Origin of the sequence: Rossellomorea aquimaris, from assembly GCF_008180865.1 — a bacterium.
In the GTDB taxonomy this organism is placed as follows: domain Bacteria; phylum Bacillota; class Bacilli; order Bacillales; family Bacillaceae_B; genus Rossellomorea; species Rossellomorea yichunensis.
In genome coordinates, this window is record NZ_VTEX01000006.1 from 1 (window position 1) to 115343 (window position 115343).

Consider the following 115343-nt stretch of genomic DNA (forward strand, 5'->3'; position numbering starts at 1 on the left):
CCGTAGGAGTCTGGGCCGTGTCTCAGTCCCAGTGTGGCCGATCACCCTCTCAGGTCGGCTACGCATCGTCGCCTTGGTGAGCCGTTACCTCACCAACTAGCTAATGCGCCGCGGGTCCATCTGTAAGTGATAGCTAAAAGCCACCTTTCAACATTTCCTCATGCGAGGAAATGAGTTATCCGGTATTAGCCCCGGTTTCCCGGAGTTATCCCAGTCTTACAGGCAGGTTACCCACGTGTTACTCACCCGTCCGCCGCTGAYTGAYGGGAGCAAGCTCCCRTCAATCCGCTCGACTTGCATGTATTAGGCACGCCGCCAGCGTTCGTCCTGAGCCAGGATCAAACTCTCCGATAAAAGTTTGAATAGCTCTTTAAAAATAAATCTAGAATTAACGTTGACGTATTGTCTTGTTTTGTTCAGTTTTCAAGGTTCAATGTGTAAAACACTTCGTTTGAAGCGACCTTTATAATATATCATTTACTGCCGTTACCGTCAAGGTATTTTTATTATTTTAGAAAAGTTTTTTTCTGAAACAGTATGTAATGCCTTTCGGACAACAAATAATATTATACATACTATTGGACAGGTTGGCAAGAGGTAAATCTAAATAAATAAACCAAAGATTAGTTACCTAACCTGAGGTTTACTTAATACGTTGCTATGACTGATCTTAAGAGGCTTCACTCAAAATAAGCTTCAAGCAAAAACTTCTGATATATAAATCTCTTTTTGCTGAGACAGGTCTACGAGTTCTTCCGTTTCGTTTATTTTTACGATGGGCTTTGTAAAAGCGTTCGGTTTGGTATACATCACTTCTCCGTATTGGCCGGTTGATAGCATTACTGAGGTTCCTGTTCTTAGATCTCCCAGTAATTGAAGAAGGCCATTAACGACTTTAATATCGAATTTACCAAATAAATCTTCACTGATCATATCCAGTACCTTGAAGACAGGCTGCTTGCTTCTGTATATTTTTTCTGATGTCATAGCATGAAATACATCGGCGATTCCAACAATCTGAGAGTAAAGATGAATACGATTATCTTTCTCGGATGCCGGGTAGCCGGTACCATCAAATCGTTCATGATGTTGAAAGATTGCCAGTTTTGTTTCCGTTTTTAACAATGGAGTGTCTTTAACCATTTTATATCCGTTGGCTGTATGGAGCTTTACTTCTTTAAATTCACTCTCTGTTAATGGCTGTTCTTTCGTTAATATGTGTGGACTGACCTTGGCCATTCCACAGTCTGCCAGGACACCCGCTAAAGCCAGCTGGTTCACCTGACCTGGGTTCAAGCCTAACTTCTTTCCCAGCATGGCACTTATGATACCCACTGAAATCGCATGGTGAAAAAGATAGTCTTTTTTCGTGCAATATTGATGAAGAGAATATACATATGTATGGTTCTCTTGAACAGTTTTAATGACCGGCAGCATTAACTCTCTCACCCTTGCAACATTTACAGACGTTCCTGATTGCCAGTTCATGAACTCTTTCTTAAATTCCTTGATCGTCATTAAATAGAGATCGATGAATCCGACTGGCTCATTGATTTCTTCGTCCACTATCTCCTTTTCAATAGAGACTTGTGCTCTAAATGGATGTCCATCCGCTTTTGTTTTCTCTATTACGAGCTCTGTTATATGGAATGCTTGAAGAATATTTAGATGTTCTTCTTCTATTACTGTATTCTTTGAAATGATGGGATTGGCTGTCATTCCCATTATATCTTCTGCTACGATGCATCCTAATTGTATCTCTCCACGATGTACCTTCAACTATGAACACCTCACTTCTCACCTTTTTCTTCTAGTTTATTTTACCAAATTTAACAGGTTATAGTTATTTTTTCACAAAAAAATAAGCTGTTTTCCAGTATGAGAGTCTCATTACTGGAAACAGCTTATCCGTTCATTTATTCTTCTGTATCTTCACTTATGTCTTCTGCATCTACAGAAGTTGTTTGATCTTCGCTATCTGATTGTTCCATTCCTTCAGAAGTTTCAACTGGTGCTTCCGTTTCTTCTTCATCTTCTTTTTCAACCTTGGCAACGGTTGAAACAAATTCGCTTTCTTGAAGACGGATCAGTTTAACTCCTTGAGTGTTACGGCCAGTAGTGGAAATATCATTCACATCCATACGGATAAGGACACCATGTGCCGTGATGATCATTAAGTCTTCTTCACCTGTAACGGCTTTAACAGAGACCAGCTCTCCGTTACGTTCCGTTACATTACATGTTTTTAAGCCTTTACCGCCACGTGTTTGAACTCTATATTCACTGGCAGGAGTACGTTTACCGTATCCATTTACCGTTACAACTAAGACATCGCTCTTCTCTTCCAGAATTTCCATTCCTACAACAATGTCATCATCACTCAAGTTAATTCCTTTTACTCCGGTAGCTGTTCTTCCCATTGAACGAACATCCGTTTCAGGGAATCGAATGAGCATACCTTTTTTCGTTCCGATGATCATATCTTTCTCTCCATCGGTCAGTTTGACGGAAATGAGCTCATCGTTTTCTCGGAGGTTAATGGCGATCAGACCGTTCGTACGGATATTGGCGAAATCTGATACAGGCGTACGTTTTGAGATCCCTTGCTTCGTAGTGAAGAATAAGTACCAGTCGTCTACGAATTCTTCCACTCGAATCATGGCGTTGATCCACTCATCTTTTTCTACCCCAAGGAGGTTGATGATCGGAAGTCCTTTAGCAGTACGGCTGAATTCAGGAATTTCATATCCTTTCGCACGGTATGCTTTTCCTTTGTTTGTAAAGAATAGAATCGTATCATGGGTTGACGTTGTCAGTAGGTGTTCAACAAAGTCCTCATCATTGGTACCCATTCCCTGGATTCCTCTTCCTCCACGCTTTTGACTGCGGTAGGTTGAGACAGGCAGGCGCTTGATGTATCCGTTATGAGTAAGGGAGACGACAATGTTTTCTCTTGGAATTAAGTCTTCATCTTCAATATTCTCAATTCCACCCGCTACGATTTCTGATCTTCTTTCATCATTGAAGCGTTCTTTGATTTCGATAAGCTCTTCACGAATGATTTCGAGAACTTTTTCATCATCTGCCAAGATCGCTTTCAATTCTGCAATCTGCTTCAATAGTTCCTGATACTCGTCTTCAATTTTTTCTCGTTCTAAACCGGTTAAACGTTGAAGACGCATATCCAGGATCGCCTGGGCTTGTTTGTCAGAAAGGGAGAAGTTCTCCATCAAGCCTTGTTTCGCAAGTTCCGTAGTTTGAGAGCCACGGATAAGTTTAATGATTTCATCAATATGATCTAAGGCAATACGCAGACCTTCTAAAATATGAGCTCTTGCCTCAGCTTTGCGTAATTCGAATTCCGTTCTACGACGAATGACGACGCGTTGATGTTGTAAGTAATGATATAGGCACTCTTTTAAATTCAATACCTTTGGCTGGCCATCAACAAGCGCCAAAAGGTTGATTCCGAAGCTTGTTTGAAGGGCCGTTTGCTTGTAGAGATTATTAAGCAAGACGTTCGCATTCGCATCTTTTCTTACTTCGATCACGATTCGCATACCATTACGGTCCGATTCATCACGTAAATCTGTGATGCCATCAATCTTCTTATCACGAACAAGATCGGCAATTTTCTCGATCAGTCTCGCTTTATTTACTTGATAAGGAATTTGATGAACGATAATCGTTTCTTTTCCGTTGCTTTTTTGTTCAATTTCCACACGGGCACGCATCGTGATGGAACCTTTACCTGTTTCATAGGCACGACGGATGCCGCTTCTTCCTACAATTAGTCCGGCAGTAGGGAAATCAGGTCCAAAGATGAATTCCATCAGCTCTTGAATCGTAATGTCGGGATCTTTACTTAACGCAAGGATTCCATCGATGACTTCTCCAAGATTATGAGGTGGAATGTTCGTTGCCATTCCTACTGCGATACCTGAAGAACCGTTCACTAACAGGTTAGGGAAACGGGCAGGTAACACTTCCGGCTCTCTCTCTGTGCCATCATAGTTATCTTTATAATCAATTGTATCTTTATTAATATCACGAATAAGTTCCATAGAGATCTTGGACATACGTGCTTCTGTGTAACGCATGGCCGCAGCTGCATCTCCATCAACTGAACCGAAGTTACCATGTCCGTCTACAAGCATATAACGATAGTTGAAATCCTGTGCCATACGCACCATTGTGTCATAAACAGCTGAGTCACCGTGGGGGTGATACTTACCGATTACTTCACCGACGATACGTGCTGATTTCTTATATGCTTTGTCAGCTGTCATCCCCAGGTCATTCATCGCATACAAAATACGGCGATGGACAGGTTTCAGGCCGTCACGGGCATCCGGTAGTGCACGGGAAACGATAACACTCATCGCATAATCCAGGAAAGACGAGCGCATTTCACTACTTATATTAATCTCTTTAACATTCGATCTTGGTGTTTCTGCCATAGTAAAAGGGACCTCCTTTTAAAGAAAGATTTATACCTTTCTCATTCTTTACCTTGTCCGCTATGTAAAAGACAGGATAGCACATGGTCTATCCTGTACTATTTAATTTTAGATATCCAGATTCTTAACGTAAGCTGCGTTTTCTTCAATGAAGTTACGTCTCGGCTCTACTTTGTCACCCATCAGGATATCAAAGGTTTCGTCTGCCTCGATCGCATCTTGGAGACTTACTTGCAGCAAGGTTCTTGATTCCGGATCCATTGTCGTTTCCCATAGTTGTTCAGGGTTCATCTCTCCAAGACCTTTGTAACGCTGGATACCAGGTTTAGGCGTCGGGGAGATTTCTGCAAGTATGCGATCCAGTTCTTTATCATTGTAGGCATACTCTATTTTCTTCCCTTGTTGTATTTTATACAAAGGTGGCTGAGCGATGTAGATGTAGCCTGCTTCAATGATGTTTCTCATATAGCGATAGAAGAACGTCAACAATAGCGTACGGATATGGGCGCCATCGACGTCGGCATCTGTCATGATCACGATTTTATGGTATCTCGCTTTAGCCAGGTTGAAGTCTTCTCCAATCCCTGTCCCAAGAGCTGTAATAATCGCACGCACCTCGTTATTTGAAAGGATCTTATCCAGACGTGCCTTCTCTACGTTGATGATTTTACCACGTAGGGGAAGGATGGCTTGGAAGTGACGATCACGGCCTTGTTTAGCAGATCCGCCGGCTGAGTCACCCTCAACCACATAAATCTCACTGATGCTTGGGTCTTTAGAAGAACAGTCTGCTAATTTACCAGGTAAACTGGAGATTTCCAGGGCACTCTTACGACGGGTAAGCTCCCTTGCCTTTTTCGCAGCCAGTCGGGCACGTGCAGCCATCAATCCTTTTTCTACCACTTTTCGAGCGACAACCGGGTTTTCAAGTAAGAACGTTTCCAGATGCTCTGAGAAAAGAGAATCAGTAATGGTTCTTGCTTCTGAGTTCCCGAGTTTTGTTTTTGTCTGACCTTCGAACTGAGGATCAGGATGTTTGATCGAGATGATGGCTGTTAAGCCTTCACGGACATCTTCCCCTGAAAGATTCGCATCGCTCTCTTTAAACACATTATTTTTTCGGGCATAGTCGTTAATGACCCTCGTTAAAGCCGTTTTAAATCCGGATTCATGGGTTCCACCCTCATGAGTATGGATGTTATTGGCGAAGGAATAAAGATTACTTGCGAAGCCATCGTTATATTGTAGGGCGATTTCAATCGTAATCTCGTCTTTCTCGCCTTCAATGTAAATCGGTTCTTCATGGATGACTTCTTTAGAACGATTAAGATGTTCAACGTAGGACTTAATTCCACCTTCATAATGGTAGTCTCTTCGTTTCCCTTCTCCACGCTTATCTTCAATGCTGATTTGGATTCCTCTGTTTAAGAAAGCCAGTTCGCGAATACGATTTGCAAGTGTGTCATATTCGTATTCCGTCGTTTCAGTAAAGATTTCAGGATCTGGAGTGAAGTGAATGATCGTTCCCGTTTTGTCCGTTTCTCCAATCACCTTAAGATCGAAGCTAGGAACACCTTTTTCGAATTTTTGATAATAGATGTTTCCATCACGATGAACATGGACTTCAAGTTCTGTGGAAAGAGCATTTACTACTGATGCCCCAACTCCGTGGAGACCCCCGGATACTTTATATCCACCGCCGCCAAACTTACCACCGGCGTGAAGTACCGTCATGATTACCTCAACGGCAGGACGTCCCATTTTCTCGTGAATACCCACAGGGATACCACGTCCATTATCTGTGACAGTAATACTGTTATCCTCTTCGATGATGACTTCGATTTCATTACAGTAACCGGCTAACGCTTCATCGATACTGTTATCAACAATTTCCCACACCAAATGATGCAAACCTCTTCCGCTTGTTGATCCAATATACATACCAGGTCTTTTACGAACGGCCTCTAATCCTTCTAAAACCTGAATCTGATTTTCATCATAGGATTGACCTTGTTTTTGTTCCATAGCCATACTGATTCACCTACACTTTCTAACCTTCAGGGCTTTATATTTCTATAATAAATTCTCATAGTTTGAGTATTTCTTTGATCGTTTCTTTAACGTACTTGATGCTAGTGGTGAAAGATACAACTGATTAGACGTGATTACAAGAGATTTATATGAACCCTTTGCAAGATTACAAAGGTTTTTATCTTTCGTTTTTAAAAAGTGTTGAATTTCTTCTGAAAATTGAACGGTGTCTCGATCAATAATAGCGATGATTTCATCTGTACGTACCATGACATCTTCTCCAACATGTATGTACAAGGTAACACCTCATTTCAATCTTTTCATTGATCCGGCTTCCACTTCAAAAGTAGTCGCTTCGTTTAAGGTTTGATGATCAATCCCATCGACGTTTGTCGTCGTTACAAAGGTTTGAACTTTTCCCTGGATGGTATTTAATAAATGTGATTGACGATAATCATCTAATTCCGACAAGACATCATCAAGAAGTAAGATGGGATATTCTTTGATTTCAGAATGAATCAGCTCAATTTCTGCAAGCTTCACAGAGAGGGCCGTTGTCCGTTGCTGCCCCTGTGATCCGAATGTTTGAACATCCCGTCCATTCACAATAAATTGAAGATCATCCCGATGCGGCCCGATCAGGGTCACACCACGATCAATTTCCCGTTCGCGGATACCATCAAATTTCTGCTCATATATATCTACCATTTTTGACCATTCTTGATTATCTGATACATCCAAAGACGGTTTATATACGATTTCCAAGGTTTCTAAGTTCCTTGAAATCCCGGAATGGATCGGTTTTGCCCAGCTTTCTAATAGCTGAACGAACTCAAAGCGCTTTTTCGTAATTTTGACAGCCATCTCAATGAACTGTTCCGTCAAGACTTCCAGCATGGTCTGGTCTTTTTGTTTTCTTGTTTGCAATTGTTTCAGATAATGGTTCCGTTGCTGTAATATTTTTTGATAAAGGCTGATATCATGTAAATAAACAGGAGAAACCTGACCAATTTCCATATCAATAAAACGACGCCTTACTTGAGGGCTCCCTTTTACTAAATGGAGATCTTCAGGCGCAAACATGACTACATTCATATTGCCGACATATAGACTTAGTTTAGATTGCTCGAGGTGATTACTTTTCGCTTTTTTCCCTTTTTTCGAGAGGATAAGCTCCAATGGTAACGCACCGTTATATTTCTGAATCCTACCTTTTATTTTAGCATATTCCTCGTCCCAACGGATTAAATCTTTATCATTTGAGGTCCGGTGGGATTTAGCCATCGCCAGTACATAGATAGACTCCATAATATTCGTCTTTCCTTGAGCATTCTCTCCAAGAATTACGTTCACCTTATTTTCGAAACTTACGTCGATTGACTCGTAATTCCGATAGTTTCTTAATTCTAATTGTTCAATGTACATGGAAATAACACCCTTTATTATTCTCCAGCAACCACAAATACTCCTACTTCGGGAATTTCAATTGTGTCACCAATTGTGAGTTTTCTGCCTCTTCTTTGGTCTTGTTCGCCATTTATGTATACTTCATATTCACTTAAGAACCACTTCGCCATCCCGCCGGACTGAATTACTTCAGCTAGCTTCAGGAATTGTCCCAATGTGATGATTTCCGTTTCAATGGTGATCTCTTTCGCCACTAAAATCACTACTTTCCGTATAAAGTCTCTAATATCTTATTTTACTCTAAATGGAGTTAAGTCACAACTAACGAAAAATCAGCAAGGACTCACAGTGCAATTTGTCCTTGTTATCATTGGATTTTCCATCAAATAGCCGAGAGTAATTCCTTCAATTACCAGATAAAGTGTAGAAAAAGAGCCAATACCCCATGTGAAAGGCATCGGCTCTTGTATATTCATTAGTACGTTCTAACTGGAAGAATCAACTGAAGGATCGAATCATCATGAAGTGGTTTCAGTACGAACGGTCTCATGGCCCCGGTGAAGTTCACATAGATTTCTGTTCCTTCAATGGCTTTTAACGCGTCCATCATATATTTTGCACTAAAGGAGATCTTCAGTTCTTCTCCTTCAATGGATTGGCTTTGCACCTGTTCGATTACTTTCCCGATCTCTGGTGTGTTAGACGAAATCTCAATCATGCCGCCATCCAGAGTTGAGAGTTTCACTACGTTGTTTCTTCCTTCTCTGGCAAGTAGTGAAGCACGGTCTATCGCTTGTAAAAATTCTTTCGTATTCAGCGTTAGTTCTGTCTTTGTATCAGAAGGAATTAATCGACTAGTGTCAGGGTAATTCCCTTCTAATAGTCTTGAGAAGAATAATAGGTGTTTCGCTTTGAATAGAACTTGATTTTCAGTAATCACGATTTCAACAGGCTCTTCTGTATCATCAAGGATTTTATTCAGCTCGTTTAAGCTTTTCCCTGGAATCACAATATTGTAAGAAGCATCATGATTGGTTTCAATCGGTGCCTTTCTCATCGCAAGTCGATGACTATCTGTTGCAATACAGCTCAGTTCCCCATTTTCAATCTGACAGTTTACACCTGTCAAGATGGGGCGTGTTTCTGAGGTGGACACTGCGAATACAGTTTGTCTGATCATCGTTTTCAGGAGATCCGTCGAAACTTTGATCCCATTCCCTTCTTCAATCTGAGGAAGATGCGGGTACTCTTCTGGATCTAAACCGTTTAAATTAAATTCTGCCTGTCCTGAACGAATAACGGTTTGGAAATGATTTTGAACTTCAATTTCCACCGTATCTTTAGGTAATTTCTTAACAATTTCACTGAAGAACTTAGCCTGAAGAACAATCCCTCCAGTTTCCATGATCTCAACAATTTCTGAACCTTCTTCTTCATTCGGAATAAAGGACTCGATTGAAATGTCTGAATCACTACCTGTTAGTGTTACGCCATCTTCCGTTGCGATGATTTTTATCCCTGTAAGAATGGGTATCGTTGTTCTTGACGTTACAGCCTTCATGACATCCTGAACACTTTGGACAAGATAGTCCCTTTGAATAACAAATTTCATGATTTATTCCTCCAATTTGCACATAATTTTATGGACTGAATCATATACTAATAATTTATTTAAAAAATAGTAATAGAAGTAGTAGGGCCTGTTGATATGTGGATAAGTGTGTGAATTCAACGTAAACACAGCCTATCCACATGTGGACAGACTGTGTGCTAGTTTGTCTTAGTTATTCACATTATCCAGTTTTTTTGTGTGTAAGATTAACTCTTTAAAGACTCACGAATTTCTTTCAGCTGCTGCTGAAGAAGCGCATCTGCTCCGAGTAATGTACTGATCTTCTCATGAGCATGAATGACGGTCGTGTGATCCCGGCCGCCAAATTCTTCCCCAATCTTTGGAAGGGAAGAATCTGTCATTTCCCTGGATAGATACATAGCGATCTGTCGGGGAAACGCGATGGATTTTGTTCGTTTCTTCGCTTTAAAGTCTTCCAGCTTCACATTGAAGTGCTCACCAACGACACGTTGAATTTCCTGGATGGTAATAACCCGTGGTTTTGAGCTTGGAATGATATCTTTCAAAGCTTCAGCTGCAAGATCCGCATTGATATCTTTATTTATAAGAGAAGAGTACGCAACAACTCTGATTAAAGCGCCCTCTAACTCACGAATGTTTGAATCGATTTGGTTAGCTATATAAAGCATGGCTTCATTTGGAATGTCCAATCCTTCAGCCTTTGCCTTTTTTCGTAAAATAGCAATTCTCGTCTCAAGATCTGGGGGGGTTATGTCTGTAATAAGACCCCATTCGAATCGAGAGCGAAGCCTGTCTTCAAGTGTCGGAATTTCTTTCGGTGGCCGATCACTGGAAATGACAATCTGCTTGCTTTCTTCATGTAAGGTATTAAAAGTATGGAAAAATTCCTCTTGCGTTTGTTCTTTTCCTGCTAAAAATTGAATGTCATCTATTAATAAAACATCAACGTTGCGGTATTTATTGCGGAAATCGACTGCTTTATTATCACGAATGGAGTTAATGAATTCATTTGTGAATTTCTCAGAGGATAGATAAACCACTTTAGCAGCAGGATTATGCTCCAGTACATAATGTCCGATCGCATGCATTAAGTGAGTTTTTCCCAGTCCTACTCCACCATAAATAAACAAGGGATTATAGGCTTTTGCAGGTGCTTCAGCCACAGCTAAAGATGCTGCATGGGCGAAACGGTTGCCCGAACCGATAACAAAGGTGTCGAATGTGTATTTTGCATTCAGCATATTTTGATTGATATCCTGTTGATCGTCGTCTTTCATCGACTTCTTTGGCGGCAATTGAATATCAAATTCTTCCGGCTCCTGATTTTGTGGAATGATGAATTTCACGACCAATTCTTCGCCCGTAATATCATACAAAACCCCGGAGATTAATTGAGAATAGCGTCCTTCCAGCCAATCTCGTGCAAATTCATTTGGAGCTGTAATGACAAGTGTGTCACCTTGAATGGAATGCGCCTTAGTTGATTTTAACCAAGTATCAAAGCTTGGTTTACTTATCTTTTTTTCGATGCTTTCTAAGGCTTTGCTCCAAAGATCCCCGATATTCTCCAATCCTGATCCCTCCTTTTCTCAGTTTGTATAACTTCTGTACAACAATTACATGCTATAAAATCCGTTAACTCTCGCTATTTTATAAAAATACAAAACAATGAATGTGGAAAATATATATAATAAGGAAAGAAAATGGTTTTTCGACAATATCCACCACTTGTGGACAACGTTTTACAAACCCTCTGAATAAGTTACCCACATGATATCCACATTTTGTGGATAAGTTATTTCCGTAAACCTAGTTATCAAGAGTGAAAACACAATAATCATATCAAAATATCCTTAGCGGTGCAATGCTTTTTAAAATTTATCCACAAGCCCCCACCCCTTGTGGAATGAAATTGTCCACAACCCAAGAACTTGTGAAAAAGTTGTCAGTATGTGTTGTGGATAAATTAAAAACGTGTCGAATCCTATCCACAGGCATGTTTGATAGAGAAATAAAATAAGATTTGTAGAAGGAGAAAGATCAAACAGGTAGATGAGTTATTCGAAGTAATCGTTCAAATGGATCTAATAATTAGCACATGGTCATTTTTCTTAGATTTTATAAATTGGTTTTGGAAAAAGTATAGTAAATAATTTTGTTGATTGTAGTGGAAGGTGCTCGCTTTCCGCGGGGCGGGCGGTGAGCACCTGGAGCGTAAATCAACCACTACACGCTAATAGTAAAGAGCGAAAAGACTTTAAAATGATTTCCGAAATAACAATTAAAAAGAAAAATAATATGAGTGTTGACTTTTTATGGGTACCGTCTTTATAATAGTGAGGAATGTCTTTAACTTTTATAAAGATATCCTTCAGGGAGGTGTCATAGATGAAAAGAACGTTTCAACCAAATAATCGTAAAAGAAAAAAGAACCACGGTTTCCGTGCACGTATGAGCTCTAAAAACGGACGTAATGTTTTAGCTCGTCGTCGTAGCAAAGGAAGAAAAGTATTATCTGCCTAGACCACTGAACTGACTCAGTGGTCTTTTTTTTCCTTTATCCCAAGTGAAAAGACCATTTGGCTCGTTCGTATTATGTTTTAAGAGAAAAATTACTTATAATTTCAAATGAATGAGCCAATAATGTCGAGGATACATCAAGACAAAAATGAAAATTAGGTGTGGTCAATGCGGAAAGATCAGAGAGTGAAGAAGAATAAAGAGTTCCAGGAGATATTCAAAAAAGGAACATCCTTTGCAAATCGGCAATTCGTCTTATATCTATTGAAGAAAGATGAGCCTCAACCATTTCGAATTGGAATCTCCGTAAGTAAGAAAATTGGAAACGCTGTTTGTCGAAACCAAATTAAACGGTATGTCAGACAGGCTTTCTTAGAATTACAAGAAGACGTTAAAGATCAGTACGATTACTTAATCATCGCCAGAAAACCGGCGGCCGAAATGAATTTCCATGAGGTGAAGGGCAGCCTCACCCATGTGCTGAAAAGAGGAAAAGTGTTGAAAAGATCCTCTAATGGAAAACATGTTAAAAAGAAGTCATAACATTTTACGATATTGACAGGTTTCGTCATCACAAGCCTATGAAAAGATGTTACAATACGAGAGATTGTTCTTTTTAAGTACGGAAGACCTGTTTTACATTAATTTGAAAGATATTAGTAGGGAGGAAATTAAGGGTGAAAAAGAGAATTATAGCCCTGATGGGAATCATTGGGCTAATGGCTATACTATCAGGTTGTACGGAATACAATCAGCCTATCACACCTGAGAGTAGCGGAATATGGAATGAATATATTGTCTATCCTTTATCACAATTAATCACAATGGTAGCTGAGTTCATGAGTGGTTCTTATGGATTGGCCATTGTCATTGTTACATTGATTATTCGTTTAGCGATTCTGCCATTAATGATTAAACAAACGAAAAATTCAAAAGCCATGCAGGCTTTGCAACCGGAAATGAAAAAGCTGCGTGAAAAATATAGCTCTAAAGATGCACAAACTCAACAAAAGCTTCAACAAGAAACGATGGCTCTATTCCAAAGTCACGGGGTCAATCCGCTGGCGGGTTGTTTCCCATTGATCGTTCAAATGCCGATCTTAATTGGTTTCTATCATGCGATCGTCAGAACAGAAGAAATTAAAGCTCATAATTTCCTGTGGTTCGATCTTGGTAACCCGGATCCGTACTATATTTTACCTTTAGTAGCAGGTATTACGACGTTTATCCAACAGAAATTAATGATGGCGGGTACAGCGAATCAAAATCCGCAAATGGCGATGATGCTTTATATCATGCCTGTCATGATCATCATTTTTGCGATTAACTTCCCTGCAGCCCTATCCCTTTACTGGGTAGTCGGAAATCTATTTATGATTGTTCAAACGTATTTCATTAAAGGACCTGATATCAAAGAAGCGCAAACCGCTAAAGCTGCTGGGAATTCGGGAGGAAAGAAAAAGTGAGAGAAGTAGAAGCGACTGGTCAAACGGTGGAAGAAGCCATTGAATCAGCCTTGTCTCAACTGAATATCACCAAAGAAGAAGCAGAGATTGACGTCATTGATCAAGGTAAAAAAGGCTTGTTCGGATTGTTTGGTGGAAGACCTGCTGTCGTTCAAGTCAAAAAAGCGATTGATCCGGTAAATGAAGCGAAAGATTTTCTTCTATCTGTTGCCGAGGAAATGGGAGTGAATGCTACCATTGAAGTGAAAAGAGATGGAAGAGATGTTGAGTTCAACATATCCGGTGAAAAAATGGCTCTATTAATAGGAAAAAGAGGACAAACGTTGAATGCTCTTCAACATTTAACTCAACTCATTGCAAATCGGGTTTCCGATCAGTTCATCACCATCCTTCTAGATGCGGAGAACTATCGGGAAAGACGTAAGCAAACGTTAACAAACCTGGCGGAACGATTAGCAGAGAAAGCATTGCGCACAAATCGTTCCGTTTCATTAGAACCAATGCCTTCCTATGAACGAAAAGTGATTCATACAGCATTAGTTGATTCAACTACTGTTGATACACATTCAGAAGGCAGAGAACCCAATCGTTATATTGTGATTGCTCCAAAATAAATAAGAGACGATTCCTTTCGGGGGATCGTCTTTTTTTATCCCTTCACTCTGTGGATTCTTATTTTCTTCCCGGTTTATTGTTATTCACATGTGGATAAGTTAAAATAATAGAGATGAAGTGTTATCTGTGTGGATAACATTATTTGGTGACGAATAGAGGGTTTCCTTTCTTTAGTATTAAATAGGATTGTGATATTCTAATAATTTGGGGAAACTTTGCTCTCTACTATAATTCAATTATAAATAGATCAACTAAGAAATAAGAGAGGTGAATACAATGGAGTTTGATACAATTGCTGCTATTTCCACTCCGATGGGCGAAGGGGCGATTGCGATCGTGCGTTTAAGCGGTGATCAAGCCTTCGATATCGGTGATAAGGTCTTTAAGGGAATGAAAGGAAACTCTATGAAAGACTTTGCTTCTCATACCATTCATTATGGACATATTATCGATCCGGACACAGAGCAAGTGGTGGAAGAAGTCATGGTTTCTGTGATGAGGGGGCCAAAAACATTCACCCGTGAAGATATTATAGAAATTAACTGCCACGGGGGACTTGTGTCGGTCAATAAAGTACTGCAGCTCGTATTGAAAAATGGAGCCCGCCTTGCAGAGCCGGGTGAATTTACGAAACGGGCGTTCTTGAACGGACGGATTGACCTATCCCAGGCGGAAGCTGTGATGGATCTTATTCGGGCAAAAACCGATCGGGCGATGAATGTAGCCCTTAATCAAATGGAAGGCCGACTTTCCAATTTGATTCGAAAGCTGCGTCAGGAAATTCTTGAAACATTGGCTCATGTAGAAGTGAATATCGATTATCCGGAGTATGATGATGTAGAAGAAATGACGCATAACGTACTGTTGGAGAAATCGAAATACGTCCGGGATGAAATTGACAAGTTGGTCCGAACGTCAGAGCAGGGGAAAATTCTGAGAGAAGGACTTTCTACTGTGATCATCGGACGGCCAAATGTAGGGAAGTCATCTCTATTGAACAGTCTTGTTCATGAAAATAAAGCGATCGTAACCGATATCCCCGGAACAACGAGGGATGTGATTGAAGAATACGTAAATGTACGCGGTGTTCCGTTACGTCTGGTCGATACGGCAGGTATTCGTGAAACAGAGGACATCGTCGAGCGGATCGGTGTGGAACGTTCACGACAAGTATTGAAAGAAGCGGATTTAATTTTACTAGTACTCAACTATGCGGACGAATTGACTCCTGAGGATGAACAGCTCTTTGAAGCAGTAAGAGGAATGGACGTTATTGTCATCGTGAACAAAACGGATCTGCCTCAGAAGATTGATATAGATAAAGTAAGAAAACTAGCGGAAAATCATCAGCTTGTCACAACGGCTTTACTTGAAGAGCAAGGGATCGATGAGCTTGAAGAAGCCATTTCTTCTTTATTCTTTGCAGGTTCCATTGAAGCAGGGGATATGACATATGTGTCCAATAGCCGTCACATAGCTCTACTCAATCAAGCTTCCATTGCGATTAATGAAGCCATAATTAGCGTAGAAATGGGAACTCCCATCGATATCGCTCAAATTGACTTAACCAGAACGTGGGAGCTATTAGGTGAAATCATTGGGGATAGCGTTCATGAAAGCCTGATTGATCAGCTGTTTTCTCAATTCTGCTTAGGGAAATAAATACTATTATAATGTGGACTTTACATTCAAGGTCCTACAAGGAGGAAAATACAAACCATGCAATATGACGCAGGGCAATATGATGTCATTGTCATTGGTGCTGGCCATGCAGGAGTAGAAGCTGGACTTGCTTCGGCCCGGATGGGAGCTAAAACGTTAATGGTCACAATTAACTTGGATATGGTCGCCTTTATGCCATGTAATCCATCTGTTGGTGGACCGGCGAAAGGGATCGTTGTAAGAGAGATTGACGCTCTTGGTGGAGAGATGGGGCGTAATATAGATAAAACACATATTCAAATGAGAATGTTGAATACAGGAAAAGGTCCAGCTGTCCGGGCATTACGGGCTCAGGCGGATAAATTCCTTTATCAGCATGAAATGAAACGTACGATCGAAAATGAACCGAACATGACCTTGCTTCAAGGAATGGTTGAGGAATTGATTGTTGAAGATGATGAATGTAAAGGTGTGGTAACGATGACGGGTGCTGCATACCGCGCCAAAACAGTCGTTATCACAACCGGAACATTCCTGCGTGGTGAAATCATATTAGGAGATCTGAAATATTCAAGCGGTCCTAATAATCAACAACCTTCCATCAGACTTTCTGATCATTTACATGAATTGGGCTTTGATACTGTTCGTTTTAAAACGGGGACGCCACCGCGTGTGAATAGTTCGACAATCGATTATTCGAAAACAGAAATTCAACCAGGTGATGATGTTCCCCGTGCATTCAGCTATGAAACGACGAAATATATTACCGATCAACTTCCATGTTGGTTAACGTATACGAATGAACAGACCCATCAATTGATTGATGACAACTTGCATCGTTCTCCAATGTATTCTGGAATGATTAAAGGAACGGGACCACGTTACTGTCCTTCTATTGAGGATAAAGTCGTGCGTTTCCATGATAAACCGCGTCACCAGATTTTCTTGGAGCCGGAAGGACGAAACACACAAGAAGTCTATGTGCAGGGATTATCAACGAGTCTGCCTGAAGACGTACAACAAAAGATTCTTCAAACCATCCCGGGTCTTGAGAAAGTACAGATGATGCGTGCCGGGTATGCCATTGAGTATGATTCCATCGTACCGACACAATTATGGCCGACCCTTGAAACGAAAAAAATTAAAAATCTTTATACAGCGGGACAAATCAATGGAACGTCCGGTTATGAAGAAGCCGCTGGACAAGGTTTGATGGCGGGGATCAATGCTGCCTGCCGTGCCCTGGATAAAGAAGAGGTTATCTTAAGCCGTTCTGATGCATATATCGGGGTTTTAATCGATGACCTTGTGACAAAAGGGACGAACGAACCGTATCGTCTATTGACTTCACGCGCTGAATATCGGCTATTGCTCCGTCATGACAATGCCGATCTTCGCCTGACTGATATCGGTCATAAAATAGGATTAATCTCCGATGATCGATACGAACGGTTTACAGCGAAAAAAGAAGCGATCTCTTCAGAGAAAAAGCTCCTGGAAGGAATCCGCATCAAACCTACTGACGAAACACAGGCCGTTATCCGTGAAGCGGGCGGAAGCGAGCTGAAAGACGGGATTTTAGCAGCGGATCTTCTGAAGCGCCCTGAAATGAACTATAGTCACATTAAATCACTCGTTCCAAGCGAAATCGAATTGGATTCCGATGTAGAGGAACAGGTTGAAATCCAAGTGAAATATGAAGGCTATATTGAAAAATCCCTTCAACAGGTCGATAAAATGAAGAAGATGGAAAATAAAAGAATTCCTGAAAACATTGATTACAGTGCGATCAGCGGTTTAGCGTCTGAAGCGAGACAGAAATTAATCGAGGTTCAGCCTCTTTCTCTTGCACAAGCTTCCCGGATTTCAGGAGTGAATCCTGCAGACATCTCTATTTTACTCGTCTATATCGAGCAAGGGAAAATTGCAAAAGTATCAGGAGATCAATAGAGGCAAAGGAAGGATAATTTCATGAATGTAAATGAATTTCAATCAATGCTTGAGGAGAAGGGTATCTCCCTTTCTCCTCAGCAATTAACTCAGTTTGAGCGCTATTATGAATTGTTGGTTGAATGGAATGAAAAAATGAACCTGACGGCCATCACTGAAAAGGAAGATGTGTATTTAAAGCATTTTTACGATTCAATCAGTGCAGCTTTTTATGTTGATTTCACGCAGGTGACAACTCTTTGTGATGTTGGGGCAGGAGCCGGTTTTCCGAGTATCCCTCTTAAAATATGCTACCCGCACTTACATATCTCGATTGTTGACTCCTTGAACAAGCGGATTACGTTCTTAAACCATTTATCAGATGAGTTAGGACTTGAAAACACGAATTTCTATCATGATCGAGCTGAGACTTTTGGTAAAAACAAGGATCATCGTGAAAAGTATGATATGGTTACAGCAAGAGCTGTAGCCAGAATGTCTGTATTAAGTGAACTATGTTTGCCACTTGTTAAAAAGGGCGGCTTATTCGTAGCGATGAAGGCTTCAAATGTGAAAGAGGAGCTATCCAATGCGAAGAAAGCCATTGGCATGCTGGGTGGACAAACAGATAAAATGTATTCCTTCTTCTTACCGGAAGAGGAAAGCGAACGAAATATCGTGAAGATCGACAAAGTGAAAGAAACGCCTAACAAATATCCCAGAAAACCTGGGACACCCAATAAATTACCGTTGGAATAATATGGGGATGTCTCCTGCCGTGACAGTAACAATACTTTGAAAATCTCAGCACAGGCAGGAACTTGCCATATTTTAGAGAATATTACTAAAGGGAGTTTCTTAAAGGTGGTGTAGGAAGATGAAGCATCCTTTCTCTCGTTTTTTTGGCCTAGGTGAAAAGGAGCAAGATGTTGAATCTGAAGAATCAAATGTAGTGGAAGAAGATCGAGATGAAGTGAAAAAGATACCCGTCTCACAAATCATCCCTAATCGCTTTCAACCAAGAACAGTGTTCAATGATGAAAAGATAGAAGAGTTATCCAGAACGATTCATACTCATGGTATTATCCAACCGATTGTGGTTAGACAATACGATGATGAGCAGTTTGAAATCATTGCAGGTGAACGTCGATACAGAGCCGTTCAAAAGCTTGGCTGGGACACCGTACCAGCCATTGTAAAGAATCTTAATGATACAGAAACAGCTTCTGTTGCATTAATTGAAAACTTACAAAGAGAAGAGCTCTCTCCTATAGAAGAAGCCATTGCGTATGGAAAACTGTTGGAGTTACATGATTTAACCCAAGAAGCCCTTGCTCAACGCTTAGGAAAAGGACAATCGACTGTGGCGAACAAGCTTCGTCTCCTAAAGCTTCCAGAAGAAATTCAATCAGCCTTATTAGATAAACTGATTACAGAACGTCACGCCAGGGCTTTGATTCCTCTGAAGAATGCAGAAAAGCAAATTCAGCTCCTTCAAGAAGTCATTGAAAAAAGCTTGAATGTCAAACAAACCGAAGACCGGGTTGTGAAAATGCAAGAAGGAACGACTCAAAAGCCAAAATCGAAACGTAAAGCATTCAGTAAGGATATGAGAATAGCTGTGAATACGATTCGTCAATCTCTCTCCATGGTATCGGACAGCGGAATCAATCTGGACTCTGAAGAAGAAGAGCATGAGGAATTCTATCAATTCACCATCCGTATTCCTAAAAAAAAATAGATTCGTAGTCTAAAAGTGAGAAACATCTCGGATTGGTTTCTCACTTTTTTTGTTGTCGAATCAGAGGATTTACAATCGATTCATGACGAATGAACAGTTCATAATTACCTGTTTTTAGAAACATGAAAAATTGACAGACAATTAACAAGGAATTTTGATAGAATAGAAGAATACTGTGAAAAAATTTAGTGAATCTTAGGAAGTCAAAAGGTAGGTGACAACCTTGGGCAGAATAGTAGCCGTTACAAACCAAAAAGGTGGAGTGGGAAAGACCACAACATCCGTCAATTTGGGGGCTTGCTTAGCTTATATAGGGAAAAAGGTTTTACTGGTAGACATTGATCCCCAAGGAAACGCCACTAGTGGTGTAGGTGTGGAAAAAGGGGATGTCCAGCAGTGCATATATGATGTGCTGGTAGATGATGTGGATGTCAGAGAAACGATTAAACAATCAAAAGTTGAGAATTTATCCATTGTACCTGCAACGATTTCATTGGCGGGGGCAGAAATTGAACTTGTTCCAACCATCTCCCGTGAAGTGCGTTTAAAGAAAGCATTGGAAAAAGTGAAAGACGAATTTGATTATATTATCATTGATTGTCCGCCGTCTTTAGGGTTATTGACAATCAATGCGTTAACAGCCTCAGATGCTGTCGTCATACCGGTTCAATGCGAATATTATGCTCTGGAAGGATTAAGTCAGCTATTGAGTACCGTTCGTTTAGTTCAGAAGCATCTGAATCATGACCTTATGATCGATGGTGTGCTCCTTACGATGCTTGATGCGAGAACCAATCTGGGAATCCAGGTCATAGAAGAAGTCAAAAAATACTTTCAAGATAAAGTGTATCGCACAATTATTCCTCGTAACGTTCGTTTAAGTGAAGCGCCCAGTCATGGTGAACCGATCATCATCTATGATGCAAAGTCCAGGGGAGCAGAAGTTTATTTAGAACTAGCAAAGGAAGTGGCGGCGAATGGCTAAAGGTTTAGGAAAGGGCCTCAATGCTCTCTTTACCAATATCCAAACAACTCAAAATGAAGAGTCCGTGCAAGAAGTGAGCCTGAAAGAAATACGGCCGAATCCATATCAGCCACGAAAGATCTTTGAGCCGCAAGCAATTGAAGAACTAAAGGATTCGATCTTAGAACACGGAATCCTGCAGCCGATCATTGTGCGTAAAACGATCAAAGGGTATGAAATTGTCGTTGGGGAACGCCGTTATCGTGCAGCCAAAGCGGCTAAATTAGAATCGGCTCCTGTCGTGGTCCGGGAATTGAATGAGCAACAAATGATGGAGCTTGCCGTATTAGAAAACCTTCAACGTGAAGACCTGACACCGATCGAAGAAGGCGCAGCTTATCAAATGCTGATGGATAAGCTAAAGCTCACTCAGGAGGAATTAGCGAAGAGGTTGGGTAAGAGCAGACCTCATATTGCCAATCACATTCGCTTACTATCCCTCCCTGCTCCTATTCAGGAACTTATCTCAGAAGGTAAGTTAACGATGGGACATGGACGTGCACTCCTTGGGTTGAAAAATAAGAAGAATCTATCAACGGTTGTCAATCGTATCCTTAAAGAATCATTAAACGTTCGCCAATTAGAAAAAATCATTCAAGAACTGAATGAGAATGTTCCACGTGAAACAAAAAAGACAGAGCGTAAAGATGTTTTCATTCAGGAACAGGAATCCCTTCTGCGCGAACGCTTCGGGACAACGGTCACGATTAAACAATCAAAGAAAAAAGGAAAAATCGAGCTCGAATTTTTTTCGAAAGAAGACCTCGATCGTATTTTGGAATTATTGCAGTAACGATTTGGGAAAAGGACTGGCTTAAAAAGGTATACTTATACCTATTAAGCCAGTCCTCTTCCATATGGTACATAGAAGATACACTATTCTTTGGGAAATAATCATTTAAAAAGCAGGAATCAGAATTTTTCAGACAGATAAGGAGAACGTCATGGTACTATTAGGAACGCTGGTAAATGGAGTATGTATTATCATCGGAACTCTCCTGGGTAAAGTCCTTCATCGCATCCCGGAAGACATGAAGGGAACTGTCATGAAAGCGATTGGTTTAGCCGTCATCGTCCTTGGGTTACAGATGGGATTGAAAAGTGAAAATTTTCTCATTGTCATCATCAGCCTGGCACTCGGTGCTGCATGGGGAGAGTGGATGAACCTGGAGGACAAGCTTAACTCATTGGGTAACTGGTTGGAAAAGAAGCTGGGCAGTAATAAAGAAACATCCATTTCTCAAGGGTTTGTCACAGCTACCCTTATTTTTGTTATTGGAGCAATGGCTGTGATAGGTGCATTGGATAGCGGCATCAGGGGCGATCATGATGTTCTGCTGACAAAGTCGATCATTGATGGCTTTACATCACTGATCCTAACGACTACACTAGGAATTGGTGTCATGTTTTCGGCGATCCCTGTCGTCCTTTATCAAGGATTCATTGCCCTGTTTGCGACTCAAATTCATCAGTGGGTTCCAAAAGAACTGATGGATACCTATATTGTAGAGATGACCTCAACGGGAGGAATCATGATATTTGCGATTGGTCTCAATCTCCTCGGTGTAACAAAGATCAGAGTCGCCAATTTACTTCCCGGAATCATCGTAGTGGGATTAGTCGTAGGAATCATATACGCATACCAACTCTATATGTAATAAGTGAAAAGGGAGATGACCCGGAACGTATCTGGATCATCTCCCTTTTATTGCTGTAATTCCTCCCGCCATTTTTCAATACTGACGGCGTTGCGGCGTTCCACTGAATCGCCTGCCAGCACAATGGCCTCGGCAATCGTCTTGGCCATTTTCATCACAAGATTCAAACGTGTATTTTGTAACACAAAGAATTCCATAAATCCACTTACATTCACGATTCCGGTCAGGTGAATCTCACCAACCTCTGGTAACTCTTTATTTACGCCGGCACCAGGTTTTAATGGTCCCTCACTTAATTGAATGGCGCCGACACTTTTTAATCGACCGAGACAGGCATCTACACCGATAATAAAAGGATTGATATGTTTAGCGGCAATTTGACCGAGCTTCTCTTCCAGGTTTACTGCATGGATCGGATCATCCAACGTTCCATAGACATGAAATGGTTTGATACCTTGTTCTTCTATTAAGCTTCCAACTAATGGGCCTAATGAATCCCCTGTTGAACGGTCTGTGCCAATACATACGAAAACAATGGGTCTTGTACGATAGTAAGTGGGAAGCATCGACGACAATTGAACGGAAAGATCCTGTGCCGCACGCTCTTCCTGATGAAGGACTCTAAAGGGTTCAGATCTTCGTTCAAATAGTCCTTTTTTTAGATTCATCGCTTCCACTCCTTTGGATATGTTTAAAGGGAATTTTATAGTGAACATACTTTGTCGGACTGACTACCATAATCATATTTTCTAAGTATTATCAGTATACGGACGATTTCTTTTTTTCATACATAATATGGTTGGATTTTTCATAAAATAAAAATTTTCTATAAACTATAGTAATATGAGGTTATATCTACACAAGGAGAGGGAAAGTTGATAAAATAAGGAATACTTCTTATTGAATGATAAGTGGAGGTTCGGTATATATGTCGAGTACTAAAACAGAAGTTGAAGAAACAGTAGACAAAATAAAAGATAGTGAAGCAGCTCAAAAACTTATAGATAATGAATTATGGATTGCCCTGGGATCAGGTGCGATAAAAATTGTGGCGATCATGGTCTTCACCTATATCGCTCTAAGGCTGGGAAGGTCAGCCATTCGAAATGTGTTCAGGGTCCGGTCCCGTTCACCTCTTAAGTTTACGGAGCGTCGCGAAGCCACGTTATCGAAACTATTAGAGAATGTATTGACCTATGTGATTTATTTCATTAGTTTAATGACGATTTTATCGACTCTTGATATTGATGTGAAAGGGCTGATTGCCGGTGCCGGGATTGTCGGTCTGGCGGTAGGTTTCGGTGCACAAAACCTTGTTCGGGACATCATCACGGGTTTCTTTATTATATTCGAGGACCAGTTTTCAGTCGGTGACTATGTTCGAATTGGTTCTGCTGAAGGTACTGTTGAAGAAATCGGCCTTCGTACGACAAAGATCAAGAGCTGGACCGGGGAATTACATATCTTCCCCAATGGTAATATTACAGAAGTAACGAACTTCTCCATTCACAACAGCATTGCGGTCGTAGATGTCAGTATTGCCTATGAAGAAAATATAGAAGAAGCAGAGAAAGTGATGCAGGAGCTTCTCCTTGCTTTACCGCAAAAGTATGAAGATCTGGTGAATCCACCTGAACTGTTGGGTGTTCAAACCCTGGGAGCTTCAGATGTGGTCATTCGGATCGTGGCTGAAACGGTTCCGATGAGACATTGGTATATGGCAAGAATGATCCGTAAAGAGGTTAAACTATGCCTGGATGAGCATGGTATCGAAATTCCATTCCCTCGTATGGTGATGTATTCACGTCAGGATCAGGAAGATATCCAACCCCGTGAAGAAAAACAAAGAAAACTTGAAAGCGAATAAGGAGGAGAAATCCAGTGGAGCCCAAGACATTCACATTAAATGATATTGTAGAAATGAAAAAGCCGCATCCATGTGGTACGAACCGCTGGAAAGTGATCCGTATGGGAATGGATATTCGCATCAAATGTGTTGGATGCGGTCACAGCGTCATGATTCCCAGAAAAGATTTTGCGAAAAAAATGAAAAAAGTCATCAGCAGCGGCGAGGAAGGATAAGTATTCTTTTTTTACCCATATTTCTTTTGACCTAATCCATCCTATGGTTAAATTGCCAAGGTTTAAGAGCATTCAGTCGGTTTCAGTCGATTGGATGCTCTTTTTAGTAAGCCATGCCGATGCCTGAAGCTTCACTTGTCTTTTCCCTCTATTATCTCTATAATTGTGAAAGGTTCGACCGTTTACTTATTTTCGATCTTACATGATTTTTAATAGATAAGAATTTAGATGAGGAGTGACCATAATGGCTTTAACAGCTGGTATTGTTGGATTACCTAACGTAGGGAAGTCCACTTTATTTAATGCAATTACAAAAGCAGGTGCAGAATCTGCCAACTATCCTTTCTGTACAATTGATCCGAACGTAGGAATTGTAGAAGTTCCCGATCACCGTTTAGATAAATTAACAGAGCTTGTAGAACCGAAGAAGACGGTTCCCACTGCCTTTGAATTCACGGATATCGCCGGGATTGTAAAAGGAGCGAGTAAAGGAGAAGGATTAGGGAATAAATTCTTATCTCATATTCGCCAAGTGGATGCAATCTGTCAGGTTGTGCGTTGTTTTGCGGATGATAATATCACACACGTTTCAGGTAAAGTAGATCCGATTGCGGATATTGAAGTCATCAACCTGGAATTGATCTTAGCTGACCTTGAAACAGTGGATAAGCGTCTCGCCAGAGTTCAGAAAATGGCCAAGCAAAAAGATAAAGAAGCAGTATTTGAGCATGATATCCTTGTGAAAATCAAAGAAGCTCTTGAAGCGGAGCAGCCGGCACGTACGGTTGAGTTCTCAGATGAACAAATGAAGCTTGTGAAACAGCTACACCTTCTGACTTCAAAGCCTGTATTATATGTAGCAAACGTAAGTGAAGATGAAATTGCCGACCCTTCTGACAACGAATATGTTCAAAAAGTATGTGAATTCGCTAAAGAAGACAATGCAGAAGTGATTGTTGTCTGCGCGAAAATCGAATCTGAAATTGCTGAGCTTGATGATGAAGAAAAAGCAATGTTCCTGGAAGAGCTGGGGATTGAAGAATCCGGTTTAGATCAGCTGATCCGCGCTACCTATTCTTTATTAGGACTGGCTACGTACTTCACAGCCGGCGTTCAAGAGGTCCGCGCCTGGACATTCCGTGAAGGGATGAAAGCTCCACAATGTGCCGGAGTCATCCATACCGACTTCGAAAGAGGCTTCATCCGTGCCGAAACAGTTTCCTATGAAGACCTTGTGGAAGCCGGAACAATGGGTGCAGCCCGTGAAGCAGGAAAAGTGCGATTAGAAGGTAAAGAATACCTCGTAAAAGACGGAGACATCATTCACTTCCGTTTTAATGTATAAATTTGTGAATGAAAGACTAGAGTTTCGATTCTAGTCTTTTTTTTACGTCATATTGCAATAATAGATAACCTGTGCTATAATTTTATTTCGTGAGTAATGAACGCATTGCTCCTTGTTCTTTCACAAAGAAAGGACCGCATAGACCACGAGGAGGTGACATTCAGATGAGAAAGTACGAAGTTATGTACATTGTCCGCCCAAACATTGACGACGAGTCAAAGAAAGCAGTAGTTGAGCGTTTCGATAACGTTTTAACAACTAACGGCGCGGAAATCATCGAGTCAAAAGATTGGGGTAAACGTCGTTTAGCGTATGAAATCAACGATTTTCGTGATGGTTTCTATCAACTAGTTAAGATGAGCGCTACTTCTGATGCAGTTAACGAATTCGATCGTTTAGCTAAAATCAGCGATGATATTATCCGTCATATCGTTGTTAAAGAAGAAGAATAATCCGTACGTTTTTTAAGATATACACTTCTATCATCTGTTTCACATGAAACAGTAAACTAGAAGGAAGGGGTTGATTCTGATGATGAACCGAGTTGTATTAGTAGGGCGTTTAACCAAAGACCCTGAATTAAAATATACTCCAAGTGGAGTGGCTGTTGCTTCGTTTACACTGGCTGTCAATCGTAGTTTTACGAATCAATCAGGAGAACGGGAAGCAGATTTTATTAACTGCGTTGTATGGCGTCGCCCTGCAGAGAATGTAGCAAACTTTCTTAAAAAAGGCAGCTTAGCTGGCGTTGACGGTCGTATTCAAACACGTAATTTCGAAGGACAGGATGGACGCCGTGTGTTTATGACGGAAGTTGTAGCAGAAAGCGTTCAGTTCTTAGAGCCGCGTAGTGCGAATCAAGGCGATCGTGGAGGAAGTCCGGGCTATTCGGGTGGAGGTCAACGCGACCAAGGAAATCCGTATAGTCAGAATCAGAATCAACAGCGCAACAACAATAATAACAACAACTATACACGTGTAGATGAGGATCCATTTGCAAATGACGGTCAGCCGATCGACATTTCCGATGATGATCTGCCATTCTAAACGAACGATAATGAATCCAAACAAGACAGGAGGCGAAACAAATGGCAGGAGGACGTAGAGGTGGACGTAGACGTCGTAAGGTGTGCTACTTCACAGCAAACGGAATTACACATATCGATTTCAAAGATGTAGATCTTCTTAAGAAATTCGTATCTGAACGTGGAAAAATTCTTCCACGTCGTGTAACTGGAACGAACGCTAAGTACCAACGTAAGTTGACTCGTGCGATCAAGCGCGCTCGTACAATGGCATTACTTCCATACGTTACTGGTGAATAATATCATCGGCTAAAGCAGCAGAGACTTGTCTCTGCTGCTTTTTTTTATGCCGTTTTTTAAACGGTGTGTATGAGATCTAACCTTCATCTGCTAAGTACCTCTTCGATTATCCTGTCCATCTTCACTTTGTTCTTGTAAATTCCCCTATACCTATAAAGAAATGGTGGAAAATGTCGATGAATAAGTGTATATATAGATAGTTTTGGCAGTTAGAGGGGGAATTTATGTGAAAAAGAAAAACACAAGGAAACAGGTGGAACGAAAGAAGGGCTTTCTTCTATCATCCATTAGAATGAAGCTTATTGTAATCATATCCATTCTATTTATGGTTTCTTTAGCTATTATTATTTCAATTACAAGCTTGCAGACGAGAATGAAAACAGAGAAAGAGGTCATTGACCAAACTCAAGGGATTGTAGGAGAGCTAAATAATTCAGTGCAACTCTTTCTTGGACAATACGAAAAGAGTATTGATCAATATTCAATTTCCAACTCGTTAAAAGATTATGCAAAAGCACAATTGCAAACAGAATCTGCTGGTGAAAATACAGAGCTATTTGCCAATATTCAATCTGATTTTGATAATTACTTAAGCCTTTATGGGGAAGCTACTTCTATTTATTTCGCTTCACCAAATAAGAAATTGAAAATCGTTCCATCCGTCTCTCTGCCAAGTGACTTTGATCCAACAAGCAGGGATTGGTATAAAAACGCTGAGGAAGTAAGGGCTGGCGTGGTGTGGAGCGATCCTTACGTAGATACTGCAACGGAAGAATATATCATTACAGCCTCCAGAGCGATTGTTTCAGATAATAAAGTAGTAGGCGTTCTCGGTGTCGATATTAACTTGACGAAACTTACTGATCGAGTCTCAGAAATGGACATTGGGTTTAATGGCTATCCATTCCTGATTGGACTCGATGGTACAGCCATCGTTCACCCTACTAAGCGGGGGGAAGATCTGTCATCGCTACCTTTCATCGATAAAATGCTGACTTCTGAGAAGGAATCCGATACAATCCGATACGAACTGGACGGTGACGAAAAGGTATTGGTGTATAATACGGTACCCAAGACGAATTGGAAAGTGGGCTCTGCCTATAGTATGGAGGATCTTATTCAGTCATCGAAAGAAATCGAACGATTACTGATCGTGACAGCCCTCATTACTCTGGCTGTCATGTTGGTGTTAGTTGTGTTCATTTCTAATAAAATCACTAAACCAATCAAGCACCTTCAAAAAACGGTAACCGATGTCTCTACTGGAGATTTATCCATTCAGTCTGAAATTAATTCAAAAGATGAGACAGGATTACTAGCGTCCGATTTAAACAAAATGATCGTAAATATGAAAGATACGATACGAGTTGTCCAAGAATCGATTTATAATGTCCGAGAATCAGCTGAGGGATTAAGTGCCGTTTCTGAGGAGACAAATGCTTCAAGTGAAGAGATGGCAAAGGCTGTTTCCGAAATTGCGACAGGGGCTTCTCAGTCAGCAGCAGACTCTGACCGGGCTCATCATCAAACAGAGCAACTAGGAACAAGAATTAATGGAGTCTATGAAAAATCCAAAGCTATGTCTGAGATGGCTGGACAAGCAGATGTCATGAACCAGTCCGGGTTAAACCAGGTAAAAGAATTAGAAAATGCCTATCATTCTTCCAGTGAATACATCTCCTCCATGGAGAAAGTCATCTTTAGTTTGGAAGCAAAGGTGAAGACGATTGAATCGGTCATGGGCACAATAACGGATATTTCTTCTCAAACGAACCTCCTTGCATTAAATGCCAGCATTGAGGCGGCTAGAGCAGGTGAACACGGCAAAGGATTTGCTGTCGTGGCGGAAGAAGTACGAAAGCTTGCGGATCAGTCAGTGAAGGCAACCGAAGAAGTAAAACGAACCATTATAGAAATTCAACAAGGCTCTCATCAAGCGGTTGACGAAATGGTGAAAACGAAGGAGACCTTTGACGTTCAAAATGAAGTGATCCAAAAGACCAATCACGTTTTTGACCAAACCTCACAGTTAATGAAATCCATGCAGGATGAAATTGAAAGAATGTATGAGGAAGTTGGTCAAATCAATCTTGAAAAAGATGAAGTGGTCAACGTGATCCAGATGATGGCTGCTACAGCGGAACAAACGGCTGCTTCCTGCGAGGAAATGAGTGCCTCTACAGAAGAACAAGTAAGGGCCGTCCAATCGGTTACACAAGCTGCTGAACGCTTAACAGACCTAAGTCAAGAGCTTCAGTCTTCAATCGAACGGTTTAAAATTTCATAATATTCATTAGAGGGTGGTCCTGATACATTGCTATTCTTTATCTACTGCGTATACTCCTTTTTAAAGTGAGTGCATACTAGAGTAGATAAAGAAAAGAAGCATGTAGAAGGGCTCCTTCTTTTTTGTTCAAAATGAAGTAAAATGAAAATAATAGTTATTCATATTGACAATTTGGCACAAGTTTAGTGGAAAGTAGCACAACAATGGCGGACATTAAAGAATGCTCGTCACCTTCGGATAAGGACCCGTTAGATGAAATCTATCTCCAAAATTGATATGATAGTGCTATTGCATGTTTTTGAATTTATCGTAAGGAGCGTTTCAATTGAAAAATCCCCGTGTGTTAACGGAAGGTGCGCTTATGCTCGCCATCTTTACTGTTTTACTGTTGTTGGCTTTATATGTTCCGCTAATCGGGACCCTTGCATTTTTCGTATTGCCCCTCCCTCTTATTCTGTTCAGTTCTAAGTATTCGTTACTGAATTCTTTATATGTATTGATCGGATCGTTAGGATTATCCTTCTTGTTTGGAGGGCTCATTGCGCTGCCTGTTGCCTTCATGGTTGCGACAACCGGGGTGGTGATTGGCTGGTGTGTGAAAGCGAAAGTAGATAAAATGAGGCTGTTTATGGCGTCAAGCCTCACACTTGTCATCAATATTGTGATTGGTTTTGTTTTTTCTATCCTACTTTTCAATGTTAATATTATAGAAGATAGCTTAGCTGAATCGAAGGCCGCTTATTATTCTTTACTTGAGAAGATTGGTCAAGAACCGGATAAGAGACTGGTGGAGAGTCTGGAGAACTCCATTGATCTCATTCAGACCTTGATGCCTACTTTGTTTGTGGGAATTGCTGTCGTAATGGCCCTGTTGTTCATGCTGATCAACTTTCCCATAATGAAGCGTTTAGGGAGAGATGTTCCCGTATTTAAACCATTTAGAGAATGGAAGCTTCCTAAGAGTATCCTTTGGTATTATTTACTTACCTTAGTTCTATCCATGATTCTGCAGCCGGAGAAAGGAACGTATGCTTATACGGCCCTTCTTAATGTTCTGTATGTATTGCAAACATTGATGGCGGTACAGGGCTTGTCTTTCCTCTACTTCTTCGCTCATATAAAAGGATGGTCAAAAGGAATTTTGGTATTAATTACAATCATTTCGATTCCTCTTCTTTATCTCGTGCGAATTTTAGGTATAATTGACTTAGGATTTGATCTAAGACAACGCCTACAACGCAAGTCATAGAAATTTAAGGTCCAGGAGCTGAAATCATGCCATCTTATTTTAATAAGCGAATGATCCGCTACCCATTGTACGGTCTTGCTATATTAACAGCTCTATTGTTAGTATCGGTTTCCTTTTACCAATGGATCATTTCGTTAATAGGGTTGATTGTCTTTGGAATCGTGTATTTTCTCGCTTTCTATTTTGAGAGAAGATCGCACGAAGAAACAGAGGAGTATATCTCCACTTTATCCTATCGTGTAAAGCGTGTAGGGGAAGAGGCGTTAATGGAGATGCCCATTGGGATCATGCTGATCAATGATGAATATTACATAGAATGGACGAATCCTTTTCTGGCCTCTTGTTTTAATGAAGATACAGTCGTTGGAAGATCCTTATACGATGTGGCAGAAACTCTAGTTCCATTAATCAAGCAGGAAGTAGATTCAGAAATCGTGACGATTAATGAGAGAAAGTATCATGTCGTATTGAAGCTCAAAGAAAAACTTCTCTATTTCTTTGACGTCACGGAACAAAAAGAAATAGAAAAACAATATCATGATGAACGCACGAATATTGGCATCATCTTTCTAGATAACTATGATGAATTAACGCAAGGGATGGACGATCAAACAAGAAGCAGCTTGAATAGTTTAGTGACGTCCATTCTGAATAAGTGGGCGAAAGAATATGGTGTATTCTTGAAGCGGGTCTCTTCTGAGAGGTTCATCGCCGTCATTAATGAAAAGATCCTTCAAGTATTGGAGAAGGAAAAGTTCGGTATATTGGATGATGTCCGGGATACCACAGCCAAGCAAAATGTCCCCTTGACTTTAAGTATTGGTGTAGGGACTGGGGTTTCTTCCCTGCCTGAACTGGGTACCCTTGCCCAATCAAGCCTGGATCTCGCTTTAGGTCGTGGAGGAGATCAGGTGGCCATTAAGCAAACCAATGGAAAGGTTAAATTCTACGGTGGAAAAACCAATCCAATGGAAAAACGTACCCGTGTACGTGCCAGAGTCATTTCCCATGCACTAAAGGAAATCATGCTCGAAAGTGACAAGGTCATCATTATGGGACATAAACATCCCGACATGGATGCCATTGGAGCTGCCATCGGCATTCGTAAAGTGGCTCAAATGAATCAGCGTGAAGGATACGTTGTCCTAAACTTTAATGAAATTGATAATGGTGTGAAACGATTGATGAAGGAGATAAAAGTAAATTCAGATCTTCATTCCCGATTCATCACCCCTGAGGAAGCAATCGAAATGGCGACAGAGGATACACTGCTCGTGGTCGTCGATACCCACAAGCCGTCCCTGGTCATTGAAGAAAGGCTTCTAAACAAAATGGATAAAGTCGTGGTGATCGATCATCATCGACGTGGCGAAGACTTTATTAAGAACCCATTGCTTGTTTATATGGAGCCATATGCTTCTTCAACAGCAGAACTTGTGACGGAGCTATTGGAATATCAGCCTAAACATGAAAAAATCACGATGCTTGAAGCCACCTCCCTCCTGGCAGGAATCATTGTCGATACGAAGAGCTTTACGCTTCGAACGGGATCGAGGACCTTCGATGCTGCTTCTTATTTAAGGGCACAAGGAGCAGATACCGTATTGGTACAAAAGTTTCTGAAAGAGGATGTCGATACCTATATCAAACGTTCAAGGTTAATCGAATCGGTTAAATTTTTCCGTGAAGGCGTTGCGATTGCGAAAGCAGAGGAGGATGTCATCTATGATCCCGTCTTGATTGCACAGGCAGCGGATACGTTATTGACCATGGATGAAGTGATAGCTTCCTTCGTCATCTCCAAGCGGGATCCGGAAACAATCGGGATCAGTGCCCGTTCTTTAGGTGACGTAAACGTACAAATCATTATGGAAAACTTAAACGGTGGAGGTCATTTAACCAACGCCGCTACTCAAATAAAGCAAGCATCTGTACTAGAAGCTGAAGAACAGCTGAAGGAAGCATTAAATGATTATTTTGAAGGGAGAAAAGAGATATGAAAGTAATTTTCTTAAAAGACGTTAAAGGTAAAGGGAAAAAAGGAGAAGTAAAAAACGTAGCAGATGGCTATGCACATAACTTCTTATTAAAAAAAGGCTTGGCCGTTGAAGCAACAAATGCAAATATGGGTCAGCTAGAGGGTCAAAAGAAGAAAGAAGAGCAACTGGCTCAGGAAGAATTGGAAGAGGCAAAACGATTAAAAGCGACTTTAGAAGAAATCACGGTTGAAATGAAAGCAAAATCCGGTGAAGGTGGTCGTTTATTCGGTTCCATCACAAGCAAGCAAATTGCGGATGGGTTGAAAAAAGCACATGACATCAAAATCGATAAACGTAAAATTGAAATGAACGATGCCATTCGTGCCCTAGGCTATACGAATGTCCCTGTGAAGCTTCATACGGATGTTTCAGCTACCTTAAAGGTACATGTAACAGAAGAGTAAGATTTTATCAGAGAAAATATACGAAATTTGGTAACTTCATTTTGAGAAAAACATGTTAAAATGAATATAGCTTGATAAAAAATGTGATCTGGATACTATCCCGATCACATTTTTTCGGTAGGACTAAATTCTTATTTTTATATAGATTAAGGTGTTAACTTTGACGCAGGCAGCAGATGCCTTTAGACGTCTGTTGCCCCTTCGCAGTTTGAATTGGAGGTTATGCATAGATGAATGAAGTGTTCCAGGATAGGATTCCACCTCAGAATATTGAGGCAGAACAAGCGGTATTAGGAGCTATTTTCCTAGAGCCCAGCGCATTAACGACCACATCAGAAATATTGATTCCAGAGGATTTTTATCGTCATTCTCATCAAAAAATATACAATGTCATGCTGAATTTGGGAGACGGGGGAAAAGCCGTCGACTTAATTACAGTGACAGAAGAGCTTGCTGCAGCCAAAGAGCTTGAAGATGTTGGCGGGGTCGCTTATTTAAGTGAGCTTGCAGCCTCAGTTCCGACGGCTGCAAATATTGAATATTACGCAAAGATCGTGGAAGAAAAATCATTACTGAGACGATTGATCCGTACAGCGACGGATATTGCTTCTGACGGCTATGCCCGCGAGGATGAAGTCGACAGCCTTCTGAGTGAAGCGGAAAAAAACATCATGGAAGTCGCACAACGAAAAAATGCCGGTGCATTCCATAATATTAAAGATGTCCTTGTCAGAACCTATGACAACATCGAAACCTTAACGAATCGTAAAGGTGATGTAACAGGGATTTCAACGGGGTTTGCAGACCTTGACCATATGACAGCCGGTTTCCAGCGAAATGACTTGATCATTGTGGGAGCCAGACCTTCCATGGGTAAAACAGCTTTCGCCCTGAATATCGCTCAAAACGTCGCCGTTAAAGCGAAAGAAAACGTCGCGATCTTCTCCCTGGAGATGGGTGCTGAGCAGCTCGTTATGCGTATGCTGTGTGCAGAAGGCAATATTAATGCCCAAAACCTTCGAACAGGTGATTTAACCGATGAAGACTGGAGAAAGCTTACGATGGCAATGGGAAGCCTCTCGAATGCCGGGATCTATATCGATGATACGCCAGGTATTAAAGTGGGGGAAATTCGTTCTAAATGCCGACGTCTCGCTCAGGAGCATGGGCTTGGAATGATCCTCATTGACTACTTGCAGCTCATTCAGGGGAGCGGGCGTTCAGGAGAAAACCGTCAGCAGGAGGTTTCTGAAATCTCCCGTTCCCTTAAAGGACTGGCCCGTGAGCTTGAAGTTCCGGTTATCGCCTTGTCTCAGCTCTCCCGTGGCGTGGAACAGCGTCAAGATAAGCGTCCTATGATGTCTGATATTCGTGAATCAGGAAGTATCGAGCAGGATGCGGATATCGTAGCCTTCTTATACCGTGAAGATTACTATGACAAAGAAGCGGAAAACAAAAATATTATCGAAATCATCATTGCCAAGCAACGTAACGGTCCGGTTGGAAACGTGTCCCTTGCGTTTGTGAAGGAATACAATAAATTCGTGAATCTGGAGCGGCGATTTGACGACGCTCCGGCTTAATAGAAAAAATCCAAGCCCTGCTGATGCAGATGCTTGGATTTTTTTTATTTTTATAGAATGGTTGCATGCTGATGAGCATGAAGTCTTGTAAAGATACCGTCCTCTCTCGAGAGCAGTTCCTCATGAGTACCATCTTCAGCGATGCCGTTTTCGGTGACGACCATAATGCGGTCAGCCTTGCGGATCGTCGCTAATCGGTGGGCAATGACAAGCGTGGTCCGATCTTTTGCCAATTCATTTAAAGCGTCTTGGATGATCGCTTCCGTTTCCGTATCCAGAGCGGAGGTGGCTTCATCCAGAATCAAGATTCGTGGATTCTTCAGGAACATACGGGCGATGGATAAGCGCTGCTTTTGACCACCGGACAGCTTCAGTCCTCTTTCCCCTATTTGAGTATCATATCCTTCTGGAAGGGAGGCAATGAGATCGGTCAGATGAGCACGTCTCGTTGCCTCTTCAATCTCTTCCTGTGTAGCATCAAGTTTTCCATATGCGATATTTTCCCGAAGAGTCCCGGTGAATAAGAATACATCCTGCTGAACAATTCCTATTTGAGCACGCAGGGATTCCTTCGTCATCTCCCTGATATCGATGCCATCAATGGTGATGGCTCCTTCTTCAATATCATAGAAGCGTGGAATCAAGGAGCAGATCGTTGTTTTCCCTGCACCTGATGGCCCGACAAACGCCACGGTCTGCCCTGATTGAATGGTAAAGGATAGATCCCTTATAATAGGGCGGTTCGACTCATAACCAAACGTAACGTCGTCAAAAGCAATATCACCACGTAGAGTGGGTACTTCTATGGCATGTGGAGGATTTTCAATATCAGGTTCCATATCCATTAGTTCAGTGAAGCGTTTGAAGCCGGCCATTCCCTTCGGATATAACTCAAGGAGGGCTGATATCTTGTCGATCGGTTTAAACAGGACATTGATATAAAGAATAAAGGCAACAAGTTCTCCATAAGAGAGCACTCCGGAAAAGCTTAACCACGCTCCGTACACAAGAATGATCAAGGTCATCAATCGAGTCGTAATGTAGATACCGGATAAATTCACGCTCATCACGTTATACGCTTTCAGCTTGGATTTGCGGAAGAATTGATTATTTTCATTGAATCGTTCCATTTCATATGATTCGTTCGTAAAAGACTGAACCACTCTCGCTCCGGAAACGCTGTCTTCAACGCGGCTGTTTACATCGGCGATATTTCCGTACATTTTTGTCCAGGCTTTATTCATTTTTATATTCGAATAAGAAATAAGCCACACAAGAAATGGAACAATAATAATAGCAACAAGGGCAAGCTCCATATTAATTGTAAGCATGATCCAAAATGCACCAATGAAGGTCATGACCGCGATGAACAGATCTTCAGGTCCGTGATGGGCAAGTTCCCCTATGTCCATCAGATCGTTTGTCACACGACTCATAATATGACCCGTTTTCGTGTTATCAAAGAAACGGAAGGATTGTCGTTGAACATGGTGAAACAATTCCCGTCTCATATCCGTTTCGATATTGATCCCGAGCTTATGTCCCCAGTAGTTCACGACAAACTGCATACTCGAACTAAGTAGGTAAAGAACAAGCAGGCCGGCGGAAACCGCCAATATGGTACTCCAGTTTCCCTCAGGCAATAGGGAGTCGATAAACCATGAAACCGCCATGGGAAACCCTAATTCTAAAAGCCCGACCAACACGGCACAGGCAAAATCAATGTAAAAAAGCCGCTTATGGGGCCGGTAATAGCTGAAAAAACGTTTAATCATCACATCGTCACCTCAGTATTCAATTGTATGTAAAATTCAAAATGCTTATTTTAGATTAGCAAAAGTTTCTAAATTGCGCTATCATAACCTGTCCGAAGAATTTGTTATTGATTGTTTCGTATACCTGCTTGATACTTGATTCAAAATGAGTGCTCTTGCTCTGTTTAGTTAGCAAACTGCTTGATTATCAGTGGATTCGCTCACTTTCCGCAGGAGTCTCATCAATCCACTGACAATCTTTATAGGGGAGTAAGGAACAGAGCAAATAGTTTTTAGGTTCAAAGATACCGTTACTTTTCAGGCTATAATTGCTAATTTCATATTGAGCGGTCTCAAAAACCTTGACTACTTTTCAATCCAAAGCTTTTTATGAGGGTAATAAAAATTGAGGACAAGCTAATCCTGAGTGGGTACTAATGATAATAAATAATTTTGGGGCTACCATAATAACTTTAATTTGTTGTTCCTTTATAGACTATTTGTTTTTGGACCAGCCTTTCTACAATTGGAGCTTTTTGTAATTGTCTATCCATATTTATAGGTAGTAAGAATGTAGTAACACAGAGTGGATTGTAGCGGAAGACACTTGACTCCTGCGGGAAATAGAGGAAAGGTCGAGACCCCACAGACGGAACGTCGAGGAGGCTCGACTTCCTCCCCGGGGAATCTTGTGTCTGGAGCGGAAAGGAACGATCCACTTTTTCACACTACCACTACTCGCTTTTAGTGTAGCCTTTTTTATTTGTCTCAAAATTCTTAAACTAGAGGTTTTCAGAAACAAAAGCCTAAGATTATACGAACATAAATATAATTACCTATATAAACGTTCGTGTTTTGATTGACTTTCTTTTTTAGTGTTGATAAAATGAGTTTGTTTGATAAAAGAGGGAATACTAATTCCCGTCGGAGGTGCTTAATATGTCTTCAGTAGTAGTAGTAGGTACGCAATGGGGGGACGAAGGAAAAGGAAAGATCACTGACTTCCTTTCTGAACATGCAGAAGTTATCGCGCGTTACCAAGGTGGGAACAACGCGGGTCATACGATTAAGTTTGACGGAGAAACATATAAATTACACTTAATTCCATCTGGTATTTTCTATAACGAAAAAACATCCGTAATCGGAAATGGGATGGTTGTCGATCCTAAAGCTCTTGTGAAAGAGTTAAAGTATCTTCACGATCGCGATGTGAAAACAGACAACCTGCGAATCAGCAACCGTGCACATGTGATTCTTCCATACCACTTAAAGCTTGATGAAATTGATGAAGAACGCAAAGGTGCCAATAAAATCGGTACAACGAAAAAAGGAATCGGTCCTGCTTATATGGATAAAGCGGCACGTGTCGGAATCCGTATCGCAGATCTTCTGGATCGTCAATCTTTTGAAGAAAAGCTTGCTCGTAACCTTGAAGAGAAAAACCGCCTTTTTGAAAAATTCTATGAAACAGAAGGCTTCAACATTGAAGATATTCTGGATGAGTACTATGAGTATGGTCAACAAATTAAGCACTATGTTGTGGACACATCCGTTGTATTGAACGATGCCATCGATAACGGTCGCCGCGTTTTATTTGAAGGGGCTCAAGGGGTTATGCTTGATATTGATCAAGGTACATATCCATTTGTTACTTCTTCTAACCCGGTAGCTGGTGGAGTAACAATCGGTTCTGGAGTAGGCCCGACAAAAATCAACCACGTAGTTGGAGTATCAAAAGCTTACACAACCCGCGTTGGGGACGGACCCTTCCCGACGGAACTCAAGAACGAAATCGGAGACAAAATCCGTGAAGTAGGACGTGAGTACGGAACAACGACTGGCCGCCCTCGCCGTGTCGGCTGGTTCGACAGCGTGGTTGTACGTCATGCACGTCGTGTTAGTGGTTTAACAGATCTTTCATTAAATTCAATCGATGTATTAACTGGAATCGAAAACTTAAAAATCTGTGTTGCGTACAAATACAAAGGTGAAGTCATGGAAGAATTTCCTGCTAACCTGAACATTCTAGCTGAATGTGAACCAGTATATGAAGAGCTTCCAGGATGGACAGAAGACATTACAGAATGTAAAACGTTAACGGATCTGCCAGAGAATGCACGTCACTACTTAGAGCGCGTATCTCAATTAACTGGTATCCCTCTTTCCATCTTCTCAGTTGGTCCTGACCGCTCTCAAACAAATGTAGTTCGCAGCGTGTGGAGCCCGAATTAATCAACATAAAAAACTCTCAGCCATTTAGAGGCTGAGAGTTTTTTATTGATTTAATTGTTCGTACACTCTGTCATGACATACGACATAAAGAACGTCATCAGCATGCAGTTCCCGGTTCATGGCATCGGTGAAATCCATATTATCATTCACGGCGAGCAGAATAGCTCCCTTTTCAAGCAGCTCCTCAGAAGCCTGCTTGATGGTTTTCCAATTCTCTTTTACACTGAATTCGTGAATATTATTGCCGTATCGTTTACTGAGTAACTGTCTGAATAAATTGGTCGTTCCAGGATGAAGTGTTGCTTTTGCCATTAATAAAGAAACGGAATCATTGGATAAGATAAAGTCCTCAACGGCAATATGCTGGAATTTAGGAATGTGACGGTCCTCTGACACTTCCACAATCGTGTGGACTGATTTCTCATGCGTCTTAGATAATCCCTCAACGGCAGACGCAATCAATAAGGTTTTCCCATCTACAAGGGATGGATCTTCAATCTTTGAATCGGAGAAAATCGCGACTCGTTTCGCCTCAAAGATATTGGCTTTCAATAATACGTTTTCATCTGAAGGATCGCCTTGAATGAAATGAACCTGTTCATGCTCAATGGGTGTGATGGGAAGCATGTCAATAAGGACGATTTCAGCGTCTGGCACATGAGCAAGGATTTCCTCAATGGCTCTCTCTGTTTTCTTCGACCAATTGATATAGATATAATGATCTTCATATGTATACACTAACTTTCCCTCCCTCTTGAATTTCTGAAATGTGGTAATGGAATCAACGGTTTTACTGATCAACACCCCAATAATCCCGATTCCAAAGATAAACAGGAAGATTCCCAACAATCTTCCTCCCACCGAAACGGGAAAATAATCTCCGTATCCGACAGTGGTCAAGGTCGTCATCGTCCACCAGAACCCATCAAAAAGCGTAGGAAATGTTTCAGGCTCCAAAAAATGGCTGCCAAAGGTTCCAAACAGGATAATAATCAGGGATAATAGAAGAATGAAACCGAAGTCCATCTTCGTGATCTGTTTCCAAAGCCTTTGAAATATAATCATACATACCCTCCTTACAAAAAAAATCATAGTTCAATAATACCAATGAATCCCTGGGGAATGAAACCTTTTCCTCAGTGGTTCGTATATTTATAGAAATCATATCCTTCCAATCAGGAGGCTGGTGTCGACAAATGAAACAACAAGTACTGGAATACCGTTTACGAAAAGGCAATGATACGTATGAAGCGATCTATCATTACCCTGATATCGAATTAGAACAAATCCTGGCAAGAAGGGAATGCGAATTTTTTGTAAAAGAAGGTGTGACGTATCGTCAACTTTCTTCAGCCATTGAAGGGAATCAATTTATACTATATGTAGAAACGTATGAAGAAGAACCTGTTACGGATCCCCTATTTCCACCTGAAGGATTGGTGCTGGAGATTCGCGAATTGAATCCGCGAAGCAACCACCCGATTTTAAAAATAGAACACCATGATTACCATCTCGATATTCTAAGTGTCATCGGTTCTGTTTATTATTATATTGAGGGGGCTGAATGGGAGCGTGATTCTGCTGAAATCGATGAGGATCGGTATGTGTATATATTATATGTAAAAGCAACGGGCTATAAGCTAGAGGAGGAAAGCCAATGAACAAAACGAAAAAAATGATGGCAGGTGTCGCAGCATCCGTAATGGCGATATCTGTGACCGGCTGCGGAAATCAGGACCTGCCTCCTGAACCGACTGATGTTGACTGTGACGACTGGGATTGGGATGACGAAAGCGGCACGTATTATTGTGATGACGACCGCTCATCTAATTTCGGCTACTATTACTTCGCCGGAAGAATGTTTAAAAACAAATCCAGCCTGAAAAATTTCTCGAGCTATAAATCCTATTCCAAGAGCTACAAATCAGGAATCGGAAGCGGCTCAAAAGGCGGATTCGGAGGATAACCATGACAGCCTCTCACCGTGAAAAAAGAAACTCGTTCTATCAGACCATTCCGGAATTTTGGCATGATTTATATGACATGGAGTACTCGTTATTGGATATTAAGATGGAATCACGTGACACGATTTCAGCGATACATGAAGCATCCCGAAGAGTGTACACTATTTATCAAAAAAGTGCGGATCTACTTCGTGAACTGGAAGATGATACTCTTCTGGAGCTGGGTTTTCCAAAGGAATCCCTTGCCTATATAAAATTTAAATCCATTGCTCAAGAGTGCATTGTTGGTCGCTTTGATTTCGTTGTAAGTGATGGGGAAATCAAACTATTAGAATTCAATAGCGACACCCCCACCTTTATCAAAGAGCTTTACCATGTGAATGAAAAGGTTTGTCAGTATTTCGGGTGTTCAAATCCTAATGAGGGATTCGAGGTGGGATTAGCGAAAGAGCTAAAGCGGGCACTCTTATCTTCCTGGAAGTCTTTGCAACGGGAAGGAGAACCAAAGATCGTCTTCACCTCTCACCAGGATCACGAAGAGGATCACCTGACAACAAAATATCTACAAAAGCTTTCAGGTGTTCCGTCTGAATATGTAGGTCTGGATCAGCTGCAGATTAGAGAAGATGGTCTTTATACTCCTAAAGGGGAGCGGATCGACGTATTGTACCGGCCAACGTATCCTATCGAACATCTCATTGATGACAGGGACCCTCTTACAGAAGAACATGTAGGCTTAGACCTGATGCAAATGGTATTGGAAAGAAAGGTTGCCATCTTGAATCCTCCCTCCGCTTTTTTACTCCAGTCTAAAGGAGTTCAAGCACTTATATGGGGTCTTCATGAAGCATGTAGTGCCTTCTATACAGATGAGGAACATCAATGGATCGAACAATACTTTCTTCCAACATACTTAGATTCTAATCAATTCGAGAAGAATGGGATCACCTACGTTCAAAAGCCTGCATTTGGCCGTGAAGGAGATACGGTCAAGATCATTGAAGCGACAGGAAAGATCCTTTTAGAAGACAAAAAAGAAACCTATAAGCAGACCCTGCCAGTATTCCAACAATTTATCCCTCTGCCTGTTGCTGCGATTAAGACGGATGAAGGAATAAAGAATGCAAGCTTGATGGTCGGCAGTTTCATAATTAATGGCACGGCCGGTGCAATCGGAATACGGGCTGGTAACGCCATTACCGATAACGAATCATACTTTCTGCCTGTAGGGTTACAGGAGAAATAAAAAGGAGAGAAACTCATGCAAATCATAACAAGTGAAGCACTACTCAGCTTTCTGGCTCACGTCGGAACGGGCCTTGGACTGATGATCCTCGGAATCACCGTTTTCGCCTTTACCACCAAATTCTCAGAAGCTACCTTAATCAGGGAAGGAAACATTGCCGTAGCCCTAAAACTATGGGGAAAAGCCATCGGACTCGCCATCGTCATCTACACCGTCTGGGCTAACAGCCTGAATTTGCTTGACGCCTTTATCTGGGGACTCATCGGTATCGCGACTCAAGTCATCGCCTACTGGATCATCGAGTACGTTCTGACACCTAAGACGAATTTAGCAAAGAAAGTGGAAGAAGGTAATATTGCCATCGGATTCAGCCTTTTCTCAGCTGCGATTGTAGTGGGATTGGTTGTGGCTGCTAGTTTGACTTATTAAGGGTTGATTTGATATGAAGATCTGCTGCTGGAGCGTTGTGTTGGTGCTTTGGTGGCGGGTCTTTTTTATTCGATAGTACACATATATAGAAGAGGTAATTTGGAATTGATAGGTGCAGAAAGAGTGGAAAATGAAAGTTAAAAATAAATATTCAGAGTTGAAAATAATGTTATAAAAGTTGAAAATAAAATTAAAAAGTTGAAAACAAATAGTGGGAAGTTGAAAATAAAAGTTTTTCACTTCCCATATTCATAAAAATCTCCTTTGAAAAAGAGGATTTTCTTATAAAATGTAGAATATACTTTAGAAAATCTGAATTGGAGTGATGAAATGGTCAGTAAAGAACGCCCCTTTCCTATTAAAATTCAAAAATTGCAAGTCCTCCTTGATAGACTCCTTTTAAATCATGCAAAGACCCCCATCATAAAAGACAATCTATCAAAAAGTTTAGCTGGATATTATGGTGAGAAATCCATCGACTATTATTTAAATCTCCTCCCTAGCGAACATTTTTATATTCTTCATGACCTCCGGCTTTTTGTTAACGGTCGTTATTTTCAAATTGATACATTATTATTAACAAACCGTTTTGCAATCATAATTGAGGTGAAAAATATAGCAGGGACAGTCGACTTTGATACTACCTTCAATCAGATGATACAACTGAAGAATGGCGTGGAAATTGCCCTACCTGATCCAACTATTCAAGTCAGTATGCAGGAATCTCAATTTAGAAAATGGTTAAACCATCATCATTTACCCCTAATACCTATCCGCACTATCATTGTTATCAGTAATCCTCACACCATTATCCGTTCAGATGACAAGGATATAAGTCTACAAGTCATCCACGCAGCTTCTCTACCACAAAAAATCTCTCAAATAGAAAATGCACTCCCAAAAAGCATTCTACTAGATAAGGATATTAGAAAGATAATTGAACTTATTAATAAACACGATACACCTCTAAATCCTTCAGTTCTTGAACATTATAAAGTTGGTAGGAATGAAATATTGAAAGGAATCTTTTGTGAAAACTGCAAATACCGTCCCTTAAATAGAGTATATGGATCATGGTATTGTCCTTTGTGCAGAACTAAGTCCAAATGGGCCCATCTTCTAGCACTAGAGCAATATTATTTGCTATTTGGAGAAAAAATAACTGGGCAACAACTAAAAGACTTTTTAGTCATCTCATCTTCTGCTCTTGCAACCAGAATTCTGAATACAGTAAGCATCGAATCCCATGGTATAGGAAAAGGAAGGGTTCATACATTGCCATTTAAACAAAAGTAGAAAAGTGAATAGGGAAATGCAACTCCCCAAACAGGTGCATTTCCCCATGATTATTCCCCAAGAAATAATTTTCGACAATAAATCCAAAAAAACTATTGCCCTCGACATTCATACTGTGATAATATTAATTTCGTTGTCATGAAAGCGGCTTTGATCAAGCTTGCTATTCGTGTTTATATATATACTTAGAGCCATTAGCTCAGTTGGTAGAGCATCTGACTTTTAATCAGAGGGTCGAAGGTTCGAATCCTTCATGGCTCACCATTTTTTTCTCTACATGGCCCATTGGTCAAGCGGTTAAGACACCGCCCTTTCACGGCGGTAACACGGGTTCGAATCCCGTATGGGTCATTATTATTTTCTCGAAGTGATAAATAGTGTTGCTTTCAAGAGAATATTAAACTAGTATAAGTTGATAGTTAGCTATTTTGCTATCGCAAAAAACTCTGGTCCGGTAGTTCAGTTGGTTAGAATGCCTGCCTGTCACGCAGGAGGTCGCGGGTTCGAGTCCCGTCCGGACCGCCATTTACATATTTAGATTCTTAAAACGATATGGCTCAGTAGCTCAGTTGGTAGAGCAATGGACTGAAAATCCATGTGTCGGCGGTTCGATTCCGTCCTGAGCCATCTTACAAAAAGTACTGCGACGACTTTGACTCTCGTAGTACTTTTTTATTTGTCTTTGTAACACTGTTGTAACAAAACATAATAAATCCCTCTAATTTTTACCATCATTGTTTCAACGGCTCATCCACCTTTAGACCCACGGAATTCCCACTGTGACGCTAAAAACACCATTAAAGCGCTTTCTTCGAGCTCTAATCAATTATACAGTTTTATTACAATCTTGCTTCTGTGTCCCGGATTTCGTCGAATTATGGTAAATTAGTAAAGTACGAATTTTATAGAATTTTACTAAATTAGGCTTAATGAACTACCGTAACTGGGATTTTTGCTTTAGTTTATAGGAGGCAACTCAATGAGTTTTGGAGAGAAATTAACACCCATTTTAGAAAAATATAAAAAACTTAATATTCGACATAGATCTAATCAATTTGTAAAAAGGGTAGGGATTACAGCCCTCGCTCTGACGACTTTGACCATTTCATCTGCGGCAGCAAGTACAGGAACGGATGAAAATCTGAAAACCATCTATCATGTATACATGGGTAGTGAGTATGTAGGAGCTGTTACAAATCAAGAAGAGGTTGAAATGGTTCTTGATCGAAAAATGGCTGAAGCTAAGAAGGAGTACACGGATTTCCAGGTTGATTTTAATCATGATGTAACGTACATACCTGAGAATGTGTTTACTGCTGTGAAAACAAACAATCAAAAGGTAATTGAAAATGTAAATAAATCAGTATCAGTTGAAGCAAATGCTTTTGCTGTAGTTGTGAACAATAAACCAGTTGCTTTTGTTAAAGACGAAAAGGCTGCTGAAGAAGCTTTAAAGTCTTTTAAGCTCAACTATGTTTCTGAAGATGAGCTAAACGAATTGGAAGCGCGGAAAAATGACTCTTCATCCTCTTCTCTACCCGCTTTAAAGGATAATGAAACACGTTTATTAGAAGTTTCTTTTAAAGAACAGGTAGAGATGAAGAAGACTCAAGTGGAGCCGGAAGATATGATGTCTTCTGAGGAAGCAGCAGATCTTCTTAAGAAGGGTACCTTAGAAGAAAAGAAATATAAGGTTCAGAAAGGTGATGCTCTTGGTACGATTGCAGAAGAGCATCAGTTAACCACCGGGAAGCTGCTGGAGTTAAACTCAGAGCTGAAAGAAGACGATGCACTGAAAGTCGGTTCCGAGTTGAATGTGACCGTCTATGAACCTCTTGTCCATGTACTTGTTAAAAAAGAAGCAAACAAGATCGAAAAGATTGCCTATGAGAAAGAAGTAGTAGAAGACTCTTCTATGAATAAAGGCGATACGAAAGTGAAGCAGGAAGGTCAAGAAGGTGAGAAATCCGTTACGTTTGAAACGACAGAAGTGAACGGTTCTCAAAAAGAGAAGAATGTAAAAGAAGAGAAGAAACTAAAAGATCCAGTGAAATATATTGTCATCAAAGGAACAAAAGCAACTCCATCCAGGGGATCAGGAAACTTTGCATGGCCGACAAATGGCGGTTATATTTCCTCTAAACAAGGACCAAGATGGGGTAAAGTTCATAAAGGGATCGACATTGCGCGACCAGATAATCCTACAATTAAATCCGTAGATAACGGAAGAGTCGTTTCTGCCGGTTGGGATGATGGCGGTTATGGAAATAAAGTTGTGATCGATCATGGAAATGGATATAAAACGATTTATGCTCATTTAGATTCCATTTCAGTTTCTGCCGGTCAAACGGTGGAAAGAGGCCAAAAAATCGGTATCATGGGTACAACTGGTGAATCTACAGGAGTTCACCTGCATATCGAAGTTTACAAAAATGGATCACTTATTAATCCATTAGATGTTTTGTAATTTTATATAGGTAATCAATCATGGGACTGACACAATCATTTTATTTGTCAGTCCCCTTTGTTATATTTAGATTGTAGTCAAAAAGAAATGAAATAAGGGTTATGATAGAGTTAAAGATGAATTAATATGGAGATAGTGGTAAATTTAAAGGAAGAATCCAATACTAATCACAACTTTATATGATACATTACTTTTTTCTAAAGGAGATCAATTGACATGGAAAAGAAAATATTAGTCGTTGACGATGAGAAACCAATTGCAGATATACTACAGTTTAATTTGAAAAAAGAGGGTTATGAAGTACATTGCGCTTACGATGGTGACGAAGCCGTCAAGATGGCGGAAGAAATCAAGCCTGATCTTGTCCTTCTTGATATTATGCTTCCAAATCGTGATGGAATGGAAGTTTGCCGTGAAATCAGGAAGAAGTATGAAATGCCTATCATTATGCTGACAGCGAAAGACTCTGAAATTGATAAGGTGCTGGGGTTAGAACTGGGTGCTGATGATTATGTAACGAAACCTTTTAGTACACGTGAATTGATTGCCCGAGTGAAAGCTAATTTGCGACGCCATCAGCAAGGGGCACAGCAAAATGCGGAAGATGAGAACAATGAAATCACGGTCGGTTCTTTAACCATCCATCCTGATGCGTACGTTGTTTCGAAAAGAGGGGAAACGATTGAGCTGACACATCGTGAGTTTGAGCTTCTTCATTATTTAGCGAAGCATATTGGACAAGTGATGACCCGTGAACATTTGCTTCAGACTGTTTGGGGTTATGATTACTACGGAGATGTACGTACAGTTGATGTTACCGTCAGACGTCTTCGCGAGAAAATTGAAGACAACCCAAGTCACCCTACCTGGATCGTAACACGTAGAGGAGTCGGTTATTACTTACGAAATCCTGAACAGGAGTAATTTGTAATGAAGAAAGTTGGTTTAACCCGTTCAATACATCTGAAATTCGTTTTGATTTATGTTCTGCTTATTCTTCTCGCCATGCAGATTATTGGTGTGTATTTTGTAAGGGCCCTAGAAGAGAAGCTTGTCGATAACTTCCAGACGTCTATTAAAAATAGAGTGGAATTATTAGAATATACAATTCGTGAAGAATTAGTAAAGAAACGCAGTGAAGATGATCCCACACTCGAAGAGGATATTCGGAGAGTGTTGGATGATAGTAAAACATCAGACATCTCAGAAATTCGAGTCATTAATGATAGAACTAAGATTATTGGGACCTCAGATCCCAATAATCAGAGTTTAGTTGGGCAGGTTAGTGGCGAGAAAGAAGTTAAAAGAGCCCTGGGAATAGGTTTGGGTCATGAGGATATCTATCTTGATGATAAAACGAAAGATCGAATCTGGGTGTATACAGCACCAATAACTTCAAATGAAGAAGTCATTGGTGCTATTTATCTTGTCGGTGAAATTGAATCGGTTTATGACCAAATGAGTGAAATCAACAAGATTTTTACGAATGGCACCCTCATTGCCTTGGTCATAACAGCGATATTGGGTGTGTTATTGGCTCAAACCGTTACAAGACCGATATCTGATATGAGAAAGCAAGCCCTTGCTATGGCAAAAGGAAATTTTTCCAGGAAAGTAAAGGTCTACGGGTATGATGAAATAGGTCAGCTTGCGATCACATTTAATAATTTGACGAAACGCCTTCAAGAAGCCCAAGCTACGACGGAGGGCGAGCGAAGAAAGCTTTCTTCTGTACTTTCCTATATGACTGATGGTGTCATTGCGACAGATCGAAAAGGACGGGTCATTCTGATTAATGATCCTGCAGCGGATATGCTGAATGTTTCACGTGAAACAGTCGTTTCTCAACCCATTGTATCCTTACTGGGATTGGATGAGGAATACACGTTTGATGATCTGTCCAATGAACAGGATTCAATCATTTTAGATTACAGTACTAAAGAAAAACCTTATATCTTACGTGCGAATTTCTCCATTATTCAAAAAGAGACTGGATTTGTAAACGGTCTAATAACGGTGTTACATGATATTACAGAGCAGGAGAAAATTGATTTAGAGAGACGTGAATTTGTTGCAAATGTGTCCCACGAACTTCGCACGCCGCTTACAACGATGAGGAGCTACTTAGAAGCGTTGGCTGAAGGGGCATGGCAAGATGAAAACATCGCCCCTCAATTCCTTGATGTTACTCAAAATGAGACAGAGAGAATGATTCGGTTAGTAAATGATCTTCTTCAATTATCGAAAATGGATAGTAAGGACTATCGTTTTAATAAAGATTGGGTTGATTTTATTCTCTTTTTCCATAAAATCATTGATCGTTTTGAAATGACCAAGAATGTGAATGTGACCTTTAACCGTTTCTTACCAGAAAAAGCAATGTTTGTGGAAGTGGATCAGGATAAAATCACGCAGGTTTTGGATAACATCATTTCGAACGCCTTGAAATATTCACCAGAGGGTGGAACCATAACCTTTAAAGCTTTAGAAAAGAGCGGATATATTGAAATCAGTGTATCGGATCAAGGATTAGGGATCCCGAAAGAAAATCTGGAGAAAATCTTTGAGCGTTTCTATCGAGTCGATAAAGCCAGAACAAGACAAATGGGTGGCACAGGACTTGGCCTTGCCATAGCAAAAGAGATGATTTCAGCACATGGTGGTGACGTATGGGCGACAAGTACTGAAGGAAAAGGAACCACCATCACCTTCACTCTCCCATATGATTCCACTCAAGAGGATGATTGGTCATGAACTATGAAAAAATCAAATCGATAATTCTAACGCTGCTCGTATGCATCAGTATATTTCTTACCTTCAATCTTTGGACGTATCAACCAGGGTACGATACGATCAATAGCGATGAAGCCTACGATGTGTCTGTGGGAGACAAGATACCTGAGAATGAACTGAACAGCGTTCTAATCAAACCGTTTAAACTTTTCTATCATTCAGGAAGTAAGACAGTCGGGACTTCGGATGAATTCGAAATCAATAAGGTTATTGAACAATTAAGAACCTGGACATTATTTGATATGCAGGATCTATCAAGAGAGTATAATATGTCAGAAATCAAATCTGTTATACACGGTGAGAAAAAGGTAGAAATTGTTTTCCCGGACAATGTTCCACTTTCTATTTATAGTCAAGTGTTAAAGTTAGAGGAGAGAAACACCCTGAACGGTTCATTTAACAGAATCATTATCGACCTGAATCATAACGGTTCTGATACAGGTTCCGTATATTTTGTTTTATATGAAGCAGGAGAAAAGAAGTTTTATGAAAGCCGGGTAGACCGTGCCAGTTTAGAAGCTTTCGAAAAGAGCTTTGTTCAAAAAGCCGTTTATAATTTCGATAAATATGTAGAACAGCCCTTAAATAATAAAAAAACGATTTTTCTGCCCGAAAGCCCTGAGGAATATATCAGCTATAGATATTATTCGGACCTGGACTCCCCCGAAGAGTATGTACAGGCACTGTTTAGTGATCCCAATAGTGTAGATAAGGGATTTACTGAGCAGGGCGAAAAGTACACAAATGTATATAGTTTATTAAAAACGAATAAAGAACATAACACTTTGTCTTATGTGAATCCATCAGAAGAAAAAAATGGAGGATCATCTGCCACAGAGCTGCTTCAAAAAAGCATGGAGTTTGTGAATGACCATGGTGGCTGGACCGATCAATATCAATTTTTCACGATCAGCCCTCTTGAGAATAAAATCGTATACCGGCTGTTTATGGAAAGCTATCCTGTTTTCAATGAAAATGGGATGGCAGAAATTTCTCAAATCATGGGTCAGGAGTCGATTAACGAGTACAATCGCCCATACTTTAAATTAGATATTAATCTGCTTCCTGATAGTATAAAAGAAGTTAGATTGCCATCCGGATCAACCGTTTTATATCTTTTGGCAAAGGATGATACGATCAACCTTGAGTACGTAGAAGATGTCATTGTCGGATATAAGATGACAAGAGATTCTAATGAATCAAATAGAAAATTCCTTGTATTTGAACCTTCCTGGTATTATAAATACGATGGTAATTGGTTACGCCTACCTTTGGAAGAACAGGAGGGGCTTGGAATTGGACTGGAGTAAAACGAAGAGCATCTTTATTATTGTCTTTCTTATTTTGGACATCTTTTTAATGTCGTTATTCATTAACAAAGTTTCTGAAAGCAATCCAGAAACGTTAAGTCAAGTTTCCTTTGAAGAACAATTAAAGACGGATAAAATTGATTACCCAAAAAATCTTTCAAAGGAATCAATAAAAGAAGCCTATATTAGTGCAAAAACGAAAATCTTCACGGAGAAAGAAATTGAAAAGTTAAAAAATCAAGATGTCAGTGTCGTTACGGATAATACAATTCATTCAACGTTAGAAGAACCATATTCCATAAGTGAAAAGTTCTCACCTGATGAATTAAACGTTTTTATGAAAAATCAGGTCGTAGGCGGCGAAAAGTATAGCTTCTGGAAATATAATAAAGATGAACAAACGATTATTTATTATCAGACGTATAAGGACAGACAGATTTTTAACAACTCAAATGGTAAAGTGATTCTTATCCTAAATAAAGAAAATGAGATTGTCTCATACAAACAAACACTGCTTGAGGATATAGAAGAATTAAGCGGGGAAAAGAAAAGCCTGCTTACTTCTCTCCAAGCTCTTCAGGTTTTGTGGACCAATCATAAGATAAGCACAGGCAGTACGATCAAATCACCAGAACTGGGATACTATACTTTTTTATCACGTGAAGAATCCCAAGTCCTTGCACCTACCTGGCATTTTGTTGTTGAATCAGGTGATAACAAAGAAGACCTATTTATTAATGCAGTCGAAGGACAGATTTTCGAAGTCACCAAACCAGAAAAAGAAACATTGGAGTGAGAGATATGACGATGCATTTTAGTGTACTTGCCAGTGGCAGTACAGGAAATGCGATATTTGTGGAGACGGAAGAGCATTCTTTTCTTGTCGATGCAGGATTGAGCGGCAAGCAGATGGAAGGCTTGTTCAGTCGGATAGATAGAAAGATAGAAGATTTATCGGGTATTCTTGTTACCCACGAGCATAGTGATCATATCAAGGGAATTGGTGTACTTGCGAGAAAGTACAAGCTTCCTATCTATGCCAACGATAAGACCTGGAATGCCATGGACGGTTTAGTAGGGAAAATAGAGACGGAACAGAAGTTTTCGTTTGATATGGAAACAGCCAAGCACTTTGGAGGAATGAGCATTGAGTCCTTTGGAGTTTCACACGATGCGGCAGAGCCCATGTTCTATATTTTTCACCAGGGAGAGAAAAAGCTTGTTCTGGTAACGGACACGGGATATGTAAGTGATCGGATGAAAGGGATCATTTCCAATGCCGATGCGTATGTATTTGAAAGTAATCATGATGTGGGGATGCTCCGAATGTGCCGGTATCCGTGGAATATAAAGCGTCGTATTCTTGGTGATTATGGACATGTATCCAATGAGGATGCTGCCATTGCCATGAGTGAAGTGATGGGTGATAAGACAAAAGGAATTTATTTAGCCCATCTCAGCCTCGACAATAATATGAAAGATCTAGCCAGAATGAGTGTGACACAAACACTCGAGTCAAAAGGAATAGTAGTAGGAGAACAAATTGACCTATTTGATACGGACCCTAAAGTACCAACACCTTTAGTTGCCATTTAAACCGATTCAAATGTTTACGATTTTTCTTTTGAAGGTATGAAAAAGGTGAGGGCTGATGTCTTCACCTTTTTTTGTCTTCTAATCAAGCTACCTCCACTATGGGGTTTACATATCTACCAACTTTATGAAATTCCTTCCCTTTTTTCATTATTTTTTAATTAAACCTGACTATAATCATGCTTGTAAAGATAAAATAACAAAAGGAATAGAACGTAGAAAGGATGAAGTTATATGGGATATTATGATTCGGATCATAATTCTGAAAGCCGGAGCAGGCAAAAGGGCAATCGGGGAGGAATGTTCCTTGCCGGGCTATTGGGAGTTGTACTTGGAGCAATCTTGGTTATTGTGGCGATTCCTCAGTTAACCAACTTTGACATCTTACCATATTCAATTCAACCCGACGAGGATCTGAAAGAGACTGATGACGCTTATCATAATGGTGCCACTCAAAATGTTTCTGTCGATGTGACAACGGATGTGACGAAGGCCGTAGAGAAAGCTGGAGACTCTGTTGTAGGAATCACGAATATCCAATCTCAAAGCTTCTGGGGACAGGGTGAAGGACAAACCCAGGATCAACAGGCTGGTACAGGATCCGGGGTTATGTATAAGAAAGAAGGCAGTAAAGTCTATATTGTGACCAATAATCACGTGGTGGAAGGTGCAGATCAGCTGGAAGTGACGCTTGCGGACGGGACTAAGGTGCCTGCTGAAATGCGTGGTGCGGATATCTGGACAGACCTGGCTGTAATCGAAATCGATGGAAGTAAAATCAAGAAAGATGACATTGCGGAGTTTGGAAATTCAGACAAGCTAAAAGCGGGAGAACCTGTTATTGCGATTGGTAACCCGCTAGGACTGCAATTTTCCGGCTCAGTGACACAGGGGGTTGTGTCAGGTGTGGAGAGAACGATTCCGGTCGATATTAACCAGGATGGAATGGAAGATTGGAATGCAGAAGTTCTGCAAACTGATGCAGCCATCAATCCGGGGAACAGTGGTGGAGCGCTCATTAATATTTCCGGACAGTTAATTGGTATCAACTCCATGAAAATCGCACAGAGTGCAGTAGAAGGGATCGGACTTGCCATCCCGATCAACTATGCTCAGCCGATAATTGAAGACCTTGAGCAGTACGGTGAGGTCAAGCGCCCTGCAATGGGTGTGACACTTGAGGATGTGAATAAAATTTCTGCCTATCATCAGCAGGAAACATTGAAGCTTCCGAAAGAAATCAATTATGGTGTCATGATCAGACAAACCGTTCCCAATTCTCCAGCAGCCCAGGCCGGATTACAAGAGCTGGATGTGATTACGGAGCTTGACGGAGAGAAAATTGAAAATGTCATTGAGTTAAGAAAGCATCTTTATAACAAGAAAGATGTAAACGATCAGATGAAAGTCACACTCTATCGAAATGGAGAAAAGAAAGAAGTAACCATGAAACTCACCGACGAGTCCAGATTATAGAATGTGGATAAGCAAAAAGCAGGAAGGCAAAGCGCCCTTTCCTGCTTTTTCTTTACATGATATGATAACTGTGGATAAGTATATACTCTAAAATCAGACCAAAGATTAGGAGGAAACGACATGATTTACTGCTGCTTAGAGCATGTAGAATTAGCGATGGATATTGTCGTCGATGAGCATGAGGTAGCGCCTCAACTGACTGAGCTTTCTGAAGAAAAGAAGTTATCCACAACATGTGAATATTGTGGGAATAACGCAATATATATAGTGGCGAACTAATATTCCCATACGATATGTGGAATGGATATGTGGATATGTGGATAAAGTCTGTGGATAACGTGTTTGTAAATTGTTTGTAAAGTGAGTGTGGATAGTGAATATCACCATTGTAACGGTTGGTAAATTAAAAGAGAAATATTTAAAGCAAGGAATAGATGAATATGCAAAGCGCTTAGGTGCTTATGCAAAGATAGAAATCGTCGAGCTTGCCGACGAAAAAGCTCCGGAAGTGTTGAGTGATTCTGAAATGGAGCAAGTAAAAAATAAAGAAGGCGAACGAATCTTAGCTAAGATCTCTCCTGACCACCATGTCATTGCCCTGGCGATCCAAGGGAAAATGCGTTCATCGGAAGATCTCGCCGATAATCTGGACAAGCTTGCTACGTACGGGAAAAGCAAAGTGGCGTTTGTTATTGGTGGATCACTTGGGTTGAGTGATGATGTGATCAAGAGATCTAATGAAACCCTTTCTTTTTCGAAGATGACTTTCCCCCATCAATTGATGCGGCTGATCCTGGTGGAGCAGATTTATCGTGCATTTCGGATTAATCGGGGTGAGCCGTACCATAAATAGAGGCAAAATAAAGGGTCAGACCCCCCAGTAAGTTAACGAACACTGGGGGACTGACCTTTTTTACTCTATTCAAAAATGAAATGAGCTTTACTTAGACACAGAAAAGCCTTCCTCATCTTTCACTGCATCTGCATACTCATCAAGCAGAGCACGAACCTCATCGGTGGATTCTGATTCCATCAGACGATTTCTCAGCTCACTCGCTCCCCGGAACCCGCGGACGTAAATCTTAAAGAAGCGGCGAAGCGGTTTGAATTGCCGTGGCTCGAGTTCTTCGGAGTATTTATCATGAAGATCGAGCTGCAGTCGCAGGAGATCGAGCAGTTCCTGGCTGGTATGCTCTTTCTTCTCTTTTTCGAAAGCGAACGGGTTATGGAAGATCCCCCGTCCGATCATAATTCCGTCCACGCCGTATTTCTCCGCAAGTTCAAGTCCCTTTTGGCGGTCAGGGATGTCGCCGTTGATCGTTAGTAATGTATCAGGGGCAATTTCATCACGTAGTTTCTTGATCTCCGGAATCAGTTCCCAGTGAGCATCAACGTCACTCATTTCCTTTTTGGTACGGAGGTGAATAGACAGATTAACAATATCCTGTTCCAACAGGTGCTTCAGCCAGTCGTGCCATTCCTCCACTTTGGTATAACCAAGACGGGTCTTCACACTGACGGGAAGTCCTCCCGCTTTGGCTGCCTGGATGATTTCCGCTGCTACATCCGGGCGGCGGATCAGGCCTGAGCCTTTCCCGTTTGCTGCGACATTGTGCACTGGGCAGCCCATATTGATATCAATTCCGCGAAAGCCCATTTTAGCCACACCGATACTCGTTTCACGGAAATATTCGGGCTTATCCCCCCAAATGTGGGCGACGATCGGCTGTTCATCTGCAGTGAACGTAAGACGCCCGCGTACGCTGTCTTTCCCTTTCGGATGGCAGTAGCTTTCTGTATTCGTAAACTCTGTAAAAAACACATCAGGTCTCGCCGCTTCACTCACGACATGACGGAAAACGACATCGGTCACGGCTTCCATCGGTGCGAGAACAAAAAACGGCCGAGGCAACTCATGCCAAAAATTATCTTTCATAATATATTTAAACCCTTTCCTTAAGGAAAACATGTTCCCAAAATTAAAAAGTAAAGTCCTTCAGTTTTATCCATTCCCAGTTAGACTGGATTTCAACCAGTATATACTTTAATAGTAAAAAGCGAAAAGTGCAAGGGGATGATACGTCGTGTTTTTTCATGAATGAAAGAAAAACGATAAAAGATAGACGAAAAAAAGGTCGGTGGGCCAGCAAGCTAACGCTACGCGTACTGGGGACTGGCCATTTTTGCGAAAAAAAATCATCCCATATAAGTGAAAATTTCACTCATTATAGTAAACAAAATCTGTAAAAAATTGCTATAATAATTCTTAAGGCAGCAGGGTAATTCCTGCATATTGAATGAAGTAAAGGGGAGCGGCTAATGTCTGAATTGAATGAAAACCCGTTAATGAAGAATGATGAAAAGAAACCAAAGATCAAGGTGGAAAGAAAAGAAGGGGAACCGACTTCCGCATTTAAAGGGGCGAGTTGGGCAGCTTTGGTGGTAGGTGTTTCCGCTTATCTGATCGGCCTGTTCAATGCAGGAATGGAACTGAATGAGAAGGGATATTACTTTGCTGTATTGATATTCGGATTGTATGCAGCTGTATCCCTGCAAAAAGCAGTAAGGGACAAGGAAGAGGATATCCCTGTTTCGGGCATCTATTACGGGCTCAGTTGGTTTGCAGTGATTGTAGCCATTTCCTTGATGGCGATCGGACTTTATAATGCCGGTAGTATCATCTTAAGCGAAAAAGGATTTTATGGTATGTCATTTGTTCTTAGCCTATTTGCGGCTATCACCATTCAGAAAAATATCCGGGATACGCAGGTGGCCAGGGAAAGAGATTAATAATGGGGGGGGGGCGGTACTGCTTGCAGTACTGCCCTTTGTCGTTTTAAACTTTCTCACCAAAACCCACACCTCCCCTCATCTCAAAGAATACTCTATTAGCAAAATTATAAACAATATCTATAGAGGTGAGCACTGTGTACCATGATTCAGAATTTTTAAAAGGTCTTACGGGCGAAGTGGTGACTGTGAAGGATTCGGTTTATGAGGAGTCTCGACAGGAATGGAATCGTGCCATCAACAAGTTTCCGTTGGTGATTGTGTATTGTGAAAGAAAGCAGGATGTGGTGAATGCGATTTTTTGGGCACGAAAGCGTTGTGTCAGTATCCGTATAAGGTCCGGTGGGCATCATTATGAAGGGTATTCTACCGGTGACTTGGTATTGGTCATCGATATCAGTCGATTGAATGCATTGGAATTGGACAAGCAACGGAACATATTAAAAATAGAAGCGGGAGCAAAAAACACAGAAGTGTATGATCTGGTAGGATCCAATGGCTATGTTTTTCCCGGGGGAACATGTCCGACCGTTGGTGTGTCGGGCTATACGCTCGGCGGAGGTTGGGGATTTTCCAGCAGACTTTACGGGTTGGGGTGTGACAGTTTGATCGAATTGGAACTGGTCAATTATCAAGGAAGGCTCATCAAGGCAAACAGAAATTGCAACTCCGATTTGTTCTGGGCATGCCGTGGTGCCGGCGGAGGTAATTTTGGAGTAGTGGTAGGCATGACGTTTCAGCTGCCGGAACCTACAGAAAGCACCGTCACATTTGTGAGGTTCTTTTACGTAGGTACAACCAATGAGAAGCAGGCGCAAGTGATGAATGTTTGGCAGAATTGGTTACCAGGGCTTGATAATAGAATGACGGTTTCTGCAAGCTTTTATAATGAGGAAGGTGAAGGGCTCGGGATTTTTGCGTCTGGGTTCTTTTATGGCTCGGCAGAACATGCCAGGGAGATTTTACAACCTTTTGCAGAAGTGGAAGGGTTCCGTGTGGAGCTGGAGGAATCATCCTTCCTTGAAGCAGTGAAAAAAGTGGAAGCGGCGTTTCCCCCATCTGAAAAATTCAAATCGACGGGCAGATTTGTCCAAAGGAGTTATTCGCTTTGTGAGCTTGAAAATATTGCAGGGCTAGTACAAGACCCTGCAGAAGGTTCTGTTTATGCAGCAGTTACCTTTTATGCACTCGGAGGACAGATCATGAATGTGGGAAAAAGGGATACGGCATTCTTCTACAGGGATGCAAGATATATTATGAGCGTTCAGTCCATTTGGACTGAGGATGCATCTGCAAAGGAAAACAGTAAGTGGGTTCGCGAGCGCTTTGAATATATTAAAAGAATTACGAAAGGATCTTATGTTAATTTCCCAATCAGCGATCTCAGAAACTATGAACAGAAGTACTTTGGAGGCAATGCAAAGAGGTTGGACAGGGTGAACAAAAAGTACGATCCCTTTAATGTGTTCAGGTTTCCCCAGGGGCTTAAATGATCGGCGTGGGAAGAGATTCCTATGTCGATATTTTTATTTACTAGGTTACCAAGTCTTTGAAAACGGACTTTGCACTTTTTTAAAAGCTCTAAATAGTATATAATTATCAGATAATGGTAGATATTTTGATCCCTGAATCATTATAATAGATTGTGGTATGGTTATAACAGAACAGGTGAGTTCCAGGGTGGCGCCTTGCTTTAAGTGAGACCCGAGCATGAGCGCTTACTCTTTTCTGAAAATATAAAGAGTAAGGAAGGTTATCATGAGCAGCATACAGAAAAAAACAGACGTTATTTTAATTGGTGCCGGAGTCATGAGCGCGACTTTGGGATCTTTGCTGAAAGAGTTAGCACCGGAATGGGAAATCAAAGTGTTTGAGAAACTCGCAAGTGCAGGAGAAGAAAGTTCGAACGAATGGAATAATGCGGGTACGGGGCATGCTGCATTATGCGAGCTCAACTATACGTCCGAGAAATCTGACGGATCGATAGATATAAATAAAGCGGTAAAAATCAATGAGCAGTTCCAACTTTCAAGACAGTTTTGGTCTTATCTTGTAAACAAAGATTTGATAGGTAATCCGCAAGACTTTATCATGCCTATACCTCATATGAGTATGGTCCAAGGGGAAAAAAATGTAGCGTTTTTGAAAAAACGATTGGAAGCGCTGTCAAGTAATCCCTTGTTTCAAGGGATGGAATTTTCCGATGACCCTGAAAAACTGAAGGAATGGATTCCGCTTATCATGGAAGGCCGTACATCGAATGAACCGATAGCGGCAACCAAAATCGACTCCGGGACGGACGTCAACTTCGGGGCTTTAACACGAATGATGTTTGACCACTTAAAGAGTAAAAATGTCGAGATGAACTACAAGCATAGTGTAAAGGATCTTAAACGTACCAGCGACGGGTCGTGGGAAGTCAAGGTGCAAAATATAGATAGCGGTCAAATCGAACACCACACGGCAAAATTTGTCTTTATCGGCGGTGGTGGCGGTAGTCTTCCTCTACTGCAAAAAACCGGTATTCCAGAATCAAAACATATTGGAGGATTCCCGGTAAGCGGACTTTTTATGGTATGTAACAATCCGGAAGTAGTAGCGCAGCATCATGCCAAAGTATATGGTAAAGCCAAGGTGGGGGCTCCTCCAATGTCCGTTCCTCATCTTGATACACGATATATCGATAACAAAAAATCGTTACTGTTTGGACCGTTTGCCGGATTTTCGCCCAAGTTCTTAAAAACGGGATCAAATATGGATTTAATCGGTTCCGTAAAACCGAATAACGTCCTCACGATGCTCGCGGCAGGTGCCAAAGAGATGTCGTTGACCAAATATCTGATCCAGCAAGTGTTGTTGTCGAATGAAAAGCGCATGGAAGAACTGCGGGAGTTTATTCCTAATGCTAAACTCGAGGATTGGGATATCGTAGTAGCCGGCCAACGTGTGCAGGTAATCAAAGATACTGAGGCAGGCGGGAAAGGAACACTTCAATTCGGTACGGAAGTGGTTAGTGCCGCTGATGGTTCGGTAGCTGCATTACTCGGTGCTTCCCCTGGAGCTTCTACTGCCGTTCACGTTATGCTTGAGTTATTTGAAAAATGCTTCCCGCAGCATATGAATGAGTGGGAACCAAAACTGAAAGAAATGATCCCTTCATTTGGGTTGTCACTAGTGGAAAACCCGGAGCTGTTTAAAGAAATTCATGCTTCAACAGCAGAGACGCTTGGTCTAAACGGGAAAGAGTTAGCTTACAGTTAATGTCGTGAAAACCTAAATATATTTGAAATAAACCCAAGCTTATGGCTTGGGTTTATTTCGTGTATTCTATCAGAATTCCATCTGTACATAGAAAAACCTGTAAATGAACAAATCACGAAATGTCTAACACCAAACAATGATTCTATAAGGAGTGGTTTGAGCAGGTATACTCATCGTGGCGGGACCATAGATCACGATCAGATTCCGGTTGCCAGGGTACTTTGAAAAGGATTGTCCGTTGGTCAATACCATTTGAGTATAGGGGGATAGATTTAACCTTAGCATGCCATCGCTGCTCTCCAACTGTGAGTTGAAATAATCAACCTTTACATTTTGAGATGAACTTTCCTTTACCATGACAAGTGCACGAAATTGTGGTGGATAAATAAGAGGAACAGGAGCGTTCCTATCATAATATCCCGTTACCCTATCCCCTACAGCCATCATTACATGGTCCACAAAATATGTGGTTGGTGACACGACAAAATTCACCGAACCACCTGCTCCATCTTCTACAGATATTAATTTATAACAGCCTTCCCCTTCTCCATTTTGTCCTGTCATAAAATCACTGATCATGGTGATGGTACCATAAAAAGACATGAAATTTACCATGCGAATCCTCCATTCATTATTGAATTGAATGGTCCGGTATTGAAATTATGCTTTCCCTGCAAATCTACGAATAAGCCGATGAAAAACATACAACCCTCAACACAATATAGTTTTATGATAAAGAGATTATCACACAAAGTGAAAAATAATTTCTTTCTTCTTTTGTAAAGATTTCATGAAGAAAGCCCTGTTATAGAGGATTTTCCGGTGGCATCTAAGAATGTATACCTCTAAACAGGTTTCTTTAAAGGGGGGTCAAACATGAAGTGGAATGCTGCTATTCGAAAGCCTTTTCTAATGAGAGTCTGGGAGAACTATCCGAAGATTTGGAAATTTATGATCGATGTAGGCATTTTGGTAAAGTACAAAACATTGAATATAAAAAAGCTGCCTAAAACATTAACATTGCCCAGTTCTACGGTTCTCTATATAGATTCTGAGGAAAATCGGGGAAGGGCACTAATGATCAGCAATGGGGTGACCCAAAAAAGGCTCGATCGATTCTGGTCCATGGCTGTGAAGAAAATGAATCCCGACCTGGTCATCGATGTAGGCGTGAATTATGGGGAGTGTATCTTCTCTACTCAATATTCACCCGAGACCAGGATAATAGGCGTGGAGGCGAACAGCCGTTTAATACCTTTTATTGAACAATCGAAAGAAGCACATCCTAACCGGTCACAAATAGCAATCTACAATGCAATCGCCTCGGATAAAGACAATGAAGAAACGGTTTTCTATGTTGATAGGCATTGGTCTGGTACCTCTTCAGCCACTTATGAACCTTCTCATAAGTTAATAGATAAGGTACCTGTCCAGTCCATCACCATCGATACCCTTTGTCATGATCAAACCTATGAAACAGTCCTTTTTAAAGTGGATGTTGAGGGATATGAAGCGTTTGTCTTAAAAGGGATGATTAACCTTTTCAAAACAAGTAAGTCAATCCTTGGATTCATTGAATTCAATAGTGAATACCTTGAAAAGCTGGGTATCAGTGTAGATGAGTTTCTCCTGTTTCTACAAACGTACTTTACGATTTACGTATATAAGGAAGACCATAGTTTGGTAAAGGCAGCCCATTACAACTACATGGACCTGAAAAATTTGTTTGGAACGGATTATATTCATACTGATTTTTTATTGATGAGTGATGAATCCTTTATGGAACGGATGCATATAAACTATGTGTAAAGCTTCACCTCAACATGGGGGGATTATTAAATTCTTGACAGGCTAGGTGATACGCCTGTACCTAGGTCAGTAAATGAGAAATCCGTCTCACCCAGAGACGGATTTCTTATGATACCATTCATAAAAAATACCAGCTTCCTCTTTCGAAACCCCAAACAACAAACTCTCATGACTCGGATTCGCTCGATTGGAGAACATGATGGTAGCCACTCCGAACTTACGATCAAGCCAGGCATGTTTCACAGTCACCTGCTGGATCCGGTCCCGATGGGTGACGAAGGTTTCGTTCAACCAGCCTCCCTTTCGAATTTGGACGGTTTGATTGTGGCGGGTGTAGCTTGTAAACCAGTAATCCAGGATTCTAAGGAGGATGGATACTCCAAAGACAATGCCTGCAATCCATATCCATTCCATCTTAAAGATCCATAGGCCCACTACAGCAGCAATCGTCAAATAATACGGTTGGAAAAGCTTCAGCCAAAGGACCTTTAGTGGGAAGCGTTCCATCTCCTCTTTGATCGGGTAGTGGGGAAGGATGGTGTGCAGCATATCATAAGCTTCACGTTTTGGCATAAAGGGATATAAAGAACTTATTTCCTCTTTTTCACCTTCGGAGGAGCCGGCACTGATCAACTTGATCGAAACAAGCCCGAGCATCCTCTTCACAATGGATTGTTCCACTCTGACAGCCTGTACTTTATTCTTTGAAATCGAGTAGCTTACCTCATTCCCTATCCCTTTATCGATATAAATCCGTTCCTGGTCATCACTAATGACATAGTTTCCATACTTCATATACGTTTTTACAAAGCCGATGAAGATGGACAGGATCATGGCAGCGATAAAAAGGACGATCAGGATCCACACATGATCGAGCAAGTAGTGCCAGGCACTTTCTGCTGATTCTTCGATGGAAAAGAATTCGGCCAAATTGAAATAGATGGCACTCAGTAATGGGAAGATCGCCAGGAAACTGAGTGACGTGAAGGAGGCTTTAATCAGGTCTTTCCTGGTTGCTTGAAAGTGTACCGTGCGTTCCGGCTTTATACCATCTTTTGATTCATCTCTGTTTTGTTTCTGTTCGAGATAAGATAAAATGCGAACTTTCTCTCGTTGTGTGATGACGGGAAATTCAAATTGGGCATTTTCTCCACTCGTCCCTGTCTCCATGGTTAAAGAAGTTAATCCAAACCAGCGATGAATGAAGGTCGTATTGGATCGATGGCTGTGGATCCGATCCCAGGAGACCGTTTTTTGTTTTTTAACGAACATCCCTTCTCTGAAAAGGATGGTTTTATTACTTAATTCATAGCGGTTGAAAATCCACTTGGCAAAGATCGACAGGACAGACACCGCTGTTGCAGCCAACAGGGCGTAGCGGCCCCATATCACCCACCCGGCTGTAGAATTCGACTTCAGCAGGAACAGGAGGATATAGAACCCGAATAGGCCCTTCGCGGTTGAAACTAACTCCACGATGATATAGGCAGGGTGATATCGTTTGACAGGATGGGTCATGCTCCTATTTCTCCTTCTTTTGAATCTTTATCCCGAATCTTTGCGAAGGTACCAATTTCCGCTTTCAATATCTTCGCTACATTTGCCGGTATGGCAGGTATTTTGTGACTGGAAGTCGTTGTCCCGATTTCAAGGTCATAAAGGTCGTAGCGACGCAGGATGGGTCCCTGCTCTGTACGGACGTATTCCACTTTCTCTATGGGTATCAGGATATGCTGCTGCTGAAACTTCCCGAATTTCAACTGAACGAATTCCTCATCGACCTGATAGCGCCAGGTTCTTTGCAGATAAATGGGTTCAATGAAGATGGAGAAAATGGAAGAGACAATGAACAGCCCTCCAAGAATGTAAAGAACGATCCCGATCCAGTCGTACCAATCGAATCGGTCACTGCATATCATTAGGGCTCCTATGATGAGCAGTGCTGTTGTATGTACGATCGTGTTGGATATTCGCCAAACTTTAGTGGCTTTTATTGATATGGTTTGTGTTGGTTCAGGTATGTTTATGTACATTTTTTCACCTCTGACTTAAAATACGTGTTTAATATAAGAAAAGTTTCAGATACTGGAAAATAATAGTTGTAAAAAGGGTTTCATTTTACAAAAATTGTGATACTTAATTAATAGTTCGTATTATTCATTGATAAATAATATATCGAATAGGTAAAAAGGATTACTTGCATATACTAAAAATAAACAGATTCTATCATTCTGACAAAATTTCATCCGTGTTATAGTTAAAAAGATTGGAAAATTTTATGAATTAGAGTAATCAATTGAGGTGAAGGTTCTTGTCTTTATATTTTTACTACGGGTTGTTAAGTGAAAAACGTGAGCAACTTCAAAGGCTTCAGACATGTCAGAGCAAACTTCAAGGGAACAAACAGGAATTTTCAAGTTATCGGGAATCCATTACAAATCCTGAATTATCTGGATTCACCTGGCAAGGGACGCTTGCAAATAAATTTGATGAAATAAGGTTTGAAGGAATGCTTCATTACTTTACAGATATTGAAAATAACCAGTTTAGTGAAGTGTTCTCTATGCTGAGCAGTAAGATGCAAACTATAAGAAGTGAAATCCAGGCGATTGAACAGACCATTCATAGGTTGGAATCTGAAGCTGAAGCAACAGTTGATTAGAAAGATAAGTATTTAATATAGCGGGAGGTAGCTTGTATGGGTAATGAAATCAGAGTAGTGCAAGGTGAGATAGGCCACCACCTTTCAAAAATTAAATCCTCTGCAGAATCTCTTCAACCGGATGTACCTAGTCACATTGGACATGAAAATCGCCTGGAAGTGGTAACAAAATTGAACGAGTTGAATCAAAGCATGGAACAGATGGTACAGAGTTATAAAGAATTGCTTATGCGAAATGAAGAATTGACACGACAGGCTGTCCAGGATATGGCGGATGCCGATCAGGAACTGTCTTCATATATCAAAGCCAGGTAAGGAGAGAAGTTGGGATGAAAACACTGGATGTCATGTCTCTGGATTCAGGAATAGAACAAGTGCTTCGAAAGTTAACCCAGCAAAAAGAACAGATGATCGAAATCGAATCAGCCATAAATGACTTTATTTCTCAAGATGCCTCTTTTAAAGGAAAAGGGGGGCAATCGATACGGTCTTTTTATCAGGATTCTCATCAATCCTTTCTGGAGTTCTATCAGCAAATGGTGACAACATATGAATCTACCCTGAAAGCTATTAAAAATGAATTACAAGGGTTGGAGCCAGCCCAAAATGGATATATACAGGAAAGCTTTTTACAGAATGATATGGAAAACGGATTGAATCGGGGAAGAGATGTGGTCATGGACTTAACAAGTGAGTCCAATGAAACGATTCAAAGTGTTCAAGATATCGTCGCGTTACCAAGATTACAGGATGATTCTTTTCTTCAGCAGGTTCACGTTGCGAGGCAGCAAAAGGATCAAACCGTCGAAAAACTTCACCAGTTTGATCAAAGTCAATGCGCCAACCTGGAGCCAATCCAACAGGATGTCCACACGATGAACCAATACATTCACCAAATTCAAGGTCTCTTCTCCAACGGGAAAATCTCAATCGATACGTATCAGCCCAACAGCTGTTACAACCCTCAATATGATGCTGAGAGCGGGTCGACAAACCCTTATTTCGAGCTGACCAACAATCCCCGATTTGTCGAGAATGGGGTTGAAGCGGCTGATACGGTGAATGGACTGCAACCTGAATGGGATCCTACGCCGACACTAGGCATCAATTTTGATCAGTGGCGAGAGCAGCCTATTAACGCTGCGACGAATTTGGGTATTGCGACTGCTGCCGGGTATGGGGCGGCGAAGAGTGTGAACATAGCTCAAAAAGGATTCGGGGCAACCAAAAGTTATTATACGACGGCTCAAGGGAAAAGACGTGTTCGTGTTTCATTAACTAATCCTGAACTGATGGACTTTAAGAAAAATAACTATAGCGGGACCAACGCTACTAATTATCCTAAGCTTTATAAGTTAGTTGACCCCATGACAGGGATAAAACAATCCTTTAAATGGGCTGGAAATAAAATTGGATATATTGGGGTTGGAACTACTGTGGTCGGTGACGTTGTACATGGCATTCAACATGATCAATCAGCGAGTGAAATTGCGGGGAATGTTACAGGAGATGTTGCCGTAGCTGGTGCATCTATCGCATCATCAGCATATATCGGTGCACTAGCAGGTGGAGCTATCGGTGGCCCGGTTGGTTTGGCTGTGGGGGCTGTTGCAGGTGCTGCTGTTGGGATGATAACAACATCATTACTAAGTGATCTTAAATTTATGGATGTTGATAATGATGGTAAAGGAGATTCTATCGGGGACGCTATAAAAAAAGGTACCACTGGAATCATTGATAAAGTAGGATCTTGGTTTAGCTAGTCACACAGATTCCAATTATTGAGGTGAAAGATTTTGAAAAGACACGGAGATATTGATGATATTACATTGTCATATCTAAATAATATGCAGTTCCCTAAGGAGAACAGAAGAAATGTAATAGGGTTTTTATTAATACTTTTAGACTTTATAGGGTTACTGCCATTACTGAGCATCCCCTTTTTTGCGCCCTTTTTTTGGGCTGCACTGATTCCAATCATAGGTGTCCATCTATGGGCAATGCTTTATATATTCGCACCTTATAGATTTGAAAAATCTTACTATTTATTTATTGGTGTTTTTGGGGTTGTGAATACGTACGTATATTTCCTTGTTATTCAGAAGTTTTTGTATAAACATATTGGCGTAGAGAGCAGTAGCTACTTCTTTATAGGGTTGCTTCTTATGATTTTATTATTGGTTTTCTTCCAGGTTTTCAATGTGAAAATATTTTATTCAGGTACCTATGCCAAGCTTCAAAATGGAAAATCAAAGTTTAACATTACTCCTATAGTAGCTTTTTCAAGCTTTGGGTATGTGGTTGCACAGCTTCTTATGTCCTCTCTGGTTACGGACTCAGCTTTTATGATCGCATTGATTATCGCGTATTCGATTGTATCTATTGTCACTGCTTATTTAGCGACTTTTATTCATAGATTTATATACATACAAAAAAATCATGACAAGGTGCTAACAGTGTATCCTGAGTTTGGGAAACCCAAATCATTAAGAAAATTCGGTTAAGGGGGATTATGATTGGCTAACTGGACATTAACTAACAAAGATTTATATTTACTTGTAAAAATGTTAGATGGAAAAGTTCTGATAGGTATATCTAACCCTTTTCCAGATTACCGGGATGATGAATTAGAAGAAGAGTGGGAAATGATGTTTAAAAAACTGCATAAGTTTGAACTGGTGGATCATATTGAAGGTGAACTTAAATTCGAGAATCGATTCATTGAAGCCATGTGGGTTATTGCAAGGAGCAATTTGGTGGCAGAGGTTGTAACGGATCAGCTGGAACAAAGTATTTTCTACTTCAGTGACGATCAGGTCATCGAGTGCATGAAGGAGAATGAAACAAGTTATAAAATCTATACACACCCGGCTCCCGAATGGACCTTGAACGAAGTCATTTTTCCTAGAATGCTTATTGGTGTTGAAAATCGATCTATACGTTTAAATGATCTCTTATACATACTCCCAAGTGACTATCTTCTCTACTGTAAAGAACAAGCCATATTTAACCTTGATGAATTATCTTTAAATAATGGAATAGTCCAAGATAGTTTAATAATCAAACAGTTTAATAGATCATTACAAAGGAAAATTCATACCACTCGATTAATGATATTCTTTAAAGATGAACTTGACTGGAATATTGAAGGTGTACATGTCCTCTCCTCACCCTCCTATAATTGGACATTAAGAATGGTCAGTAAAGACGGTATAGAGTGGTTGAGTACCCGTCAGGCAACAGGAGAATCGTTAGTAAAAGAAATAGCAGGAGTTTTTGAGAGGGTAAAATTGAAAAAAGAAGTGAATTAGAAGGGTGGCTTAACATTGTTTTTGAAAAAGAAGGATACAGAGGATATTTTTTGTATAGCTGTCTTTCCAGAAAAAGAGTTAACGTTTGAGGAGCTAGACGAATATAGTGACAGGTTTGAAGAGGCGGGGAACATTGAGGTGGTTTCTGAGGTGAATCTATCAGAAAGAAATATAGAGATTCTATCAAAAAGATTCCCTGAAGCTGAAATATCTTCTCCAAGCTTTGCGGTGCTTAAGTTGGATAGGGATCGGATAAAAGAAGAGACAAAGAAAATGGAGAGAAAATTCAAGTGGAAAAAGCTTTTTAATTCAATTCCTCATGAAGAATATCTTATCGTCGAAACAAAAACCATGTTTGATTTCCGGTATGCCCTTCTTTATACAAGGGATGTTGAAAAAGTCGTTACTTTTTTAGAAAAACAAAATTAAATTTGAATGATGTTGTTAAAGGGGGATTGTTTAGTTGGAGCAAGAAAAAATAGATGGCATTACAATATCTTATTTGAAATTACAATCACCCCGAGAAAACAGAGGGAATATACTCGTGTTCTTTTTAATATTTCTGGATATCATAGGTGTGCTTTTCCTCTTAGGTGAACCAATGCTACCCATATTTTTTTGGTCTGGTATCATTCCGGTGATCTTAATTCATTTATGGGCAATTCAATATATTATTGCCCCTTATACATTCGAAAAATCATATTACTTTTTTTTCGGAGTGTATGGTTTCATTAATACATTTGTGTACTTTTTAGTTATACAAAAATTGATATATGCCCATTTTCAAGTTAATGGAGTAGTGCCTTTGGTTATAGGGTTAATCATGTTTATATCCCTCCTTCTCATAATAAATTGGATGAACATCCATTTATTGTATTCCGGCACGTACTCGCGCCTTCAAAAAGGAGAGAAGATTGTAAACCTTTCCCCCATTACTGCAACCACAGGCATCGGCTATGTACTGGCACAGGTGATTCTATCGTCTTTCTTTGTGGAGTCTCTGAAAATACTTATTATCATAGGGGTTTTATCTTTACTCTCCGTGGCTACGGCTTTCTTCTCTACAAGCATTCATAAATATTTCTATATTAGAAAGAACATCGAAAAGGTCAAGCAGGTATATCCTCAATTTGGTCTGCCGAAAAGGCAGAGGATACAAGGATAAACTAGCTGCAAATGATTAGAGAAAATGTAAGGTGTCCCCTCTAAAATTCCGGAAAATAGAATAAATCTTAAAGACATGTCCATAATAAAACCAAATATCAGGAGGTGTGGACATGCCAAATCAAAATGATAACAAACTTAAAAAAATCCAATCTGAAAGTTTCAAACAAGGGAAATCTCAGGAAGAATACGCTGCCGAGCTTGAAATGAACAAGATGAAAAGCCAAAAAAGGAAGTAACCTCGGTCTACATAAAAGAGCCATCCCGATTTTTAACGGGATGGCTCTTTCCATTATAGCGATGATTTAATCACTTTTTTATAATAAAGTACCGATAATACACCAAAGATTGAATACAGAATCGTGTATAACCCCATTACAATGATCATCGGCGTCCAAACCTCGGCACCGAACAGGAACCATCCGGATTGAACCGCGAAGTAACTGTGCAGGAGGCCGATGAGGAGAGGGATTCCGAAGCTGAAGAGCTGCTTGGCTTGAATGCCTTTCAACAAGTCACCCTGAGTGAAGCCCAGTTTTCTTAAAATCGTATAGTTCGGTTTCTCATCTTCACTTTCGTCCATTTGCTTAAAGTACAGGATGCATCCGGATGTGATCAGGAAGGTGAGACCAAGGAACCCGACGATGAACATGATGAGTCCAATATTTTGTTTCTGTTCTGCTTTCATATCATACTGGGAATCGTTTGCCCATCCTTCGTCGAGGCTTAACTCATGAAAGAGGTCGTTTGCTTTCAAGATATCTTTTTCTTGTTCAATCGTCACCCCGATGTAGAGAGAAGATTCCTTCTGGATAGCAGGATCTAAATCATTCTTCAGGCGTTTGAATACATTGTCATCTACGATCACAACAGGTGAGCCCCCTGCTGTAAAATACCATGAAATCGGGTATTCATCCCTCATTCCCAAGTAATTAAGCTTGGTGACCTCCGTCTTTCCTTTCAGTTCCGTCACCCCTGAATCATGTAACGGAATGACCTTTTGAAGTAAGTCGCTATATCCTGTAAAGACCGTTTCGTCTTCTTTTACATCGACGCCTTCAACGTCTTTCTCGCTGATGACCGAGTTCGGCATGGCATCCAATGAACCGTTCAGTTCCCCAAATTCAGAGTCTGTAATGCCTTTCAGGTTGACCAACACTTCAATGACTTCGATTTCTTCCTTCTTGAATTCGATGCCATTGTCCAGTAGGGCATCTTTAAAGTGTTGGAAGTCTTGTGTATTTGTAAATGAAAAATCGGTCGGAACATTATTTTGAGCTGTTTTTTCAGCCGAGTAATAGCCGATATAGCTTAAGGACAATAAAGCGATAGCAAGAGCCGACACGGTCGTGATGATCGTCAATAGTAAGGCATTGGATTTCATCCTGAACATGATGGATGAAAGGGATAGTACCTCATTGATGTTCAAGTAGCCATCTTTCCTTTTTCGGATGACGTTGAAAATAAAGCTGACGGACCCTTTATAAAAAAGATAAGTTCCGAGAATGACTGAGCCGAGTATAACTAGCATGGCTCCAAACAGCTGAGGCATGGTTGTGAAGTCCCCGCCAAACAATTTGGAAGATACGTAGTACCCCGAGGCAACCAGGATCATCCCCAAAATCCCGATGATGATCTCAAACTTGGACATTTTTTTCACTTTGGTTTCCGTCGATGAACGTACCCTGAACAGTGATAATATACTTTGCCTTTTAATAAATACAAAGTTCATCAGCATGATCAGCAGGTAGATCGCACAGAATACAAGGATGGTCTGGATAAGTGCATGGGTTGAGAAGTGGAGAGTGGCGATTGCCTCGACCCCGGTTATTTTGAATAAGATCATGATGATCAATTTTGAGAAAGAGAATCCGATCAAGATGCCGAGTATCAATGACCCGAAATAAAGGATGAAGTTCTCCACGGTCAAAATACGAAAGATTTTATTTTTTGTCATGCCGATTAACTGAAATAACCCGATTTCTTTACTTCTTCTTTTAATAAAGAGCGTATTCGCATATAAAAGAAAAATAGAGACAATTGCTACAAGTAAAACGGAAGCCGCACGAACCGCTGCGCCGCCTTTGATGGATCCCTTTGTTGCATCCATGGATGGATCATACTGCAGGGTCACAAAGGCGAAGTATAGCGCGACACTAAAGACCAGAGCAAATACATAAAGGTAATAATTCTTGAGGTTTTTCTTAAGATTTCTGAAAATAAGGGTATTAATGTTCATTCTGCACCCCGCCGAGCACCCCTTGGGTTTTCATAATGTCCTTGAAGAAGTGCTGTCTTTCCTGTTCGCCTTTATTTAATTGAGTATAAATTTGCCCATCCTTGATGAAAATCACCCGACTGCAGTAGCTTGCTGCCACAGGATCATGAGTCACCATGACGATCGTCGCTTTCAGCTTTTGATTTAACTCACTAAGCTTATTTAAGAGATCAGAGGCCGACTTTGAATCGAGAGCACCTGTTGGCTCGTCGGCGAAAATGATGCTTGGTTCATGGATGAATGCCCGGGCTGCTGATGTACGTTGTTTTTGTCCGCCTGAAATTTCGTTCGGGTACTTATCTTTTAATTCAAGAATCCCAAGCTCCGAAGCAAGGTCGTTGAATTTCTGATCGGCTTCCTTTTTGGGTGTCTTTGTGATGGACAATGGCAGAAGAATATTTTCTTTCACCGTTAACGTATCGAGCAAATTGTAATCCTGAAATATAAAGCCCAGGTGATTCTTTCGGAACTCTGCGAGCTGCTTTTCTTTCATCATCGTCATTTCATTGCTCTCAATCTTTATCGAACCCTCACTCACTTTGTCGATGGAGGAAAGGACATTTAAGAGAGTGGTTTTCCCGGAACCCGATGCCCCCATGATACTGACGAATTCTCCTTTTTGGATCGACAGGTCGATTCCCTTTAAGACTTCCTGCTTATTGAATTTATTGCCGTAGCTTTTATGAAGTTTTGTTGCTTCTAATATCGTCATCGTTAAAAACTCCTTTGATTTGATACCCTTATTATAAAAAGCAGGAAGTTTCTTTTCCTTTTATTATTCGAACAAAACAGAAAAGCATGTGACATTTTTGTCACACGCCTGTAAGTTGGACGAAATCATTCTTCTGGGGAAAGGTGAGGGTGACCCGGGTCCCTTCGCCTCGTTTAGACGTAACATCTATAGAAATCAGTAAAGGTTCTGAAACTCTTTTGGTTAAATATAATCCCATTCCGGTAGAAGCGTGATCATTGTGGTCGATGGTTGAAGTGAAGCCTTTGTCAAAGACCCTCGGGAGGTCCTTGGGATCTATTCCCCTGCCAAAATCTTGAATAGTGAGGTTCACCTTATCATCTTGATGCTCACTTTTAATGATAATATCCGATGTTGTGCTGTATTTAACGGCATTGGTTAATAACTGCCTGATCATAAAAGAAAGCCATTTCGCATCGCTCAGCACTTCCGTGATATCCAGTTGAATGTCAAATCCAATACCCTTTTGAATACACCAGGATTGCAGCGTTTTTATCTCCTGAAATATTACGGTCTCAAGATCGGTTTTCTCGATATATAAATCATTCTCCATAAACGACATCCGTTTCTGATGGAGCTGTTGATCGAGCAGAAGGTGGATCCGCAGCCATTCGTATTTTAATGGAGCCTTTAAAGATTGGTTCTCTAAACGCTCAATCATCAAATGCATGGCAGTCAGTGGGGTTTTCACTTCATGGATCCAGGACAGGAGGTCATCCTTTTCCTGTTCGAGCAGCATTCGATTTTCAGATGCTGCCTTCCTCAGAAGGTTCGCCTGCTCCGATAAACTATCAGAAACGATTTCTTCAAATGGAGTATCAGGGGCATCCACACCTGTAATATTGAGATTATGATCCCATTCTTTCAGTCGTTTAAAGAAACGGGTTTCCTTCTGATATCGAATGAAAACGAAGACGATGAAAAAGAGCAGTGATATGAACACCATATATAGGATCGGTTGTAGGGGGAGGGCCGTATCGATATAGGCAACAAAGATCCATAACAGGTGAAGAGCGGTAAAGAACAATATCCAGCTTTTTCGTTCCCATAAGTATGTACGGATCATGGTGAATCCTCTTCAATGGCCATATACCCTTGCCCCACTTTGGTTTCAATGAAGCGGCCCAATTCAATCTCTTCAAGCCGTTTCCGAAGTCGGTTCACATTGACGGTCAACGTGTTATCGCTGATGAACCGTTTATCATCCCAGAGGCTATTAATCAACGCATCCCTGCTGACAATCTTATTTTTCTGCTCAATTAGGAGCTTTAAGATGTACATTTCATTCTTCGTTAATTCGATGGACCCCCGTTCATTGGCTACGGTGTTACGCTCATAATCAACTGTTGCCCCGCACCAGGTCTTGATGCTCACCTGTTCGGTGTTATAGTTATAAACTCTCCTAAGGGTCGCTTGAACCTTTGCAATCAGTACATCGAAATGAAAGGGCTTCTGGATGAAGTCATCTGCCCCAAGCTGCATGGACATGACCATATCCGTCGGGTGATCACGGGAGGACAGGAACAGGATCGGCACATTGGAGTGTGAACGGATCATCCGGCACCAGTGGAAGCCGTCGAATTTGGGTAATTGGATATCAATGATCACAAGGTCCGGTTTCACTTCGGTGAACTCCTGCATAACGTGGTTGAAGTCCGTGATTCCATATACATCATAGGACCACTGGGAAAGTCGCTCCTTGATTTCGTTAAATAGGGTTGTGTCATCTTCGATTAGTAATAATTTCAATTTAGTCACCACACAATCTTGATGTTTACATAAATTGTATAGGAAATTATGTAGGTTTGCCATATGACTGAAGAAAGGAACGATTATATTTAGAAGTATTTTGATTATTTTAACAAAATATGGGTATTTAACTCCTAAAAGCAATATAACAAATTGCATAAGAAAGGAATTAAATCATGAAGAAACTTCTAGGGTTATCAGTGATAACAGCGGTTTTGTTAAGTGGATGTGGTGAAGTGCAGATTTCAATTAATAAGGATCAGGATGTGGAGTCCAAAGAGGTGGTCAGTAATAAGAATGATAATGAGAAAGTAGAACTAATGAATGATGGTTCGGAAAGTGAAGAGGTGACAGATGCCGATAAGCAAAAGGCTATCATTCAATTCATCAACGAGGATATCTATAAGGTGGCAGAATATGAAGTCGTCGCCTTCCAGTCTCTGGCATCGGTTTCTGGCGTCAACTATACGGATGATCCAACCGTCTACAATGAGCTGACAAGTAACACCATTCCAGCCTACGAGAAAGCCTTGAAAGAAGCGAAGGGAATTGAGGCTGAGATTCCTGAGCTAGAGGTAATGACGGACAGGATCGTGACGGCGACTCAGACCTTTTACGATGCACTCATTCTCGAAAAAAAGGCGATTGAAGATCAGGATGAAGGCTTGATTAATCAATCAAATGCCAAAATCGAAGAGTATTACAAGCTGGTGGAAGCTTATCATTCGGACATGAGGCTTCTTGCAGAGAAGTATGATGTGACGTATGACCTGAATGAACCGAAACAAAATGTAGAGGAATTATAAGAAATTAAAAAAATGAACAGATATTTTTTTAAGATCATACATTACACAAAGAGCCTTACTATTGAATAAAGGAGTAAGGTTCTTTATGTTAATGAATGCACCTTTTATAAAATTTCTTCTAAAGTAAATTTTATAAAAATAATTGGTTTATAAAAGTAAAAATAAGGATATATAGTAAGTACTTGTAACTAATGGGTCGGATCCTTCAATATGTAACCACCTATCAATGTTATTAATGGAGAGTCTTAAGTCCATGATTTAGCACTATTTTCCTAATTCCATCAAGCGGCTCTTATACCAAATGACCTGAAAGTAATTATTCCTGTAGTTATAAAGTTTCCTTTTCACTGTAAAAATTGTGTTTATATGTATGTTTATAATAGTATGATATTGGAAGTGTGGAAACAATTGTAATTAAAAGGGTTTTGATGAAAGAAAACGAGTTACATAGTTTACAAGGTTCATGTTTCTAATTTGGGTACTCTGATTTGATATAGATGATTACCACCAACAATTTCAATTAAGGGAGAGGAATTACATGTCAGGAATTATTCGTGTTACCCCAGCAGAATTGATTAGTATGTCGAACCGATACACAAGTGAAAGCAGCCAAGTAGGAGAGCAGATTTCACGCCTGGATAATATGATTTCTGAGCTTGAAGGTATGTGGGAAGGTGAATCAAGCCGCGCGTTTGGAGAGCAATATCAAACTTTGCGCCCTTCATTCCTGCAAATGCAGCAACTGCTTGAAGACATCTCAATGCAATTGACTAGCACTGCTAAGTCTCTTGAAGATGCAGATGCTCAAATTGCCAATCAAATTCGCGGATAAGTTTATCCCAACCATTTTAAACATGAAGGAGCGCTTATCATTATGTGGCGCTCCTTCCTTATGAGGTGAAACCCGACATGTATATAGAAATTACCATCGATTTAGGACATTATGAGGAGAAGAGCTTCGATCTTAGATTATCAAACTACCATACTGTTAAAAAACTGATCGATCTTGTGTGGCAGTCTCAGAAACTTACAATCGATCCCAGAGAGGGTTGTTGGATTCGTGTTGTAAATAAACAAAAAGTGGTTCCCGGTCATGCAAGGCTGATCGATGCTGGAATTCATTCTGGAGATCGAATTGAAATATTATAAAGGAGACCAATAGAATGTCACAAAAAAGTGGATCATACTTAGAAGAAAAACTCGAAGCCATTGTACATAAAAAAGAAAATAAAATGACATTTATCTTTCAAAAAGAAAAGATAAAGTTGGATCAAATTGAGGAAATTCACTTCCTGAAGAACATTAACCCATCCATACAAAAAGAAATCACGATGGAAAATGATGAATTGTGCATCGTGAATACCATACCTGACTCCTTCTCTTTTTATCCCCAATTAAAAGCGAATGAGAAAGAAAGGTTGATGTCTGCCTATCAACTGGTACAGAACGTACGAAACCATACCTTATCACGTCTCCATCTCATTATTTGTCCGGAAAATATTGTATTTGATCAAGGCCTGACTCCCCACTTTATCCATTATGGCGTTAAGGAGAGTCTTCCCCCTTACGAAAAAGATGCAGATTTGTTGTTAAAGCAGACAAAAGCTACTGTCGCAGCTATTGTAGATCGGCAGCATACATTTGATGATTACTTTAAGTTCAGCGAAACGCTAAAATTGTCGTCAATGACCAAGGATATCTTGGAAGCCGAAAGCATCGAACGTGTCGGAGAAGTGTTAAATCATTTAATAAAAGAGGCAAAAAAGTCTGATTCCCTCCTTATGACTGTGAGTAAGAAAAAGTGGAAACTCAATCGTTATGTACTGCTCGGAATATCATTGCTCTTAGTACCGGCAATTATTTACTCTATATATTCTTTATTCTTTATGTTCCCTAAGCAGGAGAGGGTAGTAGCAGCTCAAGAGAGTTTTCTCCTGAATAAGTATAGCGATGTGGTAACTGAACTACAGTCTTATGAGGTTGAAGAAATTCCGAAGGTCACTCAATATCAACTTGCACTCTCTTATATTATTAACGAATCCTTAACCGAAGACCAAAAAGAGAATGTACGAAATACTGTCTCCCTTCAATCTGATCCACTTTATTATGAGTATTGGATCAATATCGGAAGAGGAAAGGCTGAGGAAGCATTAGAAGCAGCCAGGTTCTTAGAAGACCGGGATTTAATTCTGTTTGGACTTCTTAAGTACCGAGAGCAAGTCAAGGCAGACGGAGATCTTGATAGCGAGGAAAGACAGCAGGAACTAGATGAAATTGAAAGTGAAATAGCTGAATACGAGGAAGAAATGAAAGCGTTGGAAGACGAACAGCCATCACAACCGGCACAAACAACGGAAGAACCGCAAGAGAATGAGGAAAAAAAGACACCTGAACAAAAACCGGCAGAGACTGATGGAGAGAGTTCCACCCCTCCAACTCAACCTGATAAGAAGGAATCCTGACAAATAAACTAACTGGGGAGGTGAGCATATGTATGCCCTTTGGGTTTTTCACGATCATTACTATCAGTCAATCATGATTGAGGATGAAAATAAAAAAATTACATTAGGTCCACGATTGGAAGATTCAATCACGATTTTATCGTTGCCGTTGTCTGCCGAGTCCATTCTAGTAGAGCACTCAGGCGATACTTTCAAGCTATATCAAGACGGGAAAGAAGGAAGGATTCTTGAATCTGGCCGCAAAGTATCTTTGCTTGCAGGTGATAAAGAACTGCACATATTGGTCACGCCTTTACCAATAAAGTCTCAAATCTATTATGTCGGTCATAAAGAAGAAATCAGTATATCTACCGAACAACTGGACGCAACCATTTATTATGAGAAAAAGGATCTCATTCAAACTTGCCATTGGTATAAAAATGGCGATGATGAATGGGTAATGGATGCTGTTGAGGCGTCTTCCCTTTATCTAAACGGACATCTGGTCAAAGGGAAACAAAAGCTTAAGGTTGGAGACATTTTATTTTCTCCTTTTTTAACTATTACCCTATTAGAAGATGATTTAATCGAGATACATAGTATCGATGACTATCAAACTGAATTATTGGCATCTATACGTCCTACATCAGAAATGCAGAAGAAATACCCTAATTATCGCCGAACGCCACGCATGATTTATGATCTTCCTGATGAAAAGGTTCAATTGTCCTTTCCGAGTCAGGAATCGAGCGATACAAATCGCAGTTTATGGTTGATCATTCTTCCCCCATTGATGATGTTAATCGTCATGGCCATCGTAGCGCTCGTGATTCCACGTGGAATTTTCATTATTATCTCAATGGTGATGTTTACAACCACTTTAGTAACGTCAACCGTACAATTTATTAAAGATAAGAGCAATAGAAAGAAATCCAAGGAACGAAGGAAACGGATCTATACTCATTATTTAGAGAGTAAGAGAAAAGAACTTCAGGAGCTTGCCGAGAAACAGGCAGATGTCCTGCAATTTCACTTTCCTGCTTTTGAAAGAATGAAGTATCTGACAGAGCAGCTTTCCGATCGTCTTTGGGAAAGGACCCTTGAAAGTCCGGACTTCCTCCAGTTTCGTTTAGGAAGTGGAAAGGTGCCCGCAAGCTACAGTATTTCAGTGAATTCTTCCGATATGTCAAACCGAGAAATGGATGAGTTATTGGAAGAGTCCCAGAAGTTGGAAATGGTTTATCGTGAGATTGATCAATTACCTGTAACAGCGGATCTTCATAAAGGGGCAATAGGTTTAATCGGTAAAGAATCCGTCTATAAAAATGAGATTCACCAGCTGATCGGGCAATTGGCGTTCTTTCATAGTTACCATGATGTCCGATTTGTCTATATCTTTCATGAGGAAGAGTATACGGACTGGGAGTGGATGAAGTGGTTACCACACTTTCAATTACCACAGTCCTTTGCTAAAGGGTTCATTTATAACGAGAAAACCAGGGATCAAATTCTTTCTTCCATATATGAGGTCCTTCGTGAAAGGGATATCGAGGAAGACTCAGATAAAGTACGTTTTTCACCACATTACGTTTTTATCATAACCAACCACCAGCTTATTTCAGACCATGTGATTCTGCAGTATCTAGAAGGGGAATACGCTCATTTAGGAATGTCCGTCATTTTCGCAGCAGAGGCGAAAGAGAGTTTGTCTGATAATATTCACACTCTCGTTCGTTATATCAATGACAAACAAGGGGACATTCTGATTCAAAATAAAAAGGCGGTTAAGATTCCATTCGAAATGGATGAATTCAAGCATGAGGGCAATGAGCAGTATGCAAGAACATTGAGGACTCTTAATCATCAAATCGGAATGACCAACTCCATTCCTTCAAGTGTTTCTTTTCTGGACATGCTTAGGGTGAAGGATGTTGATCAGCTTCCTATTCAAGAGAACTGGCTATCCAGAGAATCAGCTAAATCCTTAGCTGTTCCCGTTGGTTTGAAAGGAAAAGAAGATATTGTCGAGCTGAATTTGCATGAGAAGGCACACGGCCCCCATGGATTACTTGCCGGAACAACCGGTTCAGGAAAGAGTGAATTTTTACAAACGTATATTCTTTCTTTAGCAGTTCATTTCCATCCTCACGAAGTAGCATTTCTATTAATCGACTACAAGGGTGGAGGAATGGCCCAGCCCTTCAAGAATATCCCGCATTTATTAGGGACGATAACCAATATTGAAGGAAGTAAGAACTTCAGTACGAGGGCACTCGCTTCGATCAAGAGTGAATTGAAACGCAGGCAGCGCTTATTCGATCGTTACGAAGTGAATCATATCAATGACTATACACGCCTTTACAAGCAAGGCAAAACGGAAGACCCCCTCCCTCATTTATTCTTAATATCAGATGAGTTTGCTGAACTTAAGAGTGAAGAGCCGGAATTCATTAAAGAACTTGTAAGTGCAGCCCGTATCGGTCGAAGCCTGGGAGTTCATCTTATCCTTGCTACTCAGAAGCCCGGAGGAGTCATCGATAATCAGATATGGAGTAATGCCCGTTTCCGCGTCGCACTTAAAGTGCAGAATACGGAAGACAGCCGTGAAATCCTAAAAAATGGGGACGCAGCCTCGCTGACTGTAACAGGAAGAGGGTATTTACAGGTCGGAAATAATGAGGTGTATGACCTGTTCCAATCCGCATGGAGTGGGGCCCCTTATCAGGAGGAATCCTTCGAATCAGAGGATGAAGTGGCGATTATCACGGATCTGGGACTGATTCCTTTGTCGGAAGTATCGACTAATCCAAGCAATCAAAAGGAAATGGTCAGTGAAATTGATGCGGTCGTCGATCGAATTGAAGCTTTACAGGAACAGCTGAAGTTAGATAAGCTTTCCAGCCCATGGCTTCCTCCTCTTTCAAATCGCATCTACCGTACATCATTTGCACAGAGAGAAGAGAATAAGATTTTACTTTCCATGATTGATGAACCAGAGAAACAGAGTCAGACCCCGTACCATTATGAAGTGATTGAGGACGGGAATGTAGGAGTCTTCGGTTCTTCAGGATATGGGAAGACTCAAACGCTAATCACCTTATTGATGGGGATGGCCACTCAGTATACACCTGAGGAAGTTCATTATTATCTTCTTGATTTTGGGAACGGTGGCTTACTGCCTTTAAAGCAGCTGCCGCATACTGCAGACTATTTCCTCATCGATGAAGAAAGAAAGATCGAGAAATTCATCGGCATATTGGATGATGAATTAGCCCGCAGAAAGCAGCTCTTCCAAAAGCAGGAAGTAAGCTCGATTAAAATGTATAACACCATAAGTGAAGAAAAACTGCCTCTTCTATTTGTAACAATTGACAATTTCGATTTGGTTAAAGAAGAGATGCAAGAGCTTGAAACGCAAATTAATCAATTTGCAAGGGATGGTCAGTCATTGGGAGTGTATATGTATTTTACAGCTACCCGGGTAAATTCAGTCCGTCAGTCGCTAATGAATAATTTAAAGACAAAAATCGTTCATTATCTGATGGACAGCTCAGAGGCTTATACGATGCTTGGGCGATTACCGTTCAGCCCGGAAGCCATTCCAGGTAGAGCGATTGTTAAGAAAGATACAGCTTTCTTTTCTCAAGTATTCCTTCCAACAGAAGGGAAGGACGATTATGAGCAGATGAATTTCCTAAAGGATGAAATTCAGTTATTGAAAGAAAAGTATAAAGGATTAATGTCGCCTGATCCGGTGCCTATGCTCCCGACAGAGTTGACGATGGTCAACTTTACCCAATATACAGATTCAGTGAGGAAAGAAGGGCTGCTGCCGGTCGGCTTAGACGAAGAATTAGTTAAGCCGGTGTACGTAAACTTTAAAAAGACGAAGCATTGTCTGGTATTGGGACAGGCTCAAAAAGGAAAAACGAACGTCCTGAAGGTTTTAGCCAATACGGCGTTATTGCAGGATAGTGATCATATAGCGATATTCGACTCCATTGACAGGGGACTTTCAAATTTAATGAAAGAAGAAAAAGTAGTCTATATGGAGAACAAAGAACATATCACTATGTGGCTTAATAGAGTGGAAGAATTATTTAGTTTAAGAGAAGAGCAATATAATCTGTCTATACAAAAGGGAAGTGCACTTCCATCCTTCTCACCTGTCATCCTCATTGTAGATGGATATGCAAGGTTCCTGCAGAATCTTGATGCACTGCTTCAAGACAGAATTGTTAAATGTATGAAAAATTATAGTCATTTAGGGTTCTGCATGATTGTTTCCGGAAACAACAGTGAATTAACAAAGGGCTACGACACTTTGACAGTCGAAATGAAGCAGGTTCGTCAGGCTCTTGTCTTGATGAAGAAATCTGAACAAACCTTGTTCACGCTCAGCTATGATCGAAGAGAACCAGAAATTCAACCAGGATTTGGTTATTATGTAGAAAACGGTAAAGAAACTAAAATTCAAATACCACTTATGGTAACGGAAAGGAAAGTACACGCATGACAGAGAAAGTAAGCCTATTTAAACTCTTATTAGCGGTCATGATGATTCTTGCCACTCCTCTTCTTTTCTTCCGGTCAGTTGGGGAAAATCCACTGAAAGTGAAAGAAAACGCTACTCAGTCCATCGCCATTGTGAACGAAGATGCCGGAACAGAATTGGATGGAGAGACGTTGGCATTTGGAGGGGATGTTACGTCCATTCTGGAGGATCAATCATCCTTTGAATGGACTGTTGTAGGCAGAAGTGCGGGAGAAAACGGTCTTCAAAGCTCTAAATATGATGCCGTTGTGTATATACCTTCGGACTTCTCTGACAAAGTGATGACATATGATGAGGAAAGACCAGTAAAAACAAATCTGAACTATAAAGTTCAAACACAACTGAATGCTGTAAACAAAGAAAAAGTCCTTTTAGAGATTGAAAAGGCTACTAAAAGAGTGAATAACAAGATGTCCTCACTCTATTGGAATTATGTATCGGCAGACATGGAGAATATCCGTGCCGAATTCGATGAAATCCTACAAAAAGAGCAGGCTTTCCAAGAAACGATGCTGTCGTTCTATAAACCAAGCTCGAAAGATTTGGCCGGCCAAATCCAACAACAGACCTCGATGCTGTCTAACCTGCAAAACTCGATTCAGCAGGCAGACAGCCGTGCACCACAGCAGCAAAACACGCTGTCATCGTTTGAACAAAGCCTTTCCAGCTTTGTTGAATATGTCAATCAGTATAGAGAATATCAGGATAATCAAAAGCAATTACTCGCGGATATTCAATCACAATCGGTTGAAATGATCAACGCGTCAACTGAAAATCAGCAGCCAAGATATTTGAAAGCAAAATCGCTATTCTCTGATCAAAGTGAATCCCTTGCTGCAGGAATGACCCAACTAAATAGTAGTATGGAAACGAACCAGGCGGTGTTTACAGATTTACAAGAACGCAGGTTTGAAGAAGTAGGGAGGCAGGTAGAAGATTTTTACTCATTCCAGGAACGGGTGTTGAACTTCTATCAGCAATTGCAGGACACCACGACTTTAAATAACCTGCAAGGAAGTATTTTTGAACTTAACAATAAGCTGGCTGAAGGTGACGGAGAGATTTTTAATCCACCCGCTCCTCCTGAAGTTCCTGAACCACCAAAAGACGGAGAGGAACCTGACCCTCAACAGGTCATCATTTCCTCCCAGGAAGGTGAACCCGGACCAGGGGAACCAAGCGATCCTCCTCCTGCACCACCGAATTTAGATCCGGAAATAGGTGAATTGACGGCCATTTCAACAGAAATCGATGCGTTGAAAGAAACACTGACTAATTTAACAGAACCAACACCTGAAGCTATAACCGAGGCAGTTAACAATATTCAAACAATCAATGATCGCATCCTGCAGGTTCGAACGCAGCTGCAAGGAAAAAATAATAGCTCAGAAAACCCTCTGCAGGCAGAAGTGGATAGACTGTTGGGAGAAGTATCAAGACTTCTTGAAGATAATCAGACATTAATTGATAAAATCGATGAACTGACCAAGCAAGTTGAAACTCTTACAACTGAAAATCAAGATCTTAAAGATCAGGTAACGACATTGACTGATACGAATGAAGCTTTGATTAACCAATTGGAAATGTTCTCTGACAATATTTCCAATATCGTTGCGGAAATCGAGGATAAAGAAAGCTCCATCCTGAACTCAGCCGCATTATCTGAAAATAGAAGAAACACTCTATATGGTTATTTTTCTCGAGGGATTAATAACTATAAACTTATGGATCTTCTACAATACTACTCTTACCTGGATCGGTATGAAGCGACTCTTAACGGTATGTTATCGGAGAATGGAGTAAAAGCGGCCGTTCTTCAAGATGAAGAACTGAAAAATGAGATTAATGAGATTCTGAAAGTAAGCCAGTCTGAACAAGCGGAGTGGGAGCAGTTAAATACAGGGCTGCCGAATACAGAGGATGCTCTTAACACGCTTCAAGACTCATTTACCGTGTTTGCAGCAGAATACAACCAAACTCTTGATGACCAGCAATCTCAGCTTACAGAGAGCCTGAATGCGATCAATCAAGAAGCGACAAACGTATTAAATCGTATACAACAGCCGGATCAAGCGGCTCCAACTCCGGTATCAGGGGCAACAGGGCCAGATTTAGTAGGGAACCAGAAGCAAATTGGAAGTGAAATTAAGTCTATCCATTCCTTCCTGGATACAGTGAGTGAAAGCCAAGATACAATCGTGTCCTATACAAATGAGCTTCAATCGAATGTATCCAATGTTCAAAGCGATGCGGATACACTGAATAATAAGTGGGCGACAAATGTAGCCTCCACTCAATTAATTCGCGATGATGTATTTAGTGTTTTAGGGAACGCGTTCGTTGACGGACAATCCAATGGGTATGTGTATGATTTCTTGACGAATCCTCTTAATGTTAATGGAGATGTCCCGGAGGAAAAGAAAGCAAGTGCACTGCCACCTGTTGTGATTTTGTTTATTATCTTGTTGTCCAGTTTACTTATCGGATACACAAGCTATTACTTCCAAAATGCTCCCCTTTGGATACAAGGGGTGATATTCCTACTATTAAATCTCATTGTAGGATTTGTTATTAGCCTTTATGGATTGGACATTTATCCACTAGTTGAATCCCGTTCAGTTGAGTGGACGATCTTTACCATTCTCCTTCTATTAGCAGGATCAGGATTAATCCGTGTTGCTTTTGTCACGCACCGGTTATTGGGCTGGTTTGTGTCTGTAGGACTGGTAGCACTGTTCGTGACCCCATTATTGGCATTAACAACACCTAATTTTACATTTAAAGACCCGATGTCGACCGTTTATATGTCGATACAATATGGATCAGACTCTTTATTTAATCAAGCTGTCATTGTACTGGGTTTGATCGTTATCGGGCTAACCATCGTGCAGGTGTTATTAGACAAACGCTCTAATAGAACATCTGATGAGGGTACGGAAGCGTATGAGGGGTAAAATACTGATTCAATTGATATTAATAGGGGGCATTGTCAGCATGTTTGTGCCCCCTATTTCTGCAAATACAAACATTAATGATTTAATCCCGAATGACTATCAGAACAATGATTTCAAAAAGAATACTGACCTCATCCATGATCAGACGCTCACAAATGAAAAGATAAAAATCCCTGAAGAACAAAAAAGCTTAACATTTGAAGGGATTTCCATTAACAAATTGAATGAGCTCACTGATAAGTTATTTAAAAGTGAAGAAAAAGATACAAATACTATTAAAGCTAAAGCAGAAAACCTGAAACTGTTTAGTGAATCCGAATCGGCAAGATTGGGGAGTCTTGAGGAAAGAAGTCAGAATGGTTCTTCCCTTCCTATATTGATTGCTGTGTTAGTAGGTATCTGTGTGTTACTTCTCATCATTGTTATTGTCATTTGGAGTCGATCGGCTCAAGGAAGCAAAGGTTGAAAAAATAATAAAGGGGAGCCCGTTTTAGTGCGGGTTCCTCTTCCTCTTTTACCTTCTCGTCTCACTTACCAACGCATGGGTGTTCTCCTCTGAATCCTGAAAAAACACCATCCATGTTTCCATATGATCCATCTAAGCCACAATATAATAATGGAATATAACTCCTGTGCAAGTTCATTGACGGAAGAGAAACATTTATAGATAATATGTTTATATGATTAAACATTTAAACTTTAATTGTAAGGATGATCTATATGAAAGCAATGACCATAAAACAATATGGGAAAACTATTCCTTTAGAACTTACTGACCTTCCGATTCCGGACATGGGAGAACACGATGTTTTAGTGGAGATTCACGCAGCGAGTATCAACCCTATTGACTTCAAGATAAGGGATGGCAAGGTGAAAATGCTATTGAGCTACAAGATGCCATTGGTGTTGGGGAATGACTTTTCCGGTAAGGTGATTCAATCAGGTTCCAAGGTGAGTAAGTTTCAAATTGGGGATGAAGTGTACGGCAGGCCACGCAAGAATCGGATCGGTACGTTCACTGAGTACCTTTCTGTCCATGAAGATGATGTTTCATTGAAACCGGAAAACCTTACGTTTGAAGAAGCAGCGTCCCTTCCTCTGGTTGGTTTAACCTCATGGCAGGCATTCCATGAAATCCTTCAGCTGAAACCGGACCAGAAGATCCTTATCCACGCCGGAGCGGGGGGAGTCGGGACTTTTGCCATTCAGCTTGCAAAGGAAATGGGTGTATTTGTAGCCACAACCGCAAGTGAAAAGGGGTTTGATTTAGTTTCCTCTCTCGGAGCAGATAGAGTGATCAACTACAGGGAAGAGAAATTTGAGGAGATTCTAAACGAATATGATGCTGTGTTTGATACGTTAGGCGGTGATGTCCTCGATCGTTCGTTCCGTATACTCAAGCCTCATGGGAAAATCGTGTCTGTTTCTGCAGTGCCAAACCGCAGATTTGCCGCAGAAAACAATCTTGGTTTCATAAAACGGCTCTTATTTTCTGTAGTTAGCAGAAATATAAGTGCTCTCGAAAAGAAGTTTAACGTAGACTATCACTTCTTATTCATGAAGCCCAGCGGGGAACAGCTGGAAAAAATCAAACATCTTGTCGAAAAAGGGAGTATTCGCCCTGTAATAGACAGGGTGTACTCCCTTGAAGAGGCTCAGGAAGCCGTTCAGTACGTCGAAACGGGCAGAGCTAAGGGTAAGGTAGTCATCCAGGTGAAGAAGCCAATATAACGCAATATAACGCAATCTAACGAAATAAGACCTGTGAGAGACTTCGGCATGTTGAATGTCGAAGTTTTTTTTCGGTTTTTTGTTATCTTTTCCGTTTAACGAGTCCTTTTTATAACCTATTATTTGTTCAATATATTTGGTAATCTTCATCCTCTTTCATACCTGATAATTTTATTTTCATATCTCTATTATTAGATATTTCTTATTAGCTACATATTATTTATCCCCATTTTCAATGAAAAAAAGGTAGATTCCTAGTTTCACAAAGTAGTAGAATGAGCACAATTTCAAGTAATAATTTGTAAAAAAATCAAAGTTTACAAAAATGTATACTTGTAAACGAAAATGTATACAAGTGTGTACGAAAATGTATACATGTGCACAAACAAGTAAACATATTGGTGTGTAAGGATGTGTACAAAAAACGTACACAACAATACAAAAATGTATACAATTCCTCGCTATCTTGACATCAACATTCGATAGAAAAGTAGGATTGACCGGTGAAGAGAAATTGTATACTCTGAGAGTAAGAGTTGAAATTTTATGACAAATTCTTACTCATGAATGAAAGGATGATTTTAATGACGAATTCACGAATTGCAGCCATTGACGTTGGTAATGATTCTCTTAAAGGTATTTTTGGAAAGATGGACGGTGAGGTGAATATTCCAAACGTCATCGCAAGGGATATTGAAGATCGTCCAATTATCGGAATTGAGGAGCTGGATACACAAGACCCACTAGACGGCATACATATCCGTGTCCACTCCCCTACTCTGAAAGATAACAATGCGATTTATCGTGTCGGGAATCTGGCGACGAAGAGCAATAACTCTACTGAACTGGATCCGGGAAGCAGTAAGTCAGAAGAAGATCAAACACTGATCATGCTGTTTGCTTCTATTGCTCTTGATGCAGCACGTAACGACTCTGAATTCAAAAAGAATAATAAGGTAATAGAAGCAAACTATACATTGGGTACGGGTCTTCCCCTTCGCGAAGTTAAGGAAGGTAAAGATGTCGGGTACCGTTCAAGATTATTAGGTTCTGTACACCAAGTAGAGTTCCTGGTAACCCCCCGTTATCAAGGCATCAAAGTGAATATTAAATTTGATGAAGTAAAGGTATACCCTGAAGGCTTCGCAGCATTCATCAACCTTGTAATGGATAACAATCTGAACATCATTAATAAAGACCTTATTGATAAGCGTATCTTAATTCAAGATATCGGTGGCTTATCGACGGATATCGCGGTCATTAAGGACCGAAAAGTAGACGATGATAAAGCCCAAGGTTTTAACCTTGGTGTTTCTGAATCTCTTGAATGGATCCGAGAGGAAATCCGCTCAAGACATGGTATCGAGCTCGACAGCCGACGTGATGTGGTAGAAATCATCACGAAGAAAAATGATTGTAATCATATTATGGTTAAAGGAAGTCGTACAAGCGTACATGACATCGTTGACCGTATTATGCTTGAACTTGCTAAGAAGCAATACCGTCACCTTCGCAATATGTGGCAAAAGAATTCTCAAACGGAAATCTGCTACTTCATTGGTGGGGGATCAAGCGTCCTGAAAGAGTATATCAAGACGCTTAATAACAATCTTGATGGGTATAATATCGACTTCTTTGAAGATGAGAAGGAAAGCATTTGGATGATGGCCAATGCTTATTACAAGCTGATTGCTGACTTCTCAAGAAAGACCCAAAAACAACAAACCCAGAAAGAAGAACAAAAATTAGCGAAAACCAAATAGGGTGATGGTATGAATGGAAAAGGGATGTCGAGGGGACAGCCGATTACGTTTCGAATTCCTTCTGATACACCTGATCATGTATTAAAGCATTTACAAAAGCTAAAGGAAACGGAAAAACGAAATTTCTCCAGTAAAATTGCAGAGCTTGTATTAAATGGAGTAAATGATACGATTTCCAAGCAGAGAGAAGCCATTACAATCCCACTTCCCAAGGGATTGGATAAATCCCAGCGTGACTGGTTGAAGCATGAACACTCAGAAGCGCTGTTGGGGAGTATCGTGTACCAACTGCTTTCAAACCCGGTTCGTACAGCCTCTCTTCTAGCTTCCTTAAGCAGCAATTCGTTGGATATTGATGAAGCGCTCTATCTTCAGGAAGAATCTGCAGCAAGTCACGATTCATCAAGAGAGTGGTCCCTTGATCAAGTGATGGATGATGCACCGGATGAAGATGTAATAGATAAGCGTTCTTACTCTACTGACGAAGAATTGGACAACTTTGATTGGGACAGTGCCATGAAGCCCCAGGAAACCGTTGAAGAAGAACCTAAAGAAGAAACGATGGAAGATCTCTTAGGCGATTTTCTTTCTCAAATGAATAAATAGGAAAAGAACCAGAAGCAAAGCTGAAAAGCGTGATGCTTCTGGTTCTTTTTTTTGCAAAGATTTTTTCATAAAGAATCATTTACACCCTTCCCCCCCGATGAAAATCACATTCTTCCTTTCATTTCAACCCGATTTCTCCTTTAGAAACTGTAATCAATTTGTCTTATTTGAATTATTTTTTCTCCAAAAAACCTTACAAGCCAGATAACTGTAAGAGAGAAATGTTACAAGGTGAAAAAAACGTACTTAAACATGTATAAAAAATGGCAGTTTACTTCAAATAATTTCCACCTCCTGGTTTAGCATAGGTGGAAATCGAGGTAAACACCGATTAAACCGAATATAAAACTTGCACCCAGTCATTGGCTACACCAATTAAGAGGAGAGATTCGATGAGTATTCAAAAAAGTAACGATAGCTCAAGTCTCGCAGAAGTAATTGATAGAATCCTGGATAAAGGAATAGTCATTGATGCATTTGCCAGAGTTTCCTTAGTGGGAATAGAAATTCTTACAATAGAAGCGCGAGTCGTCATTGCAAGTGTAGATACATGGTTACGATATGCAGAGGCAGTTGGGCTTTTAAGAGACGAAGTTCAAGAAGAAGGGTTAGCGAAGCAGGAAAATGAAAGAGGAACAGCGTTTAGCATTTAAACAAGTAAATAAAATATAGTTTTACTATTTTGGTAGAAAAGAGGATGAATATGGCAGAAACAAAAAGCAGTCAACAAGTAGAGGAAAAGAAAAGCACTGAAGAAACCGAAGAGCAAACAGCTGAAAACAGACAATCCATGAATTATGCGATTATCGGAGGAGTAGTCGGGGCTGGTATCGGATTACTTTCAAATCCTGGTACAGGTAAGAAAGTAGTGGACAGTTTAGGGAAGTCAGAAGTGATGAAAGCCGCTAGTAAAGAACTGAGAAGATCAGCACAGGAATTCCTGACAGAGCAAGCCATTATTACCTTGAGACAATCGGCTACCGGATATATGAGCAAGTTGGAAGGCGGCTTGCTTGCACCAAAGAAGAAAAAAGAAGAGGCATCGGAAAACACTGATGCCAAGGCAGATAGCGGCGAGAACTCTTCCAATCAATCAGAAGAATTAGAAGAAATCAAAGAAGAAAACAAGAATTTGAATGAGCGTTTAGAACGTATCGAAGAAATGCTTAACAGCTTAGTGGAGTCTAAGAAATAGTCGCATCCCTGAAGGGGGCATTACATGAGTAAGCCGATGAAAAAAGCAGTTGGCAAGATGGCTAAAAAAGCATACGATCACGCTCCAGAGCCTGTGAAAGAGAAAGTGAAAGACACGATGAAAGAGAAAGCGAAAGAAACATTTGTGAACAGTGTTGAAGGCGGTATTCAATCAAAAGCAGGCGAAGCATCCGAGAAGTTAGAGAAGGCAAAAGAGAAAAATGCGGCCAATGTTCATACCAAAGCTGAAGAAGCTAAGGAAAAAGTCCAGGATGTCCTGCTTTCCGTTCGGGAAAAGTTAGGAAATGCCAAAGAAGCAGGTGAAGAATTTCAAAAGAAAATTTCTTCATCAAATGATAAACAAACAAAAATGAATGGCGCTGCAAATATTAAAGGAGCAAGTGACATCAAGAGCTCCTTTAACATAAAGAGTTCTACAGAAATCAAAAGTTCAGAAAACATTAAATCTTCAAAAGACATTAAGACGATCTGTTCTTAAACACCGGAAGGAGAATAACAATTGGCTATTCAAAAGAGTAATAATAGTTCAAGTTTAGCAGAAGTGATTGACCGTATCCTTGACAAAGGTATTGTCATTGATGCATTTGCAAGAGTATCTGTCGTTGGGATTGAAATTTTAACGGTTGAAGCAAGGGTCGTCATTGCAAGCGTAGATACATGGTTGCGTTATGCAGAAGCAGTGGGCCTACTTCGAGATGATGTCGAAGAAAACGGCCTTGCTACTCAGCAGAATGAAAGAAGCTCCCAGTTCAGCATTTAAATGGAGTGACAGCAAAAGAATATGTGTTTGAAGGGGGCCATTATTGGCACCCTCCCCCTTCAACTACAGTAGGAGGCAACAATGGTAATCAAAGAAATCATGAATAGTGTGACGGATTTCTTCAATGAACATGTAGCTCCAGTCCATAAGATTACGTCGGTGGAATTGACAGAAGACGAAGGATGGAAGCTTCAAGTCGAGGTAATTGAAGAAAAAGAATATATGAAGAAATATGCTAAAGACGAAATGCTGGGAACATATGATGTTCTTCTCAATAAAGAAAAGGAAGTCACATCATTTAAACGACGGGATATCCGTTACAGAAGTGCCATCGGACAGGAAATGTAGTGGATGAGCGAGTAGGAGGGAATTGTAAGTGACGGTCTTAACAAAACGGATCAAAAAGGATAGCAGGGCATTAATCCAAGACGATGAAACGAAAGAATTGCTTTCGCGCTCATTGCAATACCTTAAAGCTGGATATCCTGTACATTTTACAGGTCCTTCCGGAGCCGGAAAAACGTCTCTTGCTCTGGCACTTGCCAAGAAGAGAAAAAGACCGGTGATGCTCATGCACGGAAATCATGAACTGAATAATAAAGACTTAATTGGTGATTTCACAGGTTATACGAGTAAAAAAGTGGTCGATCAATATGTTCGATCTGTTTACAAAAAGGATGAAAGTGTCACCGAAACATGGAGAGACGGTCGTTTACTGGAAGCAGTAAAAAATGGCTATACCCTTGTATACGATGAATTTACAAGATCACAGCCGACAACGAATAATATCTTTCTATCCATTTTAGAAGAAGGAATCATTCCTTTATATGGATCGAAGCTAACGGAACCTTTTATTCGCGTACACCCGGAATTTGCAATCATATTTACTAGTAATCCTGCAGAATATGCAGGGGTTTATCAAACACAGGATGCTCTCCTGGATCGGTTGATTACCATTAGCGTAGATTACAAGGGAGCAGAACAAGAGGCAATGATTGTATCGGAAAAAGCAAACTTGGTTATGAGTGAAGCAAGAGCGATTACAACACTTGTCTCTACATTACGTGATCAATGTACAAACGAAATGAACGGACCGAGCTTGCGTGCTTCCTTAATGATCGCGAGGCTCGCCATTGAATCAGACATCCCCATAGACGGTAAGGATTCAGACTTTCAACGTCTATGTGTTGATATAGTAGCACACAGTTTAAGCCGATGTATCGATGGAGAAAACCCACAAGAAAAAGCAGAACAACTGATTATAGATGCATGCAAACGTATGAAGATATCTGAGGAATAAAGGAGAGTTTCATGATGAGTCAGGAAGAAATGGGAATTTATATATTTTGTGCCATCCAGACAGAAGAAGACGATCAATTTGGTTCCATTGAAATCGAATGTGAGGAACGCGAGACGTTCACGATCAGATATAAGGACGCCGCTATGGTAGCAGCAGAAGTGCCGATGAAAATCTATCATCCTAAGAAGCAGAATTTACTCATGCACCAAGGTGCCGTATCACGGGTGATGGATCAAAAAGATACGGTCATCCCGATCAGCTTCGGGAATGTCTTTAAATCAAGAGACGATGTGCAGGCTCTTCTAGAAAACCTTTATCCTCAGTTCGAAACCCTTTTCCCGGCAATTAAAGGGAAAATCGAGCTGGGCTTAAAGGTTATCGGTAAAAAGGAATGGCTGGAAGCGATGGTTAAAGAAAACCCGCAGGTAGAAAAAATGGCATCAGCCGTTAAAGGGAAATCTGAATCTGCCGCGTATTATGATCGCATTCAGCTTGGAGGAATGGCTCAGAAGCTATTTACTTCCCTTCAAAATGAGGTGAAGCAGGAAGTCTATGCCCCCCTTGAGGAAACAGCCGTATCAGCAAAGGCAAATGACCCTTCAAGTGAAAAAATGCTTCTCAACGCTTCTTTCTTAATTGATCGGGACCAGGAAGAAGTCTTCGATCAAAAGGTGAACGAAGCACATGAAAAGTGGAAGGATAAGGTCGAATTTAACTACACTGGCCCATGGCCGGCATACAATTTTGTCAATATACGCTTGAAGGTTGAGGAAGGCTGATGATTCATAAATTGGTGAGTGCACCAATTAATTTAGTCATTAAAGTCGGCGAAAAGATTAAAGAAGAAGCAGACAAAGAATTATACGACCTTCCTACCATTCAACAAAAGTTGATTCAGCTTCAAATGATGTATGAATTAGGTGAAATTCCTGAGGAAGCATTCCAGGAAAAAGAAGATGAGTTACTAGCACGATATGAAATTGCGAAACAGATGGAAATGGAGCAATGGGAAGAACTAACGAAAAAGAAATAAGGGTGATCAAATGAGCGATTTACTTTATTTATACGGCTTAATCCCAACAAAAGAAGCAAATGAAAAATCTCTTCCCTCCATGAAAGGATTCGATGGAGAAGGTGAACTTTATACAATTGAAATCGGTGACGTGACAGCAATTGTCTGTGATCTGCAACCGAATGAATACTCAGAAGAAACCATTAAGGACAAAGTCGATAACGACATGGACTGGCTTCAGGAAAAGGCGTTTCATCATCACGAAACCGTTCTGATGGTTTCAAAGATGTATACCATCATTCCCCTGAAGTTCTGTACATTGTACAAGAACGAGGATAGCCTTAAGTCCACGATAGAAGGCAGTCGAAACAAGCTGGAAACGACCTTTACTCAGCTGGATGGCAATGAAGAGTGGAACGTCAAAATCTACTGTGACGATAAGCTGCTGAAGAAGCAGGTAAGCGAAAGCAATCCGTCTATCGAAGCCAAAAGAAAAGAAATCAGTGAATTACCAAAGGGCAGGCAGTTCTTTGAAAAGAAAAAAATCGATCAGCTGATTGATCGGGAGCTTGAAAACGAAAAGAATCGACTCTGTGAAGAGGTTCATGAAAAGCTGAAGGAACATTCCCTCCATGGAAATATCAAAAAAAATTGGAGTAAGGATGTAACAGGCAGACAAGAACATATGGCTTGGAATAGTGTGTTTCTCCTTCCAGTATCCAATGTTGATGAATTTGTAGATGAAATTAAGCAATACGAGGAAGAACTGGGACACGCCGGTTGGAAAATTGAAGCATCCGGCCCTTGGCCACCTTATCATTTTTCTAGTTTTTCTTAATCACAAAACAAGGAATGAGAAATATGACAGTAAGAGAATCGATAGAAAACAAAGATATTGCACTTATAGACATATTGGATGTCATTCTCGATAAAGGTGTGGCGATAAAGGGAGATTTGATTATATCCATTGCAGGTGTCGATCTCGTGTATCTGGATTTGAGAGTGCTGATTTCCTCAGTTGAGACATTGGTTCAACACAAGCAAGGAACACGTAAAACGGTAACGTCCGATCAATTCGATAAAGAAAGGGAGGGATTGATTCATGCCACAGGCCAGCGGGACAAATGGGCGAATTAATTTCGACCCGGAAAAAGCAGAACAAGGCTTAGCGCAACTTGTATTGACCGTTGTAGAACTATTAAGGCAAATCGTCGAAAGACATGCAATGAGGCGTGTTGAAGGCGGTACTTTAACGGATGAACAAGTGGAGAATCTGGGCATTGCCCTTATGAATCTCGAAGAAAAAATGGAAGAGTTAAAAGAGGTATTTGGTCTTGATGCAGAAGACTTGAATATAGACCTTGGTCCTTTAGGGAGCTTAATGTAAGGCCGATTAGGGAGGTTACATGATGGGAATGGAGCATCCGGTACAATCCAACACAATAGTGGATGTATTAGAAAAGATATTAGATAAAGGTGTGGTCGTAGCAGGAGATATTACGGTGGGAATTGCCGATGTCGAGCTGCTTACGATTAAAATCCGCTTAATCGTTGCTTCTGTAGATAAAGCAAAAGAAATAGGCATGGACTGGTGGGAAAATGATCCTTACTTAAGTTCCAAAGCCGCAGATAACAACACGAAAGCACTTGAAGAGGAAAATAAGAAATTACAGGAACGATTGGAATCACTTGAAAAGAAACTGGATACGAACCGTCTGAACCAGGCGGAAACAAACTAATTGGAGGTTTTACCGATGGCAGAAAAAAATACGCAAAACACGACAGTTGAGAATCAAGGACAAGAAAAGGATTCAACAAATGAGAATATAACAAGAAGAGGCGGCCCTATTAAGAGAACCGTAGCTGGAAGTCTGTTGGGAGCAACTGTAGGGTATCTGGCAACACCTGAAAATGGAAAAAAACTTTTAGATCGTATCGATCAAGAGAAAATCAAAAGCAAAAGCCTGGACTTTGGGAAAGCAGCAAAAGAAAGATCCAGAAAAGCTGCTGTGTCACTAAAATCTTCAACAGCCAACTTGTTTAAGCGTGATAAAGATGAGGAAGCGTCTGAAGACACGGAGACTGACGTGAATTCAACTGAAACGAACAGTTCTGAAGATGAGTCGAACCAGGACTATGACGCCCTTAAACAAGAAAATGAGGAACTTCAGAACCGCTTGCAGCAATTAGAAGAGAAAATGAATCAAATTGCCGCGACTCGTGAAGATGGAAGTGATGACGAGGAAGACGAGGATGAAGAAGAAACCACTTCTAGAAAGAAAGCTTCTAAAAAGTCCAAAGAAGAAGCGACAGATGAAGAAGAAGACGATGAAGAAGACGAAGACACTAATGAAGATGAAAACGAAGAAGACGATGATGATAGCGACGATGAGGAAGAAACTTCAAGCAAGAAGAAATCAAACGGTAAGTCAGGTTCAAAGGGTAAGAAGCGTTCTACCCGCAAGACAAACGCTAAAAGTAAAAAATCTGCTAAAAAAGATGATGATAAAGACGAAGATCAAGAAGAAGATACAACACTCTCTACCGAAGACGATACAGTAGCTTAACGTAAAAAGGAGATGTGAAAATGAGTTTAGAATCAGGTACAGGGAAGGATAGTATCTTAGAATTTTTTGTACAAGCATCAAACAAGCATGACTTTTCATTAGACATCACGTTAAACGTCAAAGGAGCCGTCATAACAGGTACTCTCGTTTCTGCAAAGGAATACTTCGACTCATTAAGTGAAACCTTTGAGGATGGCAGTGAAGTGGCCCAGAAGCTTAGTGAGGAGCTGGCGAAGGCCGGAGAGTCAGTAGATGAAAACCAGAGCGCTGAAGCCCATTTCATTCATTTGAAGAACACCAAGGTGTACTGTGGCGACAGTAAGCCAACCCCTTCCAAAGGGAAAATCATGTGGCGTGGGAAAATAAGCGAGGTTGACGGTTTTTTCTTGGGGAAGATTGCAGAATCGAAAAGTAGTAAATAGCACTAAAAAAGCAACCAGGTACAGTAACTGGTTGCTTTTTTGGTTCTTGAAATGTACGGGTAAGTAATTATTTCCCGGGGAGGATTTACCCTATTCGACAAAAAACTCCTTTCAATTTATTGGAAAGGAGTAGGTGTGATTGACCTAGTTACACAAGGATGACCCATAGCAGTAAAGTGAATACAAGAGCCGTTAAACCCTGAACCAGCGTAGCTGCAGTTTGCGCCTTATAAGCATCTGTGACTTTCATTCCGCTGAATTGGGTTACAACCCAGAAATAACTGTCATTGACATGACTGACTGTCATAGCCCCTGCACCAATGGCCATAACGACTAAAGCAAGAGGCACGGCTCCATCAATCCCCATTTGTGGAAGTAATGGAGCTATCAGGGATGAAGTAATGACAAGTGCAGCGGTAGAAGATCCCTGAGCCGATTTTAATAGAGCTGCAACAATAAATGGAATGAGTAAGACCAGTGCACCGGAAAGTAATCCCCCGTCGGCGATTCCTTGAATCAATTCAGCAACGGGAGTCGCCTTGATAACGGAACCGAATGCTCCTCCTGCGCCTGTGATTAATAGAATATTGGTTGCATCTTTCATACCTTGAGTTACCCAGCCATTCAGGGTTTCTTCATTCCATTTCGGCATGAGGGCAAACGCAGACAGGACACCTATAAGCAAAGCAATAACAGGGGAACCGATGAATAAGAGAACATCCGCTGCTCCGCCTTTCCATTGAAAGAAGCTGACGACTGATCCTGCACCAATCAATAGGATGGGAAGTACAATCGGAGCAAAGGATTTGAACGTTGAAGGAAGTTCCCCAAAGGATTTGACAATCTCATCATAATCCAGATCCAGTTCTTCTTCACCCTCGATTTCAATTTTACTTGCGACCTTAATGGCCCAAAGATAACCTGCTAGAATCGTAGGAATGGCTACAATCAACCCGATTAAAATAATGGTTCCTAAGTAGTCGCTGGCACCGATGTTTCCAGCTGCGGCAATAGGGCCTGGAGTGGGCGGTACCAGAGTATGGGTGGCATATAACCCCGTTGCCAGTGCAACAGACATGGAAGCTAAGGCTACTTTTGCACGCTTTGCCAAAGCTTTTTTTAAGCTTGAGAGAATGACGTATCCGGAGTCGCAGAAGACAGGGATACTCACAATGGCACCGATTAGGGACATGGCCAGTTGAGGTCTCTTTTCCCCCACTAAACGCAGAACCACTTCTGCCATTCTGAGAGCGGCACCTGATTTCTCTAGAATCGTCCCGATAATGGTACCGGCAACGATGACGATACCAATATACCCCATTAACCCTCCAAACCCGCCGTTGACTGCTTCTACGACTGTATTCAGTGGTAAGCCTGCAAATATACCAACCAAGAACGCGGCAAACAATAACGATAGAAAAGGCTGAAGCTTCAATTTTGCCGTTGTGAAAATGATAAATCCTACCCCTAATACAATAACCGTAAATAACCAGATTCCTGACATAAGATTTTCCCCCTTTATCTTTCTCCCTTTGTTACGTGTAAAATTCGTGCGATGTTCCTTGTTTCATGGTAAAGCAGTTCTTCAGCCCGACTGATGCTCTCAGCAAGGTCAATTGGTCCAATGGCAATGGAATGACAGCTGGTAAAGTCTTCGTATAAAGTTTGATAACCTTCTCCTAAGCTCCCTGCAATAAGTGATACTGGAGTTTGATGCTGTTTTGCGATGGTTGCAATATAGGAGGGTAGTTTACCAAACAATGTTTGATGATCACTTTGTCCTTCACCGGTGAGAATCCAATCAGCCTCCCGAATGGCAGTTGAAAGATTGGTCGCTTCAGCAACCAGCTTTGCTCCGGATTCGATTGTTCCGTTTAAATGCATAAAGGCAAAGCCAAGTCCTCCGGCCGCACCGGCACCTTTCGTATCTTGAAAATCGATTCCTTTTTCTCTTTTAAGTAATTGACTGTAGTGAAGCAGCTGTTGATCAAGCTCCTTCACCTGATCTTTATTGGCTCCTTTTTGTGGACCAAATACAGAAGAGGCTCCTGTTTCACCGCATAAAGGGTTCTCGACATCTGAAGCAATGTGAAAGGTACACTCTTTTACAAGGGGATGAAGGCTGCTCCAGTCCACTTTGGAAATGAATCTCAGATCTTTTCCAAAGGACCCGACAGCGATCCCTTCTTCGTCATAGAAGCTGACGCCGAGTGATTGCAGCATTCCGAACCCTCCATCATTCGTCGAGCTTCCGCCTAGAGCAATAATGAAGCTTCGGTAACCTTCTTCTATGGCTGTTATAATAACTTCTCCAATCCCATACGACGTTGTGTAGTAGGGATTGCGTTTTTCAATCGGCACCATTGGTAAGCCTGCAATGGAAGCTATTTCAATAACGGCTGTCTTTTGATCTCCTGACACACCGTACTCAGTGTGAACTTTTTCTCCTAAGGGACCGGTTGCGATCGTTTTTACTTTTTTTCCTCCCGTTGCGTAAATTAAGGTCTCAAGCGTTCCTTCGCCACCATCGGCCATGGGGATGACGTTCGTTTTAAAGCTCGAAGATTCATCAAGAAAGGCTTTTTCCATAATGGTTCCAACCTCGAGTGAGCTTAAACTTCCTTTAAATGAATCGGGGGCAATAAGAATATTCATAGCGGCTCCTTTTTTCAGAAAATATAATCTATTCTTTTATTTAACCAATTTAGGTAAGCGGTTACAATGTGGATTCATCTAAACAATTCTTCATAAAATGAAAAAAGATTGTGCATGTGCACAATCATATTTTACAACTCTTTATTCATTTCCTGGATAATTAGGATAAACCGAAGTAATATGGCGTCATCAAATTGCCGTGGATTTAGACCTGTCAGTTCCTCGACACTTTCAAGCCTGTACAGGAGGGTGTTTCGGTGAATATGTAATGAGTTCGCAGTTTCTTTCATGTTTAATTGGCAATCGAATAATCGTTGTAATGTATGTCGCAAGGTGGTACTCAATTGAAGGATTCGTTCATTATAACGGTCCATAAATTCCTTACGTACATCAATGGGGATTTGCTTTATGAAATCCATGATCCCCCATTCCTGGATATGAATATAGTCGGTGAACTGTGGAAAGCGTTCCTGTAATTCTAGGGAGTTGTGTGCTTCCAAATAAGATTTTCTGTACCCGCTAACTCCTGAATATACATTGCCTACAGCCGTTTTCACCTTGACATGCTTTTCCTGTAAATGGTGTTGCAAACGCTTTGCCAGAATTATCGCTTCTTCCTCAGAGGGGCAAATACTTGAAGGGATTCCTATGACGCAGTGGGAGTCGGTAATGAAGGATTGAAAGTGCACCTTTGGTAATTGAAGCTTCATTCTCCTTAATAGCTCTTCTTTGACCATTGGTAAAGGAAGGTTGGTTGTTGAGTGAGCGGATAAGTCGTCAAACTGAACCAACAAAATGTGAACGTTTTGGCTCGTTTCAAGATGTAAGTAGTGATGAGCAAATGCTTCATTTTTTCTTTCATCAAAATAATGAGGGTGTACCAAATCTAATAACCAATTATCCATTAATGTTTTTTGATGCTGCAATTGATTGTGGAAATGAACCTGTTGAAGCATGACTTCAACGGTGATTTTCACGATTTTCACAAACTGATCTAATTCATGTGGAGAACCTGTAACCCCAACGACGCCGATCATTTCTCCCAGGAACTCAATAGGGAGGTTGATGCCTTCTTTCGAACCATGATACTTACCTAAGTCGTGCTCAGAAATGATTAATGGTCTTTTTTGTTTGAGGACATACAGAGCCCCTTCATGTACTTGATTCATACGTGTAGAATCAGTGCTGGCAACAATCACGCCGGTCTCGTTCATAATATTAATATTAGTACTAACGATGGTTTTTAATTTTGAGATGATTGGATAAGCTAATTCTTCTGTTATATGCATGTGAAACACCTCGTCATTCGTCATGCCTTTATTCTAGCATATGTTTTCATTCTGCATATTCGGGTATAGATTACTATACAAAGGAGGTTACCTGCATGAAACGTTTAATTGGAAGACTGATCAAATGGGGACCTATTATTTACCCGTTTTATAAGAAGTACCGGAATAAAAGAAGACATAAGAAATCGATGACGTATTAAGAGGGCAGCCAACATTGGCTGTTTTTTTATATCTTTAAGGACAAATGAAAAACCCCTGGAATCCAGGGGTTTCAGTGTTTTTAATGAGTAGTCTTTCTCATCCTTCTTAGCAGTAAGCTTAACAGGAATACAAAGATGATCGCTCCGAGTAAGGCTGGAATGATGGCGATTCCTGCAAGGGATGGTCCGAAGCTTCCAAGGAGCTCTCCGCCGATCCATGCACCGATAATACCTGCGATGATGTTTCCGATGATTCCACCAGGAACGTTTTTACCTAATATAAGACCAGCTAACCAACCTATTATTCCACCTACGATTAAGTACAAAATAATACCCATCTTTCTAACCTCCATGTAATGTTTTTTTGATATGTTGTTACTGATTTAATTCCCTTTTAGTGTGGAATTAAAACCTAATAGGTGGTCACTTGGAAGATTTTTTGCAAGATATACATGACATATTTAAAGGCAGGCAGCTTATCCTGATATTCCTCATATTTAACGGTGTAGGTGCCATCTTTGTTGTTCCAGATACGGTTAAAATACTGATCAATATCTGACATGGTTTTACTGTCATTCGGTGCCACAACCTTTATATTTTCTTCTAAGTTATAATCATCTAAGTTTCTCGATGTGTAATTACTGGATCCTCCGATAACGGTACTCTCTTTCGCCCCTTTTATATAAATGAACTTAGTATGGTATTGTTCCTTATTGGTGTTGTACCAGCGAATCGTAATATGGTCATTGTCTAAGTTGTGCAGCTCTGAAGCGATTGGCAGGTTGGGTAACCCTATCTTTTCTTGACCGAAGGCATTCTGATTAGGGTCTAGTACTAATCGTACCTCTACTTCACGATCAGCCGCATTCCCTATGGCATCGATAATGTCCCGATCTGCAAGATAGAACATACCGATCCAAACTTCATCCCCTTTCTTTACTTTATTCATAGCATTTACAACACTTGTTTGAACCTTCTTTTCTGTAAGGATTTGTGCTTTAACGGAAGCATCTGTAGAAGAAAGCTCCTTAATAGACTGATCTAAGTCTTCCTCGGTAGGGAATGCCTCTACGTTCCCCCCTGAAAATGCTGCCACTGCCTTCTCGGCTTTCACCATGTCCTTAAGTATTTCCCCTTTGACCTTGAAACCTATATTTGAGTGAAAACCACTCGCGTCATGGGGGTTGGCGGAAAGAATAAGTCCCGCGTTCTCTGAAATGACGACTTTTCGATGATTTGCTTTTACATTTAATAATTTCAGATACGATCTCATGGTTACCTTGGGTGCAGATGAAGCCATGGGATTGGGGAGCCAACCATAGCCATCCTGACCAAACCAGCCTAGAGCAGTTCTCCAAACCCCTGAGTATAAGATATTGGGATCTCTGAGGCGGTTTAAATCGGTATAAATGACTTCAGCCCCAAGGTCTTCTAAAGGTTCCAATTGTTCAGCTGTATGGGATCCATACGTGGTATTGACAACATCACTGATGAAGATTACTTTCAGATCAGGCTTCTTTTTCATCTGTTGTTGAATTTTTTTCGATAACTTTTCACTGATTTTAGGGTAATCACGATCACCTTTTGTGTAACCATTCACTAAAAATAAGTCCAGAATAAGAAAATCTTCTGCTTCTTCTATCGTTTGATAGACTTCATTAAAGATCGAATGGTCATATTGCTCTTTCCCGTCTTTCTGGTATGTTAGGTCGTATAGGAACTCAACATCCTTCTCTGGTATGGTATAGGTGTTGCCAGCGTAGGATATCCCTGGGGGTAACGGCTTTACCCGGTGGTAAAACATGACGACGGTAAGGGTCAATACGATGATCCCTCCGATCCACCATCTTTTCTTCTTATACCACTTTTTCTTTGTTTTCAATTGAATTCCCCTGTTCTACTGTTTTTTTCTTACTATACCCTTAATGGTAGCGGAGGAATCCATGAAGGCTAAGATGAGCACGATTTTTTTACAAAGCTCTTTTCGCAAAGATTGTTGTTTTCTAATATAGAATCTGCGAGGGCTCTGTCAACCAGTTTATGCTAGATAGTGAGAGGAACTGCTCCCTTGCAGCTAGCGTTCGGCCGAGACTCCTCAGCTTACCCGAACGGGGTCTCAGCACGCCCGTACTTCTGCAGGAGTCTGCGCTGATCCCCTCTCGATATTTAACAAAATTTTCTCTACGGAGCTTCAAGGTGTGCAAGAAAACAAAGTTACTAATAAAATTCTTCTTTCTTATAAGATAATCAATCTCTACTTACCTTAAATGAGATTGTTTGCTAAAATTCTTGTTTTAATTGTTTTCCATTTAAGGATTCATGCTTAGAAAGTTGATCCTCGCTGCAGGATGCTCGACTCCTGCGGGAATAGCTGGACAGTACGAAAAGCGGAGGGGCTTTGCCCAGGGGCGACAAGCATAAGGCGAGTCTGCCGGGAAGGCGCACTTTGCCTTTTTGGCAGACTTGGCTTATGACCTCGAGCCCCTAAGCCCCGTAGCTGGACAGGTGAGACCCCGGAGGCTCACCGCCAGCCCCGCGGAAAGCGATCATCCTGTAGCGGAAATCAACTATTACTTTCTCCCTCTACAATAAGCTACAATTTTTACGAAAAGAGCCTTTTATAAAAAATAGGTCCAGGCAAATATCTGCCTGGACCTGATCTTATTGATCGTTGATTCTTTGGCGGTATAAAAACAATAGAAAAAGGGATAACGTCATTAATACGATCAGAACAAGGAATGTATTCTGAAAGGAATCCACAGGGAATTCTGCTCCGCCCATCTCGACAATGATTCCTCCCAGAACAGAACCAGATGCACTGCCTACGAAGTGGGTAAGCTGTTTCATGCCGATTCCTGAAGCAATCAGCTCTTTACTCATCACCCGGGATACTTCGTTGGTCGAGCTTGACGATAGACTTGAGAAGCCAAAGCTCGTAAACATATAAGCCAGCATAATCATGTATTCGCTGTGGGGTGATAAGATATAAAAGATGACGGTTGAAATGATCAGAAGGATATGTGCAAGGACCATCACCTTCATATTTCCATACCGATCAATCAGTCTTCCTACATAAATAGCTGCCACTGCCGACAGCATCGCACCCGGAAAGATAATGAATCCGACCGCTGTCGGGTTTTTACCAAATACATGCTGAAGCATAAGAGGCATGACGATTAGAATCGCAAAGTGAGTGGCGAAACCCAGGAAACTCATATATAAAATCTGACGGTATCCTTTGTCCCGTATCAAGCTGGGTTGTATAAAAGGTAGTTCGATCTTATGGATCCGAATCCACAGTCCTCCAAAGAATACAACGGCACCTGCTAAATAATACCAGTCGAAAGTTGAAATAAACAGCAGAAAGAACGTAATCCCGATTCCGGTTAAAAGGCCTCCCCATACATCAAAGTACCCTTTCCTGTTCGTCTCATCCGGCAGGAAGCGGTTTAGTACAGGAATCATTCCAAGGACACATAACGTGATTAGAAATAAATAGTTCCAACTTAAATAATCGGTAATCACGCCACCTACGACCGGCCCTAATCCAAAGCCCAGGGAAGAAGCTGAGGCAATCATAGCCAATGCCCGGCCGCGTCTTGCCATCGGGACAAAACGTCCGGCAAACACCATGGATAGACCGGGGATGGCTGCAGCACCTGCCGCTTGGAATAAACGGGAGAGCAATAGCCAGGTAAAGCTATGGGCAAAGAAACCTATGAACGATGCCAGCCCGAAAATGGAAATGCCCAGGATAAGCAGCCTCCTGATCGGAATGTAGTCTGCCAGGCGCGTATATGTAATGGTGCAAATGGCGAGTACGATGGAGTATCCCGATACAATCCAGGCTCCTTCAGAAGGGGCTAAAGAGAAATCCTTTAAGACATTGGGGAGTGCTACATTAAACATGGTGGTATTCATGACAACCAGCCAGACGGTTAAGCTCAAAAACAGAATCGTCTTTGTATAGGAAGGAGATGCCTGTGCATGTGGTTCTGCAATCATTGTGACCACCTCCATAATATATTTAGATACTCGAAGTAATATATCATAAAAAGCATGGATGTGAAATGAATTCGCTTATATGTGGAAAAGTTTAATTTATATAAAATGGTCTATTATATAAGAAGAATGGAAGAGGAGGATACGTATGTCAAAACTCAATATAAAGGCTTTTGTGTTCGATGCGTATGGAACACTTTTCGATGTTCATTCCGTCATTGAAAAATGTAATGAACTCTTTCCTGATAAAGGGGAGGAAATCAGCCAGGTGTGGCGCAAGAAGCAGCTTGAATATAGTTTTTTACGTCAATTAATGGGTACGTATACGACTTTTTTTACAATAACGAAAGATGCTCTCCATTATGCGGCTAAGCAAGCTGGAGTTGACCTTACTGAAGGAAAAGAGAAGGAATTGCTGGAGGCTTACTTGGAATTAGACCACTATGAAGAAGTAGGGAGTGTGTTGCAAGAACTGAAACCTTATCAAAAAGCCATCTTTTCCAATGGTTCACTGGATATGCTTTCTCCTCTCGTTGAGCAATCTTCCTTTGGGCATTTACTGGATGAGGTTTTGACTGTTGATGAAGTGAAGCAGTTTAAACCGACCCCGATGTCTTACCAGCTCGTACTTGAAAAGCTTGGGGTCAGAAGGGAAGAAGTACTGTTTATGTCTTCTAACCCATGGGACATTGCAGGAGCGACGAACTTTGGATTCTATACGGCTTGGATCAATCGTCAGGATAAAGTGATGGATGAATTAGGGGTCAAACCACACTTTGAATACAGAAATTTAACCGGAATTCTGGAACATATGAGTTAAGAAAAGGGGCGGACGTTTATGCCCCTGCTTTTTTTGTGCAATGAATGGACCACCGTGCCTTTGCTTCTACAATATTTTTTTCTACATTGAGTTTCGAATGCTATCAACTTCAATAATCTTCCCCCTCCCTTTCTTTTAGCATTCATTGTATAGTACAGATAGATTAATAGACTAAGAATGCATCGATGGTAGATGACTAGTTTCATTTTTTTGTAGGAAAATCGGCTTTGTATATCGAAATCTACTACGTAATTAAAAGGGAGGATGGAACATGCCTGAAAAGTTGATTCCTGTATCTGGCGTAGAAGTGGACTCTAAAACGAAATGCAAACATTACCGTACCCCCAAAGATATCATCGCAATTAAATTTAAGTGCTGTAACACGTACTATCCTTGTCATATATGTCATGACGAAATGGCAGATCATGATCCGATCCTTTGGTCAAAGAACGAGTGGAATACGAAAGCGATTCTTTGTGGAGAATGTAAGAATGAGTTAACCATTTTACAATATATGAATTGCCAATCGGTTTGTCCTCATTGTCGAGCATCCTTTAACCCGGGGTGTCAGAATCATTATCATCTTTACTTTGAAGGATGAATTTAGGGTAAGAAATCTATAACCGATGAGTGTTTCACGTGAAACGAAAGAGGTGATGAAATGGAACATGCGACGTTTGCAGGAGGCTGTTTCTGGTGTATGGTCGAGCCTTTTGATGAACAGGAAGGAATTGAGCGTATTGTCTCCGGATATACAGGAGGTAAATCCGCAAATCCAACATATAAAGAAGTGATCTCCGGGGTAACAGGACACTATGAAGCTGTACAAATCACGTTTGATCCTAATCAGTACCCTTATGAGAAACTGCTGGATCTATACTGGAAGCAAATTGATCCGACAGATTCAGGGGGACAGTTTAAAGATCGGGGTGACTCCTATCGAACAGCCATTTTTTATCATAACGATAATCAAAAAAAACTTGCTGAAGATTCAAAACGAAAATTGGAGCAGAGTGGTATTTTCACGAAACCTTTGGTGACGAAGGTTCTCCCTGCAAGCGAATTTTATCCTGCTGAAGATTATCATCAGGATTTCTATAAGGAAAATGCCTTCCGATATGCTTTATATAAGCGTGGATCCGGGCGAAAAGATTTTTTGAAGGAGTATTGGCCAAATGATCGAGCCCATTTAAAGGAACAGCTAACAGAAATGCAATACTTTGTTACCCAGGAAAATGGAACAGAGTCACCTTACGAAAACGAGTATTGGGATAACAAGGAAGAAGGTTTATACGTTGATATCGTTTCGGGTGAACCTTTATTCACATCCAAAGATCAGTATGATAGTGGGTGCGGCTGGCCAAGTTTTACAAAGCCTGTCATGGATGCAAGCGTCAAAGAACAATATGACCTCTCTCATCGTTCTACAAGAGTGGAGGTAAGAAGCAGGGAAGCTGATTCTCATCTCGGGCATGTGTTCACAGATGGACCCGGTCCTAAAGGTCTTCGGTATTGCATCAATTCTGCTTCTTTACGATTTATTCCCAAGGGTAAGTTAGAAGAAGAAGGGTACGAAGATTTTTTAATTTTGTTTAAAGGCAGATAAAAAGACACGGCAGCGTAGGAGCCGCCATGTCTTTTTATCTTTCTATCTTTTCTTCAACTTTCTCCCAAAGGTTTTCAATTCCTTGTACACGCTTAATAGACGTTATGGTTCCTTGATGTAAGCCTTCATGCCAGTTAGCGAAGGAAAGAACTTCACCTAAAGTGGTAAACGTAGTATGTTCACCAAGAACAAACGGCTTCTCTCCTGTTTCGTCCAAGCGACCGGAGAATGCTTCTTTCATTCTTTGCGGTTGTGCCTCCAATTTCTCACGAAGTTCCTTCAGTGTGGGAGGTGTGAGTGTATTCCAGGTGTCTGGGCTCGTATTGAAGCCAAATAGCTCCCCATATTCAGGTGGAAGTGTTTTACGGTCGATTTCCCCTGCAAAGGAGTATAACAGGTTTTCCTGAGACAGTAGAATATGTCCTAAATTCCATCGGATTGAATTTCTGAATCCAGGAGGCACTTCATCCGCCTGCTGTTCCGTTGTCGCATCGAGAGCAGCCAGTGTTCGAAGCCGGATGAATTCCATTTGTTGAAATAACATTTGTTCTTGCATCATTCATTCCTCCTAATCAATTTCTCTATAACGTATTCGAGGTTGGGAGAGAGATTCCTCTACGGAAAGATGAATGGATCAGGAGAAATAAGAAAAGAATAACCTGACGCAGCGTTACTGCCGGTTATTCTTCAATCAATCAGCTACTTGTTACTAGTCTTGTGGTCGGTTTTTCTTCGTATTCGCTTGCCCGGTTGTAAACTCCACTAATTCAGAACTTGTTCGATTTTGTTTAGCATTCGTATTACTTTGAGCATTACGGTTACCTTTTTTAGTACGTCCCATTCAGAATCCCTCCCAAAAATAGTAACTCAAGCATTTATAGTTTGAGACATAATCGAGGAAATATTCTTCTGTGTATTGCGACAAAATATGTCAAATACTTTTAGGATCCGGTTTATTTCCCAGGCTATATTCGACAATAATCGGAAGTTTCTTTCCAGAGGTCCGTCCCTCAATCGGTCACTTCAAACCTTGTAAGAGGTTTCTTAGCAGGTCCTTCAATTACTTCCCCATCAATGGAGAAGCGTGATCCGTGACAAGGGCAGTCCCATGTGTGGTCTCCGTGGTTCCATTCGGTTTCACAGCCGAGATGGGTACAGGTGGTGTCTACGACGTGCAGCTTACCTGTTTCATCCCGGTATCCACCACAACGTCGCCCGTTCAGATTCACCACGTCGCCTTCGCCTTTTTGTAGCTCCTGTACCTTTTTAGTTGGAATTTGAAGCTTTCCTTTAATGAGTTGTCCCGCTACATTTATGTTCTCTTTGAAGAAATGTTTGATGCTTGGATCTGCGACAAAACGGGAAGGAGTATATACGTCAGCATAAATATGGTGATTTCCTAAAATTTGTTCTGATAGAATTTGCCCCGCCAGAGTTCCGGACGTCATGCCCCATTTTTTAAAGCCTGTGGCTACCAAAATGGAAGGATGCTTTTCCGTTAATTTACCGATATAAGGAACTTTGTCTAACGTGATAAGATCCTGTGCTGACCATCTATAACGAATTTCTTCAATTCCAAGCACTTCTTCACCAAAAACTTTGAGAGCTTTATAATGATCCAACGTATCCTTTCCTTGTCCTGTTTTATGATTATCCCCACCGATCAGGATGAGATTCTCTCCATTTTCATCCTCTTGAGAACGGAGGGAACGGGTAGGATCTTCTGCACTTAAGTACATGCCTCCCGGATAATCCTTTTTCGCTTTTACTCCAAGAATGTACGAGCGTTCCGCATACATCTTTGTGAAATAAAAACCCATTCCATCATAAAAAGGAAAGTGAGAGCAGATGACAACTTGCTCGCTATCCAGATGATAACCGTCTGCAGTCACAACTTGATTGGAGTCTCCTTCGTTAATGGTTTTAGCCGCAGTTCCTTCAAATATTTGACCGCCAAGTCCCGTATAAGAATCAATCAAGGCTTTAAGATATTTTAAAGGGTGAAACTGTGCCTGGTCTTTCATTACGACTGCGTTTTTAATGGATAGATCGATCGGGAGTTTTTTGATGAGCTCTCCCATAATCTCTAACTTCTGATACGCCTCGTACTCCTTCTCGATTTTTGTAGCATATTGATCAGTAGTCGCGTATACATACGAGTCCTCTTCTGTAAAATGACAATCTATATTTTCACTGGAAATTGTATCTTTAATAAACTGAAGAGCCTTTGTCTGAGACAGATAGTATTTCTTTGCAAACTCTACTCCAAAATGCTGGATGAGCTCATCATAAATCAATCCGTGTTGAGCGGAAATTTTAGCGGTTGTGTGCCCCGTTGTTCCGTTCAATATATGATCAGCCTCAATGAGAGCCACTTTTTTCCCGCCTTTGGCTAACAGATAGGCAGTGGTGATGCCTGCTATCCCTCCGCCTACAACGGTTACGTCCACTTTTATGTTTTTATCAAGCTTTTTAAATATGGGGAGTTTAGTCGTTTCCCTCCAATAGGGCTCAGGTGTTTCAGAGAAAGCATTTTGGTGTTGTTTATCCATATGAACGCTCCTTTATCTTTCTATTCCTTACCATTCTTTCCTGAAATGTAGAAAAAATAAGTCCGAAATAGGAAAAAAAGAGACTGGCTCCCATAATGGGTCAGTCTCTTAAAGGATATTTATTATGAATGTTCAAGTACAGAACCATATTTCTCAGCAGAATCAACGGTCTGCTTTAATAGCATAGAGATGGTCACGGGGCCAACTCCGCCTGGTACAGGGGTAATCGCGCTCGCTTTTTCATAGCATGCTTCATAGTCTATGTCTCCGACGTTCCCTTTGTTATATCCCGCATCAAGAACGACAGCACCTTCTTTAAGCCAGTCACCTTGAATGAAGTTAGGTTTACCGACTGCTGCCACCACGATATCTGCAGTAGAGAGAATGTCAGGCAGATTCTCTGTATACGAATGACAGGTCGTCACCGTAGCGTTTCGATTCAACAGCATCATGGACACAGGCTTTCCTAGAATCGGGCTTCTTCCTACAACGACAGCATGTTTCCCTTCGAGGGACACACCGTAGTAATCAATGATGCTCATGATTGCAGCAGGTGTGCACGAAGGATATTCACCAAACCCTAATGAATTTTGACCGAACCCGTGGCTCGTGACTCCATCAACGTCTTTTTCAATGGAAATCGCTTCAAAGGCAGCACGTTCATCAATGTGATGAGGTACAGGATGTTGCAAGAGAATGCCATGAACGGAATGGTCTTGATTAAGCTCATGGATAACGTCCAACAGTTCATTCGTTGTCGTTTCCTTGGGAAGATGAATTCTTCTTGATTCCATTCCGATCTTCGCGCAGGCATTGCCCTTCATCTTGACATACGTAGCAGAAGATGGATCGTCTCCAACGAGCACCGTAGCAAGACATGGAGTAATACCATTCTCCTTTAATACAGCAACTCTAGACTTTAGGCTTTCCTTTACCTCAGATGCAACAAGTTTCCCGTCTAATACTAGTGGTTCCACTGCAATCCCTCCTGATTATAGTAAAAGAAGACAAGGGGATCCCCCTTGCCTTCTGCCCAGGCGAACGGCTAATGGCTCATGATTTATAAGATTCGCAGCTCCCTTGTGGTTGATTCCACATTTTCGCCAGTCACTGCTCTATTTATTTTCAATTTGATTATAACACGAATATAAATCATATTTCTAGTATCAATGTTCGTGTTTTTATGAAACTACATCAAAAGGCTGATAATCTGCTCCTTCTAATTTTCTATTCCCCATGACCACTTATAGACGATTTGTCGAAAGAAGATTTTTCATAAACTGTAAGTAATAAGAGTTGGAAAGGGGAAATGAAGATGTTGAAAAATAAAGTGGTCATGATAACAGGTGCTTCAAAAGGGTTGGGCAGGGCCCTTGCCGTACAATTTGCCAAGGAAGGAGCAAAGCTTGCGATCTGTGCACGAACGGGTGGGCCACTTCAGGAGGCTGAGAAAGAATTGAAAGCGTTAGGGACAGAAGTGGTAGCTTTGGAAGCGGATGTTTCTGATTCCCGGGATGTTGATCGTTTTGTTTCTGTAACGGAGGAGGTACTGGGAAGAGTCGATGTTCTTTTTAACAACGCATCCGTTTTTGGACCTGGTCCGCGTTTGCTGGCTGATTATCCTGAAGAAGAATTTCTTGAGGTACTAAGAATCAATGCAATGAACCCATTTTTAGTAACGAAAAGAGTCCTTCCAGGAATGATCAGCAGGGGTAAAGGTTCAATTATTAACTTAACGTCAGAAGCGGGTAAAACAGGCTTTGCGGAGTGGGGAGCATACGGAATTTCAAAATTTGCCGTCGAAGGATTGACTCAAACATGGGCCGACGAGCTAAGTGATACGGGGGTGAGGGTGAATATGGTCGATCCAGGGGAAATGGATACGGACATGCACGACAAGGCTGTTCCGGAATGTGATTATCCACTTGCGGGTCCCCATGATCACCTTGACGTTTTTTTATATCTTGCTTCCGACGCAGCAGAAAACGAGAATGGGAATCGATTTGAAGCACAGGAATTTCAGTGGAATCGAGGTGGGGGAAATGAATGAACTGGCTAAGACCTTTGATATCCCTTCCCACTTAAACGCATCGACTCCCATTGAGCTTCGAGGATTCGAGAGAGACGAAGTGAAACTAATGGTGTTGAACCGTGAAACCGGGAACTGTGATCATACCCAATTCAAGCAGTTACCCGAGTTTTTAAATAAGGGGGATGTACTAGTTTTAAACAACAGCCGGACCATTCCTGCCTCTCTAAAAGGGAAGCAAGGAAACAGGCAGCTCGAAGTTCGTTTATCCAGAAAAGTAGATGATAACTGTTGGGATGCGCTTATCATAGGAGACTTTTATCAAGCGGGGGAACCGATTTGTTTTTCAGAGGAAGTCCTTGCCAGCATGGTGGGTGAAGGAAGTGAAAAACCACTGGTGCAATTGAAATTCAACAGAAGTGGTGTTGAGCTTTTTGATTTTATTTACAGAAACGGAGAACCGATCCGTTACGAATATATTGATTTACCATGGCCGCTTGATTGCTACCAAACCGTATACGGATCAGTCCCTGGGTCTGTGGAAATGACATCTGCCGGAAGGGCCTTTTCTTGGAAGTTGATACAATCCTTGAAGCAGAAAGGAATTGAAATCGTGTTCATACAGCTTCATGCAGGCTTGAGCTATTACGGGGATGATCGCTGGCCGACACCGAAAAATCATCCGGAAGAATACCATGTAGGTTCAGGGACAGTGGACCAAATTCTCAAGGCAAAGAGTAGTGGTAAGCGGGTCATTGCAGTGGGCACTACAGTCGTTCGTGCCCTTGAGACCATCATGACGCAATATGGACAGTTAAAGCCTTCTGAAGGGGTAACAAACTTATATATTTCAGGGGATACCCCTCTCAAACTTGTAGATGGTCTCATTACGGGGCTGCATGAACCGGAAGCGAGCCATCTGGATCTATTAAAGGCTTTTATTTCGGAAAAGAAGCTATTGAACGCCTATCAAACTGCTCTGTTAAAAAATTATAAATGGCATGAGTTTGGTGATATGAATGTAATTTTGTAAGGAGAATGGATATGAGACTTCATCATATTGGGATGAATGTAAAGAGTTTAGTGCGGTCGAAGGAATTCTATCAATCTTACTTTGGGTTTGAAGAGGAAATGTATTTCGAATGGGGTAGTGAGAGAATCCTATTTGTGAAAAAGAATGATTGTCGGTTGGAGCTCATCGAAGAGTCCGGGGAGGATAACGGATCAAAGCGGACTTTTCTTCATATTGCCTTGGCTGTCATCGATTTGGAGACGGAGGTTGGTCAATTAAAGGAGAAAGGGTTAGTACCCGTTGAGGGACCTGTTGTACTTGAAAATGGCTGGAAAGTGGTCTTTTATTTTGGGCCTGACGGGGAAATCGTTGAGTTGGTTGAAGGGTAGTTTCTTTGAGTAGCTGATCTGATTTCATGGAGAAATATACTTTTTTCAGCTTGGAAACTATCGAGTATAAAAAATTTCAATAGTTTCTAATGATGTATCAACGACTTTAAGTGAGTTCAAAGTGACATCTGCTTTTTTTCGAGGCGCAGCTTAGTGAATCCAGCCGAAACGGGCGATAATCCGGCCGAAATCACAATTAATCCAGTTGTTTTAAAAAAAATGTAAAAATAGGGTGCAGAGGGTGACTGAATTATCCCCACCAACCCCATAGGTTTTATGAAATTTTTTTGTTTCTTATTCTGTGATACATTTATCCGGGTAATAAATGAAATGACTATGGTGTAGGAAGGGATTTTCATGAATAGAGAATTTGTATTACGTTGGTCGTTCTTCTTTACAGGCCTCCTTGTACTTGCGTTTGGCATAAGCTTGACGATCAAAGGGAAAGACCTTGGAATCGGACCTTGGGATGTGTTTCATTATGGACTATTTAAGCAGCTCGGACTGACGATTGGTACGTGGTCCATCATTGCGGGCTTTGTCATCTTGTTCGTGACGGGGATTGGAACGAAGTCATTTCCTAAAGTCGGAGCCTTTATAAATATGTTGTTAATCGGTATTTTCATAGATTTATTTAATTATGTACTTCCCGATCCTCAATCGTTATTGGCACAGTCAATTGTGTTTGCTATTGGGATTGTGGTAATCGGGTACGGTATCGGACTATATGTGTCAGCTGACTTGGGGGCGGGACCCCGTGACAGCCTGATGCTGCTAGTAGTTGAAAAGACGGGCTGGAAAGTTCAGTGGGTACGGAATGGTATGGAGATCATTGTGTTCTTCTTCGGCTGGTTACTTGGTGGTCCTGTCGGGATCGGGACGGTCATTATCGCACTGGGACTCGGCTCCATCGTCGGATTTTCATTACCTCAAAGTAAAAAGCTCCTTCACTTTTTCCTTATGAGACAAATGACAAAAAGAGACAATCCTTTGGCAAGCTGAGGGTTGTTTTTTTTGTTTAAAAAAGGTTTTTTACCCGATATTAAAGAAGTATGATGAGAGCTCTGCAGACGGGAGATGTTTTGATTGGAGAATATACTGGATGATCTATTTAGTGGGAAAGAACCTTTTAAGAAATGAAAGAGCTGGTAGACTACTGTTATATCTGTCAGAAGCCTCTTTATTGTTTAGACGGTTTCTTTAATGGTGTGCAAAAGGAGAATGGGAAAAGCAGTTGTTTTGAATGCGAAGAACAAAATCAAAAAGGGGAGAAAAAGGATGGGGCATGAGTATTCAGATAAAATCGTCACTCTGTTAAAACAGCATCAAAATAGTGAAAATCGAGAAGCCATGGAAGCGTATATGAGGAATCAATTTCAGTTCTTTGGCATTAGGACCCCGGAACGTACTGCTTTATTACGGGACTTTCTGAAGGAACACGGTAAACCACAGGTAGAAGAATTGCCTGACATTGTTCGTTGTCTTTGGTCTGAACCGCAAAGGGAGTGTCAGTATATCGCTCTTTCCCTTCTGGACAAACAATCCAGATATTTAACGAAAGACCACCTGCCATTTTTGGAAGAAATAATCACAGATAAATCCTGGTGGGACACCATCGATCATATTGCTCCCAATCATGTAGGGAAAATCTATCAAACGGAAGAAGATGACGCACACTTAGAGAAATGGATTCATTCCGATAATATGTGGTTGAATCGGATCTCTATTTTGCATCAATTGAAATATAAAGGAAAAACAGATCAGGATCGTTTGTTCAGGTACATATTGTTCCATAATGAATCAAAAGAATTTTTTATTCAGAAGGCAATCGGCTGGGCCCTCCGGGAGTATTCAAAAACGGACCCGGAAGCGGTTCAGCAATTCATCGAATCAGAAAAGCTGGCACCGTTAAGTAAGCGGGAAGGAATGAAACATATAAACAGAAGGGCTAAGGAAGGGAAAACCGTTGAAAAGTATTGAGTGTATGAAGAGTCTGGACATGACACTCAGCTAATTTAAGTAAGGGGGTTTCCTATTTTAAAATTAGGTATTCACCCCGTCCTCAATCTAGTATAAAGTAAGGACAGATATATGTGAGAGGGGTAGTAGGATATGAATTGGAATGATTGCATCGAGAGAACAAACACTCACTCTGTGAAATGGTCGTTTCCTGCCGAGGATGTAATTCCTATGTGCATTGCAGATATGGACTTTCAAGTGTCGCCTGCCATTGTCGAAGCCATGAATCGCAAGGCTCAGCATGGCATATACGGTTATACGACATTTAGTGATCGATACTTTGAGTCTGTCATTTCATGGTGGAAGAGGCGCTTCCAGATGGGAATAGAGAAAGAGTGGATCAGCTTTAGCCCTGGAATCATTCCGGGTATCAATGTATTGTTGTCCGTGTTAACGGAGCCAGGGGACGGTGTAATCATTCAAGATCCCGTTTATTATCCTTTTTACAGTACGATCGAGAACCATGGCTGCTCTGTTATGAAAAATACGTTGCTTTATGAGGATGGAGTATACTCGATTGATTTTGACGATTTAGAAGAAAAGGCGCGTCATCCCAGAACGAAACTTCTTATTCTTTGCAGTCCTCATAATCCTGTTGGACGGGTATGGACGCGTGAGGAATTAATGAAAATAGGTTCGATCGCTAAACGGCATGACCTATGGATCATTTCAGACGAAATGCATGGAGACCTGGTATACAAAGGATATGAACACGTTCCTCTGTTTAAAGGGGATGAAAGCTTAGTAGAGCGCAGTATTCTATGTGCGGCTCCAAGTAAAACCTTTAATATCGCGGGGCTTCAAACCTCCATCCTGCTCATACCGAACAAAGACCTGAGAGATAAGTATAATGAAAAGCTTACAGGCTATGGACTGATGAGACCGAATGTGTTTGGGATTGAAGGAACGATTGCGGCTTATGAGGAAGGTGAACCTTGGCTTAATGAGCTATTAATGGTGCTTGAAGAGAATAAACAGTATGTACTGAATTATTTAGAGCAACACCTTCCAGAGCTGAAAGGCATTACCCCACAGGCTACACACCTCATATGGATGGATTGTACGGAATTAGGCATGACAGGTGAAGAGTTGTGTACATTTTTCTTAGAAAAGGCCAGAGTGAAATTTGATGAGGGCTTTAAATTTGGTCAGAGCGGGCACACCTTTGTCAGAATGAATATCGCCTGTCCAAAAGAGCGGATCGACTTGGCATTAAGAAGGATCCACGAGGCGATTCTGGAGTACAGGGTCAACCGTAACGTCATGGAATAGAGCAGAGGATGAACAAATGAGATGTCATTTGTTCATCCTTTTTCTTTAAAAGAAATTAAAATAAAGGGCTCAATACTCCCAGATAGCAGAACATATATCGTGCTGTAAAAAAGTCTGAAGTATTTTAAGTATAAGGGGAACACTAAATGATAGGATGAATTTGAATATAATTTTTGTCCATCACAAAAAAACATGTTAAACTAAGAATCAGAATAATCATTAGCAATTATAAAGAATCAACTGATAAATAGTGTGTTTTTGGAGTGGACATTTGTTTTTAAAACGCTTACATAACAGGAGGATACGTATATGACTAGTAAAACATTAGACCATTTTTTACAGGAGAATCTTGAAGACCTTAAATCACGCGGTTTATATAATGAAATCGATCCATTACAAGGTGCAAACGGACCGATGATTACGATCAATGATAAGAAGCTTGTGAACCTTTCTTCTAATAATTATCTTGGTCTTGCAACGGATGAACGACTGAAAAAAGTAGCGATTGAAGCAGTCAAAGAATACGGTGTAGGAGCCGGAGCCGTCCGTACAATCAATGGAACCCTTGATCTTCACGTGAAGCTTGAAGAGAAGCTTGCGAAGTTTAAAG

112 protein-coding genes, 4 tRNA genes, 1 rRNA gene and 1 riboswitch (1 of these 118 running past the window's edge) are annotated in these 115343 nt (G+C 40.9%); of the genes, 87 read left to right on the top strand and 30 right to left on the bottom strand.

Going from position 1 to position 115343, the window contains the following annotated elements; translation table 11 throughout:
* From FZC88_RS20220 to dnaA, 9 genes are all read right to left on the bottom strand, one after another.
* Positions 1-354 (bottom strand): 16S ribosomal RNA (locus tag FZC88_RS20220); the annotation flags it as partial.
* 342 nt (positions 355-696) lie between these two features.
* Positions 697-1779: an HD-GYP domain-containing protein gene (locus tag FZC88_RS20225; RefSeq protein WP_148996219.1), complete on the bottom strand. Its 1083-nt coding sequence runs from the start codon at positions 1777-1779 to the stop codon at positions 697-699.
* A gap of 137 nt (positions 1780-1916) precedes the next feature.
* On the bottom strand, positions 1917-4460 hold the full coding sequence (gene gyrA, locus FZC88_RS20230; protein ID WP_148996220.1) for a DNA gyrase subunit A: 2544 nt from the start codon (positions 4458-4460) through the stop codon (positions 1917-1919).
* Between the two features lie 108 nt (positions 4461-4568).
* Positions 4569-6485, bottom strand: a complete 1917-nt coding sequence (gyrB, locus tag FZC88_RS20235) for a DNA topoisomerase (ATP-hydrolyzing) subunit B (protein ID WP_148970677.1) — start codon at positions 6483-6485, stop codon at positions 4569-4571.
* Between the two features lie 48 nt (positions 6486-6533).
* Positions 6534-6788, bottom strand: coding sequence for an extracellular matrix regulator RemB (gene remB / locus FZC88_RS20240; RefSeq protein ID WP_113969423.1), 255 nt, complete (start codon positions 6786-6788; stop codon positions 6534-6536).
* A gap of 9 nt (positions 6789-6797) precedes the next feature.
* A complete protein-coding gene (gene recF, locus FZC88_RS20245; RefSeq protein ID WP_148996221.1) occupies positions 6798-7916 on the bottom strand; it encodes a DNA replication/repair protein RecF in 1119 nt (372 codons plus the stop codon).
* A gap of 17 nt (positions 7917-7933) precedes the next feature.
* On the bottom strand, positions 7934-8152 hold the full coding sequence (gene yaaA, locus FZC88_RS20250) for a S4 domain-containing protein YaaA (RefSeq protein ID WP_044340280.1): 219 nt from the start codon (positions 8150-8152) through the stop codon (positions 7934-7936).
* A 221-nt stretch (positions 8153-8373) separates the two neighbouring features.
* Positions 8374-9510 (bottom strand): DNA polymerase III subunit beta, encoded by a 1137-nt coding sequence (gene dnaN, locus FZC88_RS20255; protein WP_044340279.1) that lies wholly within the window; start codon positions 9508-9510, stop codon positions 8374-8376.
* Positions 9511-9716: 206 nt separating this feature from the next.
* Positions 9717-11063 carry a chromosomal replication initiator protein DnaA gene (gene dnaA, locus FZC88_RS20260; RefSeq protein ID WP_044340278.1) on the bottom strand — a complete coding sequence of 449 codons (1347 nt, stop codon included), beginning with the start codon at positions 11061-11063 and terminating at the stop codon, positions 9717-9719.
* 817 nt (positions 11064-11880) lie between these two features.
* On the opposite strand from dnaA, the gene rpmH reads away from it, so the two are divergent.
* The 11 genes from rpmH (at position 11881) to FZC88_RS20315 (ending at position 22107) form a co-directional block, all read left to right on the top strand.
* Positions 11881-12015, top strand: coding sequence for a 50S ribosomal protein L34 (gene rpmH, locus FZC88_RS20265; protein ID WP_034764748.1), 135 nt, complete (start codon positions 11881-11883; stop codon positions 12013-12015).
* A gap of 165 nt (positions 12016-12180) precedes the next feature.
* A complete protein-coding gene (rnpA, locus tag FZC88_RS20270; protein WP_148996222.1) occupies positions 12181-12555 on the top strand; it encodes a ribonuclease P protein component in 375 nt (124 codons plus the stop codon).
* 134 nt (positions 12556-12689) lie between these two features.
* A complete protein-coding gene (gene spoIIIJ / locus FZC88_RS20275) occupies positions 12690-13478 on the top strand; it encodes a YidC family membrane integrase SpoIIIJ (RefSeq protein WP_148996223.1) in 789 nt (262 codons plus the stop codon).
* The gene (gene jag / locus FZC88_RS20280; protein ID WP_148996224.1) at positions 13475-14092 is read left to right on the top strand and encodes an RNA-binding cell elongation regulator Jag/EloR; all 618 of its coding nucleotides are present in this window, start codon (positions 13475-13477) and stop codon (positions 14090-14092) included. Before spoIIIJ ends, jag begins: the two co-directional genes overlap by 4 nt.
* Positions 14093-14369: 277 nt before the next feature.
* Positions 14370-15755: a tRNA uridine-5-carboxymethylaminomethyl(34) synthesis GTPase MnmE gene (gene mnmE / locus FZC88_RS20285; protein WP_148996225.1), complete on the top strand. Its 1386-nt coding sequence runs from the start codon at positions 14370-14372 to the stop codon at positions 15753-15755.
* A gap of 57 nt (positions 15756-15812) precedes the next feature.
* Positions 15813-17705, top strand: a complete 1893-nt coding sequence (gene mnmG, locus FZC88_RS20290) for a tRNA uridine-5-carboxymethylaminomethyl(34) synthesis enzyme MnmG (RefSeq protein ID WP_148996226.1) — start codon at positions 15813-15815, stop codon at positions 17703-17705.
* A gap of 21 nt (positions 17706-17726) precedes the next feature.
* On the top strand, positions 17727-18443 hold the full coding sequence (rsmG, locus tag FZC88_RS20295) for a 16S rRNA (guanine(527)-N(7))-methyltransferase RsmG (protein WP_148996227.1): 717 nt from the start codon (positions 17727-17729) through the stop codon (positions 18441-18443).
* 118 nt (positions 18444-18561) lie between these two features.
* Positions 18562-19425, top strand: coding sequence for a nucleoid occlusion protein (noc, locus tag FZC88_RS20300; RefSeq protein WP_148996228.1), 864 nt, complete (start codon positions 18562-18564; stop codon positions 19423-19425).
* 223 nt (positions 19426-19648) lie between these two features.
* Positions 19649-20410: a ParA family protein gene (locus tag FZC88_RS20305; protein ID WP_148970551.1), complete on the top strand. Its 762-nt coding sequence runs from the start codon at positions 19649-19651 to the stop codon at positions 20408-20410.
* A complete protein-coding gene (locus FZC88_RS20310; protein ID WP_148970552.1) occupies positions 20403-21242 on the top strand; it encodes a ParB/RepB/Spo0J family partition protein in 840 nt (279 codons plus the stop codon). The genes FZC88_RS20305 and FZC88_RS20310 overlap by 8 nt, the downstream gene beginning before the upstream one ends.
* Positions 21243-21393: 151 nt before the next feature.
* The gene (locus FZC88_RS20315) at positions 21394-22107 is read left to right on the top strand and encodes a DUF554 domain-containing protein (protein WP_148970553.1); all 714 of its coding nucleotides are present in this window, start codon (positions 21394-21396) and stop codon (positions 22105-22107) included.
* Between the two features lie 47 nt (positions 22108-22154).
* Here the strand turns inward: FZC88_RS20315 and yyaC are convergent, their stop codons facing one another.
* Positions 22155-22775 (bottom strand): spore protease YyaC, encoded by a 621-nt coding sequence (gene yyaC / locus FZC88_RS20320; RefSeq protein WP_148996229.1) that lies wholly within the window; start codon positions 22773-22775, stop codon positions 22155-22157.
* A 260-nt stretch (positions 22776-23035) separates the two neighbouring features.
* On the opposite strand from yyaC, the gene FZC88_RS20325 reads away from it, so the two are divergent.
* The 11 genes from FZC88_RS20325 (at position 23036) to dnaB (ending at position 34421) form a co-directional block, all read left to right on the top strand.
* Positions 23036-23974, top strand: a complete 939-nt coding sequence (locus tag FZC88_RS20325) for a mechanosensitive ion channel family protein (protein WP_148996230.1) — start codon at positions 23036-23038, stop codon at positions 23972-23974.
* A gap of 14 nt (positions 23975-23988) precedes the next feature.
* Complete coding sequence (locus tag FZC88_RS20330) at positions 23989-24189, top strand: DUF951 domain-containing protein (protein WP_148996231.1); 201 nt, start codon at positions 23989-23991, stop codon at positions 24187-24189.
* Positions 24190-24433: 244 nt separating this feature from the next.
* Entirely contained in the window at positions 24434-25534 is a 1101-nt protein-coding gene (gene ychF, locus FZC88_RS20335; protein WP_148996232.1) for a redox-regulated ATPase YchF, read from the top strand.
* Between the two features lie 164 nt (positions 25535-25698).
* On the top strand, positions 25699-25986 hold the full coding sequence (rpsF, locus tag FZC88_RS20340; protein ID WP_034764776.1) for a 30S ribosomal protein S6: 288 nt from the start codon (positions 25699-25701) through the stop codon (positions 25984-25986).
* A gap of 79 nt (positions 25987-26065) precedes the next feature.
* On the top strand, positions 26066-26581 hold the full coding sequence (ssb, locus tag FZC88_RS20345; protein ID WP_034764778.1) for a single-stranded DNA-binding protein: 516 nt from the start codon (positions 26066-26068) through the stop codon (positions 26579-26581).
* 41 nt (positions 26582-26622) lie between these two features.
* The gene (gene rpsR / locus FZC88_RS20350; protein ID WP_034764780.1) at positions 26623-26859 is read left to right on the top strand and encodes a 30S ribosomal protein S18; all 237 of its coding nucleotides are present in this window, start codon (positions 26623-26625) and stop codon (positions 26857-26859) included.
* 226 nt (positions 26860-27085) lie between these two features.
* Positions 27086-29146, top strand: coding sequence for a methyl-accepting chemotaxis protein (locus FZC88_RS20355; RefSeq protein ID WP_148996233.1), 2061 nt, complete (start codon positions 27086-27088; stop codon positions 29144-29146).
* A gap of 325 nt (positions 29147-29471) precedes the next feature.
* A complete protein-coding gene (locus tag FZC88_RS20360) occupies positions 29472-30395 on the top strand; it encodes a YybS family protein (RefSeq protein WP_148996234.1) in 924 nt (307 codons plus the stop codon).
* 26 nt (positions 30396-30421) lie between these two features.
* Complete coding sequence (locus FZC88_RS20365) at positions 30422-32395, top strand: DHH family phosphoesterase (protein ID WP_148996235.1); 1974 nt, start codon at positions 30422-30424, stop codon at positions 32393-32395.
* On the top strand, positions 32392-32838 hold the full coding sequence (gene rplI, locus FZC88_RS20370; RefSeq protein WP_148970560.1) for a 50S ribosomal protein L9: 447 nt from the start codon (positions 32392-32394) through the stop codon (positions 32836-32838). Before FZC88_RS20365 ends, rplI begins: the two co-directional genes overlap by 4 nt.
* Positions 32839-33068: 230 nt before the next feature.
* Positions 33069-34421 carry a replicative DNA helicase gene (gene dnaB, locus FZC88_RS20375; protein ID WP_148996236.1) on the top strand — a complete coding sequence of 451 codons (1353 nt, stop codon included), beginning with the start codon at positions 33069-33071 and terminating at the stop codon, positions 34419-34421.
* Positions 34422-34471: 50 nt separating this feature from the next.
* Here the strand turns inward: dnaB and FZC88_RS20380 are convergent, their stop codons facing one another.
* Entirely contained in the window at positions 34472-36196 is a 1725-nt protein-coding gene (locus FZC88_RS20380; RefSeq protein WP_148996237.1) for an ABC transporter ATP-binding protein, read from the bottom strand.
* Between the two features lie 918 nt (positions 36197-37114).
* On the opposite strand from FZC88_RS20380, the gene FZC88_RS20385 reads away from it, so the two are divergent.
* Positions 37115-38407: an adenylosuccinate synthase gene (locus FZC88_RS20385; RefSeq protein WP_148996238.1), complete on the top strand. Its 1293-nt coding sequence runs from the start codon at positions 37115-37117 to the stop codon at positions 38405-38407.
* Positions 38408-38449: 42 nt separating this feature from the next.
* Here FZC88_RS20385 and FZC88_RS20390 read toward each other — a convergent pair whose 3' ends face one another.
* Positions 38450-39472: a potassium channel family protein gene (locus FZC88_RS20390; protein ID WP_148996239.1), complete on the bottom strand. Its 1023-nt coding sequence runs from the start codon at positions 39470-39472 to the stop codon at positions 38450-38452.
* Positions 39473-39603: 131 nt separating this feature from the next.
* On the opposite strand from FZC88_RS20390, the gene FZC88_RS20395 reads away from it, so the two are divergent.
* The 18 genes from FZC88_RS20395 to rlmH all read left to right on the top strand — a co-directional run bounded on the left by FZC88_RS20395 (position 39604) and on the right by rlmH (position 53834).
* Positions 39604-40068 carry a hypothetical protein gene (locus FZC88_RS20395; RefSeq protein WP_148970565.1) on the top strand — a complete coding sequence of 155 codons (465 nt, stop codon included), beginning with the start codon at positions 39604-39606 and terminating at the stop codon, positions 40066-40068.
* The gene (locus tag FZC88_RS20400; RefSeq protein WP_148970566.1) at positions 40065-40373 is read left to right on the top strand and encodes a hypothetical protein; all 309 of its coding nucleotides are present in this window, start codon (positions 40065-40067) and stop codon (positions 40371-40373) included. Before FZC88_RS20395 ends, FZC88_RS20400 begins: the two co-directional genes overlap by 4 nt.
* 2 nt (positions 40374-40375) lie before the next feature.
* Complete coding sequence (locus FZC88_RS20405; protein ID WP_148996240.1) at positions 40376-41617, top strand: glutathionylspermidine synthase family protein; 1242 nt, start codon at positions 40376-40378, stop codon at positions 41615-41617.
* A 15-nt stretch (positions 41618-41632) separates the two neighbouring features.
* On the top strand, positions 41633-42046 hold the full coding sequence (locus FZC88_RS20410) for a DUF350 domain-containing protein (RefSeq protein ID WP_148970568.1): 414 nt from the start codon (positions 41633-41635) through the stop codon (positions 42044-42046).
* A gap of 330 nt (positions 42047-42376) precedes the next feature.
* Positions 42377-43342, top strand: a complete 966-nt coding sequence (locus FZC88_RS20415; RefSeq protein WP_148996241.1) for a nuclease-related domain-containing protein — start codon at positions 42377-42379, stop codon at positions 43340-43342.
* A gap of 188 nt (positions 43343-43530) precedes the next feature.
* A tRNA-Lys gene (locus tag FZC88_RS20420) sits at positions 43531-43606 on the top strand.
* 15 nt (positions 43607-43621) lie between these two features.
* Positions 43622-43693: transfer RNA gene (locus tag FZC88_RS20425), tRNA-Glu, on the top strand.
* Positions 43694-43790: 97 nt separating this feature from the next.
* A tRNA-Asp gene (locus FZC88_RS20430) sits at positions 43791-43867 on the top strand.
* A 29-nt stretch (positions 43868-43896) separates the two neighbouring features.
* A tRNA-Phe gene (locus tag FZC88_RS20435) sits at positions 43897-43969 on the top strand.
* 352 nt (positions 43970-44321) lie between these two features.
* Positions 44322-45809 carry a M23 family metallopeptidase gene (locus tag FZC88_RS20440; RefSeq protein ID WP_148996242.1) on the top strand — a complete coding sequence of 496 codons (1488 nt, stop codon included), beginning with the start codon at positions 44322-44324 and terminating at the stop codon, positions 45807-45809.
* A gap of 216 nt (positions 45810-46025) precedes the next feature.
* Positions 46026-46733, top strand: a complete 708-nt coding sequence (yycF, locus tag FZC88_RS20445) for a response regulator YycF (RefSeq protein ID WP_113969391.1) — start codon at positions 46026-46028, stop codon at positions 46731-46733.
* Between the two features lie 6 nt (positions 46734-46739).
* Positions 46740-48563: a cell wall metabolism sensor histidine kinase WalK gene (gene walK / locus FZC88_RS20450; protein ID WP_148996243.1), complete on the top strand. Its 1824-nt coding sequence runs from the start codon at positions 46740-46742 to the stop codon at positions 48561-48563.
* Complete coding sequence (locus tag FZC88_RS20455; protein WP_148996244.1) at positions 48560-49912, top strand: YycH family regulatory protein; 1353 nt, start codon at positions 48560-48562, stop codon at positions 49910-49912. The genes walK and FZC88_RS20455 overlap by 4 nt, the downstream gene beginning before the upstream one ends.
* Positions 49899-50708 carry a two-component system regulatory protein YycI gene (locus FZC88_RS20460; RefSeq protein ID WP_187443708.1) on the top strand — a complete coding sequence of 270 codons (810 nt, stop codon included), beginning with the start codon at positions 49899-49901 and terminating at the stop codon, positions 50706-50708. Before FZC88_RS20455 ends, FZC88_RS20460 begins: the two co-directional genes overlap by 14 nt.
* A 5-nt stretch (positions 50709-50713) precedes the next feature.
* The gene (locus tag FZC88_RS20465; RefSeq protein WP_148996246.1) at positions 50714-51508 is read left to right on the top strand and encodes an MBL fold metallo-hydrolase; all 795 of its coding nucleotides are present in this window, start codon (positions 50714-50716) and stop codon (positions 51506-51508) included.
* Positions 51509-51739: 231 nt separating this feature from the next.
* Positions 51740-52981: a S1C family serine protease gene (locus FZC88_RS20470; protein ID WP_148970575.1), complete on the top strand. Its 1242-nt coding sequence runs from the start codon at positions 51740-51742 to the stop codon at positions 52979-52981.
* Between the two features lie 120 nt (positions 52982-53101).
* On the top strand, positions 53102-53260 hold the full coding sequence (locus FZC88_RS20475; protein WP_113969385.1) for a CxxH/CxxC protein: 159 nt from the start codon (positions 53102-53104) through the stop codon (positions 53258-53260).
* Between the two features lie 94 nt (positions 53261-53354).
* Positions 53355-53834 (top strand): 23S rRNA (pseudouridine(1915)-N(3))-methyltransferase RlmH, encoded by a 480-nt coding sequence (rlmH, locus tag FZC88_RS20480; protein ID WP_148996247.1) that lies wholly within the window; start codon positions 53355-53357, stop codon positions 53832-53834.
* A gap of 87 nt (positions 53835-53921) precedes the next feature.
* Here rlmH and FZC88_RS20485 read toward each other — a convergent pair whose 3' ends face one another.
* Positions 53922-54917, bottom strand: coding sequence for a tRNA dihydrouridine synthase (locus tag FZC88_RS20485; RefSeq protein ID WP_148996481.1), 996 nt, complete (start codon positions 54915-54917; stop codon positions 53922-53924).
* 383 nt (positions 54918-55300) lie between these two features.
* Between FZC88_RS20485 and yiaA the strand changes: the two genes are divergently transcribed.
* The 3 genes from yiaA (at position 55301) to FZC88_RS20500 (ending at position 59032) form a co-directional block, all read left to right on the top strand.
* Positions 55301-55771, top strand: coding sequence for an inner membrane protein YiaA (yiaA, locus tag FZC88_RS20490; protein ID WP_148970579.1), 471 nt, complete (start codon positions 55301-55303; stop codon positions 55769-55771).
* 137 nt (positions 55772-55908) lie between these two features.
* The gene (locus FZC88_RS20495; protein ID WP_148996248.1) at positions 55909-57264 is read left to right on the top strand and encodes an FAD-binding oxidoreductase; all 1356 of its coding nucleotides are present in this window, start codon (positions 55909-55911) and stop codon (positions 57262-57264) included.
* Between the two features lie 265 nt (positions 57265-57529).
* On the top strand, positions 57530-59032 hold the full coding sequence (locus FZC88_RS20500) for a malate:quinone oxidoreductase (RefSeq protein ID WP_148996249.1): 1503 nt from the start codon (positions 57530-57532) through the stop codon (positions 59030-59032).
* A gap of 123 nt (positions 59033-59155) precedes the next feature.
* Here FZC88_RS20500 and FZC88_RS20505 read toward each other — a convergent pair whose 3' ends face one another.
* Positions 59156-59647: a hypothetical protein gene (locus tag FZC88_RS20505; protein ID WP_148996250.1), complete on the bottom strand. Its 492-nt coding sequence runs from the start codon at positions 59645-59647 to the stop codon at positions 59156-59158.
* Between the two features lie 261 nt (positions 59648-59908).
* Here FZC88_RS20505 and FZC88_RS20510 point away from each other — a divergent pair, with 261 nt between their 5' ends.
* Positions 59909-60841 (top strand): FkbM family methyltransferase, encoded by a 933-nt coding sequence (locus FZC88_RS20510; RefSeq protein ID WP_148996251.1) that lies wholly within the window; start codon positions 59909-59911, stop codon positions 60839-60841.
* 87 nt (positions 60842-60928) lie between these two features.
* On the opposite strand, the gene FZC88_RS20515 is transcribed toward FZC88_RS20510, so the two are convergent.
* The gene (locus FZC88_RS20515) at positions 60929-62359 is read right to left on the bottom strand and encodes a PH domain-containing protein (RefSeq protein WP_148996252.1); all 1431 of its coding nucleotides are present in this window, start codon (positions 62357-62359) and stop codon (positions 60929-60931) included.
* The gene (locus FZC88_RS20520) at positions 62356-62874 is read right to left on the bottom strand and encodes a PH domain-containing protein (RefSeq protein ID WP_148996253.1); all 519 of its coding nucleotides are present in this window, start codon (positions 62872-62874) and stop codon (positions 62356-62358) included. The genes FZC88_RS20515 and FZC88_RS20520 overlap by 4 nt, the downstream gene beginning before the upstream one ends.
* A gap of 278 nt (positions 62875-63152) precedes the next feature.
* On the opposite strand from FZC88_RS20520, the gene FZC88_RS20525 reads away from it, so the two are divergent.
* The 8 genes from FZC88_RS20525 (at position 63153) to FZC88_RS24600 (ending at position 68217) form a co-directional block, all read left to right on the top strand.
* Positions 63153-63503, top strand: coding sequence for a YwqH-like family protein (locus tag FZC88_RS20525; RefSeq protein WP_148996254.1), 351 nt, complete (start codon positions 63153-63155; stop codon positions 63501-63503).
* A 36-nt stretch (positions 63504-63539) separates the two neighbouring features.
* A complete protein-coding gene (locus FZC88_RS20530; protein ID WP_148996255.1) occupies positions 63540-63818 on the top strand; it encodes a YwqI/YxiC family protein in 279 nt (92 codons plus the stop codon).
* 14 nt (positions 63819-63832) lie between these two features.
* Positions 63833-65266, top strand: coding sequence for a ribonuclease YeeF family protein (locus FZC88_RS20535; protein ID WP_148996256.1), 1434 nt, complete (start codon positions 63833-63835; stop codon positions 65264-65266).
* A gap of 33 nt (positions 65267-65299) precedes the next feature.
* The gene (locus tag FZC88_RS20540; protein ID WP_148996257.1) at positions 65300-66007 is read left to right on the top strand and encodes a hypothetical protein; all 708 of its coding nucleotides are present in this window, start codon (positions 65300-65302) and stop codon (positions 66005-66007) included.
* A 12-nt stretch (positions 66008-66019) separates the two neighbouring features.
* Entirely contained in the window at positions 66020-66814 is a 795-nt protein-coding gene (locus FZC88_RS20545; RefSeq protein ID WP_148996258.1) for a hypothetical protein, read from the top strand.
* Between the two features lie 15 nt (positions 66815-66829).
* Positions 66830-67243: a hypothetical protein gene (locus tag FZC88_RS20550; protein ID WP_148996259.1), complete on the top strand. Its 414-nt coding sequence runs from the start codon at positions 66830-66832 to the stop codon at positions 67241-67243.
* A 376-nt stretch (positions 67244-67619) separates the two neighbouring features.
* Positions 67620-67979 carry a hypothetical protein gene (locus FZC88_RS20555; protein WP_148996260.1) on the top strand — a complete coding sequence of 120 codons (360 nt, stop codon included), beginning with the start codon at positions 67620-67622 and terminating at the stop codon, positions 67977-67979.
* Between the two features lie 112 nt (positions 67980-68091).
* On the top strand, positions 68092-68217 hold the full coding sequence (locus FZC88_RS24600) for a hypothetical protein (RefSeq protein WP_258549627.1): 126 nt from the start codon (positions 68092-68094) through the stop codon (positions 68215-68217).
* A 53-nt stretch (positions 68218-68270) separates the two neighbouring features.
* Here FZC88_RS24600 and FZC88_RS20560 read toward each other — a convergent pair whose 3' ends face one another.
* From FZC88_RS20560 to FZC88_RS20575, 4 genes are all read right to left on the bottom strand, one after another.
* Entirely contained in the window at positions 68271-70217 is a 1947-nt protein-coding gene (locus FZC88_RS20560; protein WP_148996261.1) for an FtsX-like permease family protein, read from the bottom strand.
* Positions 70207-70968 (bottom strand): ABC transporter ATP-binding protein, encoded by a 762-nt coding sequence (locus FZC88_RS20565; RefSeq protein WP_148970594.1) that lies wholly within the window; start codon positions 70966-70968, stop codon positions 70207-70209. Before FZC88_RS20565 ends, FZC88_RS20560 begins: the two co-directional genes overlap by 11 nt.
* 100 nt (positions 70969-71068) lie before the next feature.
* A complete protein-coding gene (locus FZC88_RS20570; protein WP_148996262.1) occupies positions 71069-72073 on the bottom strand; it encodes a sensor histidine kinase in 1005 nt (334 codons plus the stop codon).
* The gene (locus tag FZC88_RS20575; protein WP_262371998.1) at positions 72070-72756 is read right to left on the bottom strand and encodes a response regulator transcription factor; all 687 of its coding nucleotides are present in this window, start codon (positions 72754-72756) and stop codon (positions 72070-72072) included. The genes FZC88_RS20570 and FZC88_RS20575 overlap by 4 nt, the downstream gene beginning before the upstream one ends.
* A 176-nt stretch (positions 72757-72932) precedes the next feature.
* Between FZC88_RS20575 and FZC88_RS20580 the strand changes: the two genes are divergently transcribed.
* The 24 genes from FZC88_RS20580 to gvpU all read left to right on the top strand — a co-directional run bounded on the left by FZC88_RS20580 (position 72933) and on the right by gvpU (position 94888).
* Entirely contained in the window at positions 72933-73562 is a 630-nt protein-coding gene (locus FZC88_RS20580) for a hypothetical protein (protein ID WP_148996263.1), read from the top strand.
* A 538-nt stretch (positions 73563-74100) separates the two neighbouring features.
* The gene (locus FZC88_RS20585) at positions 74101-74394 is read left to right on the top strand and encodes a WXG100 family type VII secretion target (protein ID WP_034764875.1); all 294 of its coding nucleotides are present in this window, start codon (positions 74101-74103) and stop codon (positions 74392-74394) included.
* Between the two features lie 77 nt (positions 74395-74471).
* The gene (gene yukD / locus FZC88_RS20590; protein ID WP_148996264.1) at positions 74472-74711 is read left to right on the top strand and encodes an ESX secretion system protein YukD; all 240 of its coding nucleotides are present in this window, start codon (positions 74472-74474) and stop codon (positions 74709-74711) included.
* 14 nt (positions 74712-74725) lie between these two features.
* Positions 74726-76024 carry a type VII secretion protein EssB gene (essB, locus tag FZC88_RS20595; protein ID WP_148996265.1) on the top strand — a complete coding sequence of 433 codons (1299 nt, stop codon included), beginning with the start codon at positions 74726-74728 and terminating at the stop codon, positions 76022-76024.
* A gap of 28 nt (positions 76025-76052) precedes the next feature.
* Positions 76053-80519, top strand: coding sequence for a type VII secretion protein EssC (essC, locus tag FZC88_RS20600; protein ID WP_148996266.1), 4467 nt, complete (start codon positions 76053-76055; stop codon positions 80517-80519).
* Positions 80516-83512 carry a type VII secretion protein EsaA gene (esaA, locus tag FZC88_RS20605; RefSeq protein ID WP_148996267.1) on the top strand — a complete coding sequence of 999 codons (2997 nt, stop codon included), beginning with the start codon at positions 80516-80518 and terminating at the stop codon, positions 83510-83512. Before essC ends, esaA begins: the two co-directional genes overlap by 4 nt.
* Complete coding sequence (gene essA, locus FZC88_RS20610; protein WP_187443709.1) at positions 83502-83978, top strand: type VII secretion protein EssA; 477 nt, start codon at positions 83502-83504, stop codon at positions 83976-83978. The genes esaA and essA overlap by 11 nt, the downstream gene beginning before the upstream one ends.
* A 254-nt stretch (positions 83979-84232) precedes the next feature.
* On the top strand, positions 84233-85243 hold the full coding sequence (locus FZC88_RS20615; protein WP_148996269.1) for an NADP-dependent oxidoreductase: 1011 nt from the start codon (positions 84233-84235) through the stop codon (positions 85241-85243).
* Positions 85244-85827: 584 nt separating this feature from the next.
* A complete protein-coding gene (locus FZC88_RS20620) occupies positions 85828-87006 on the top strand; it encodes a ParM/StbA family protein (RefSeq protein ID WP_148996270.1) in 1179 nt (392 codons plus the stop codon).
* Positions 87007-87015: 9 nt separating this feature from the next.
* Positions 87016-87612, top strand: a complete 597-nt coding sequence (locus tag FZC88_RS20625) for an uL1 family ribosomal protein (RefSeq protein ID WP_148996271.1) — start codon at positions 87016-87018, stop codon at positions 87610-87612.
* 392 nt (positions 87613-88004) lie between these two features.
* The gene (gene gvpA / locus FZC88_RS20630; RefSeq protein ID WP_060674023.1) at positions 88005-88265 is read left to right on the top strand and encodes a gas vesicle structural protein GvpA; all 261 of its coding nucleotides are present in this window, start codon (positions 88005-88007) and stop codon (positions 88263-88265) included.
* A 50-nt stretch (positions 88266-88315) separates the two neighbouring features.
* A complete protein-coding gene (gene gvpT / locus FZC88_RS20635; RefSeq protein ID WP_148996272.1) occupies positions 88316-88807 on the top strand; it encodes a GvpT/GvpP family gas vesicle accessory protein in 492 nt (163 codons plus the stop codon).
* 24 nt (positions 88808-88831) lie between these two features.
* Positions 88832-89305, top strand: coding sequence for a gas vesicle protein GvpQ (gene gvpQ, locus FZC88_RS20640; RefSeq protein ID WP_148996273.1), 474 nt, complete (start codon positions 88832-88834; stop codon positions 89303-89305).
* A 21-nt stretch (positions 89306-89326) separates the two neighbouring features.
* Positions 89327-89587, top strand: a complete 261-nt coding sequence (gene gvpJ / locus FZC88_RS20645; protein ID WP_034764908.1) for a gas vesicle protein GvpJ — start codon at positions 89327-89329, stop codon at positions 89585-89587.
* 81 nt (positions 89588-89668) lie between these two features.
* Positions 89669-89935 carry a gas vesicle protein GvpO gene (gene gvpO, locus FZC88_RS20650; RefSeq protein WP_034764910.1) on the top strand — a complete coding sequence of 89 codons (267 nt, stop codon included), beginning with the start codon at positions 89669-89671 and terminating at the stop codon, positions 89933-89935.
* A gap of 28 nt (positions 89936-89963) precedes the next feature.
* The gene (gene gvpN / locus FZC88_RS20655) at positions 89964-90887 is read left to right on the top strand and encodes a gas vesicle protein GvpN (RefSeq protein ID WP_148996274.1); all 924 of its coding nucleotides are present in this window, start codon (positions 89964-89966) and stop codon (positions 90885-90887) included.
* Positions 90888-90901: 14 nt separating this feature from the next.
* Positions 90902-91666 carry a GvpL/GvpF family gas vesicle protein gene (locus FZC88_RS20660; protein ID WP_148996482.1) on the top strand — a complete coding sequence of 255 codons (765 nt, stop codon included), beginning with the start codon at positions 90902-90904 and terminating at the stop codon, positions 91664-91666.
* The gene (locus tag FZC88_RS20665) at positions 91666-91920 is read left to right on the top strand and encodes a gas vesicle protein GvpG (protein WP_148970609.1); all 255 of its coding nucleotides are present in this window, start codon (positions 91666-91668) and stop codon (positions 91918-91920) included. Before FZC88_RS20660 ends, FZC88_RS20665 begins: the two co-directional genes overlap by 1 nt.
* A 10-nt stretch (positions 91921-91930) precedes the next feature.
* Positions 91931-92737 carry a GvpL/GvpF family gas vesicle protein gene (locus FZC88_RS20670; protein ID WP_148996275.1) on the top strand — a complete coding sequence of 269 codons (807 nt, stop codon included), beginning with the start codon at positions 91931-91933 and terminating at the stop codon, positions 92735-92737.
* 23 nt (positions 92738-92760) lie between these two features.
* Positions 92761-93036 (top strand): gas vesicle protein, encoded by a 276-nt coding sequence (locus tag FZC88_RS20675; protein WP_044340208.1) that lies wholly within the window; start codon positions 92761-92763, stop codon positions 93034-93036.
* Positions 93002-93286, top strand: a complete 285-nt coding sequence (locus FZC88_RS20680) for a gas vesicle protein K (protein WP_148970611.1) — start codon at positions 93002-93004, stop codon at positions 93284-93286. The genes FZC88_RS20675 and FZC88_RS20680 overlap by 35 nt, the downstream gene beginning before the upstream one ends.
* A gap of 22 nt (positions 93287-93308) precedes the next feature.
* Positions 93309-93638: a gas vesicle protein gene (locus tag FZC88_RS20685; protein ID WP_148996483.1), complete on the top strand. Its 330-nt coding sequence runs from the start codon at positions 93309-93311 to the stop codon at positions 93636-93638.
* Between the two features lie 15 nt (positions 93639-93653).
* Positions 93654-94466, top strand: coding sequence for a YtxH domain-containing protein (gvpT, locus tag FZC88_RS24155; RefSeq protein ID WP_187443710.1), 813 nt, complete (start codon positions 93654-93656; stop codon positions 94464-94466).
* Between the two features lie 20 nt (positions 94467-94486).
* On the top strand, positions 94487-94888 hold the full coding sequence (gene gvpU / locus FZC88_RS20695; protein WP_148996276.1) for a gas vesicle accessory protein GvpU: 402 nt from the start codon (positions 94487-94489) through the stop codon (positions 94886-94888).
* 148 nt (positions 94889-95036) lie between these two features.
* Here the strand turns inward: gvpU and FZC88_RS20700 are convergent, their stop codons facing one another.
* The 6 genes from FZC88_RS20700 to FZC88_RS20725 all read right to left on the bottom strand — a co-directional run bounded on the left by FZC88_RS20700 (position 95037) and on the right by FZC88_RS20725 (position 103037).
* The gene (locus FZC88_RS20700; protein ID WP_148996277.1) at positions 95037-96392 is read right to left on the bottom strand and encodes a GntP family permease; all 1356 of its coding nucleotides are present in this window, start codon (positions 96390-96392) and stop codon (positions 95037-95039) included.
* Between the two features lie 14 nt (positions 96393-96406).
* Positions 96407-97543 (bottom strand): glycerate kinase, encoded by a 1137-nt coding sequence (locus FZC88_RS20705; protein ID WP_148996278.1) that lies wholly within the window; start codon positions 97541-97543, stop codon positions 96407-96409.
* Between the two features lie 131 nt (positions 97544-97674).
* Entirely contained in the window at positions 97675-98832 is a 1158-nt protein-coding gene (locus tag FZC88_RS20710) for a CdaR family transcriptional regulator (RefSeq protein WP_187443711.1), read from the bottom strand.
* Positions 98833-99112: 280 nt separating this feature from the next.
* On the bottom strand, positions 99113-99370 hold the full coding sequence (locus tag FZC88_RS20715) for a GlsB/YeaQ/YmgE family stress response membrane protein (RefSeq protein WP_148996280.1): 258 nt from the start codon (positions 99368-99370) through the stop codon (positions 99113-99115).
* Between the two features lie 74 nt (positions 99371-99444).
* Positions 99445-100914, bottom strand: a complete 1470-nt coding sequence (locus FZC88_RS20720; RefSeq protein ID WP_262371999.1) for a phospholipase D family protein — start codon at positions 100912-100914, stop codon at positions 99445-99447.
* A 779-nt stretch (positions 100915-101693) separates the two neighbouring features.
* On the bottom strand, positions 101694-103037 hold the full coding sequence (locus FZC88_RS20725) for an MFS transporter (RefSeq protein ID WP_148996281.1): 1344 nt from the start codon (positions 103035-103037) through the stop codon (positions 101694-101696).
* A gap of 145 nt (positions 103038-103182) precedes the next feature.
* Between FZC88_RS20725 and FZC88_RS20730 the strand changes: the two genes are divergently transcribed.
* The 3 genes from FZC88_RS20730 to msrB all read left to right on the top strand — a co-directional run bounded on the left by FZC88_RS20730 (position 103183) and on the right by msrB (position 105460).
* Positions 103183-103854, top strand: a complete 672-nt coding sequence (locus FZC88_RS20730; protein WP_148996282.1) for a haloacid dehalogenase type II — start codon at positions 103183-103185, stop codon at positions 103852-103854.
* Between the two features lie 271 nt (positions 103855-104125).
* Entirely contained in the window at positions 104126-104455 is a 330-nt protein-coding gene (locus tag FZC88_RS20735) for a CHY zinc finger protein (protein WP_148970618.1), read from the top strand.
* A gap of 60 nt (positions 104456-104515) precedes the next feature.
* Positions 104516-105460, top strand: a complete 945-nt coding sequence (gene msrB, locus FZC88_RS20740) for a peptide-methionine (R)-S-oxide reductase MsrB (protein ID WP_148996283.1) — start codon at positions 104516-104518, stop codon at positions 105458-105460.
* Between the two features lie 34 nt (positions 105461-105494).
* Here the strand turns inward: msrB and FZC88_RS20745 are convergent, their stop codons facing one another.
* The 4 genes from FZC88_RS20745 to FZC88_RS20755 all read right to left on the bottom strand — a co-directional run bounded on the left by FZC88_RS20745 (position 105495) and on the right by FZC88_RS20755 (position 108989).
* Positions 105495-106016 (bottom strand): DinB family protein, encoded by a 522-nt coding sequence (locus FZC88_RS20745; protein WP_187443712.1) that lies wholly within the window; start codon positions 106014-106016, stop codon positions 105495-105497.
* Between the two features lie 153 nt (positions 106017-106169).
* On the bottom strand, positions 106170-106301 hold the full coding sequence (locus tag FZC88_RS24605) for a hypothetical protein (protein WP_262372000.1): 132 nt from the start codon (positions 106299-106301) through the stop codon (positions 106170-106172).
* 169 nt (positions 106302-106470) lie between these two features.
* The gene (locus tag FZC88_RS20750; RefSeq protein WP_148996285.1) at positions 106471-108012 is read right to left on the bottom strand and encodes an FAD-dependent oxidoreductase; all 1542 of its coding nucleotides are present in this window, start codon (positions 108010-108012) and stop codon (positions 106471-106473) included.
* 122 nt (positions 108013-108134) lie between these two features.
* Complete coding sequence (locus tag FZC88_RS20755; RefSeq protein WP_397541208.1) at positions 108135-108989, bottom strand: bifunctional 5,10-methylenetetrahydrofolate dehydrogenase/5,10-methenyltetrahydrofolate cyclohydrolase; 855 nt, start codon at positions 108987-108989, stop codon at positions 108135-108137.
* Between the two features lie 47 nt (positions 108990-109036).
* Positions 109037-109133: riboswitch (ZMP/ZTP riboswitch) on the bottom strand.
* Positions 109134-109327: 194 nt separating this feature from the next.
* Here FZC88_RS20755 and FZC88_RS20760 point away from each other — a divergent pair.
* The 7 genes from FZC88_RS20760 to FZC88_RS20790 form a co-directional block, all read left to right on the top strand.
* Positions 109328-110062 carry an SDR family NAD(P)-dependent oxidoreductase gene (locus FZC88_RS20760; RefSeq protein ID WP_148996287.1) on the top strand — a complete coding sequence of 245 codons (735 nt, stop codon included), beginning with the start codon at positions 109328-109330 and terminating at the stop codon, positions 110060-110062.
* On the top strand, positions 110004-111074 hold the full coding sequence (locus tag FZC88_RS20765; RefSeq protein ID WP_262372001.1) for an S-adenosylmethionine:tRNA ribosyltransferase-isomerase: 1071 nt from the start codon (positions 110004-110006) through the stop codon (positions 111072-111074). The genes FZC88_RS20760 and FZC88_RS20765 overlap by 59 nt, the downstream gene beginning before the upstream one ends.
* 11 nt (positions 111075-111085) lie before the next feature.
* Entirely contained in the window at positions 111086-111442 is a 357-nt protein-coding gene (locus tag FZC88_RS20770; RefSeq protein WP_187443713.1) for a VOC family protein, read from the top strand.
* A gap of 357 nt (positions 111443-111799) precedes the next feature.
* Positions 111800-112444 (top strand): YczE/YyaS/YitT family protein, encoded by a 645-nt coding sequence (locus FZC88_RS20775; protein ID WP_148970626.1) that lies wholly within the window; start codon positions 111800-111802, stop codon positions 112442-112444.
* Positions 112445-112663: 219 nt separating this feature from the next.
* Positions 112664-113422, top strand: coding sequence for a DNA alkylation repair protein (locus FZC88_RS20780; protein ID WP_262372002.1), 759 nt, complete (start codon positions 112664-112666; stop codon positions 113420-113422).
* Positions 113423-113554: 132 nt separating this feature from the next.
* Positions 113555-114733 (top strand): MalY/PatB family protein, encoded by a 1179-nt coding sequence (locus FZC88_RS20785; protein WP_148996290.1) that lies wholly within the window; start codon positions 113555-113557, stop codon positions 114731-114733.
* Positions 114734-115042: 309 nt separating this feature from the next.
* Positions 115043-115343: the start of a glycine C-acetyltransferase gene (locus FZC88_RS20790; RefSeq protein WP_148996291.1), read on the top strand. It continues 890 nt past the right edge of the window; only the first 301 of its 1191 coding nucleotides appear in the window; the start codon lies at positions 115043-115045; the stop codon falls past the right edge of the window.

Coding starts and splice junctions, on each gene's coding strand:
- rpsR (WP_034764780.1), top strand. CDS start 26,623: ATGGCAGGAGGACGTAGAGGTGGACGTAGACGTCGTAAGGTGTGCTAC.
- gyrB (WP_148970677.1), bottom strand. CDS start 6,485: ATGGAACAAAAACAAGGTCAATCCTATGATGAAAATCAGATTCAGGTT.
- FZC88_RS20485 (WP_148996481.1), bottom strand. CDS start 54,917: ATGAAAGATAATTTTTGGCATGAGTTGCCTCGGCCGTTTTTTGTTCTC.
- FZC88_RS20710 (WP_187443711.1), bottom strand. CDS start 98,832: ATGCATATAACAGAAGAATTAGCTTATCCAATCATCTCAAAATTAAAA.
- essB (WP_148996265.1), top strand. CDS start 74,726: ATGTCACAAAAAAGTGGATCATACTTAGAAGAAAAACTCGAAGCCATT.
- FZC88_RS20735 (WP_148970618.1), top strand. CDS start 104,126: ATGCCTGAAAAGTTGATTCCTGTATCTGGCGTAGAAGTGGACTCTAAA.
- FZC88_RS20585 (WP_034764875.1), top strand. CDS start 74,101: ATGTCAGGAATTATTCGTGTTACCCCAGCAGAATTGATTAGTATGTCG.
- ssb (WP_034764778.1), top strand. CDS start 26,066: ATGATGAACCGAGTTGTATTAGTAGGGCGTTTAACCAAAGACCCTGAA.
- FZC88_RS20310 (WP_148970552.1), top strand. CDS start 20,403: ATGGCTAAAGGTTTAGGAAAGGGCCTCAATGCTCTCTTTACCAATATC.
- FZC88_RS20715 (WP_148996280.1), bottom strand. CDS start 99,370: ATGGGTATTATTTTGTACTTAATCGTAGGTGGAATAATAGGTTGGTTA.
- FZC88_RS20615 (WP_148996269.1), top strand. CDS start 84,233: ATGAAAGCAATGACCATAAAACAATATGGGAAAACTATTCCTTTAGAA.
- ychF (WP_148996232.1), top strand. CDS start 24,434: ATGGCTTTAACAGCTGGTATTGTTGGATTACCTAACGTAGGGAAGTCC.
- FZC88_RS20770 (WP_187443713.1), top strand. CDS start 111,086: ATGAGACTTCATCATATTGGGATGAATGTAAAGAGTTTAGTGCGGTCG.
- FZC88_RS20765 (WP_262372001.1), top strand. CDS start 110,004: ATGGGAATCGATTTGAAGCACAGGAATTTCAGTGGAATCGAGGTGGGG.
- recF (WP_148996221.1), bottom strand. CDS start 7,916: ATGTACATTGAACAATTAGAATTAAGAAACTATCGGAATTACGAGTCA.
- essA (WP_187443709.1), top strand. CDS start 83,502: ATGAGGGGTAAAATACTGATTCAATTGATATTAATAGGGGGCATTGTC.
- walK (WP_148996243.1), top strand. CDS start 46,740: ATGAAGAAAGTTGGTTTAACCCGTTCAATACATCTGAAATTCGTTTTG.
- FZC88_RS20685 (WP_148996483.1), top strand. CDS start 93,309: ATGGGAATGGAGCATCCGGTACAATCCAACACAATAGTGGATGTATTA.
- FZC88_RS20455 (WP_148996244.1), top strand. CDS start 48,560: ATGAACTATGAAAAAATCAAATCGATAATTCTAACGCTGCTCGTATGC.
- FZC88_RS20760 (WP_148996287.1), top strand. CDS start 109,328: ATGTTGAAAAATAAAGTGGTCATGATAACAGGTGCTTCAAAAGGGTTG.
- rplI (WP_148970560.1), top strand. CDS start 32,392: ATGAAAGTAATTTTCTTAAAAGACGTTAAAGGTAAAGGGAAAAAAGGA.
- noc (WP_148996228.1), top strand. CDS start 18,562: ATGAAGCATCCTTTCTCTCGTTTTTTTGGCCTAGGTGAAAAGGAGCAA.
- FZC88_RS20750 (WP_148996285.1), bottom strand. CDS start 108,012: ATGGATAAACAACACCAAAATGCTTTCTCTGAAACACCTGAGCCCTAT.
- gvpT (WP_148996272.1), top strand. CDS start 88,316: ATGGCAGAAACAAAAAGCAGTCAACAAGTAGAGGAAAAGAAAAGCACT.
- FZC88_RS20580 (WP_148996263.1), top strand. CDS start 72,933: ATGAAGAAACTTCTAGGGTTATCAGTGATAACAGCGGTTTTGTTAAGT.
- gyrA (WP_148996220.1), bottom strand. CDS start 4,460: ATGGCAGAAACACCAAGATCGAATGTTAAAGAGATTAATATAAGTAGT.
- FZC88_RS20775 (WP_148970626.1), top strand. CDS start 111,800: ATGAATAGAGAATTTGTATTACGTTGGTCGTTCTTCTTTACAGGCCTC.
- FZC88_RS20500 (WP_148996249.1), top strand. CDS start 57,530: ATGAGCAGCATACAGAAAAAAACAGACGTTATTTTAATTGGTGCCGGA.
- FZC88_RS20390 (WP_148996239.1), bottom strand. CDS start 39,472: ATGATTATATTTCAAAGGCTTTGGAAACAGATCACGAAGATGGACTTC.
- FZC88_RS20725 (WP_148996281.1), bottom strand. CDS start 103,037: ATGATTGCAGAACCACATGCACAGGCATCTCCTTCCTATACAAAGACG.
- mnmG (WP_148996226.1), top strand. CDS start 15,813: ATGCAATATGACGCAGGGCAATATGATGTCATTGTCATTGGTGCTGGC.
- dnaN (WP_044340279.1), bottom strand. CDS start 9,510: ATGAAATTTGTTATTCAAAGGGACTATCTTGTCCAAAGTGTTCAGGAT.
- gvpO (WP_034764910.1), top strand. CDS start 89,669: ATGGTAATCAAAGAAATCATGAATAGTGTGACGGATTTCTTCAATGAA.
- rpsF (WP_034764776.1), top strand. CDS start 25,699: ATGAGAAAGTACGAAGTTATGTACATTGTCCGCCCAAACATTGACGAC.
- FZC88_RS20380 (WP_148996237.1), bottom strand. CDS start 36,196: ATGATTAAACGTTTTTTCAGCTATTACCGGCCCCATAAGCGGCTTTTT.
- FZC88_RS20565 (WP_148970594.1), bottom strand. CDS start 70,968: ATGACGATATTAGAAGCAACAAAACTTCATAAAAGCTACGGCAATAAA.
- FZC88_RS20365 (WP_148996235.1), top strand. CDS start 30,422: ATGCCATCTTATTTTAATAAGCGAATGATCCGCTACCCATTGTACGGT.
- FZC88_RS20465 (WP_148996246.1), top strand. CDS start 50,714: ATGACGATGCATTTTAGTGTACTTGCCAGTGGCAGTACAGGAAATGCG.
- FZC88_RS20670 (WP_148996275.1), top strand. CDS start 91,931: ATGAGCGATTTACTTTATTTATACGGCTTAATCCCAACAAAAGAAGCA.
- FZC88_RS20745 (WP_187443712.1), bottom strand. CDS start 106,016: ATGCAAGAACAAATGTTATTTCAACAAATGGAATTCATCCGGCTTCGA.
- FZC88_RS20405 (WP_148996240.1), top strand. CDS start 40,376: ATGACAGCCTCTCACCGTGAAAAAAGAAACTCGTTCTATCAGACCATT.
- FZC88_RS20515 (WP_148996252.1), bottom strand. CDS start 62,359: ATGACCCATCCTGTCAAACGATATCACCCTGCCTATATCATCGTGGAG.
- FZC88_RS20395 (WP_148970565.1), top strand. CDS start 39,604: ATGAAACAACAAGTACTGGAATACCGTTTACGAAAAGGCAATGATACG.
- FZC88_RS20620 (WP_148996270.1), top strand. CDS start 85,828: ATGACGAATTCACGAATTGCAGCCATTGACGTTGGTAATGATTCTCTT.
- FZC88_RS20400 (WP_148970566.1), top strand. CDS start 40,065: ATGAACAAAACGAAAAAAATGATGGCAGGTGTCGCAGCATCCGTAATG.
- FZC88_RS20530 (WP_148996255.1), top strand. CDS start 63,540: ATGGGTAATGAAATCAGAGTAGTGCAAGGTGAGATAGGCCACCACCTT.
- gvpA (WP_060674023.1), top strand. CDS start 88,005: ATGAGTATTCAAAAAAGTAACGATAGCTCAAGTCTCGCAGAAGTAATT.
- FZC88_RS20780 (WP_262372002.1), top strand. CDS start 112,664: ATGGGAAAAGCAGTTGTTTTGAATGCGAAGAACAAAATCAAAAAGGGG.
- gvpT (WP_187443710.1), top strand. CDS start 93,654: ATGGCAGAAAAAAATACGCAAAACACGACAGTTGAGAATCAAGGACAA.
- yiaA (WP_148970579.1), top strand. CDS start 55,301: ATGTCTGAATTGAATGAAAACCCGTTAATGAAGAATGATGAAAAGAAA.
- FZC88_RS20785 (WP_148996290.1), top strand. CDS start 113,555: ATGAATTGGAATGATTGCATCGAGAGAACAAACACTCACTCTGTGAAA.
- rsmG (WP_148996227.1), top strand. CDS start 17,727: ATGAATGTAAATGAATTTCAATCAATGCTTGAGGAGAAGGGTATCTCC.
- FZC88_RS20535 (WP_148996256.1), top strand. CDS start 63,833: ATGAAAACACTGGATGTCATGTCTCTGGATTCAGGAATAGAACAAGTG.
- FZC88_RS20475 (WP_113969385.1), top strand. CDS start 53,102: ATGATTTACTGCTGCTTAGAGCATGTAGAATTAGCGATGGATATTGTC.
- yukD (WP_148996264.1), top strand. CDS start 74,472: ATGTATATAGAAATTACCATCGATTTAGGACATTATGAGGAGAAGAGC.
- yyaC (WP_148996229.1), bottom strand. CDS start 22,775: ATGAATCTAAAAAAAGGACTATTTGAACGAAGATCTGAACCCTTTAGA.
- FZC88_RS20510 (WP_148996251.1), top strand. CDS start 59,909: ATGAAGTGGAATGCTGCTATTCGAAAGCCTTTTCTAATGAGAGTCTGG.
- FZC88_RS20730 (WP_148996282.1), top strand. CDS start 103,183: ATGTCAAAACTCAATATAAAGGCTTTTGTGTTCGATGCGTATGGAACA.
- dnaB (WP_148996236.1), top strand. CDS start 33,069: ATGAATGAAGTGTTCCAGGATAGGATTCCACCTCAGAATATTGAGGCA.
- FZC88_RS20560 (WP_148996261.1), bottom strand. CDS start 70,217: ATGAACATTAATACCCTTATTTTCAGAAATCTTAAGAAAAACCTCAAG.
- FZC88_RS20700 (WP_148996277.1), bottom strand. CDS start 96,392: ATGTCAGGAATCTGGTTATTTACGGTTATTGTATTAGGGGTAGGATTT.
- rnpA (WP_148996222.1), top strand. CDS start 12,181: ATGCGGAAAGATCAGAGAGTGAAGAAGAATAAAGAGTTCCAGGAGATA.
- gvpU (WP_148996276.1), top strand. CDS start 94,487: ATGAGTTTAGAATCAGGTACAGGGAAGGATAGTATCTTAGAATTTTTT.
- rpmH (WP_034764748.1), top strand. CDS start 11,881: ATGAAAAGAACGTTTCAACCAAATAATCGTAAAAGAAAAAAGAACCAC.
- FZC88_RS20325 (WP_148996230.1), top strand. CDS start 23,036: ATGTCGAGTACTAAAACAGAAGTTGAAGAAACAGTAGACAAAATAAAA.
- FZC88_RS20680 (WP_148970611.1), top strand. CDS start 93,002: ATGCCACAGGCCAGCGGGACAAATGGGCGAATTAATTTCGACCCGGAA.
- FZC88_RS20505 (WP_148996250.1), bottom strand. CDS start 59,647: ATGGTAAATTTCATGTCTTTTTATGGTACCATCACCATGATCAGTGAT.
- yycF (WP_113969391.1), top strand. CDS start 46,026: ATGGAAAAGAAAATATTAGTCGTTGACGATGAGAAACCAATTGCAGAT.
- msrB (WP_148996283.1), top strand. CDS start 104,516: ATGGAACATGCGACGTTTGCAGGAGGCTGTTTCTGGTGTATGGTCGAG.
- FZC88_RS20385 (WP_148996238.1), top strand. CDS start 37,115: ATGTCTTCAGTAGTAGTAGTAGGTACGCAATGGGGGGACGAAGGAAAA.
- FZC88_RS20470 (WP_148970575.1), top strand. CDS start 51,740: ATGGGATATTATGATTCGGATCATAATTCTGAAAGCCGGAGCAGGCAA.
- esaA (WP_148996267.1), top strand. CDS start 80,516: ATGACAGAGAAAGTAAGCCTATTTAAACTCTTATTAGCGGTCATGATG.
- FZC88_RS24600 (WP_258549627.1), top strand. CDS start 68,092: ATGCCAAATCAAAATGATAACAAACTTAAAAAAATCCAATCTGAAAGT.
- FZC88_RS24605 (WP_262372000.1), bottom strand. CDS start 106,301: ATGGGACGTACTAAAAAAGGTAACCGTAATGCTCAAAGTAATACGAAT.
- FZC88_RS20520 (WP_148996253.1), bottom strand. CDS start 62,874: ATGTACATAAACATACCTGAACCAACACAAACCATATCAATAAAAGCC.
- FZC88_RS20410 (WP_148970568.1), top strand. CDS start 41,633: ATGCAAATCATAACAAGTGAAGCACTACTCAGCTTTCTGGCTCACGTC.
- FZC88_RS20415 (WP_148996241.1), top strand. CDS start 42,377: ATGGTCAGTAAAGAACGCCCCTTTCCTATTAAAATTCAAAAATTGCAA.
- FZC88_RS20665 (WP_148970609.1), top strand. CDS start 91,666: ATGATTCATAAATTGGTGAGTGCACCAATTAATTTAGTCATTAAAGTC.
- FZC88_RS20315 (WP_148970553.1), top strand. CDS start 21,394: ATGGTACTATTAGGAACGCTGGTAAATGGAGTATGTATTATCATCGGA.
- FZC88_RS20625 (WP_148996271.1), top strand. CDS start 87,016: ATGAATGGAAAAGGGATGTCGAGGGGACAGCCGATTACGTTTCGAATT.
- FZC88_RS20675 (WP_044340208.1), top strand. CDS start 92,761: ATGACAGTAAGAGAATCGATAGAAAACAAAGATATTGCACTTATAGAC.
- FZC88_RS20660 (WP_148996482.1), top strand. CDS start 90,902: ATGAGTCAGGAAGAAATGGGAATTTATATATTTTGTGCCATCCAGACA.
- mnmE (WP_148996225.1), top strand. CDS start 14,370: ATGGAGTTTGATACAATTGCTGCTATTTCCACTCCGATGGGCGAAGGG.
- FZC88_RS20705 (WP_148996278.1), bottom strand. CDS start 97,543: ATGAATATTCTTATTGCCCCCGATTCATTTAAAGGAAGTTTAAGCTCA.
- FZC88_RS20440 (WP_148996242.1), top strand. CDS start 44,322: ATGAGTTTTGGAGAGAAATTAACACCCATTTTAGAAAAATATAAAAAA.
- FZC88_RS20570 (WP_148996262.1), bottom strand. CDS start 72,073: ATGATCCGTACATACTTATGGGAACGAAAAAGCTGGATATTGTTCTTT.
- gvpQ (WP_148996273.1), top strand. CDS start 88,832: ATGAGTAAGCCGATGAAAAAAGCAGTTGGCAAGATGGCTAAAAAAGCA.
- essC (WP_148996266.1), top strand. CDS start 76,053: ATGTATGCCCTTTGGGTTTTTCACGATCATTACTATCAGTCAATCATG.